The organism is Salinibacterium sp. SWN139 (genome assembly GCF_015864625.1).
Classification (GTDB): Bacteria; Actinomycetota; Actinomycetes; order Actinomycetales; family Microbacteriaceae; genus Rhodoglobus.
Genome location: NZ_JADYWV010000001.1, coordinates 284385 through 398736, shown reverse-complemented (window position 1 = coordinate 398736; position 114352 = coordinate 284385). Strand labels below are relative to the sequence as shown.

The 114352-nt window shown below is 62.4% G+C and carries 107 protein-coding genes (2 of these 107 only partly in view); 40 read left to right on the top strand and 67 right to left on the bottom strand.

The annotated features are described in order from the left end of the window. Both I6E74_RS01920 and I6E74_RS01915 read right to left on the bottom strand, forming a co-directional pair. On the bottom strand, window positions 1-1856 hold the 5' end (the start) of the coding sequence (locus I6E74_RS01920; protein WP_197122523.1) for an SdrD B-like domain-containing protein. 5422 nt of this gene lie to the left of the window's left edge; only the first 1856 of its 7278 coding nucleotides appear in the window; the start codon lies at window positions 1854-1856; the stop codon falls past the left edge of the window. A 328-nt stretch (window positions 1857-2184) separates the two neighbouring features. Further along, window positions 2185-9441 carry an SdrD B-like domain-containing protein gene (locus I6E74_RS01915; protein WP_197122521.1) on the bottom strand — a complete coding sequence of 2419 codons (7257 nt, stop codon included), beginning with the start codon at window positions 9439-9441 and terminating at the stop codon, window positions 2185-2187. Window positions 9442-9940: 499 nt separating this feature from the next. Here I6E74_RS01915 and I6E74_RS01910 point away from each other — a divergent pair, with 499 nt between their 5' ends. From I6E74_RS01910 to I6E74_RS01885, 6 genes are all read left to right on the top strand, one after another. Next, window positions 9941-11398, top strand: coding sequence for an MFS transporter (locus tag I6E74_RS01910; RefSeq protein ID WP_231601096.1), 1458 nt, complete (start codon window positions 9941-9943; stop codon window positions 11396-11398). Between the two features lie 76 nt (window positions 11399-11474). Then, window positions 11475-12278, top strand: a complete 804-nt coding sequence (locus I6E74_RS01905; protein WP_197122519.1) for an isocitrate lyase/phosphoenolpyruvate mutase family protein — start codon at window positions 11475-11477, stop codon at window positions 12276-12278. 28 nt (window positions 12279-12306) lie between these two features. Next, window positions 12307-12756, top strand: a complete 450-nt coding sequence (locus I6E74_RS01900; protein WP_197122517.1) for a hypothetical protein — start codon at window positions 12307-12309, stop codon at window positions 12754-12756. Between the two features lie 61 nt (window positions 12757-12817). Then, a complete protein-coding gene (rfbA, locus tag I6E74_RS01895) occupies window positions 12818-13687 on the top strand; it encodes a glucose-1-phosphate thymidylyltransferase RfbA (protein WP_197122515.1) in 870 nt (289 codons plus the stop codon). A gap of 5 nt (window positions 13688-13692) precedes the next feature. Further along, complete coding sequence (gene rfbB / locus I6E74_RS01890; RefSeq protein WP_197122513.1) at window positions 13693-14691, top strand: dTDP-glucose 4,6-dehydratase; 999 nt, start codon at window positions 13693-13695, stop codon at window positions 14689-14691. A gap of 2 nt (window positions 14692-14693) precedes the next feature. Then, complete coding sequence (locus I6E74_RS01885) at window positions 14694-16082, top strand: bifunctional dTDP-4-dehydrorhamnose 3,5-epimerase family protein/NAD(P)-dependent oxidoreductase (protein WP_197122511.1); 1389 nt, start codon at window positions 14694-14696, stop codon at window positions 16080-16082. Between the two features lie 26 nt (window positions 16083-16108). Here the strand turns inward: I6E74_RS01885 and I6E74_RS01880 are convergent, their stop codons facing one another. From I6E74_RS01880 to I6E74_RS01860, 5 genes are read right to left on the bottom strand one after another with little or no spacing between them, the layout of a single operon-like run. Beyond that, window positions 16109-16966 carry a prenyltransferase gene (locus tag I6E74_RS01880; RefSeq protein ID WP_197122509.1) on the bottom strand — a complete coding sequence of 286 codons (858 nt, stop codon included), beginning with the start codon at window positions 16964-16966 and terminating at the stop codon, window positions 16109-16111. Continuing rightward, window positions 16959-17270 carry a lycopene cyclase domain-containing protein gene (locus I6E74_RS01875; RefSeq protein WP_197122507.1) on the bottom strand — a complete coding sequence of 104 codons (312 nt, stop codon included), beginning with the start codon at window positions 17268-17270 and terminating at the stop codon, window positions 16959-16961. The genes I6E74_RS01880 and I6E74_RS01875 overlap by 8 nt, the downstream gene beginning before the upstream one ends. Next, on the bottom strand, window positions 17267-17635 hold the full coding sequence (locus I6E74_RS01870) for a lycopene cyclase domain-containing protein (RefSeq protein WP_197122506.1): 369 nt from the start codon (window positions 17633-17635) through the stop codon (window positions 17267-17269). Before I6E74_RS01870 ends, I6E74_RS01875 begins: the two co-directional genes overlap by 4 nt. Further along, window positions 17632-19221 (bottom strand): phytoene desaturase family protein, encoded by a 1590-nt coding sequence (crtI, locus tag I6E74_RS01865; protein WP_197122505.1) that lies wholly within the window; start codon window positions 19219-19221, stop codon window positions 17632-17634. Before crtI ends, I6E74_RS01870 begins: the two co-directional genes overlap by 4 nt. Next, a complete protein-coding gene (locus I6E74_RS01860; protein WP_197122504.1) occupies window positions 19218-20084 on the bottom strand; it encodes a squalene/phytoene synthase family protein in 867 nt (288 codons plus the stop codon). The genes crtI and I6E74_RS01860 overlap by 4 nt, the downstream gene beginning before the upstream one ends. 106 nt (window positions 20085-20190) lie before the next feature. Here I6E74_RS01860 and idi point away from each other — a divergent pair, with 106 nt between their 5' ends. Beyond that, the gene (idi, locus tag I6E74_RS01855; RefSeq protein ID WP_197122503.1) at window positions 20191-20739 is read left to right on the top strand and encodes an isopentenyl-diphosphate Delta-isomerase; all 549 of its coding nucleotides are present in this window, start codon (window positions 20191-20193) and stop codon (window positions 20737-20739) included. Here idi and I6E74_RS01850 read toward each other — a convergent pair. From I6E74_RS01850 to I6E74_RS01835, 4 genes are all read right to left on the bottom strand, one after another. Continuing rightward, window positions 20736-21401 carry a hypothetical protein gene (locus I6E74_RS01850; RefSeq protein WP_197122502.1) on the bottom strand — a complete coding sequence of 222 codons (666 nt, stop codon included), beginning with the start codon at window positions 21399-21401 and terminating at the stop codon, window positions 20736-20738. The two genes, idi and I6E74_RS01850, sit on opposite strands and share 4 nt — an antisense overlap. Window positions 21402-21489: 88 nt before the next feature. Beyond that, a complete protein-coding gene (dcd, locus tag I6E74_RS01845) occupies window positions 21490-22095 on the bottom strand; it encodes a dCTP deaminase (protein ID WP_197122501.1) in 606 nt (201 codons plus the stop codon). 66 nt (window positions 22096-22161) lie between these two features. Next, a complete protein-coding gene (locus I6E74_RS01840) occupies window positions 22162-22569 on the bottom strand; it encodes a riboflavin kinase (protein WP_197122500.1) in 408 nt (135 codons plus the stop codon). Window positions 22570-22611: 42 nt separating this feature from the next. Beyond that, a complete protein-coding gene (locus I6E74_RS01835; RefSeq protein WP_197122498.1) occupies window positions 22612-23106 on the bottom strand; it encodes a flavin reductase family protein in 495 nt (164 codons plus the stop codon). 141 nt (window positions 23107-23247) lie between these two features. On the opposite strand from I6E74_RS01835, the gene I6E74_RS01830 reads away from it, so the two are divergent. Next, window positions 23248-23847, top strand: a complete 600-nt coding sequence (locus I6E74_RS01830) for a PadR family transcriptional regulator (protein ID WP_197122497.1) — start codon at window positions 23248-23250, stop codon at window positions 23845-23847. Here the strand turns inward: I6E74_RS01830 and I6E74_RS01825 are convergent. The 8 genes from I6E74_RS01825 to I6E74_RS01790 all read right to left on the bottom strand — a co-directional run bounded on the left by I6E74_RS01825 (window position 23844) and on the right by I6E74_RS01790 (window position 31458). Continuing rightward, window positions 23844-25211, bottom strand: a complete 1368-nt coding sequence (locus I6E74_RS01825; RefSeq protein ID WP_197122496.1) for an NtaA/DmoA family FMN-dependent monooxygenase — start codon at window positions 25209-25211, stop codon at window positions 23844-23846. The genes I6E74_RS01830 and I6E74_RS01825 overlap by 4 nt on opposite strands. 106 nt (window positions 25212-25317) lie before the next feature. Next, window positions 25318-26175 carry an ABC transporter permease gene (locus I6E74_RS01820; RefSeq protein WP_197122495.1) on the bottom strand — a complete coding sequence of 286 codons (858 nt, stop codon included), beginning with the start codon at window positions 26173-26175 and terminating at the stop codon, window positions 25318-25320. Window positions 26176-26197: 22 nt separating this feature from the next. After that, window positions 26198-26998, bottom strand: a complete 801-nt coding sequence (locus I6E74_RS01815) for an ABC transporter ATP-binding protein (protein ID WP_197122494.1) — start codon at window positions 26996-26998, stop codon at window positions 26198-26200. Window positions 26999-27069: 71 nt separating this feature from the next. Next, on the bottom strand, window positions 27070-28173 hold the full coding sequence (locus tag I6E74_RS01810) for an ABC transporter substrate-binding protein (RefSeq protein ID WP_307784355.1): 1104 nt from the start codon (window positions 28171-28173) through the stop codon (window positions 27070-27072). Between the two features lie 214 nt (window positions 28174-28387). Then, entirely contained in the window at window positions 28388-29041 is a 654-nt protein-coding gene (locus I6E74_RS01805; RefSeq protein WP_197122493.1) for a hypothetical protein, read from the bottom strand. Between the two features lie 114 nt (window positions 29042-29155). Continuing rightward, entirely contained in the window at window positions 29156-29821 is a 666-nt protein-coding gene (locus I6E74_RS01800; protein WP_197122492.1) for a hypothetical protein, read from the bottom strand. A gap of 83 nt (window positions 29822-29904) precedes the next feature. Further along, window positions 29905-30666 (bottom strand): Crp/Fnr family transcriptional regulator, encoded by a 762-nt coding sequence (locus I6E74_RS01795; RefSeq protein WP_307784353.1) that lies wholly within the window; start codon window positions 30664-30666, stop codon window positions 29905-29907. 42 nt (window positions 30667-30708) lie between these two features. Further along, entirely contained in the window at window positions 30709-31458 is a 750-nt protein-coding gene (locus I6E74_RS01790) for a flavodoxin family protein (protein ID WP_197122491.1), read from the bottom strand. A 112-nt stretch (window positions 31459-31570) separates the two neighbouring features. Here I6E74_RS01790 and I6E74_RS01785 point away from each other — a divergent pair, with 112 nt between their 5' ends. Beyond that, window positions 31571-33010, top strand: coding sequence for an NAD(P)/FAD-dependent oxidoreductase (locus I6E74_RS01785; RefSeq protein ID WP_197122490.1), 1440 nt, complete (start codon window positions 31571-31573; stop codon window positions 33008-33010). On the opposite strand, the gene I6E74_RS01780 is transcribed toward I6E74_RS01785, so the two are convergent. Together I6E74_RS01780 and I6E74_RS01775 are read right to left on the bottom strand one after the other, a co-directional pair. Next, window positions 33007-33675 carry a CDP-alcohol phosphatidyltransferase family protein gene (locus I6E74_RS01780; RefSeq protein WP_197122488.1) on the bottom strand — a complete coding sequence of 223 codons (669 nt, stop codon included), beginning with the start codon at window positions 33673-33675 and terminating at the stop codon, window positions 33007-33009. The genes I6E74_RS01785 and I6E74_RS01780 overlap by 4 nt on opposite strands. 2 nt (window positions 33676-33677) lie before the next feature. After that, entirely contained in the window at window positions 33678-34385 is a 708-nt protein-coding gene (locus tag I6E74_RS01775; RefSeq protein ID WP_197122485.1) for a TVP38/TMEM64 family protein, read from the bottom strand. A gap of 144 nt (window positions 34386-34529) precedes the next feature. On the opposite strand from I6E74_RS01775, the gene I6E74_RS01770 reads away from it, so the two are divergent. The 4 genes from I6E74_RS01770 to I6E74_RS01755 are packed head-to-tail and all read left to right on the top strand — an operon-like array spanning window position 34530 to window position 38684. Next, window positions 34530-35810, top strand: coding sequence for an ABC transporter substrate-binding protein (locus tag I6E74_RS01770; RefSeq protein WP_197122483.1), 1281 nt, complete (start codon window positions 34530-34532; stop codon window positions 35808-35810). 35 nt (window positions 35811-35845) lie between these two features. Further along, window positions 35846-36670, top strand: a complete 825-nt coding sequence (locus I6E74_RS01765; protein WP_307784352.1) for an ABC transporter permease subunit — start codon at window positions 35846-35848, stop codon at window positions 36668-36670. Beyond that, window positions 36667-37551, top strand: coding sequence for an ABC transporter permease (locus I6E74_RS01760; protein ID WP_231604706.1), 885 nt, complete (start codon window positions 36667-36669; stop codon window positions 37549-37551). Before I6E74_RS01765 ends, I6E74_RS01760 begins: the two co-directional genes overlap by 4 nt. Continuing rightward, window positions 37548-38684, top strand: coding sequence for an ABC transporter ATP-binding protein (locus tag I6E74_RS01755; protein ID WP_197122480.1), 1137 nt, complete (start codon window positions 37548-37550; stop codon window positions 38682-38684). Before I6E74_RS01760 ends, I6E74_RS01755 begins: the two co-directional genes overlap by 4 nt. 44 nt (window positions 38685-38728) lie before the next feature. Here I6E74_RS01755 and I6E74_RS01750 read toward each other — a convergent pair whose 3' ends face one another. Continuing rightward, complete coding sequence (locus I6E74_RS01750; RefSeq protein ID WP_197122479.1) at window positions 38729-39436, bottom strand: TVP38/TMEM64 family protein; 708 nt, start codon at window positions 39434-39436, stop codon at window positions 38729-38731. Between the two features lie 124 nt (window positions 39437-39560). Here I6E74_RS01750 and mgrA point away from each other — a divergent pair, with 124 nt between their 5' ends. Further along, window positions 39561-40589: an L-glyceraldehyde 3-phosphate reductase gene (gene mgrA, locus I6E74_RS01745; protein ID WP_197122478.1), complete on the top strand. Its 1029-nt coding sequence runs from the start codon at window positions 39561-39563 to the stop codon at window positions 40587-40589. A 44-nt stretch (window positions 40590-40633) separates the two neighbouring features. After that, complete coding sequence (locus I6E74_RS01740; protein WP_197122477.1) at window positions 40634-41401, top strand: DNA alkylation repair protein; 768 nt, start codon at window positions 40634-40636, stop codon at window positions 41399-41401. A gap of 52 nt (window positions 41402-41453) precedes the next feature. Here the strand turns inward: I6E74_RS01740 and I6E74_RS01735 are convergent, their stop codons facing one another. The 3 genes from I6E74_RS01735 to I6E74_RS01725 are packed head-to-tail and all read right to left on the bottom strand — an operon-like array spanning window position 41454 to window position 43721. Then, window positions 41454-42740, bottom strand: coding sequence for an MFS transporter (locus I6E74_RS01735; protein WP_197122476.1), 1287 nt, complete (start codon window positions 42738-42740; stop codon window positions 41454-41456). Between the two features lie 8 nt (window positions 42741-42748). Then, window positions 42749-42940, bottom strand: coding sequence for a hypothetical protein (locus tag I6E74_RS01730; RefSeq protein ID WP_197122475.1), 192 nt, complete (start codon window positions 42938-42940; stop codon window positions 42749-42751). A 43-nt stretch (window positions 42941-42983) separates the two neighbouring features. Continuing rightward, a complete protein-coding gene (locus tag I6E74_RS01725) occupies window positions 42984-43721 on the bottom strand; it encodes an IclR family transcriptional regulator (protein ID WP_197122474.1) in 738 nt (245 codons plus the stop codon). 89 nt (window positions 43722-43810) lie between these two features. On the opposite strand from I6E74_RS01725, the gene I6E74_RS01720 reads away from it, so the two are divergent. Beyond that, the gene (locus I6E74_RS01720; protein ID WP_197122473.1) at window positions 43811-44731 is read left to right on the top strand and encodes a sugar kinase; all 921 of its coding nucleotides are present in this window, start codon (window positions 43811-43813) and stop codon (window positions 44729-44731) included. 42 nt (window positions 44732-44773) lie between these two features. Next, on the top strand, window positions 44774-45391 hold the full coding sequence (locus tag I6E74_RS01715) for a bifunctional 4-hydroxy-2-oxoglutarate aldolase/2-dehydro-3-deoxy-phosphogluconate aldolase (RefSeq protein ID WP_197122472.1): 618 nt from the start codon (window positions 44774-44776) through the stop codon (window positions 45389-45391). Window positions 45392-45405: 14 nt separating this feature from the next. Here the strand turns inward: I6E74_RS01715 and I6E74_RS01710 are convergent, their stop codons facing one another. From I6E74_RS01710 to I6E74_RS01680, 7 genes are all read right to left on the bottom strand, one after another. After that, complete coding sequence (locus I6E74_RS01710) at window positions 45406-45843, bottom strand: OsmC family protein (RefSeq protein WP_197122470.1); 438 nt, start codon at window positions 45841-45843, stop codon at window positions 45406-45408. 54 nt (window positions 45844-45897) lie between these two features. Further along, entirely contained in the window at window positions 45898-46662 is a 765-nt protein-coding gene (locus tag I6E74_RS01705; protein WP_197122468.1) for an SGNH/GDSL hydrolase family protein, read from the bottom strand. Window positions 46663-46668: 6 nt separating this feature from the next. Beyond that, on the bottom strand, window positions 46669-46857 hold the full coding sequence (locus I6E74_RS01700; RefSeq protein ID WP_197106795.1) for a hypothetical protein: 189 nt from the start codon (window positions 46855-46857) through the stop codon (window positions 46669-46671). 67 nt (window positions 46858-46924) lie between these two features. Further along, window positions 46925-47569, bottom strand: a complete 645-nt coding sequence (locus tag I6E74_RS01695) for a peroxiredoxin-like family protein (RefSeq protein WP_197122466.1) — start codon at window positions 47567-47569, stop codon at window positions 46925-46927. 110 nt (window positions 47570-47679) lie between these two features. Next, window positions 47680-48123 carry an adenylyltransferase/cytidyltransferase family protein gene (locus I6E74_RS01690; protein WP_197122464.1) on the bottom strand — a complete coding sequence of 148 codons (444 nt, stop codon included), beginning with the start codon at window positions 48121-48123 and terminating at the stop codon, window positions 47680-47682. A gap of 13 nt (window positions 48124-48136) precedes the next feature. Beyond that, a complete protein-coding gene (locus I6E74_RS01685) occupies window positions 48137-49399 on the bottom strand; it encodes an O-antigen ligase (protein ID WP_197122462.1) in 1263 nt (420 codons plus the stop codon). After that, a complete protein-coding gene (locus I6E74_RS01680; RefSeq protein ID WP_197122460.1) occupies window positions 49399-50994 on the bottom strand; it encodes a Wzz/FepE/Etk N-terminal domain-containing protein in 1596 nt (531 codons plus the stop codon). The genes I6E74_RS01685 and I6E74_RS01680 overlap by 1 nt, the downstream gene beginning before the upstream one ends. Before the next feature lie 171 nt (window positions 50995-51165). Between I6E74_RS01680 and I6E74_RS14675 the strand changes: the two genes are divergently transcribed. Continuing rightward, window positions 51166-52932 (top strand): right-handed parallel beta-helix repeat-containing protein, encoded by a 1767-nt coding sequence (locus tag I6E74_RS14675; protein WP_197122458.1) that lies wholly within the window; start codon window positions 51166-51168, stop codon window positions 52930-52932. Here I6E74_RS14675 and I6E74_RS01670 read toward each other — a convergent pair. The 3 genes from I6E74_RS01670 to I6E74_RS01660 all read right to left on the bottom strand — a co-directional run bounded on the left by I6E74_RS01670 (window position 52929) and on the right by I6E74_RS01660 (window position 60291). Beyond that, window positions 52929-54134: a hypothetical protein gene (locus I6E74_RS01670; protein WP_197122456.1), complete on the bottom strand. Its 1206-nt coding sequence runs from the start codon at window positions 54132-54134 to the stop codon at window positions 52929-52931. The two genes, I6E74_RS14675 and I6E74_RS01670, sit on opposite strands and share 4 nt — an antisense overlap. A gap of 11 nt (window positions 54135-54145) precedes the next feature. After that, a complete protein-coding gene (locus tag I6E74_RS01665; RefSeq protein WP_197122454.1) occupies window positions 54146-59476 on the bottom strand; it encodes a PKD domain-containing protein in 5331 nt (1776 codons plus the stop codon). A 137-nt stretch (window positions 59477-59613) separates the two neighbouring features. Further along, window positions 59614-60291, bottom strand: a complete 678-nt coding sequence (locus tag I6E74_RS01660) for a hypothetical protein (RefSeq protein WP_197122452.1) — start codon at window positions 60289-60291, stop codon at window positions 59614-59616. Between the two features lie 170 nt (window positions 60292-60461). Here I6E74_RS01660 and I6E74_RS01655 point away from each other — a divergent pair, with 170 nt between their 5' ends. The 3 genes from I6E74_RS01655 to I6E74_RS01645 are packed head-to-tail and all read left to right on the top strand — an operon-like array spanning window position 60462 to window position 63675. Then, on the top strand, window positions 60462-61652 hold the full coding sequence (locus I6E74_RS01655; protein ID WP_197122450.1) for a DUF1972 domain-containing protein: 1191 nt from the start codon (window positions 60462-60464) through the stop codon (window positions 61650-61652). After that, window positions 61649-62752, top strand: a complete 1104-nt coding sequence (locus tag I6E74_RS01650; protein WP_197122448.1) for a Gfo/Idh/MocA family protein — start codon at window positions 61649-61651, stop codon at window positions 62750-62752. Before I6E74_RS01655 ends, I6E74_RS01650 begins: the two co-directional genes overlap by 4 nt. Further along, the gene (locus tag I6E74_RS01645) at window positions 62749-63675 is read left to right on the top strand and encodes a hypothetical protein (RefSeq protein ID WP_231604448.1); all 927 of its coding nucleotides are present in this window, start codon (window positions 62749-62751) and stop codon (window positions 63673-63675) included. Before I6E74_RS01650 ends, I6E74_RS01645 begins: the two co-directional genes overlap by 4 nt. A gap of 51 nt (window positions 63676-63726) precedes the next feature. On the opposite strand, the gene I6E74_RS01640 is transcribed toward I6E74_RS01645, so the two are convergent. Continuing rightward, window positions 63727-64491, bottom strand: a complete 765-nt coding sequence (locus I6E74_RS01640) for a CDP-alcohol phosphatidyltransferase family protein (RefSeq protein ID WP_197122446.1) — start codon at window positions 64489-64491, stop codon at window positions 63727-63729. An 84-nt stretch (window positions 64492-64575) separates the two neighbouring features. Between I6E74_RS01640 and I6E74_RS01635 the strand changes: the two genes are divergently transcribed. Then, window positions 64576-65688 (top strand): glycosyltransferase family 1 protein, encoded by a 1113-nt coding sequence (locus I6E74_RS01635; RefSeq protein WP_197122444.1) that lies wholly within the window; start codon window positions 64576-64578, stop codon window positions 65686-65688. A gap of 425 nt (window positions 65689-66113) precedes the next feature. Here the strand turns inward: I6E74_RS01635 and I6E74_RS01630 are convergent, their stop codons facing one another. From I6E74_RS01630 to I6E74_RS01565, 14 genes are all read right to left on the bottom strand, one after another. Further along, entirely contained in the window at window positions 66114-67577 is a 1464-nt protein-coding gene (locus I6E74_RS01630; protein ID WP_307784351.1) for a sugar transferase, read from the bottom strand. Between the two features lie 536 nt (window positions 67578-68113). After that, window positions 68114-69430, bottom strand: coding sequence for an L-fuconate dehydratase (locus I6E74_RS01625; RefSeq protein ID WP_197122440.1), 1317 nt, complete (start codon window positions 69428-69430; stop codon window positions 68114-68116). 96 nt (window positions 69431-69526) lie between these two features. Beyond that, on the bottom strand, window positions 69527-69850 hold the full coding sequence (locus I6E74_RS01620) for an L-rhamnose mutarotase (protein WP_197122439.1): 324 nt from the start codon (window positions 69848-69850) through the stop codon (window positions 69527-69529). A 2-nt stretch (window positions 69851-69852) separates the two neighbouring features. Next, window positions 69853-70782, bottom strand: coding sequence for a carbohydrate ABC transporter permease (locus I6E74_RS01615; protein WP_197122437.1), 930 nt, complete (start codon window positions 70780-70782; stop codon window positions 69853-69855). Next, complete coding sequence (locus I6E74_RS01610; RefSeq protein ID WP_197122435.1) at window positions 70779-71759, bottom strand: carbohydrate ABC transporter permease; 981 nt, start codon at window positions 71757-71759, stop codon at window positions 70779-70781. Before I6E74_RS01610 ends, I6E74_RS01615 begins: the two co-directional genes overlap by 4 nt. A gap of 92 nt (window positions 71760-71851) precedes the next feature. Further along, entirely contained in the window at window positions 71852-73177 is a 1326-nt protein-coding gene (locus I6E74_RS01605; protein WP_197122433.1) for an ABC transporter substrate-binding protein, read from the bottom strand. A 165-nt stretch (window positions 73178-73342) separates the two neighbouring features. Further along, window positions 73343-74209 (bottom strand): amidohydrolase, encoded by an 867-nt coding sequence (locus I6E74_RS01600; RefSeq protein ID WP_197122431.1) that lies wholly within the window; start codon window positions 74207-74209, stop codon window positions 73343-73345. Between the two features lie 27 nt (window positions 74210-74236). Then, window positions 74237-74926, bottom strand: a complete 690-nt coding sequence (locus I6E74_RS01595) for an RraA family protein (RefSeq protein ID WP_197122429.1) — start codon at window positions 74924-74926, stop codon at window positions 74237-74239. Further along, a complete protein-coding gene (locus I6E74_RS01590; protein ID WP_197122427.1) occupies window positions 74913-76082 on the bottom strand; it encodes a mandelate racemase/muconate lactonizing enzyme family protein in 1170 nt (389 codons plus the stop codon). The genes I6E74_RS01595 and I6E74_RS01590 overlap by 14 nt, the downstream gene beginning before the upstream one ends. A 112-nt stretch (window positions 76083-76194) precedes the next feature. Continuing rightward, entirely contained in the window at window positions 76195-77166 is a 972-nt protein-coding gene (locus tag I6E74_RS01585; RefSeq protein WP_197122425.1) for an aldo/keto reductase, read from the bottom strand. A 21-nt stretch (window positions 77167-77187) separates the two neighbouring features. Continuing rightward, entirely contained in the window at window positions 77188-78201 is a 1014-nt protein-coding gene (locus tag I6E74_RS01580) for a LacI family DNA-binding transcriptional regulator (protein ID WP_197122423.1), read from the bottom strand. Between the two features lie 22 nt (window positions 78202-78223). Further along, window positions 78224-78694, bottom strand: coding sequence for a MaoC/PaaZ C-terminal domain-containing protein (locus I6E74_RS01575; RefSeq protein ID WP_197122421.1), 471 nt, complete (start codon window positions 78692-78694; stop codon window positions 78224-78226). Further along, complete coding sequence (locus I6E74_RS01570) at window positions 78679-79812, bottom strand: extracellular solute-binding protein (protein WP_197122419.1); 1134 nt, start codon at window positions 79810-79812, stop codon at window positions 78679-78681. The genes I6E74_RS01575 and I6E74_RS01570 overlap by 16 nt, the downstream gene beginning before the upstream one ends. Continuing rightward, window positions 79809-81053, bottom strand: coding sequence for a CaiB/BaiF CoA-transferase family protein (locus tag I6E74_RS01565; RefSeq protein ID WP_197122417.1), 1245 nt, complete (start codon window positions 81051-81053; stop codon window positions 79809-79811). The genes I6E74_RS01570 and I6E74_RS01565 overlap by 4 nt, the downstream gene beginning before the upstream one ends. Before the next feature lie 159 nt (window positions 81054-81212). Between I6E74_RS01565 and I6E74_RS01560 the strand changes: the two genes are divergently transcribed. From I6E74_RS01560 to I6E74_RS01550, 3 genes are all read left to right on the top strand, one after another. Then, a complete protein-coding gene (locus I6E74_RS01560) occupies window positions 81213-82235 on the top strand; it encodes a zinc-binding dehydrogenase (RefSeq protein WP_197122415.1) in 1023 nt (340 codons plus the stop codon). 32 nt (window positions 82236-82267) lie between these two features. After that, window positions 82268-83017, top strand: coding sequence for an SDR family oxidoreductase (locus I6E74_RS01555; protein ID WP_197123588.1), 750 nt, complete (start codon window positions 82268-82270; stop codon window positions 83015-83017). 132 nt (window positions 83018-83149) lie between these two features. Continuing rightward, window positions 83150-83785, top strand: coding sequence for a putative quinol monooxygenase (locus tag I6E74_RS01550; protein ID WP_197122413.1), 636 nt, complete (start codon window positions 83150-83152; stop codon window positions 83783-83785). Between the two features lie 69 nt (window positions 83786-83854). On the opposite strand, the gene I6E74_RS01545 is transcribed toward I6E74_RS01550, so the two are convergent. From I6E74_RS01545 to I6E74_RS01535, 3 genes are all read right to left on the bottom strand, one after another. After that, window positions 83855-86074 (bottom strand): LLM class flavin-dependent oxidoreductase, encoded by a 2220-nt coding sequence (locus I6E74_RS01545; RefSeq protein ID WP_307784350.1) that lies wholly within the window; start codon window positions 86072-86074, stop codon window positions 83855-83857. A gap of 136 nt (window positions 86075-86210) precedes the next feature. After that, window positions 86211-86639, bottom strand: coding sequence for a nuclear transport factor 2 family protein (locus I6E74_RS01540; protein WP_197122409.1), 429 nt, complete (start codon window positions 86637-86639; stop codon window positions 86211-86213). Between the two features lie 45 nt (window positions 86640-86684). Beyond that, window positions 86685-87518 carry an SDR family NAD(P)-dependent oxidoreductase gene (locus I6E74_RS01535; RefSeq protein WP_197122407.1) on the bottom strand — a complete coding sequence of 278 codons (834 nt, stop codon included), beginning with the start codon at window positions 87516-87518 and terminating at the stop codon, window positions 86685-86687. Window positions 87519-87615: 97 nt separating this feature from the next. On the opposite strand from I6E74_RS01535, the gene I6E74_RS01530 reads away from it, so the two are divergent. Then, on the top strand, window positions 87616-88104 hold the full coding sequence (locus I6E74_RS01530; protein WP_197122405.1) for a MarR family winged helix-turn-helix transcriptional regulator: 489 nt from the start codon (window positions 87616-87618) through the stop codon (window positions 88102-88104). A gap of 71 nt (window positions 88105-88175) precedes the next feature. Here the strand turns inward: I6E74_RS01530 and I6E74_RS01525 are convergent, their stop codons facing one another. Beyond that, complete coding sequence (locus I6E74_RS01525; protein ID WP_374221041.1) at window positions 88176-90203, bottom strand: heavy metal translocating P-type ATPase; 2028 nt, start codon at window positions 90201-90203, stop codon at window positions 88176-88178. Window positions 90204-90274: 71 nt separating this feature from the next. On the opposite strand from I6E74_RS01525, the gene I6E74_RS01520 reads away from it, so the two are divergent. The 4 genes from I6E74_RS01520 to I6E74_RS01505 all read left to right on the top strand — a co-directional run bounded on the left by I6E74_RS01520 (window position 90275) and on the right by I6E74_RS01505 (window position 92521). Next, complete coding sequence (locus I6E74_RS01520; protein ID WP_197122402.1) at window positions 90275-90577, top strand: DUF2470 domain-containing protein; 303 nt, start codon at window positions 90275-90277, stop codon at window positions 90575-90577. Between the two features lie 159 nt (window positions 90578-90736). After that, complete coding sequence (locus tag I6E74_RS01515) at window positions 90737-91144, top strand: DUF4383 domain-containing protein (protein ID WP_197122400.1); 408 nt, start codon at window positions 90737-90739, stop codon at window positions 91142-91144. A 52-nt stretch (window positions 91145-91196) separates the two neighbouring features. Further along, window positions 91197-91730: a hypothetical protein gene (locus tag I6E74_RS01510; RefSeq protein WP_197122398.1), complete on the top strand. Its 534-nt coding sequence runs from the start codon at window positions 91197-91199 to the stop codon at window positions 91728-91730. A 143-nt stretch (window positions 91731-91873) separates the two neighbouring features. Next, complete coding sequence (locus tag I6E74_RS01505) at window positions 91874-92521, top strand: heme oxygenase (biliverdin-producing) (protein WP_197122396.1); 648 nt, start codon at window positions 91874-91876, stop codon at window positions 92519-92521. 124 nt (window positions 92522-92645) lie between these two features. Here the strand turns inward: I6E74_RS01505 and I6E74_RS01500 are convergent, their stop codons facing one another. Both I6E74_RS01500 and I6E74_RS01495 read right to left on the bottom strand, forming a co-directional pair. Continuing rightward, entirely contained in the window at window positions 92646-93659 is a 1014-nt protein-coding gene (locus tag I6E74_RS01500; RefSeq protein ID WP_197122394.1) for a Gfo/Idh/MocA family protein, read from the bottom strand. Next, window positions 93656-94249, bottom strand: a complete 594-nt coding sequence (locus I6E74_RS01495) for a GNAT family N-acetyltransferase (RefSeq protein ID WP_197122392.1) — start codon at window positions 94247-94249, stop codon at window positions 93656-93658. Before I6E74_RS01495 ends, I6E74_RS01500 begins: the two co-directional genes overlap by 4 nt. 191 nt (window positions 94250-94440) lie before the next feature. Between I6E74_RS01495 and I6E74_RS01490 the strand changes: the two genes are divergently transcribed. The 7 genes from I6E74_RS01490 (at window position 94441) to I6E74_RS01460 (ending at window position 101416) form a co-directional block, all read left to right on the top strand. Beyond that, window positions 94441-95199, top strand: coding sequence for a GntR family transcriptional regulator (locus I6E74_RS01490; protein ID WP_231604447.1), 759 nt, complete (start codon window positions 94441-94443; stop codon window positions 95197-95199). Next, on the top strand, window positions 95199-96122 hold the full coding sequence (locus I6E74_RS01485; protein WP_197122390.1) for an N-acetylglucosamine kinase: 924 nt from the start codon (window positions 95199-95201) through the stop codon (window positions 96120-96122). The genes I6E74_RS01490 and I6E74_RS01485 overlap by 1 nt, the downstream gene beginning before the upstream one ends. Next, window positions 96119-96877 carry a sugar isomerase domain-containing protein gene (locus I6E74_RS01480; RefSeq protein WP_197122388.1) on the top strand — a complete coding sequence of 253 codons (759 nt, stop codon included), beginning with the start codon at window positions 96119-96121 and terminating at the stop codon, window positions 96875-96877. Before I6E74_RS01485 ends, I6E74_RS01480 begins: the two co-directional genes overlap by 4 nt. After that, entirely contained in the window at window positions 96874-98286 is a 1413-nt protein-coding gene (locus I6E74_RS01475) for a protein O-GlcNAcase (protein WP_197122386.1), read from the top strand. The genes I6E74_RS01480 and I6E74_RS01475 overlap by 4 nt, the downstream gene beginning before the upstream one ends. Window positions 98287-98288: 2 nt before the next feature. Beyond that, entirely contained in the window at window positions 98289-99557 is a 1269-nt protein-coding gene (locus I6E74_RS01470) for an ABC transporter substrate-binding protein (protein WP_197122384.1), read from the top strand. 84 nt (window positions 99558-99641) lie between these two features. After that, window positions 99642-100523: a carbohydrate ABC transporter permease gene (locus I6E74_RS01465; RefSeq protein ID WP_197122382.1), complete on the top strand. Its 882-nt coding sequence runs from the start codon at window positions 99642-99644 to the stop codon at window positions 100521-100523. Beyond that, window positions 100520-101416: a carbohydrate ABC transporter permease gene (locus tag I6E74_RS01460; RefSeq protein WP_231604446.1), complete on the top strand. Its 897-nt coding sequence runs from the start codon at window positions 100520-100522 to the stop codon at window positions 101414-101416. Before I6E74_RS01465 ends, I6E74_RS01460 begins: the two co-directional genes overlap by 4 nt. Window positions 101417-101445: 29 nt before the next feature. Here the strand turns inward: I6E74_RS01460 and I6E74_RS01455 are convergent, their stop codons facing one another. Beyond that, window positions 101446-102744 (bottom strand): ATP-dependent RecD-like DNA helicase, encoded by a 1299-nt coding sequence (locus I6E74_RS01455; protein WP_197122380.1) that lies wholly within the window; start codon window positions 102742-102744, stop codon window positions 101446-101448. Window positions 102745-102839: 95 nt separating this feature from the next. Between I6E74_RS01455 and I6E74_RS01450 the strand changes: the two genes are divergently transcribed. Then, window positions 102840-103886, top strand: coding sequence for a hypothetical protein (locus I6E74_RS01450; protein ID WP_197122378.1), 1047 nt, complete (start codon window positions 102840-102842; stop codon window positions 103884-103886). Here I6E74_RS01450 and I6E74_RS01445 read toward each other — a convergent pair. Genes I6E74_RS01445 through I6E74_RS01435 form a run of 3 tightly spaced genes read right to left on the bottom strand, consistent with a single transcriptional unit; the run spans window position 103864 to window position 106579 of the window. Continuing rightward, on the bottom strand, window positions 103864-105354 hold the full coding sequence (locus I6E74_RS01445; RefSeq protein WP_197122376.1) for a glycosyltransferase family 2 protein: 1491 nt from the start codon (window positions 105352-105354) through the stop codon (window positions 103864-103866). The genes I6E74_RS01450 and I6E74_RS01445 overlap by 23 nt on opposite strands. Then, entirely contained in the window at window positions 105354-106217 is an 864-nt protein-coding gene (locus tag I6E74_RS01440; RefSeq protein WP_197122374.1) for a HEAT repeat domain-containing protein, read from the bottom strand. The genes I6E74_RS01445 and I6E74_RS01440 overlap by 1 nt, the downstream gene beginning before the upstream one ends. Then, on the bottom strand, window positions 106214-106579 hold the full coding sequence (locus tag I6E74_RS01435; protein WP_197122372.1) for a response regulator transcription factor: 366 nt from the start codon (window positions 106577-106579) through the stop codon (window positions 106214-106216). The genes I6E74_RS01440 and I6E74_RS01435 overlap by 4 nt, the downstream gene beginning before the upstream one ends. Before the next feature lie 87 nt (window positions 106580-106666). On the opposite strand from I6E74_RS01435, the gene I6E74_RS01430 reads away from it, so the two are divergent. Both I6E74_RS01430 and thrC read left to right on the top strand, forming a co-directional pair. Continuing rightward, window positions 106667-108715: an ATP-binding protein gene (locus I6E74_RS01430; protein ID WP_197122371.1), complete on the top strand. Its 2049-nt coding sequence runs from the start codon at window positions 106667-106669 to the stop codon at window positions 108713-108715. A gap of 56 nt (window positions 108716-108771) precedes the next feature. After that, a complete protein-coding gene (gene thrC / locus I6E74_RS01425) occupies window positions 108772-110205 on the top strand; it encodes a threonine synthase (RefSeq protein ID WP_197122369.1) in 1434 nt (477 codons plus the stop codon). 78 nt (window positions 110206-110283) lie between these two features. Here thrC and I6E74_RS01420 read toward each other — a convergent pair whose 3' ends face one another. The 7 genes from I6E74_RS01420 to I6E74_RS01390 form a co-directional block, all read right to left on the bottom strand. Next, the gene (locus I6E74_RS01420; RefSeq protein ID WP_307784349.1) at window positions 110284-112245 is read right to left on the bottom strand and encodes a cytochrome c oxidase assembly protein; all 1962 of its coding nucleotides are present in this window, start codon (window positions 112243-112245) and stop codon (window positions 110284-110286) included. A 158-nt stretch (window positions 112246-112403) separates the two neighbouring features. Next, window positions 112404-112694: an HU family DNA-binding protein gene (locus I6E74_RS01415; RefSeq protein ID WP_100387826.1), complete on the bottom strand. Its 291-nt coding sequence runs from the start codon at window positions 112692-112694 to the stop codon at window positions 112404-112406. 72 nt (window positions 112695-112766) lie between these two features. Next, complete coding sequence (gene rpsN, locus I6E74_RS01410) at window positions 112767-113072, bottom strand: 30S ribosomal protein S14 (RefSeq protein WP_197106841.1); 306 nt, start codon at window positions 113070-113072, stop codon at window positions 112767-112769. A 2-nt stretch (window positions 113073-113074) separates the two neighbouring features. Beyond that, window positions 113075-113242 carry a 50S ribosomal protein L33 gene (gene rpmG / locus I6E74_RS01405; RefSeq protein WP_009773536.1) on the bottom strand — a complete coding sequence of 56 codons (168 nt, stop codon included), beginning with the start codon at window positions 113240-113242 and terminating at the stop codon, window positions 113075-113077. Next, window positions 113242-113478 carry a 50S ribosomal protein L28 gene (gene rpmB, locus I6E74_RS01400; protein ID WP_129072582.1) on the bottom strand — a complete coding sequence of 79 codons (237 nt, stop codon included), beginning with the start codon at window positions 113476-113478 and terminating at the stop codon, window positions 113242-113244. The genes rpmG and rpmB overlap by 1 nt, the downstream gene beginning before the upstream one ends. Window positions 113479-113639: 161 nt before the next feature. Further along, the gene (locus I6E74_RS01395; protein WP_197122367.1) at window positions 113640-114023 is read right to left on the bottom strand and encodes a Fur family transcriptional regulator; all 384 of its coding nucleotides are present in this window, start codon (window positions 114021-114023) and stop codon (window positions 113640-113642) included. 10 nt (window positions 114024-114033) lie between these two features. Continuing rightward, window positions 114034-114352, bottom strand: the final stretch of a protein-coding gene (locus I6E74_RS01390) for a metal ABC transporter permease (protein WP_197122365.1). It continues 593 nt past the right edge of the window; the window shows 319 of its 912 coding nt (coding positions 594-912); the start codon falls outside the window, past its right edge; its stop codon occupies window positions 114034-114036.

Below are 114352 nucleotides of genomic sequence, written 5' to 3'. Positions count from 1 at the left end.
GTCCACGTCAAGAGAGACGACGGAGTCGGGTCAGTGGCCGATACCGGCGGGTTCACGAACGTGATGTCCGCGGCATCGATGTCGTGGTGGTCGCTTCCATAAGCGAACGACTCAAAAGTGAATCCCGCGGGCAGAAAGTCATTGACGGTGTTATCCAGAGTGTCGAGGCTTCCGGGGAACGTGACGGTCAGTTCATAGCAAACCCTGTCGCCCGGGTGGAACGGGCCAGTGACGCCGTCGCTGAAGGTGAGTGCAGAGCTCGCGTCACACGGAGTCAACATCTCAGCGGGCTCAGCGACCTTCTTGTCGATCGTGATTCCCTGGGCCGTTTGCCCCGCACTTGACGCGTCAACAACAGCAAGAGTCGACGTTGTTCCGTCGTTGTCGGTGATGATCTCAGCGTCGGCGCCGAGCTCAACAGTGTTGGTCCAGGAGTCGTTCGAGCTCACGGGACCGGCGCCGTTACGCACGCGGTAGTTCGAACGCGTGAGCGTCTCTACGGTGATCTCCTCGAGCGAGGATGCCGCCACAAAAGCTGCGGCATCCCACGACACGGTGATGGTTCCGTCGGCGTTCGTCACTACCGACTCTGGAGTCAGCGAGCTGGTGACGTAATCGAGGCCGTCAGGAATGGTGTCGGTTACCGTGATGATGCTCGTCGCGAGGGCGTACTCAGAGGAGTCGAATGAGAGCGTCCAGATGCTCGTGGCACCTTGCGAAATGTCGGAATCGTCAACGGACTTGCGGATGGCGACATCTTCAGCAGAAATAGTGGCCGCGTCGGCATCCGTGTAGACGGTGCCCGCGTAGGTGCCGGCCGCAACCGCGTAGTTCGTGAGCTGCTGCTCGTCTTCAGTAAGGTCCCCCGTGTTGTTGTCGAGGTTCGCGGTGGCTTCACCCGTGAAGGCAACGTTCTCGCGCAGCGGGATAGCTGCCGCGTACACGATCGTCGCAGTCTCGCCCGCAGCGAGGGTTCCGAGGGAATTCCACTCCACCTTGGTGTAGACGTCGTTCAGCAACGGGCCGCTGCCATCCGGGTCAACCGTGACGGTCGACGTCGAGGGCACAAAACTATCGCAGTCAACGGCCGCGGGGAACGCAGTGTCATCGATGCGACCGGCACCGGGATACTCTTCGGTGCCGTCGGCACTATTATCTTGAGTCGAACAACCGAGGAATTCAAGACCGGCCGGCAGGTAGTCGATGATGGAGAAGTTGGTGGTGGGGTTAACGCCGTTGTTGGTGATCTCGAGGGTGTACACGGTCTTGTTGTCGTGCACACCGCGGTGAAGCTCAGACTCGGTGCTCGGCTCGATCTTGTCGAGAAGGAAGGGAACGAGAGTCGTCGTCGACTCATCAGTTGCCCACCCGGTTCGCGAGCTGGTGAGAACATCGCCCGTGAGTGCGTTGAACTTTACGAGCACACGAGGGTTCGAGTTAACGAAAGCCTCGGCGGTGCTCGTGAACGAGTCGTCCACATCGTAGGTGCTGGTGTTGTAGGAGAAGGAGTAGGTCAACGGCACGACGACTCCCGACGAGAGGTCTGCCACGTTGTTCCAGATGAGCTTCGTTGCGCCGCCCGCCAGCGCGATGGTTTCGCTCACCGGATAGGTGGAGTCCACGAGTGTCGCCCCCGCTGGCAGCACGTCAGTGAACGTCAGGTTGTAGGCGTTGCTACCCGAGGTTTGCTGCGCCGAGAGCGTGACCGAGACGTCGTCGCCGTACAGCGTTGACGCACTCACTGTGCGGTCAAGTTGAACGTCGGGGGTGCCCGCTGCCGTAGCGACGGCAGCCGGAACTGTTATTCCCGTCACAATCAGGGCAAGGACGAGCAATGGGCGCAGCAAAAACTTCACGGGTAAGGCCTTAAGGATTGACCTAGGGCCTACCTAATATCGGGAAGTAGGCCGTAGAGAACTCGGGTGGTGTCGGGTTGGTTCGTTCCAGACGAGCGAAATATCGGGTGCCCGTCAGGTAAACCGATCTCAAGCCTAAACGAGACCTAGTCCACCCAATAGCCCACAAAAAGGGGTACACAGAAGCGTCTACGTCCCCCTCTTTGTGGGCCCTATAGAGGACAAGGCCAAACTAACGCCCAGCTACCCCACCACAACGACAAACGCGGTGAGTGCGAACAGAACCATCCGGTCCCGCGCACTCACCGCGCCTATCGTGCAATCGCTACTACTTGCCTGTTGTCAACGCCCGCGTCTCTCTGCCGCCAGCACGAGCTCGCGTCACAACGAGCAGAAGCCCCGCAAGCAACAGAAGCACCGCAAGCCCACCGCCCCAAGCGATATTGGTGCCGGTGAACGCGAGCAACATCGTCGTGAGACCCTGAATGACGGAGCGCGAACCAAAGGCCGGCAACTCTACCGTCGACGATGTTCCCGTAGTCGGCCGGTAGTCAGGATCAACTGTGTCGAGGTCGACTGTTGCCGTGTAGGTTCCCGCCGGCAGGTTCGTGAGGATCCACTCGCCGTTTGCGTCGGTGATTACCGTAATCGTGACGGGACCGTTCGGCCCAGCCCAGACCACATCAACCGTGGCATCCGGAATGCCTGCTTCTCCGCTGTCACGGGTGCCGTCCCCATCAGGGTCATCGAACACGACTCCGGTGAGGGTGGCGCTTCCGATAACAATGAAGTCGACATCCAGCAGCGTCTCTCCGGAGACCAACGTTGCCGTCGTGTCGAAGAAGTCACCACCATCGAGATCAGCACTGGGCACGTATCCCTCGGGGAGTGTCGTGGGGTCATATGAGACCTGCACTTCTCCGGCAGGCAGCCCCTCTTCGAGGTAGTTGCCGTTCTCATCTGTCGTCGTCATAATGACGATGTCATCAGCCGTGCCGAACACTCCATCGGTGCCGGGGCTCGTGACAGTGATCACGATTCCGGGAAGGCCAGGCTCATTAGTGCCCTGCACCCCATCGTTGTCGACGTCGAGCCAGAGCAGATCGCCGACACCTGCGTCACCGCGGTAGCCGAAGTCCTGGTCGAGGTTCTCTTCGCTGGCGGAGAGGGTGACCTGCGCTGAGTCATCGAAACCACCGTCTGGGTCGGATGTCGCTACGACTCCTGCGGGCAGGTTCGACAACTCCACCGTGAACGTTCCGATCGGAAGGTCCTCGAAGAGGTAGTTTCCATTCTCATCCGTCGTCGTAGTCGAGACCACGTCGTCGGCGTTACCGAGGATGCCGTCGAGGCCAGCCCATGTGAGCGTTACGCCAACGTCGGGGATTCCGGCTTCGTCAGAATCAACAACGCCGTCGCCGTTCTGGTCCAGCCAGACCGTGTCACCGAGTGACCCTGTCGCGGCATAGCCGAAGTCGATGGTGTCGAGATCGGTGCCCGCCGGCAGCGCTACGGCTGTCGTTGAGTTCGCTGCAACGCCCGAAGCAGGCGTTCCCGGCGTCGGCTGGTTGGCGCCAGCGTCAGCGTCAAAGGTGGGGAGCAGCCCAGCCGGCAAAGTCGCGGTGTCTACCGTGACCGTGTAGTTGCCCTCGGGGAGCCCATCGAACAGGTACTCGCCGTTGGCATCGGTGGTTTCGACGAACGTGACGTCGTCGCCCCCGCCAGCCACTCCATCCGGACCAAACCAAACCAGAGTCACATCGACACCGGGGAGACCAGGCTCACCAGCATCCTTCACGCCGTCTTTGTCGAGGTCGAGCCAGACCGTGTCGGAAATGCTCGAGTCACCGGTGTAACCAAAGTCTTGGTTGAGGTCGGAGGCGTCAAGCGTGAGTGCTGACTGGTCGCCGAGACCAGCCGTTCCCTCGTCAGCATCGTAGGTCTGGGTGAATCCCGAGGGGATGCCGCCGGTGACCTCTACGAGGTACTCACCGTCAGGAATGTTGATGACGATCCAGTCTCCATCAGCGTCGGTCTGGGTGGTGTAGATGACGTCAGCATCCGCACCCGTTCCGCCCGCGACGCCGTCGGCACCGAAGTAGGTGACGCTGATGTCGACGTTGCCGAGGCCGGGTTCTCCGACATCCTGAACACCGTCAGCATCGCGGTCCCACCAGACACGGTCTCCGATAACGGAGTCGGCGAAGTAGCCGAAGTCAACATCCGTCACGGCGTCGCCAACGTCCAACGTCACCGAAGTCTGCGAGTCTTTGTTGCCATCACGGTCGAAGCTGTTGTCGACTCCGTCAGGCAATCCGCCGAGGACTTCTACCGAATACTCTCCCGGCAGCAGGTTCGGGAAGAGGTAGCCGCCCAGAGCGTCGGTGGTCGTCGTGAACACGCCATCGTCGCTGGTGCCTTCAATACCGTCTTCGCCGAACCACGTCAGCTGAACCTGAGCACCATTAATGCCGCGTTCAGTGGGATCTTGAACGCCATCGTTGTTGCGATCGAGCCACACAAAGTCACCGATGGATGCGGTGCCGTTGTACCCGAAGTCTTGATCGACTCGGTTCTGGCCGGCCGTCAATGTTGTGGTCGACGTCGAGCTCGTTCCCCCGTTGGGGTCGGAGACCACGACATAGCCCGAAGGAAGGTCGCTCACGGTGACGGTGTAGGGGCCAGCGGGCAAGTTGCCTACCGAGTACTTTCCGTCGCTATCCGTCGAGGTCGTGAAGGTCAGGTTGTCGGCGGTTGTCGCGAGGTCGCCGTCGAGTCCACCCGAAATGACCGTGACGGTCGCGCCGGGGAGCCCAGGCTCATTGGCATCTTGAACGCCATCCGAGTTCTGATCGAACCAGATGTAGTCGCCGATCGAGCCAGTACCGGTGTAACCGAAGTCCACGTCGCGCTTCGCAGCGTTCTGAGCGAGCGTTCCTTGCCACACGCCGTTCGGTGTAATCGTGGTGCCGTCGAGGTCATAGCTTGGAGTCATTCCAGCCGGAAGAGTCGCAGCATCGACCGTGACACGATAGGTGCCGCCTGGCAGGTTTTCGACGAGGTACTCGCCGGCGCTGTCAGTGGCCGTGGTGAAGGTTTCGTCGTCGGTGGTTCCGAAGACTCCGTCGGCACCGAGGTAGACGACGGTGACGCCGACACCTTCGAGCAGCGGCTCCGTGGCATCCTGCACACCGTCATTGTTGACGTCGTACCAGAGGTAGTCACCAATTGACGCGAGGTCGAGTTCAACGCTCACCACATCGGCGGTCACGTCGTCGTAGGTGTTGTAGTCGATCAGAGCGTCGCGGTCCGCTGCAGGAACACCGAAGTATTCCGGGATGTCCGCGGTGTTGACGATCTCTGCGCCACTCACCACTTCATCGGCCTCATCGATGAGAGGCATCGTCACCGTGTACGTGATGGTCACCGAAGCGCCAACGGCGATCGGGCCGGGGATGCTCCAGCTCAGGGTTCCGTCTGAGGGATCGGAATCAGTGTTCGTGACGCCGCTTGGATCGACCGAAGTGAAATCTGTCACGCGGTCATCCGGGGCATCCGTGACGATGACGTCATAGGCGGGCGAGGTGCCCGTGTTGGTGACGACGATCGTGTACTCGAGAGCGTCGCCAGGCTTGGCGCGGCGTGCGTCGGAGTCATCAACCTGCCCGGCGACAGCCTTGTCAATCGTGAGCGTCGGTTCGACAATCGCCGTGTTCGCGGTCGACGGCGATCCCACGTTGTCGAAGTCTGCGGGTACGGGCACCGTAGTCGGCGTGCCCGTGATGAGATCGGTGTCGTGCCAGTAAGGACGAACAGTGTTAACGAGCGTGCTTCCATCTGTCGCCGCCGTCGTCACGATGCCGGTGTAGCGGAACGTGATCACACGATCTTCAGCCACAGCAGGGTCGAAGTCACCCAGGAAGAAACCAATGGTGCGGTCAGTCGAACTAGGCGAACCAATGACCTCGGTGGTTGCCGCGCACGGCGTGCCCTCCTGGTCACACTCTGAATCGAGGAACGCGCCAAACCGCACATTGGCCGGCATCGTGTCGATGATGGTGGTGTCGTCGGCAACAACGCTCGCGGGGATGGTCACTTCGACGGTGTAGGTAACGACCTCGCCAATCGTCAGCGTGGCCGGAGTCGCAGTCTTACTGACCTCCACTCCCGGCGTCTGCAGCGTGACGCTGCTGGAATCTTGGTAGCCGCCCGCTTCCGTTCCGAGGGCGGAGTCGGAGGTGCGCTCGTCAGGATCCGTTCCGGCGATCGAGGTCGTGGTCGCAGCCACCGTGTTCACGATGGTCGCGCCGCCACGCAGTGGGTCATCAACCAGAACGCTATATGTGAGGTCGGGACCTGCGCCGGGCGCAATGCTCGCGACGGTAAACGTGATCGTGCGGGCGCTTTCGTCCCACACTCCACCACCGGGGAGCGTCGCGTCAGCAGTGACAGGGTCGCCGGCAGCGTCGACGGGCTGAACCTCATCGGGCAAGGTGTCAACGACGACAGTGTCGTGGGCGATGGAGACATCCGCCCCGCCGCTGTTGCGCAGTTCGAGGGTGTACTCGATGACCTGACCCGCGACAACCTCGCCACCGACAGCATTGCTGCGCTTCTGCAGCGAGATGTCAGGCTCAACGACGGTCGTCGTGACGCCGTCGCTCACCCCGGAATCGCTCGAGCCATCGACGTGGTCCCACGCGAAGGTGGCGTTATTGGAGACAACATCGCCACGGACGGGGCCGCTCGCATCGAGCACGCGCACGACAATCGTGAGCACGACAAGGTCGTCACCGCTGTTGGCCGCGTTTTGGTACGTCGCCCCCAACGGCGCCGTGACGAGTTGGCCGCTTACCGTCGCGTTCTGCGGGGCGCTGCCGCCCACCGTAAAGGTCGGGGTGCCCACGATCTCGAGGTCATCGCTGATCGTGTCGGTTACCGCAGGGTTTTCGTAAGCGCTTCCGCCCTCAGGAATTGTGGTGGTCACCGTGTAGGTGATGAGTTCGCCGATCGTCGCTTCGGAGGCAGCGTTGTTTCCCCCCTCGTCGATCGAGGTCGTCGCGGTCTTCACGACGGTGGGCCGGTCGACGTTAGCGGTCGCCGTGTCGGTCGCCTCGTCGCTGTTCGCGTCGTCTTCGAGAGTGGGATCGATATTGTTCTCGGGAACGTAGACCTGCGGGTCGCCGTTATTGGTGTCGCCTTCGTAGTTGCGAACACCGGTGGTGTTGAGGAACACATCGCCCAGCGACGAGTCTGCCGGGGTGATCACGTCGTAGGTCGCGGTGTAGCTGCCACCGGCAGCAACGGGGCCAGGGACGATCCACTCAATGGAGCGCACGGGTGCCGGAGAACCACACGCACCGGCGTCGCTGATGTTCTCAATGTCGGAGCATTCCAGAAGCGCGGGCAGGTTGTCTCGGATCGAGATGTTCTCGGCCGCTTGGCTTCCCTCGTTGGTCACGGTGATGGAGTAGGTCACCCGATCAGTCGCCTGCACCGTGAGGGTGTCAACGGGCGCGCCGCTGATGGGATTCGTGTTGAGTTCTGTGATGCCTTTGGCCACAGCGACGATCGGCTTCTCGACAAGTGTGTCCGCGTGATCGCGCAGCTGGAACACATCGCCGGCGGTGTTCTTGTAGGTCATCTTCATGATGTTCGCGGTGATCGAACCATCAGTGATCGCCGCCGGATCGGTGATTCTGGCAGAAACAAGAACCTGGAATTCGGCCGAGGCATCCACCTCGCCCACGTTCCAGTTGAGCAGAGGTGAGCCCGCGTCATTGGAGAAGACGATGCCATCGGCTGCCGTCAAGGTGCTGGCCGAGGTGTACTCGAAAGCTTCATAGGTGAAACCGGCGGGCAAGAAGTCGGCCACGCTAACTTCGAGGGAGTCGAGAATCCCGGGAAAGTCAACGGTCAATTCGTAACACACGAGGTCGCCGGGATGGAACGGACCAGTAACGGTCTCGCTGAAGGCCAGACCAGATTCAGCCCCACACGTAGTCGCAATGTCCGACGGCTGAGCGACGCGTTTGTTTATGCTGACACCCTGCGCGGTCTGGCCTGCACTCGACTCATCGATCACAGGAAGGGTCGAAGTGTTCGCTCCGCTGTCCGTGATGATTTCCGCGGTCCCCACGAGGGCGACCGAGTTCGTCCACGAGTCGTTGGAACTCACCGGGCCACCACCGTTGCGGTAGGCAGTGCGTGTTGTCGTCGTAATAGTGATCGTGCCGGATGCGGATGCCCCTGCGAACGCGGCCGCATCCCACGAGACGGTAATCGTTCCGTCGGCATTGGTCACTACCGATTCAGGAGTTAGCGAGCTCGCGACGTAGTCGAGGCCATCCGGAATCGTGTCGACCACCGAAAGGATGCTCGTGGATAGCGCGTATTCCGAGGACTGGAAGTCAAGCGACCAGATGCTCGTACCGCCCTGCGCGATGGCCGGCTGATCGACGGACTTCTGAATGGCGACGTCTTCGGCAGTCACTGTCGCCGTGTCGTCATCGGTGTATACCGACGCCCCGTAGGTTCCCGTGGCAACCGCGTAGTTCTTGAGTTGCTGCTCTTCTTCGGTGAGTGGACCCGTGTTGTTGTCGAGGTTCGCGGTGGCGTTGAGCGCGGATGCTTCGTTCTCCCGCAGCGGGATAGCGGCGGCGTACTTAATGGTCAGCGTCGCGCCGGCGGCGATAGTGCCTAGAGAGGACCACTCAACCCTCGTGTAAACAGCGTTAGGGAGCGGACCCGCTCCGTCGGGGTCAACGGTCACCGTCGAAGACGTGGGGACGAAACCGTTGCAATCAACAGCAGCCGGCAACGGGGTGTCGTCGATGCGACCGGAACCGGCGTACTCCTCGACGGTTGCGGTCGTGTTGTCCTGGTTGGAGCATCCGAGGAATTCGAGACCGGCCGGAAGGTAGTCAACGATCGAAAAATTGGTGCTGTCATTAACGCTGTTGTTGGTGATTTCGAGCGTGTAGACCGTTTTGTTGTCGTGAACGCCGCGCTGGAGTTCCCCCTCGGTACTCGGTTCGCGCTTCTTGAGCTCGAACGGCACCAACGTAGTGGTGGAGGTTGCCGTATCCCAGCCGGTGCGAGTGGCTTCGTCAACCTCGCCGGTGACGGGATCGAACTCATCGACGATGCGAGGGTTGGAGTTGACGAAGGCTTCAGCGGTGCTCGTGAAGGAGTCATCCACGTCATAGCTGACAAGGTCATACGCAAAGGAGTAGGTCAGCGGCACCACGATGCCCGCTGAAAGGTCAGCGACGTTGCTCCAAATGACCTTGGTCGTTCCATCCGACAACAGGATCTGTTCACTCACGGGGTAAGTCGAGTCGGTCAGCGTAGCGCCCACCGGCAGAATGTCAGTGAAAGTTAGGTTGTAGGCGTTGATCGCCGGGACCGATGACTGCTGCGCCGAGAGCGTGACCGAGACATCACTGCCGTACAGAGTGGAGGCGCTCACCTCACGATCAAGCTGCACGTCGGGGTTGCCTGCCGCACTTGCAGCAGTGACGGGAACGGTGACACTCGCTGCGATTAACGCGGCGACGAGCAGTGGGCGGAGAAAAAGCTTCACAGGTAATGGCCTTACATTGCGGGTGATTTGATCACAGAGATCAAACAGATCCACCGTCGTGAGAGGGCAGAAATGCACGGGCTGAAGTCGGGACGTCCCGACACGGCCAGATCTCCGCATCGAACACGACTAGACCATTCGACAAACCCGGGTGATGGGGTATACGAAGACGTCTACTTCGTTAAACGTACCCCGAATTGTCCTCATTGATACCGAAATCTTCACATTGATTCGAAATGTCTCTTGTGACAAAACCGCACAACTTCCCCTGAATCACGCGACTATCTCTCACAATCTGGCATCGGGCGGAGCCTAAGAGCGCCGGGACGACTGCCGACGAACAATGCCCATCGCCGAGGCTCCGCTCACCGCCGCGGGCACCCCAACGACCGGCAAGTGGTCTAGCTTGCGACGCTGATTTCGTGAAGAATTGGGCAGCCCAACACGCGCATCGCAACTTCAGCCCCCATTGTTTACCGCACACCACTAGCCTGTTCGCATGACGGACAAGACTCCCGACAACGACGTCCCTAGCGTGCCTGCTGTTCCGCGCGTCTCGAACACGCGAGCAATCGGCACTGTCGGGCAGGGACTCCTCGCTGATTCACCGATCCCCAAGAGCCGCGTGCGCGCGTGGGCGCTCTGGGATTGGGGCTCCGCAGCCTTCAACGCGGTCGTCACAACCTTCGTCTTCAGTACGTACCTGGCGAGTGGTCTATTCATTGACCCCGAGATCGTGGCCGCAGCGGCCGACGATGACAAGAACCCGGCGCTCGTTCTGGCCAAAGCCAACAACACCACCATCATCTCGGGCGCACTCACCATTGCGGGCATCCTCGTCGCCGTCCTCGCTCCCATTTTGGGTCAACGTTCGGATGGTTCCGGTCGCCGAAAATTGTGGCTTGCTATTAATACAGGCCTCGTTGTGGTCGCAATGGGTGCCATGTTCTTCGTGGTGCCCGTGCCGTCGTATATCTATCTGGGCGCCGCACTCCTCGCGGCTGGCAATATCTTCTTTGAGTTTGCGAGCGTCAACTACAACGCGATGCTCGTGCAGGTGTCCACCCCTAAGACAGTGGGCCGCGTCTCTGGGTTCGGTTGGGGGCTCGGCTACATCGGCGGAATCGTGCTGCTGATCGTCCTGCTCGTGCTGTTTATTCAGAACTTTGGAAGCGAAACCGGTAACGGTCTGCTCAATGTGCCCTTCGGCGCTGATGGCGGTGCGCTCGATGTGCGGTACGCCGTGCTTGCCTCCGCGGTGTGGTTCGCGATCTTCGCCATCCCCGTTCTGATTGCAGTGCCCGAGATTCCTGCTGGCGCCCGCGAGAACCGCGTGAGCTTCTTCGGCAGCTACGCCAAGCTCTTCGGCACTATCAAGACCCTCGCCAAGAAGAGCCCGCAGGTTCTCATGTTCTTGCTCGCGAGCGCGGTGTTCCGTGATGGCCTCGCCGCCGTCTTCACGTTCGGCGCGATCATTGCGGCGCAGGTGTTTGGCTTCAGCCCGAGCGAGGTCATCTACTTCGCCGTCGCCGCCAACCTCGTCGCTGGCATCGGAACCTTTGTAGGCGGATGGCTCGACGACAAGCTTGGGGCTAAGAATGTGATCATCGGCTCTCTCATCGGCCTCGTGCTCGCCGGCCTCGCGGTGCTTTTCGTCGGCGATGCCCAAACCGGGTTCTGGATCGCTGGCCTCTTCCTGACACTGTTCGTCGGACCGGTGCAGGCGGCAAGCCGTAGCTTCCTCGCTCGCGTTACTCCAGTCGGCCGCGAGGGCGAAATCTTCGGCCTCTACGCCACGACTGGCCGCGCCGTGAGCTTCCTCGCCCCTGGACTCTTCACGCTCTTCGTCGCCATGACCGGCGACACCCGCTACGGCATCATCGGAATCGTGATCGTGCTGCTCGCCGGCCTCGTGCTGATGCTGCCGGTGAAGGCGAAACAGTCAGTGATCGACTAGCTCGCGTTGCCGAGAGTTTGCTGGTCGCGTCTGAAATTCACTGGTGTCCAGCGCGCACGCGGAGCATGCTGGGAGCATGACTGAAATCGCCCCCAGCTCCCCCGCCGCCCGCGCCGAACTTCTCCGCTCACTCCACATCCCTGGCACGCCCCTGATTGTCTCCAACGTGTGGGATGCCATCACCGCCCGCGTGGTTGCCGAGGCTCCCGGCGTTCGCGCCCTTGCCACCGCAAGCCATGCCGTGAGTTTCGCCCGCGGAGTTTCCGACGGCGAAGGCCTCACCGTTGATCAGGCCATCGAGGCGGCATCCATTATCTGTACTGCCGTCGAAATCCCCGTCTCGGTGGACTTCGAAAAGGGCTACTCGCCGGATGCCGACGGCGTGCAAGTAAACGTCGAACGATTGATCGCGGCTGGCGCTGCTGGGCTGAACATCGAAGACAGCTCGGGCCCGGCCAAAGCTCCGCTGTTCGACCTCGACCACGCTGCTGCACGGGTCGCTGCGGCCCGCGCAGCTGGCGACGCTACCGGTGTGCCCATCGCGATCAACGCCCGCGTTGATGTGTTGGCCGGTGGCGGCGAATGGGATGACATGGTCGCCCGCGCAAACACCTACCTTGCCGCTGGCGCCGACTGCATTTTCGTTCTCGGCCTCACTAACGAGCAAATGGTCGCCCAAGCGATCGCTCAGATCGATGGGCCCATTTCGGTGATTGGCGGAACAGGATATGTGCCGCTAAAAACTCTCGCCGAGCTCGGCGTAGCTCGCGTGAGCTTTGGACCGCGCACGCTCGGTCTCACCCTGTCTCACCTGCAGCAGGCGGCTACCCAGCTCACTGCTCTGGGCGACTACCCCGAAGAACTCGGTTTCGTCTACTAATTCGCGGCACGAGGAGTACTGTCGGATTATGGACACGCAACAACCCATCAGTTACTGGGTGAAGCTCGTCGATCGCATCATTGATGAGCTCTTCGCCACCACCCTCGAAGAGCACGGAATTACTCGCCGCCAATGGCAACTGCTCACTGTGCTGTCGAAAGGCGCTGCCGGTGTCGAGCTTCTCGACATCGAAATCGCGCCGTTCTTAGACCGCGCAAACGGCGCTGTGCCCCCGACGCAGGGGTTGCACACCACGTCGCTCGAGTCGCTCAATGAACTTGTCGAGAGCGAGTGGCTCACAACCGACGGCGCACTGTTTGAACTCACCGATCGCGGCCGTGTTGTTGTCGACCGCCTCACCGTCGTGATCGCCGCGGGCCGCCAAAAGGCGACTGAAGGCGTCACCCCTGAGCAATACGAGACCACAGTCACAGTGCTCGAGACCATGGCCAAAAACCTCACCGTTCAGAACCAGTAGGACTGCGGACCAATCCTGTAAAGCGCTAGGCGATGTACAGCTGGCGCACAATACTGGGTTCATGAAGGGAATAATCCTTGCAGGCGGGTCTGGAACACGGCTCCACCCGATAACGCTGAGCATTTCCAAACAGCTCGTGCCCATCTATGACAAGCCGATGATTTATTACCCCCTGTCTACGCTGATGCTTGCCGGCATCAACGACATCCTGATCATCACCACCCCGCATGACGCGGAGCAGTTCGTGAAACTCCTCGGCGATGGCTCGCAGTTCGGTATTTCTCTGACTTTCGCCGTGCAGCCCGAACCGAACGGGCTCGCCCAAGCCTTCGTTATTGGTGCCGACTTTGTGGGCAATGATTCCGTGGCGCTGGTATTGGGCGACAACATCTTCTATGGACCGGGCCTCGGTTCTCAGCTCAGCCGCTTTGCCGACATCGACGGCGCTGCCATCTTCGCTTACTGGGTAGCGGAGCCCGAAGCCTATGGCGTTGTCGAATTCGATTCTCAATTTATCGCTGTCTCCCTCGATGAGAAGCCGGCCCATCCGAAAAGCAACTACGCCGTGCCCGGGCTCTACTTCTATGACAATGACGTGCTCGATATCGCCGCCGGGCTCACCCCTTCCGCCCGCGGCGAATATGAAATCACCGACGTGAACAGCGCCTACCTCAACGCCGGAAAACTCAAGGTCGAAGTTTTGCCGCGAGGAACGGCCTGGCTCGACACCGGAACCTTTGATTCGATGACGGATGCCAGTGACTATGTCCGCACGATCTCCCGACGTCAGGGGCTCAAAATTGGCTGCCCCGAAGAAGTCGCATGGCGCCGAGGATTGCTGACCGACGACGAACTTCGTGAGCGCGCCGAACGCCTCACTAAATCGGGATACGGCTCGTATTTGCTCGAAATGCTCGAACGCGGGAGGTAGACCAGATGAGCAGGATGCTTGTGACCGGCGGCGCTGGATTCATCGGTTCGAATTTCGTCCACTACATTCTCGAGAACACCGACCATCACGTCACCGTGCTCGACAAAATGACCTATGCCGGTAATCGTGCGTCGCTCGACGGGCTTGATGCGGCACGGTTCAGCTTTGTCCGGGGCGACATCACCGACGCCTCGGTGGTTGACGCGCTCGTCGCCGGAACCGACATCGTGGTGCACTACGCCGCCGAATCTCACAATGACAATTCGCTCGACGACCCACGGCCGTTTCTCGACACCAACATCGTGGGCACCTACATCCTGCTCGAAGCGGTGCGACGCCACCAGAAGCGTTTTCACCATGTCTCCACCGATGAGGTCTATGGCGATCTCGAGCTTGATGACCCGAGCCGCTTTACCGAGCAGACTCCCTACAACCCGTCGAGCCCGTACTCATCGACCAAAGCAGGATCAGACCTTCTCGTGCGCGCGTGGGTTCGGTCATTTGGTGTGCAGGCCACCATCAGCAACTGCTCCAACAACTACGGCCCACGCCAGCACGTTGAGAAGTTCATTCCTCGCCAGATTACCAATGTGCTCACCGGTGAGCGCCCCAAGCTTTATGGCGATGGCCTCAACGTGCGGGATTGGATTCACGCCGCCGACCACTCCGCTGCCGTGCTGACGATTCTCGAGCGAGGCCACATCGGCGAGACGTATCTCATCGGGGCTGACGGCGAGAAAAACAATCGAGAAGTCATGGAGCTGATCCTTACTGCCCTCGGCCAACCGACGGATGCCTACGATCACGTTGCGGAGCGCCCCGGGCACGATGTGCGCTACGCCATCGACTCCACGAAACTTCGCACTGAACTCGGATGGATGCCGCAGTTCTCCAATTTTGAGGTCGGTATCGAGGCAACCGTGCAGTGGTACCGCGACAACGAAGACTGGTGGCAGCCGCAGAAGGCCGCCACCGAGGCTCGCTATCTGTCGCAGGCTCGGTAGCGATGCCCCACGTTACAGAGACCCCTATCCCCGGACTGCTGCTGCTAGAGCTGCCGGTGCACGGCGACAATCGTGGCTGGTTCAAAGAGAACTGGCAGCGCGAAAAAATGATCGCTGCTGGGCTTCCTGACTTTGGCCCAGTGCAACACAACATCTCCTTCAACGGCGCCATCGGAACGACTCGTGGCATCCACGCTGAACCGTGGGACAAACTCGTGTCGGTTGCCACAGGACGCATTTTTGGAGCTTGGGTCGACCTCCGTGCTGGCGCCACGTTCGGCACAGTATTTACCGCGGAGCTCGACGCGGCACGCGCCATCTACATTCCCCGCGGCGTCGGCAATGCCTACCAAACACTTGAGCCTGACACCGCCTATAGCTATCTCGTCAACGAGCACTGGAGCTCCAGCGCCAGCTACACCTTCCTCAACCTTGCCGACGAGAGCATTGCCGTCGACTGGCCGATCCCCCTGCAGGATGCCGAACTCAGCGACAAGGACCGGTCGCATCCGCGGCTCACGGCGGTAGCCCCCCTCACTCCTCGCAGAACACTGGTGCTTGGAGCGGCAGGCCAGCTGGGCACGGCACTCCGCGAAACGATACCGACAGCCGAGTTTGCGACTCGTGACCACGTTGACCTCAGCGACAGCGGATGCTTCGACCACATCCATTGGCCCGACTACGACGTCGTGATCAACGCCGCCGCCTACACCGCAGTGGATGCCGCCGAAACGGCACAAGGTCGTGCCGCAGCATGGGCTATCAACGTGACCGCCACGGCAGCCCTTGCTCGCATTGCGACGGAGCATCGCCTGACCCTCATCCACATCTCCAGCGACTACGTCTTCGATGGCACAACCGCACCGCACCCGGAGACGGAGCCGGCGTCACCGCTTAACGTCTATGGGCAAACGAAGGCAGCGGCAGACGCCATCATCTCGACCGTACCGCGGCACTACATCGTGCGCACCAGTTGGATCATCGGCGAAGGAGCCAACTTCGTGCGCACCATGGCCTCCCTTGCCGAGCGCGGTAGCTCTCCGTCCGTGGTCAACGACCAGGTCGGGCGGCTCACTTTTGCGAGTGATCTCGCAGCGGGCATCCGCCATCTGATTTCAACTCGCGCAGCGTTTGGAACCTACAACGTGACCAATGCGGGCCAGCCACAATCGTGGGCCGCCATAGCCCAACGGATCTTTGAGCTGACCGGCCACGACGCAGCTCGCGTGACCGGCGTCGAATCGGCCGAGTATTTCGCCACAGCTCAGGGCGCTCCTCGACCACTCAATAGTGTGCTCGACCTCACCAAGATTGAGGCCACCGGCTTCAGGGCGCGGGATGCTGATGTTGCGCTCAGAGAATATCTGGGCCGTGGTGGCGTGCGGGATTAGAGCTTCAGCGCTGCGATAACCAGTAGCTAGCGGATGAACACCCACCAGATGAGCAGCATCGTCACGAAGAACCCGGTGATGAAGTTGAGGGCCAGAAAGTTCTTCCAGCCACGGTTTGCTGACTCGGCAGTGGCATCCGTGATGTTCCAGAATCGTGCGCACATGGCCGCATAGGGCAGTACGAGGAGCGCCGCGGGCGGGCCGGGCCAATCAGCAAACAGCAGCAGGATGCCGCCGGCCAAGTACGCGACAACGGCGAAGCGGGTGGTGGCTCGCGCCCCAATGACGGTCGCGATGGACGAGATGGCTGCCGCGCGGTCGGCAAGCACATCTTGCACCGCTCCGAAGGCGTGCGAGGCGATCCCCCAGAGGAAGAAAGCTCCCAGTACCGCCCAGAGCTGCGGCGTAAAAACGGCACCGGCGAGAACGAGCGCGTAAATCGCGGGCGAGACAAAGTGGGTGCTCGAGGTGAGCGAGTCGAGGAACGGGCGCTCCTTGAAGCGCAAACCCTTGGCCGAATAGGCGACGACCGCAAACATGCTGATCAGCAGCACGAGCCACGAGAGAGGGTTACCGACCACCACGAGATAGATCAGGAACGGGATGGTCGTGACGGCGGCGGCGATGAGCGTCGGCCGGTGCATCCGCGGGTCGAGAAGCGCACCCTCGACTCCTCCCTTGCGCGGGTTGCGCAGGTCGGACTCGTAGTCGAAAACGTCGTTGATGCCGTACATCGCCAAGTTGTAGGGCACGAGGAAGAAGATGGTGCCGAGTACGAACGTGAGGTCGATGGCGCCGGTGGTCAGGTAGTACGCGGCCGCAAAAGGGAAGGCCGTGTTGACCCAGCTGAGCGGTCGCGAGGAGAGGAACAGATCCTTAAGCATGGGAGTCCTTTCGGCGAGAACCCAGCAGCGTCCACAAGCACGGCAGCCCGACGACGGCGGCGAGTGTGTAGGCGAAATCTTCGAGCGGGGCGACACCGATGAAAGCACCGCTGATGGCATCCGCGCTGTACCCCACCAGGCCGACCGAGATCATCACGTTGTCGAAGACCGCGGTCATCACGAGCAGAATACCGGCGGTGAGCGCAATTGCACGCCACCGCGGGGCGCGTGAGGTGGCGATCGCGGCCACCGCGAGCGCCGCCACGATCACCAAAAAGACGGCATTCAGGAGCCAGTAGGTCATGACGCTCGCCCCTCGGTGGTGGCCGCCGAACCAGTGCCCGCGGGATGAACGGAGGGATGTGGGCGTTCCCCCGAGAGGGCGCCGTAGACGTTCATCGTGAGATAGCAGAGCAGCGTGAGGAAGAAGACTTCTTCGAGCGGAACCTCCGGTGCCACCAGCAGGCCGGTCATGAACTCGGTCTCGCCGCGGAAGAAGATGCCGAGGCCGACACCGAGAAGATCCCAGACAAGAAAGAAGAGCACGCCGACCGGCAGCACGATGCGGGCGCGCCGGGCATCCCGCCAGAAGAACAGCGAAAAGCGCCGATCGAGCACGACCATTCCCGTGAGGGAAATCAGCAGAGCAAGAAGGTAGAGAACAATCACGGCCAGGGCCTCGGTTGAGGTGCGACCACGGGCGTCAACGGCTCAGCGAGCGGGCCAGCAGAGGTGTCGCCGCGCAGGCGCTTCACGAGCACTTCGGCACTAATCAGACACATAGGAAGGCCGATGCCGGGGATGGTGGACCCACCCACATAGTAGAGACCCTTGACCTTCTTGCTCACATTGCCGGCGCGGAAGAACGCGCTCTGCTTGAGCGTGTGCGCCGGGCCGAGGGCGGTGCCGCGCCACGCGTTGAGGTCATCGGCGAAGTCGCCAGGGCCTACCGTGCGGCGCACCGTGATGCGGTCGGCGAGGTCGGGGATGCCGGTCCACTCACTGATCTGCGAGATCACCGAGTCGGCGAGCTTTTCGATGCGCGCATCGCCAGCTCCGGCGCCTGCGATTTGACCGTGGCCAATGGCGGGGTCGGCCGGAATCGGCACGAGCACAAACACATTCTCGTATCCCTCGGGTGCCACATGCGGGTCAACGCCACTGGGCTTGCAAATGTAGAGCGATGCCGGCTCGGGCACCTTGGGTTCGTCGCCAAAGATGGCCTCGAAGCCCTGTTGCCAGTCCTTCATGAACAGCAGCGTGTGGTGCTCGAGCTCGGGCAGTTCGCCCTTGACGCCCAAATACAACAGGAGCGCGCTCGGGCCGGGAACCTTCTTCTCCCAGTACTCAGCGGGATAGGTTTGCTCGCTTGACTCCAGCATGGTGGTCTCAGTGTGGTGGAGGTCGGCGGCCGAGACCACGGTCTCGGCGTTCAGGGTGTGACGCTTGCCCGCGGCATCCGTGTACTCAACACCTGTTGCAACGCCATCGACTGTCACGATGCGCGTGACCTTCGAACCGGTGCGGATGTCGACGCCAGCAGCCCGCGCGATGTCAGCGATGCTTTCGATCACCCGGGTGAAGCCGCCCATCGGGTAGAGCACACCATCTGACAGGTCGAGGTGGCTCATGAGGTGATACATGCTCGGCGTGAGGTACGGCGATGAACCGAGGAAGACAGCCGGGTAGCCGAGCACTTTGCGCAACCGGTCGTCTTTGACGGTGCGAGCAACCAGCTTCGACAGGGGTTCGATAAGCAAACGGATAAAGCGGGCCGCCTTGGCAAGCACCTCTTTCGTTGCGCTCGTGCGCAGGTCGGCGAAGCTCGTGTAGAGAAAGTACTTCTTAGCGAGCTCGTAGGTGTCTTCGGCCGAGGCCAAGTACTTGCGCATGCGGGCGCCCGAACCGCGCTCGATGCTCTCGAATAGCGCGAGGTTCTCTTCGAGATCAGTGGAGATGTCGAGGGCTTCTTTCTCTCCCTCAAAATAAACCCGGTAACCGGGGTCGAGGGTGACGAGCGAGAGTTGCTCGGCGGCAGTCGTGCCCATCAGCTTGTAGAAGTGGTCGAAGACCTCAGGCATCAGGTACCACGACGGGCCCGTGTCGAAACGGAAACCCTCGTGCTCCCACGAACCAGCGCGGCCGCCCACCTCCGGGCGCCCCTCGAGCAGCGTGACCGAATGGCCTTCTTTCGCGAGCAATGCCGCACTCGCTAACCCGGCAATACCGCCACCAATTACAACAACGTCACTCATGGTCGAGGGGTCACTCCCATCGCGGCGACCGCAGCCAACCGCAGCTTAACAACATTCGGAACGCGCACCCGCGTCTTCACCAGTTCGCTGGCCGGAGTAGCCCGGATGCGCGTGGAGAGTTGGGCAAAGAGAGAGTGGGCGAGCGCAACAGCCTTCTTGCTGCTCGCTGGCAGTTCTGAGCCGATCGCGGCATCCCGCAGATCGGCATCGAGGTCGTCGAGCAGCCGGATCTTCTCGGCTTCGGTGAACGTTGCAACGTCGACGCCCGGAAAGTAGCTGCGACCGAGAGTCTCAAAGTCGTCGGCCAAGTCACGCAAGAAATTGACCTTCTGAAAGGCTGCGCCCAGCGCTCGTGCGCCGTGCACAAACTTGGCGCGCTGCTCGTCGCTGACCTCGTGGCCGTGCAGGAAAGCGCACAGGCACATGAGCCCCACGACTTCTGCAGAGCCATACACGTAGCGGTCGAAGCTGGCCTGGTCGTGCTCTTTTTGGTTAAGATCCATGCGCATCGACTCGAAGAAGGGAGCCGTGAGTTCTGGGCCGAAGGCCACCTCGCGCGCGGTGAGGGCGAAGGCATGAACGATGAGGTTCGAGCTGAAACCGCTCGCGATCGCGTTTTCGGTTTCCTTCTCGAGTTCATTCAACTGGCGGCTCGTGGCAATCACGTCGAGGCCTGCTTCTTCGGCACCGCCGTCGACGATCTCATCGGCGACGCGAACCAGTGCGTAAATGTTCTCGACGTGCTGTCGGACCTCCACGCCCAGCAGGCGGGAGGCCGCAGAAAACGACGTGGAATAGCTGCGAATGACGATGCTCGCCGCGTCTTCAGCAACGCGGTCATACAGCTTGAGGCGCGAGCTCACGCGCACCCGCCGTCCGCACGCCCAAGCGCATTAGTTAGGCTGAGTGCAGGCCGACACATGAGGTGCGGCATTTCGATTCTTTCCACCTAGGCAGACTATCGCGATCATGAGTGAAATCCCTGAGCAGGTTGTACTTCTCTCCGAGTCCGGCGAACACATTGGTGTTGCCGACAAGGCCCTCGTTCACACGACCGACACTGCCCTGCACCTCGCGTTCTCGAGCCACGTCTACAACGCGGACGGCAGGGTGCTGGTCACCCGTCGCGCGCTCTCGAAACTCACCTGGCCCGGTGTCTGGACGAACTCGTTCTGCGGGCACCCGGCCCCCGGTGAAGATATGGCTGCGGCGATCATCCGCCGGGCCAAGTACGAGCTCGGCATCACCGTCAGTGACGTTCAACTTGTACTGCCCGACTTTCGCTACCGCGCCGTCGACTCCTCCGGCATCGTCGAGAACGAGATCTGCCCCGTCTACCGCGCCGTGACGGCGGATGCCGCAGCCCCGAACCCCAACGAAGTCGACGAATTCGAGTGGGTTGATCCGCAATCGCTGCACGCCGCCGTGGCCGGTACGCCGTTCGCCTTCAGCCCGTGGCTCGGCTGGCAGTTGGAGCAGTTGGAGCAGCTGGAGCAGCTGGAGCAGCTCGACGGTTAGTAGCCGCGAGTCGGGTTAGCTGCGGCAATCTGCTCGAGCGCACCGTTGCCGTAGCTGAGGGCCAGTTCCTGGCTATAGGGCGTGACGTAGATCCACAGGTCGTCGACGAGAAGATGGGTCGGGAATCGGTCGCGCGATGAGCCCTCGGCTTGCCCGGTGTATGTCTCAACCCCACCGTTCTCAGCCGCTACGTAGCCGGAATCCAGAATGTGAGCACGCAGCGCGTCGAGGTCAGTGTTCGAGGTATCGGCGACCATCAGCTCTACGAAGACTTCAAAACTCCCCGTGGGAGCCCAGGTGCACTGTTGGCTCAGCGGGACCTCCGCCAAGAAGTCCTCAAACCCTTCATAGCGACCAGGCCACGCGAGCTCGAACTCGCCGGTGTTCTCTACCCGCAAGAGTTCAGTGGTGTCGCCCATCTCTTGCGCCACCTGGCTCAAGGGGAGCAATTCCTCACAGGACGGGATCACGAGCGGCTCAGCGACAGGCGCTGAAGTGGATTCAACGGGAGTCGCTGTGGGCTCGAATGAGAGAGTACCTTCGCCCACAGGGTTCGTGCATCCAGCCAGCACGAGAGCGACCACAACCGCGGATGCTGTAGCGACAATCCTTCGCGTGGTCAGTCGTGCAGTGTGTGATCCCGAATCCCCGAATGTGTTCATAAGACGACATTAGGTGAGAGTGAGGATTAAACAAGTATGAGAATCCGAATCGTGATCTAAGGTTCACTCACGCGTCACTAGAACAGGTTTAGCCCCCTAGCGAACCCGCATCATTCGCCCGCACATCGGTGCGGTGAAAGTTCTGGAAGCTGCGGCTGGCCGTAGGACCACGCTGACCCTGGTAGCGCGAACCGTACTGGCCTGAGCCGTAGGGCGATTCCACCGGCGACGTGGTCTTGATGAAGCACAGTTGCCCGATTTTCATGCCGGGCCAGAGCTTGATCGGCAGCGTTGCAACATTGCTGAGCTCGAGGGTGACGTGACCCGAGAAGCCAGGGTCAACGAAGCCCGCAGTGGAGTGCGTGAGCAGCCCGAGGCGCCCCAGTGAGCTCTTGCCCTCGAGGCGAGCAGCAACATCATCGGGCAAAGTGACGAGTTCGAACGTGGAACCGAGCACAAACTCACCGGGGTGAAGGATGAACGGCTGGTCGGCATCCACCTCCATGAGGTGAGTGAGATCGGGCTGATCAACGGCCGGGTCAATGAACGGGTATTTGTGGTTATCGAAGAGGCGGAAGAAGCGGTCGAGCCGCACATCGACACTCGACGGTTGCACCATGTCGAGATCGAGAGGGTCTAGGCCGATGCGGCCAGAGGCGAGTTCGGCCCGGATGTCGCGATCACTGAGAAGCATGGCCTAAGACTAACGAAATCCCGGGGCAAAGATGCTCAGATGAGCAAATGTGGGGAGACGTGAAAGCTACGGGAGCTGAGACGGAAGAGCGAGAGCGATGCGGGAGGCCGCGACATCCGCCGCTGTCTTCTCGATCAGTTCGTCGAGGCTCTCGTAGCGGAACATTCCGCGCAGCCACGAGTGCACCGTGAACTCGACCTCGGCCCCATAGAGGTCGCCATCGAAATCGTGGATAAAGGCTTCGACCCGACGCTCGGTCACGTCGTCAAAAGTGGGGTTGTCACCGATGCTGATGGTCGCGCCATGAGCCTCGGTCGCCGGCGGAAAAGTGACCCAGCAGGCGTAAACGCCATCGACGGGAAGATCAGCGTGGTCGCCGATCGAAATGTTCGCCGTGGGAAACCCCAGCTCGCGCCCGCGCTTATCACCGTGCACGACGGTGCCGCGAAAACTCAGCGTCGGTGGATGCTCCATTAGCTCAACCCTAGCGGCGAGCACGTCGAGCACTTTCGCGACCTACAGCCCGCGAAACTGGCTGAGGTGAAAGACAAGAGGGGTAACTTCGGGAAAAGCCTCGGAGTGGATAACTTCGAGAGTCACAATCTCGTGGTCGCCCCCATCGAAGCTATGGCGAATCTCACACTCGAGCCACAGCGCCGCACCGTCCATGTGGATGGCCCCACCCTCGGTTGCACGCCAGTCAATGTTGGCGAAGCGATCGCCCGTGCGCGAGGCGAGGCTGCGCGCCGTCTGCTCTTGATCGGCGCCGAGAACGCTCAGCCCGATGCGCGTGGCACGAGCCAACACGGGCCAGGTAGTCGAGGTGCGCGCGGGGCAGACCGCGACTAGCGGCGGTTCGAGAGAAACGGAGATAAAGGAGTTCACCGCGATGCCGGTGGGCTGGCCGTCAACAACCGCGGCGAGGGCGACGACACCAGTCGGAAAGAGCGAGAGCGCTCGTCGAAGCGCGACTTGAGGGGATACTTCTTCCGCAGTGGTCTTGTGCGACATGGGCGGACTCCTTTGCTTGAAATGTTCAACCAGCGACCGCTAGTCAAGTTTGAACATATGACTACATGTTAGTCATTTTTGATCATGTAAACAACTGACTTTCTGCCCTGCGAGCGGACCCCTTGCCCTACCATTGGGGGCATGTCGACTACAACTCGCCTCGTCGTACTGGGAGCTGTGAACCAGTTCCAACCAGTTCACGGCTACTTTCTGCGCCGTGAACTGATGACCTGGCACATCGACGAATGGGCCAACATTCAGCCCGGCTCGATCTACAACGCCCTGCGGTCGCTCACGAACGATGGCTATCTCGCCGAGAACGGCACCGAGTCTGCCGGCAACCGCCCCGAGCGCACGACCTACCGCATGACCGAAGCTGGCGAAGTCGAATTGCTCCGGATGCTGCGCGACGCCCTGTGGACAGTCGAAGTCTTCGACACCAAGCCCGTCATGGTGCTCACCTCGTTCATGTACGCCCTGCAGCGCGAAGAAGTGCTCGCCGGCCTCGAACACCGCGTTACCGAAATCGACGCCCGCATTGCCAGCAACGCGTACCACATTGGTGATGTTGCAACCTCGACCTCGACTCCCGCCTACGTGCGCGAAATCTTCGAACTGGCGACCTCTCGCTTGCGCGGAGAACAGCAGTGGGCTCGAGACGTGATCGACCGCATCCGCTCTGGCGACTACGTCTTTGCCGGAGAAGATGGCGACCGTCCCGCTCGCCGCGCTACGAGCTAGTTCTTCGCTTCAACCGCGGCCGTTGCGCGGTACGCCGCTCCAGGGTGGTCATCGCGCAAGATCGAGTCGTCGGTGCCGAGCAGGCGCTCGCGCAGCGTCGGAGCGTCATAGCCTTCACCAGCAACCCCGCGCTCCCGCAAAATTGGCAGCACCTTCTCGATGAACTCGACGGTTGAGCTCGGCTGAATCATCGGCGTCAACAAGAAGCCATCGAGGTCGGCGCCCTCAGCGAGAGCGATCATCTCGTCAGCGATCTGCTCAGCCGTGCCCACGAAGGGCTTGCTGCGCACACCGTTGCCGTGCCACTGCGCCAGGACATCGCCAACCGTCTGGTCGCCGAAGCGGGTGATCTGGGTCTGCGAAAGCTCGGTGTGCAGCTCCTTCATCGGCGTCGCCGGGTCGAAGGAAGACAGATCGAGGCCCGTGAACCACGCGTAGGAGGCGACGGCCACGTCGGGGCTCTCCGCATCCAACACCTCTTGCAGCTTGGCCTTTGCTTCATCTTCGGTGTCGCCGATCACGCACGTGAAGGCGGACATGATCTTGACCGAGTCGGCAGCACGACCGTTCTTGACGGCTTCTTCACGAATGGATGCCACCTGCTCAGCGACCTTCTCCACAGCACCGCCCCCGAGGAAGACTGCCTCGCCATGCTTGCCACCGAACTCGCGGCCGCGCGGTGAGGTGCCGGCCTGGAAGAGCACCGGGGTGCCCTGCGGTGAGTACGAGGAGTTTCCGTAGCCGTGCGACTTAAAGTACGGGCCGTCGTGCTCAATGCGGTGAACCTTGGCGGGGTCGGCGAAGCGACCGTTCTTGTCGCGCTCAAGAGCGTCACGCTCCCACGCGCCCTCCCACAGTTTGTAGACGACCTCCATGAAGTCATCGGCCATGTCGTACCGCTCGTCGTGCGCGACCATCGGAACGCCAAAGGCCTGCGATGCCGTCTCAGCGGTTCCCGTCGTGACGACGTTCCAGCCGATGCGACCGCCCGAGAGGTGGTCGAGGCTCGCAATGCGACGAGCAAAGGCATAGGGCTGTTCAAGAAGAGTGGATCCCGTGAGCACGAGTCCGAGATTCGTGGTGGTCGAGATGAGGGCAGCAGCCAGAATCGCGGGGTCGAGACGCGGCAGGTCGAGGCCCTCGACCGAGCAGATCTCGGGACGCTCGCCGTTGACGTCGGCCCAGCCCCAGGCATCCGCCAAGAACATGAAGTCGAAGCCGGCCTCTTCGCAGATGGTCGTGATTTCACGCCAGTAGTCGAGGCGGTCGAACATGTCCCGCTTGTTGTCGGGATGACGCCAGGTCGACGTTCCCGAGTCGTTGGCCTGAGGGTTTTCGAATAGACCGAAGCGAAGCTTCTTCATGATGGAACCTTTCGTGGTGGGGAGAAATTCTGGGGGTGGGGGTGCGGAAAAGGGCAGAGTAGTGGCGGGCAGAGTGGTGGTGGGAAAAGCTGCCGCGCGTGGGGATTTAGCGACCCACAGCGGCTCCGTCGCTCCACCAGAGCACTCGCTTGCGAACGAGAGCGAGGAGAGAAATCAGGATGACGCCCATGAGGCAAAGCAGCGCGATGCTGGCCCAGGTAACAGGCAGATTTGCTTGCGCCGCAGCGATGGTCACGAGGGATCCGAGCCCGGCCTGCTGGCCAGCAGCGACGAACTCGGCAACGGCCGCACCGACGATTGCGAGCGGAAGCGCAATGCGCAGGCCAGCGAAGACGTAGGGCATTGAACCGGTGAAACGCAGGTCGCGGAAGATCTCCCAGCGGCTGGCATGCAGTGTCTTCATCACGTCGAGCGCGCGGTCATCCACATCCCGCAGCCCGGCAAGCGAGTTGACGAGCATGGGGAAGAACACGACCAGCGCGGTCACGATGAACTTCGGGGTCATGCCGAAGCCGAACGCGACGACCAGAGCCGGAGCGATAGCGACGATCGGCGTGACCATCACGACCACGACGAGCGGCATGACGGCGCGTTCCATGACCTGAAACTCGGCCATGATGATCGCCAGAATGAAGCCGGCGATGATGCCCGAGCTGGCACCCACGGCGACCTCAAGACTCGTCACGAGCATGTTGGCCCAGTACGTGTCGGCGTCCTTGATGAGGCTCATCCAGACCTGGTCGATCGTGGGGATCACATACGGATTTGCGATCGCCGTGATCTGCCAGAGCGCGGCCGCGATCACGAAGGTGATCACGGCGGGAGCCCAGTTGGTCCAGCGCAGGTTCTGCTTGAGCTTGGCGGACGCCAGCGGTGAGATGCGGCGGCCCGTTGCACTCGTCGCGGCCTGAACCGCGAGAGTCGTCGTATCGGTTGCTGACATGCTGTCCTCGTTCTTGCGTGACTTAGGCACTCTTTTGTCCCATCACTTCGCGCAGTGTTTCGCGCACGTGGCCTTCAAGGTCGCGGAACTCGTCGGTCGCGTACACGTCGATCGTGCGAGGGCGCGGCAGGGGAACGTCGATGATTTCGGCGATGTGACCCGGGTGCGCCCCCATCACGACGATGCGGTCGGAGAGCATGATCGCCTCGGGCACCGAGTGAGTCACGAACATGACGGCCTTGCGGTTGGACTGCCAGAAATCGAGGAGACCCAGCCGTTGAGCGTCACGGTTCATCTCATCGAGCGCGGAGAAGGGCTCATCCATGAGCAGCACGCTCGGGTCGAACACGAAAGCGCGGGCAATAGCGACGCGCTGCTGCATTCCGCCGGAGAGCTGGCCGGGATACTTGTCGAGCGCGGCCCCCAGACCGAAGGACTCCAGAATCTCGCGGGGGTCACGCAGATTGCGGTTCGCGTTCGCTTTCGGGTTCACCGTCATCGGCAGGCGCACATTGTCGAGCACGGTGCGCCACGGGAGCAGCGCCGGAGACTGCGGAACAAGACCGATCATCTTGTTCTTCGTCGCGGCTTTCACCGTCATCCCGTCGACCTTGACGACGCCGCTGTCGGCATCGATGAGGCCGGCCACAGTTTTGAGCAGTGTCGACTTTCCGCAGCCGCTCGGGCCAATTACCGAAACGAACTCGCCCATCTTGATCGAGAGGCTCACATGGTTGAGCACGAGCGTGCGTGCCCCCTCGGGGCCGAAGCTCTTAGAGACGTTCTCGATATGAACGCCGGCGTGTGGCTGTGCGGTTTCCACAGTTACTCCCTGGTTGTGATGCCGGATGCCGCACCGGGTGGGTGGTGCGGCATCCGAGTGGGGTGGTCGGGTTAGTTTCCCGGCCAGATCAGTTCGCCATCTGCATAGAGATCAGCGACGAGCGTTTCATCCATCATGTCGGTGATGGCGGGCAGGTTGTCGACGTTTCCAAACTTCTTGACGAGTTCGTATTCGGCAGCCCAGTCAGCGGCAGTTTGGGTTCCGGGGAGCCCACTGTTGCTGTCCTTGACCCACTGCGATTCCACATTCCAGGTGCGCTCGAGCTGATCACGCGGGAAGGCAGAACCTTGACCGTTGTCTTCGGCGAGCTGCGCGATCATGTCGATGCATTCGTCGGAGCTGTCGAGGCAGAACTGCAGGGCGTGGAGTGAGGCGCGCATAAAGTCAGCGGCGACTTCGCGGTTGTCGGCGAGAAACTCGGAGTTGACCTCCATGACGTTGTACGTGCCCTCAACACCCACGTCAGAGGGGAAGAACTCGCTGAACGGTAGACCCTGAGCGCGAAGGTTCTCGGGCTGGTTCGAGGCGTAGCCGACGATGGCGTCGACCTGGCCGCGAGTAACCACGGTGGGGTCGTAGTTGGTCATCTTGATCAGTTCGACCTTGCTGACATCGACGTCAGCGGCATCCAGCATGGCGGAAGCGATCGGAGTGAGGTTGATGAAGTAGCCGAGCGAACCACCTTCGAGGTCCTTGAGGCTCTTAATCTTCTCGTTGGCGAAGATCGAGAACGGCGGGGTGTTGCCGTAGGTCGCGACCGCGGTGAGGTTCTTGCTGTTCGCCGCAGCGAGCATGACATCGGATGCCGAACCAAGGGCCGTGAATTCTGCTTGCCCTGACGAGACGAGCTGCTGCCCGTTCGCGCCGGACGCGTTGATCTCTATGTCGAGGCACAGGTCCTTGAAGTAGCCGAGCTCGTCGGCCAAGAAGACGTCGAGTTGGCCGGCGCTGGCCGAGTAGCCGTAGCCGGAGATGTAGGTGATGGTGCCGACCGCGGCGTTGCGGTCGCAGGCTTCCTGAGAGATCAGGAGGTCACCGGCGTCGGGCGTGGATTCTTCTGCTGGTGCTGTGCAGGCGGAGAGCGTGAGTGCTGTTACCAAGAGCGATGCGATGCCGAGGCCTCGCAGTTTCTTGGAATCAAGAGTTGTGTTCACTTGGATCCAGGTTCCTTCCTAGGCCTTATCCGTCATTGGATGGCTAGACAAAACGTACATGATCAAGATTGACTGTGCAAACTTGATTTACGGTCGCTTTGGTTGCCATCCCCCATCGGCCATCCGCGGTGATTGCTGTGCTGCGGGTAGACAGATCGTGCGCCCCGGGAGCGCAGAAGTGGTTGCTACTGACGTTAGCGGAGGAAGGGTGGAGTCAGTAGGCGCGCGTGGGATTCGCTACGCGAATCTGCTCGAGGGCAGCATCCGCAAGTTTCGTAGAGAGCCGGTCACTATTGGCGGTGCCGTGAATCCACACGTCGTCGGCGAAATAGTGAGTGTCATAGATGTCGTTCAACCCACTCAAAGTCAACACGTTCAATACAGTCACGCTCCCTAACGCTGTCTCCACTGCCCCTTCGTCGAGCAGGGCGGAAGCTAGCGTCGCGCGGTGGGTGGAGTCAATATCGATGACCGCGAGCCCAAAGAACCCATCGCCGCGGGGCACTCCCCACCAGCAGTCCTTCGCGACCGATGCGTTCGAGATCGCAGCAGCCTCTTCGGGCATAGACCACTCGTTCACGTCCAGAAAATTCTCCTCCGCTAAAAGGACCGTGGATTCAGAGAAGGAGCTCTTGGCGACATCGAGGGGCACCATCGTCGAGCACTCGGGAATCACGAGCTGCTCCACAACGGGGGTTGGTTCAGCGGTCGGTTCGGTCGGTGCGCTTGACGGCGCCAGCGACGGTTCCGTCGCGCTGTCTACCGCGGCATCCGTCTCAGACTGCACGCAGCCGGTCAAGGCCAGCACGATCAGGGCAGCGGATGCCGCCGCGATCGAAACTTGGACAGGTCGTAGTTGCTCACTCATGGGGCTCTCCTCGCATCCGTCGTTATGCCAGAAGGGTAGACCCACCTGTCTGCCAGCTACAGAGTTGTGGCCAAAATGTGAGAATTGCTACGAAATGGTCTGCTTCAGTGTCACTCAGTACGTGCGGGTGGGGTTCGCGAGGCGCATTTGATCAAGAACAGCCGTCGCGGCAGCGTTCGTCAGGTCAACTGAGGTGCCTGTGGCGTGAATCCAGAGGTCGCCGGTAAACAGGTGAGTGGCCGCGGTCGTTCCAATTTCGTTCTCCGTCGTGAACTCCAGAGTGGCCACATTGTTGATTGTGGTGCCCTGATAGCCGCTGGCGGCCAGCGCGCCCTTGAGATCAGAGAGATCAGGCTCAGCGATATCACCGATAGCCACCGAGAAGTAGCCGTCGGAATTCGGCACGCCCCAAATGCAATTCTTTGCAATCGTGGCATCTGTCATCACGGCCGCGATCTCTGGCAACTCGCCGCCGTTCAGCGTGAAACTATCTTGCTCGTCAAGTTTTTGAGTGCTTGTAGAGAGCAGACCCTTGGCGGTGCTCAGCGGCAGCAACGTGTCGCAGCCGGGGATGATCAACGGCTCCGGCGTGGGTAGCGGCGTCGAGCTCGGCGTTGACGAGGCGGTGGGAACGCTCGAGGAACTTGTCGACGACGTTGATCCCGACGGCACACAGCCGGCAAGCGCCAACACTGCGATCAGTGCGGATGCTGCGGCAGCTGTCACCCGCCCGCCGTGACGTCGCCCGGTCACCGAGTTTTCATCGCATCCAGTGTTCATAGTTGAAGAGTAGCCCCGCGACCAGCTAGGCGGAAGAGAGTAATAGTTACTTCATTGAGGACGTGAAATACCCGCGAGTGCCACTAGCCTGACTGGCGAGCTAGCTGGCCCAGAGCATCCGCATCGAGAATGACGACGCGAGCCCGCCCCTGCCGGATGATGCCGCGGCTGGCCAGATCAGACATGGCCTTGCTCGTGGATTCGCGGGTCGCACCGAGAAGCCCGGCCAGCTGGTCGTGGCTCAGACGGATCGTGGGATGCGTGAAGCGCGAATTGGGGGCCGCCTCGGCGAGGCGCAACAGCGTGCTGCACACGCGCGACTGCAGCGGACGCAATGCAAGGTCAGTGAGGCGCTCCTCGAGCCGAACGACTTGCTCGCCCAGGTGGCGCGAGATGCGGATTGCGATGCGTGGGTCGGCGATGAGGTAGCGCTCAACATCCGCCGTGTTCATGAGACAGATCTCTACGTCGTCGATCGCTTCGGCGTAGTTGTCATACATGCGCTGGCCGACCATCATCATTTCGCCAAAGACTGCGCCCGGCTCAAGGATCGCCATCGTGAGTGCCTTACCGTCTTCGGTGACCCGGAAGATGCGGATGCGACCCTTTTTCAAAATGAAAAGAGCGGTGACGGGCTGGCTCTGACTGAAGACCATTTCGCCGAGCGAGTACGAGCGCGAGGGCGCCATGCGGTCCATCTGCTCGATCTCGGCAGGCGACAGGTCGGCGAACAGGTCGACTTCGCTGAGGCAGCTAAACGAACCGTTGTCGATCGGCATGAGTGGTTCAGGATCCCTTCGCTGCGGCGACCACGGGCGTTCGCCCGCCAGGGGGGCTGACGCCACTCTCTCACCGCACGGATCCATCATGACATGCTCACTTGAGGGTTACCGGTACTCGGGGTTAGCTTCGAAGCCGAAGTGCTCGCCGTCGTTCCACGCCTTGCGGGTGTTTCCATAAGCCGGGATACCGCCGGCGTTCTTGAGGATCGATGCCAGATGCATGAGGTTCCACGACATGAAGGTCGTGTTGCGGTTCGTGAAGTCGTTCTCGAGGCCCCCCGAGCCTTCGTCGAGGTAGCTGGGACCGGGGCCGATCTCGCCGAGCCAGCCAGCATCCGCTGCGGGAGGAATGACGTAGCCAATGTGCTGAAGGCTGTAGAGAACCGACATGGCGGAGTGCTTCACGCCATCCTCGTTGCCGGTGAAGAGTGCGCCGCCGACCTTGCCGTAGAAGACGTATTGGCCCTTGTCGTTGAACTCGCCACTCATCGCGTAGAGACGCTCGATGAGCATCCGGGTGACAGAGGAGTTGTCGCCCAGCCAGATCGGTCCACCGATGACGAGGATGTCGGCCGCTTCGATAAGAGGCCAGACTTCGTCCATCCAGGCATCCTTCTCCCAGCCGTGCTCGCGCATGTCGGGGTAGACACCGATGGCAATGTCGTGGTCGATGAAGCGCACGTTATCGACGTGCACTCCGGCACTGCGCATCAGCTGGATGCTTGAATCCATGAGGCCCTGGGTGTGGCTCATCTCGGGGCTCTTCTTGAGCGTGCAGTTGATGAAGACGGCCTTGAGCCCGTCGTAGCGGGGAGCGTCAGCAGGAACGGTGTTCACGTTAGTTTCGGTAGCCATGACCCGATGTTACGGGCGAGCCCTCCCTGCGAACTGTGATCTAGCGTACGGTTCGCTGAACAATGCGCTGCTAAACATGACTGGGGCAAACGCCCTCTCGAAAGGAACACGCATGCCCGCTCAGTGGGATCTCATCGTCATCGGCTCCGGCAGCGCCGGAATTGTCGCTAGCAAGACCGCCGCCCGATTCGGTGCACGGGTGTTGATGGTCGAACGCCACCGCCTCGGTGGGGACTGCCTCTGGACCGGCTGCGTTCCCTCGAAGTCACTGATCGCTACAGCGCATGCTGCTCACGTCATGCGGACTTCTGAACGCTTCGGCATCACCGCCGACAACGTAACAATCGACTTTGCGCGGGCGATGGGGCACGTCGAGGATGCGATTGCCACGATCGAGCCGCACGATTCCGCCGAGGCTTTTGCCGAGTTCGGCATCGAGGTCATCCACGGGGATGCTCACTTTACTGGCCGCCACTCCCTAGAAATCGATGGCACTCGCCACACGTTCGTGCAGGCCGTGATCGCGACGGGAACCGAACCGCGCCTCCCCAAGTTCGCCGGCACCGACAGCATCGAGATGCTCACGAGCGACAGCATTTGGGAACTCGACGAACTACCACCGCGACTCGTCGTGCTGGGTGGCGGTGCGATCGCAAGTGAACTCGGCCAAGCAATGGCCCGACTCGGTTCCGCCGTGACGATTGTGAACCGCCGCGACCGCATCCTTCCCACTGAGGATGAACGTTCCAGCAGCATCCTGCAGGCGACGTTCGACGGCGACGGCATCACCGTGCTCAACGGCCGCTCTGCCGCCGAGGTCATCTCGACCGACGGACTAGCCGGAGAGCTCGTGCTCGACGACGGCACCCGCGTGCCCTTCGACCGCCTGCTGGCCGCGATCGGACGCTCAACCCGGGTGGGGACTCTCGCCCCCGAGGCCGCTGGCGTAAACATCACGGCCGAGGGATTCATCGATGTCGATGCCTCGCTGCGCAGTTCCAACCCGCACATCTGGTCGGCCGGCGACGCCGCCGGGTTGCCAAAGTTTAGCCACATCGCCGGAGTAAGCGGCAGTATTGCAGGCACCAACGCGGCCCTGGGCCTACGCCGCAAGTTCAATGACCAGCTCGTGCCCCGCGTCACGTTCACCTCGCCCGAAATCGCAGCCGTCGGTATCACCGCGGCGGATGCCGTGCCCGGCAAGCACCGCGTTTACACCGGCGAACACCTCTCAACGGACCGCGCCATTGCCGAAGGTGAAGAAGAGGGTTTCGCGCAGATCGTCGTCGATACTCGCGGCCGGGTACTTGGCGGCACCATCGTCGGACCGCGCGCGGGCGAAAGCCTCGGAGAGCTCACACTCGCCGTCAGCGCGAAACTCTCCACGAGCGCGCTCGCCTCGGCGACCCACGCCTACCCGACCTTCAGCGATGCCCTCTGGAATGCGGCCATCGCTGACGTTCAATACCGTTTGAAGAGCGGCGTCGTGAAGTCAGCTATCCAACTGTTGGCTCGGGTTCGCCGGGCAACGTTGGGAAAGCCGAAAGACTAGCGCAGCAGGCGGTAGCCGACGATCATCCGCTGGGTGGCGCTGACGAACACGATGATGCTCCACACAATCGCGATCTGCCATGCAAAGAACGGCACGATCAGCCAGAGTGCGTGAGTAAATACCGTCTCGCCGCCTTCGGCAATACGACCGAGGAAGAAAAGCGAGCGGTTGTCTTCGTCTGAGACTGTTCGGCCGGTGCGTTCAGCTATCGAGGAGAACGCGAGAAACGCGGCCCCGTTGAGGTAGTAGCTGAACATGACGAGCAAGAACGGCCACCAGGGCGCCCCGAATGCGGTGGTCGCACCGATCGCAACGCCGAGAACCGTCGCGCCGTAGACCACGAAGTCGGCGACGATATCGAGAAAGCCGCCCGCTTGGCTCGCAGCAGCGGAGCTCGAGGCATCAACGCCATCCCGACCCGAAGCGGATGCCGCAGCGAGCCGCCGTCGAGCAAGAGTTCCGTCGAGCCCATCCAGCACTCGCGACAGCAGCCACGCGATGAGCGCGAGGCTCCACCATTGCGTTGCGGCGAGCGCAGCACTACTCAGGCCGACAACGAGCCCGGCGATCGTGATGCGGTCGGGCGTGATCCAAGGCACGTCGAGGGCGGATGCCATGCCGTTGAGCGGTCGACTGACCGCTCGGCGCAGTTGGGCATCCAGCACGGCTAGTTGTTCTCCGCGTTGAGCTCTTTGGCGGCATCCTCATCACCGGCGGCTGCGGCAGTCGCAGCATCTTTCTTGCGCAGTCGTGCGGCAACAATGCCGCCGCCGATCGTGAGCACGCCGAGCGCTCCGAGAGCGATGAAGAACCCGGTGTTGAGTTCAGCGCCATAGGCCCCGACCGCGACGAACGCCATGGTGCCGGGGATGATGCCGACGGCGGTGCCGATCATGTAGTCGCGCACTCGCACGGCGGTGAGGCCAGCGGCGTAGTTGATAACAGTGAAAGGAATGAGAGGGATGAGGCGCAGCGCAATCATGGAGAGCAAGCCGCGTTTCTGCAGCATCTCGTCAACGGCGCGAACCTTGCCGCCCGTGTACTGCTCAACAGCTTCGCGTCCGAGCAGGCGACCGATCCAGAAGGAGAGGGCTGCCCCAATAACGGCGCCCACGAGCACGAGTAGGGTGCCGATCCACAGACCCCACGCGAGCCCTGCGGCAATACTGATCACGGCTTTGGGCGCTGGAGTCAGGGTGAGGACCGCATAAATAAGGATGAAGATTACGGCGCCCAGCACGCCGGTGCCTTCTGCTGCCGCTTGAATCTCTTCAACGCTCGGAATCTCAACCGTGAACGCCACAATGACAATGGCCACGAGGAACACGACGAACGCGCCAGCTTTCCAGAGCGCTGAGGCGCGTTTGTTTTTCATTTCAGCAATGCTATGTCGGAGCTATGAAGTCCGTATGTGATGTGGCTTACTGAAGTAATAAGTTGTTCGCGCTTAATCTGGAGTGCGCTGTGCGGGGCATCTCGACAGTTTCCCGTGAGCCCTCAATTACTTAGGAGCACCTGCGTGCAGATCTGGCTACCGTTTCGTCGTGCGGCTTCCCCCACTACTGCACGCCGCCGCATCCTTCCCGCGCTTGCTACGGCAGCAGTGACCGCGTTGGCACTGAGCGCGTGCTCGGCACCAACGACCACTCCTCGCGGCCCTGAGTTCTTCGACTGGGCTGACGTGCAGATCGCTGCCGACGGCCAGACCGTGAAGTTGTGGATGTGGGGCGGTGACGATCAGGGCAACGCGTACGTTGATGACGTTCTTGCTCCAGCTGCGGCGGCGCAGGGCGTCACGCTCGAACGTGTTCCGATTGCCGACACCAAGGATGCGCTCAACCGCGTTTTTACTGAGCTGCAGGCTGGCCGTAATACGGATGGCGCTGTTGACCTCGTGTGGATCAACGGCGACAACTTCCGCACTGGCAAACAGGCTGATGCCTGGTTCTGCGAGTGGACAGATCTGCTGCCCAACATGACCTTGGTCTCCGACTCTGACCCACTGCTCACCGAAGACTTCGGCACTCCTGTGGATGGCTGCGAGGCTCCCTGGCACAAGGCGCAATTCTCCTTCGTCTACAACGAGGCCACGGTGCCGAACCCACCAACCACCATTGAGGGCATCCTCGACTGGGCCGAAGATAACCCCGGTCGCTTCACCTACCCGGCTGCTCCCGACTTCACGGGATCCGCTTTCTTACGCGAGGTGCTCTACAGTGTCTCGGGCGGTTATGAGAATGTTCCTTCGGTCTACAGCGATGACGCTTTCGCCGAACTTTCCCCTGCGCTCTATGAACGACTCGACCAGCTCGCGCCGTCACTCTGGCGTGAAGGCACCACCTATCCCGCAACCTCGGAGCAACTGACGAAGCTGTTTGCCGATGGCGAGATCGACATGATGATGACGTATGGTCCCGCCACGCTCACCGCACTCGTGGAGAACGGCACGCTCCCCGAGACCACACGAGTGCTCACGGTGGAGGACGGAACGCTGGGCAATGCCAGCTTCTTCGGCATCCCCAGTAACTCCGGCAACATCGCTGGCGCGATGGTCGTCGCCAACGAGGCTCTGTCGGTTGAGCAGCAGGTCGCGAAGGCTGACCCTGCCGTGTGGGGCCAGTTCACTGTGCTGGATCTGGATGCGCTTTCCGCCGATGATCGCGCCCTGTTCGATGCCCTGCCGCAGTCGCCTGTTGTGCCAACCTTCGACATCCTCTCGCAGAATGCCAACCCCGAACTCTCGGCCGAATGGGTTCCTGCACTCGATGACGGTTGGCGCACTACGATCGCTGCGCGTTGATGACGGGGGTGCAGAGTCGGCCGCGACGCCAGGGGGTGCGCGCCACGCTTCTCGTGCTCCCGGCGATCATTCCGGTCGCGATCGTAGTGATCGGAGGCATCGGCACCACTGTGGTGCAAAGTCTCGGTCTCATGCCACTCGTGGGCACGCCCGCGTTGAGCGTTGACGCCTTCGAAAGCACCGACAACCTGCTCGGCTCCGCGCTGCTTTCTCTTGGGATCGCCGTCGTGTCAACCACGATCGCTGCGGTCGTCGGGTTCTTCACCGCCGTGCTCATCATCTCGGGCAACTGGGGTGGCCGCATCGTGGGCACACTCAGCGCTGCGGCCGTCACCGTGCCTCACCTCGTCGGAGCTGCGAGCGTCGGCCTTCTGCTCTCCGACTCTGGCGTGCTCGCCCGTATTCTCGGCATCCCGCCAGAATCGTGGCCCGCGCTCGTCGCCGGCCCCACCTGGTTTGCCGTGATCGCGGAGTACGCGTGGAAAGAATCCGCCTTCGTCGCGCTCATCATTGTCGGCACCCTCGCCACCCGCATCACGTCCTACGATGAAACTGCCGCTGTGCTCGGTGCGAGCCGCGGGGCGAGACTACGACTCGTGCTGTTTCCGCTCGCCGCCCCGTCGCTGCTCGTGGCATCCGCTATCGCGTTTGCGTACACGCTGGGTTCCTATGAGGTCGCGTGGTTGCTCGGCAAGACCTACCCCGAGCCGCTCTCGGTCATGGCGCTGCGGCTATTCAACTCGGCAAGCCTCACCGCTCGGCCCGAGGCTGCCGCCGTTGCCGTGATTACTCTGCTTCTCACTGCGGCGATCGTGGGCGTCGCCATGCTCGGGCTTCGGCGAATGCGAGCGTGGCAATGAGCGCCGGCACCACGAGCGTCAGCCTCGACAAGCCGGTCGTGCACCCACCCCGGCGGATGCCCGGCGACCACGGCAGCCCGCTGACTCAGTCTCGCGGCGTTGCCCGTGTGCTGCGTATCGTCTCGACCGCGCTCATCGCGCTGTGGTTTGCGCTGCCGTTTTTACCCCTCGTGCTGTGGTCGTTCGCCAACCAATGGATGCACCCCGCCGCGTTTCCGATGGAAGCCGGCACCGACGGCCTCACCGCCGCAATCGCCAACGGCGGCGGCCTCGCCTTCCTCCACTCGCTGCTGTTGTCGCTCGTAGTGGCCGCGATCGCGACCCCGCTCGGAGCGATGGCCGCCCGCGCGCTCTCGCGCGGTCACGTTCGCTTCGGCAAGGCGATTACCGTTCTGCTCTTCTCTCCTGTGTTGCTGCCGCCGTTTGCCGCGGTGCTCGGCCTCAATGTGCTGCTGTTGCGCGCGTGGGTACCCCCGGCAGTCGGCGTCGTTCTCGTGCTCGTTGCGGTGGCGATTCCGTACACAACTTTCTCGATGCGCGCCGCCTACGCCGCTTATGACGACGGCTTCGATGACGCAGCCCGCACGCTCGGGGCGAGCTCACGGCTGACGCTGTGGCGCATCCACCTCCCCCTGATCGCTCCGGCGTTGGCACGCTCTGCATTCTTGGCGTTCTTGGTCGGCTGGAGCGATTACCTCATCACGCTCGTGGTGGGAGGCGGCCACATGATTACGCTGCCGCTGATCATTGCCTCAAGCGCATCCGGTGTCGGCAACGAATCAAGCGTGGCGGTGTTGTCGCTCTCCGCGGTCATTCCACCCCTCATTCTGTTGGGCTTCATTGCTCGCACCCGCAATCTCGACCCAGGGAAGCAACGATGACCACTCACGCCCAGACCACTGACGTGGAGACCTCTGCGATCACCCTCACGGGCATCACGAAGAGATACTCGGCCGCCTCCCCTGCCGCGCTGCGCGAGGTGAACCTCGATATTTTGCCAGGCACGAGCACCGCGATTGTGGGGCCGAGCGGTTCAGGCAAGAGCACGATCTTGCGCATCATCGCCGGCCTCGAGGATACTAACGGCGGCCAAGTGCGCCTCAGCGGTCGGGATGTCACCGCGCTTCTTCCGGAGCAGCGCGGTATCTCGATGGTGTTCCAGCGCCCGCTGCTGTTTCCGCATCTGACGGTTCTCGACAATGTCGCCTTCGCCGATCGCGCGGCAGGACTCAGCCGCGGGCAGGCTAGGGAGCGCGCCCGTGAGCACCTAGAGCTGGTGCAGATGGGGGCATTCGCATCCCGCTCGCCACACTCGCTTTCGGGCGGCCAGCAGCAGAGAATCGCTGTGGCACGGGCTCTCGCCGCACAGCCATCCGTGTTGCTGCTCGACGAACCGTTTAGCGCCCTCGACCCTGGACTCAAGGATGAGATGCACGCCATGATTGCGAGCATCCGGGAGGCCCTGAATCCGACCATTCTCTTCGTTACCCACGACCGCGATGAGGCGAGCGCGATGGCCGAACGGATCGTTGTCCTTGAGAACGGTCAGTTGCTGCAACACGACACCGTCGACAACGTTTTTCACCGGCCGGCATCGCTCGCGGTTGCTCGACTTCTTGGCGGCAAGAATGCGTTCGCCGGGGAGGTCAGGAACGGGGTGCATCATTCCGCGATCGGCGCCGTCGCCATCAGTTCCACGGTTGAATCGGGCCCCGCAACGCTCGTCTTCCGCCAGGAAGCGGTCTCTGCTTCAGCGCGCGTCCCCGATACCCGAACGGATGCTTCGCCACCTGTCACTCACGATTCTGATGCCACCGCGTGCCAGAGTCGGGGCCCGCGCGAGCTGCACGGCGTCGTCACCTCTGCCATTCAGCGCGGTCCGCGTCGTGAGCTTCTGGTTCGAGTCGGAGACGCCGAGATCCGCACCGAGGCCGCCCCCGGCAATCTTCTCGCAGCGGGCGATTCCGTCACGGTTTCTCTGCCGTGCGAAGCGCTCTGGACGGTTCCCTCTTAGCCGCGCAATTGCCGAAGCTGGCAGCACAGCTCACCCGCCGAGCGTTAGGCCTTATCGGGCACGATCTGCTCGTCGACTGCTGACGTGATGGGCTCGAGCTGCGACGTGGGATCGTCCTTGCGGAGGCGCTTGACCACAAGTACACCAGCGACCGCGAGGACCCCGATGGCTCCGAGCGCGAAGTAAAAACCGTCATTGAGCTCTGCACCGTAAGCGCCCACCGCGACATACGCGAGCGTGCCCGGGATGATGCCGATGACGGTACCGAGGGCGTAATCCCGCACGCGCACGGCGGTCAGCCCTGCGGCGTAGTTGATGAGGGTAAACGGGAGCACGGGGATGAGGCGTAGGGCAATCACCGACAGCAGGCCCCGGCGCTGAAACATGTCATCGACAACGCGCACTCGCCCACCGGTGAAGTGCTCGACGGCATCCCGCCCCAAGTATCGTCCGAGCCAGAACGAAAGCGCAGCGCCGATCAGGGCGCCGATCAGCACGATGAGACTGCCGATCCAGAGCCCCCAGGCAACCCCACCCGCGATACTGAGCACACTTTTCGGTATTGGAGTGAGCGTGAGAAGCGCGTACCCAGCCACAAAGATGGCGATCCCCGGGCTTCCTGCGCTCTTCGTCCATTCGTGAATCTCATCCGTAGAGGGGATCTGCACGGTCAACGCGACGATCACGATCGCCACGAGGATTGCGACAAGAACGCCAGCGCGCCACAGAGTTGAGGCGCGGGGCTTTGTCATGAGCCCAATGCTACGGCTCCCCTGGACCCGCGGTGTGTGATCGGGCTTACTCAGCAGCACACTGGTCCCGATGAGGAACTCCCGTTCCCTGCTTTCGTGAGGAAAGTTATGGCAGCATTAGCGAATGGTCTATGTCGCTGATGATGCCCGTTACGAACCGATGCCCTACCGCCGTGTGGGGCGTAGTGGCCTGAAACTGCCCGCCGTCTCGCTGGGACTCTGGCAAAACTTTGGGGATGACAAGCCTCTCGCCAACCAGCGCGCGATCCTGCGCCGCGCGTTCGATCTCGGTGTCACCCACTTCGACCTCGCCAACAACTACGGCCCTCCCGCCGGTTCTGCCGAATCGAACTTCGGCCAGATTCTGCGCGAAGATTTCCGCCCCTACCGCGACGAGATGATCATCTCGAGCAAGGCCGGCTACGACATGTGGCCGGGGCCGTATGGCGTGATGGGATCGCGCAAGTACTTGCTCGCGAGCCTCGACCAGTCCCTGAACCGACTCGGTCTCGACTACGTCGACATCTTCTACTCGCACCGCGCCGACCCCGACACTCCCCTTGAGGAGACGATGGGCGCGCTTCACACCGCCGTCACTTCGGGCCGTGCGCTCTACGCTGGCATCTCGAGCTACTCCCCCGAACTCACGCGGGAAGCCGTGCGCATCATGAACGACCTCGGAACGCCCCTGGTCATCCACCAGCCCTCCTATTCGATGTTCAACCGCTGGGTTGAAGACGGCCTGCTCGACACGGTTGAGGAACTCGGCCTCGGTGTTATTGCCTTCTCGCCGCTCGCTCAGGGACTGCTCACCGACCGCTATCTCGGCGAGGTTCCCGCCGACTCGCGGGCAGCCAAGGGTGGCTCGCTCAAGTCGGGAATGCTCAACGACGAAACGCTCGGTCGCGTGAAGGCACTCAACGACATCGCATCCGGGCGAGGCCAGTCGCTCGCGCAGCTCGCCATCTCGTGGGCGCTCCGCAACGACCGCGTCACCTCCGCCCTCATCGGCGCCTCGAGCGTCGCGCAGCTCGAACAGAATCTTGCCGCAGTACAGAACCTCTCGTTCGAGCCAGCCGAACTGGCAGCGATCGACGAGCACGCCAAGGATGCCGGCATCAACCTGTGGGCGGCGTCGAGCGCGGTTTCCTAACCCGCCATCGCCCGCCAGCTGCAGTCGCTGTGGGAGGGTAGAGCGTGAGCTCTCCCCCAGCGCAGCAGCACTACGACGAGGTTTTCGACGCGCTGGCCTCACTCACCCTCGAGACGGGGATTTCGCCCGACCGCGGTGAACTCGTGCGGGCCGATCGTCGCTCCGAGTTCGAGTACTTCGGTCTGCGCACGACCGACCGGCGCCGCCGAGGCGCGGCTGGCTTCTCATTCACCGACCAGGATGCGGCATCCGTTCTCGTGGCCTGGGATGAGATCTGGAATCTTGCCGCCAACGGCGATGTGATGTTTGCGGCGCTCGATTTCTATCGCCGGCGCATGGGCGCGCGTTCGTGGACTACGACTGACAGCGCCGCGTTCTGGGGCACCGCCGTCGGCTGGATCGATCGCATCGACAACTGGGCTCACGCCGACGATCTCGCCCGGCTGTACTCGTTCGCGCTCGCTGACCAGCCGGAGCGTGTGTATCCGACGCTCGAGGAGTGGAGCCGCTCCGACAGTGAGTGGCAGCGGCGCATCGCAATGGTGAGCCTCATCCACTACAGCGGCAAGAACGCCGTCTTCCTGCCGATTGAGCCCAGCCTGCGGCTGCTCGCCCACTGCACGGGCGACCGGCGCGAGAGCGTCTCGAACGCGCTCGGGTGGGTGCTGCGCGAACTGCTGGCCGTGCATCCGGATGCCGTACTCGCGTTTCTGAAGACGCACGCGTCGAGCATGCCGCGGCCCGCAATTCGCCGCGCCACGGAACGCCTGCCTCAGCCAGAGCGCGACCGCGTGCGCGCCTCGCTCGCTTAGTTCGGGCTTGCCTCGGGGCTTGCACCGGTCCTGTTGCGCTCAAACGGGGAGCCTACGGCCTCGATTCACGCAATCTTCGCCGCGAACCGACCGCCATCGCCGCGCCACCGACGCACAGCACCGCCGCACCTACGGCGATAGCCACGGCGTACGCCTGTGGGTCCAAGGTCACTCCCGCTGCGGAAGCGCGCAGCGAAGCCCACGCGAGAAGCTGCGAGGTGATGACCGTCGCTAGCGTTGAGGAGAGGCCAAGAATGGGCACGCTCACTGCCGTGATGCGCCCCATGAATCCTGGCGGGGTGGCTGCCTGCAGAATCGGCCCCTGGGCCACCACGTAGATCGCAAATATGACTCCCGAAAGCAGCATCAGCGCCGACGCCGGCCAGAAGTCACGGGTCAGGGCGTAACCGAAATAGGACAGCCCGAGCAAGACGATCGCGGCAGGAAAGAGCCGCTCACTTCCAACCTTATTCAGGAGCGGCGTGGCGAGAACGGCGCCAATAAGACCGCCGACCGAGAAGGCCGCAGCAACGATTCCATACTGCGCGGCGCTGAGGTGAAGCGTTTCGAGGGCGAAGAGAGCCAACACGGCGTTGTTGATTCCCAACGAGACGCCGTAGAGGCCAACACCGATGAGCACCAGCCGCACCGAATGCACTCGCCATGCTGTGGCAAGGCCACGTCGAAAGCGAGACCAGAACGACGTGATTTCGGGATCTGAGATCGGTATTGCCGCGAGCTTTCTCGTTTGGGTAATGACTACCGCCGACACCAGAAAGGTCAGCATGGTCATCGCGAGCGCAGGGATAGCGCCATACAGCGCGAACAGTGTGGGGCCGAGCGCAGCCGCGATTGCCGCAACGCCCAAGCCCGCGAACATGCTCTTGCTCGACGCATCCACGCGCCGCGAAGCGGGGATGACCACCTGCATGAGGGCAGCGCGTGCGGGATTGAAAAACTGCGAGAGCACCGATATGCCCACAAGTAGTCCGAGCAGTGAACCGATCATCAGTTCTTTGCCCGGCGTGATCGCTGCGACCACAATGACCGGAGCGACGAGGGCGGCACGTATTACGTCAGCCCCGATCATGGTGCGCTTGGCCTGCCACCGGTCTACCCACACCCCCGCGAATGGCGCCACCAGCAAACGCGGTGCGGATGCCGCAATCACCACAGCTGCGATGTAAGTCGGGAGTAGCGGGTCACCATTCGCGAGGTCAAGCACAAGCCACACCGTGACGGTGGTACCGAGGACAAACTCGCCAAACGATGAAGTGGCTTGAGCTACCCACAGCAGCGCGAAGTTTCTACTGACGAGAAACCTCGGTGTGCCTGTCATCGATCGAACTAACTGTCGTGGCGCTTCTCGGCGCTCTCGGGCTGCTCTGCTGCAGGCGCGACCGGCTTCGCTGCGCGCTTCGATGTTTCGTCGAAGACCTGAGGGTCGCCATTGCCGCCACCGTTTGCTTGCACAATGCTCTGCGCGATATTCGCTGCCGACGCACCGAGGCGATAGAGGAGGACGGTGATCTTGGCCATGCTGCAACCCTAAGCGAATATGCGAGGAAAATTCCGGTCGCACTCAGGCGCCACCGAGCTCCGCCGAGATCTCACGCGCGACGCTCTGCAGCAGCGGCAAGTGCGCCTTGAGCGCATTCAGGTCGGCCGCCATCCGAATTGCGGTGTTCGAGAGTGCACCGACGACGCCGGCTGGCCCATAGATGGGTACGGCGACGCAGTTCACGAAGTCTTCGAACTCGCCGTCGTCTACTGCCCAGCCGCGGGCGGCGACGCGCTCGAGTTCGGCGTCGAGCTCGGGGCGCGTCGTGAGGGTCTTGGCGGTGAACGGTTCCCAGACCGCATCCCGCAGCACCGCATCCCGATCGCTCGCCGACAGCTCAGCGAGGATCGCCTTGCCGACGCCACTGCAGTACGGCCGTGCCGGGCTGCCGATGCGCGAATACATGCGCACGCCGCTGGTGTCTTCGACCTTGTCGACGTAGACAATGCTGTGGTCAACGAGCGCAGCGAGGTGGAGGGTGTTGCCGACCGTGCGATGCAGTTTCACAAGGCGATCGTGGGCGATCTCGCGCAGGTCGAGACCGTCGGATGCCTGGTGGGCGAGCGCGATGAGGTGCAGGCCGAGCACGTACTCGCCATTCTTTCGCTTGCGCAGATAGCCGACCTCTTCGAGCGACTGCACCTCGCGGAACATCGTGGAGCGGTGCACTCCGAACTCCTCGGCGAGCTCACTAACGCTGGCCGGGCGAAGGGCTATTGAATCGACAATGCGTGCTGCACGACGAACGCTCTGCGACATCCGGGCTCCCTCTCCTTGCTGCGCAAACGAAATCCTGACCCGCTCGCGTATGTTGCACTATATGCAACAGTGTTGCACAGACTGCGCACATGGTCGATAGTGGAGCTGTGGAACACACCATGCAGACGACGACGCAACCAGAGATCATCTCCATCGGCGAGACGATGGTGCTCATCACGCCCACCGTTGCCGAGCCTCTCGAAACAGCCGAGCTGTTCCGCCTCGAGACCGGTGGCGCCGAATCCAACTTGGCCGTGCACCTCTCCGCTCTCGGTCACCATGCGGCGTGGGTAAGCCACCTGGGAGCGGATGCTTTCGGTCGTCGCGTCGAACGCCAACTCCGCGAGCGCGGAGTCGACACCAGCCTCGTGAAGTTCAGCGACGACGCCCCCACGGGTTTCTACTTCAAAGATCCCGGCAATGGCGTGATCTACTACCGCGCGGGTTCTGCCGCGTCGGCGATGACACCCAATGACCTCACTGATGTCCCCTTCGAGCAGGCAGCCCTCACCCACATCTCGGGTATCACCCCGTCGTTGTCGCCGACCTGTAATGCCCTCATCGAGTCGGTAATCGACCGCGCGAAGCATAGCGCCACGACCCTCAGCTTCGACGTGAACTACCGCGCCGCGCTCTGGCCAGTCTCCGAAGCCGGCCCCACCCTTCTTGCTCTCGCCCAGCAGTGCGACATCGTGCTCGTCGGCCTCGATGAAGCCGAAGTGCTGTGGGGAACCACGACGCCGGATGCCGTGCGGGCCCTGCTGCCCGACCCCCGCATCCTCGTCATCAAAGACGGCGATGTCGGCGCCACTGAATTCAGCGGCGACGACCGCGTCTTCGTTCCCGCCCACAAGGTCGACGTCGTTGAAGCTGTCGGCGCCGGCGACGCTTTCGCGGCCGGCTACCTTTCCGGTTACCTTGCCGGCACTACCGCCGAACAGCGCCTCAGCCTCGGCCACGATCGCGCAGCCCTCGTACTGCAATCCACAACCGACCTCCCCACGCTCTAGTTACTCACCGCAACTCTCGATCGCTCCTGAAAGGCACTTCCCATGACTCAGATCTCTAACGCCTCGCTCGACCAGCTCTTCGACGGTCAGCCCCTCATGGCGATCCTGCGCGGCTTCGGCGTCGAGCGCAGTGTTGCTCTGGCACGCACCGCGTGGGAGCTTGGCATCGACTCCGTAGAGGTGCCCATCCAGAGCGATGAAGACGTTGAAGCGTTGCGCGCCGTCGTCGCCGCGGGCAAGGAACTCGGCAAGGCCGTTGGCGCCGGAACCGTCGTCACCCTCGAACACGTTCGCCAAGCCGCGGATGCCGGAGCGGCGTTCACCGTCAGCCCCGGCTTCGACCTTGAGATCGTTCGCGCCTCGTTCGAAGCGGGCATGCCGCCGCTGCCGGGCGTCGCCTCCGCCACCGAGGTTCAGACCGCACAAGCCGCTGGCCTCACCTGGGTGAAGGCTTTTCCGGCGTCCCTCTTGGGCACGAACTGGTTCGGTGTCATGCGCGGCCCGTTCCCCAGAATGAACTTCGTCGCGACCGGCGGAATGGATGCCAGTAACGCCGGCGATTACCTCGCAGCGGGCGCGAAGGTCGTTGCGGTCGGTTCGGCACTCGCCGACGAAACCCAGTTGCCCCGCCTGGCGAAACTGCTGGCCGCGCGCAACTAGCTCGCCGCGCGCGCCTAGCTCTCGGCGGAGGGCTTGACCACAACGATGGTGCCGTGCACGTCGGCAACTGCCGCGAGCGTGTTGTACACGGTGCCGTAGTGGCTGAGGTTGCGGTGCAACATTTCGACCCGTCGTTCGTCTTCGTTCGTGACAAGGCGGATTTCGTATTCGAACTCGACGAATTTCGGCGGCGCATCTTGGCGTCGAGCGCGAACATCAATTTCAGCGCTCTCGTAGCTGAACGGGATGAGCGCACCGGATCGCTCGAGGTTCTTGAGCATGCATGCGGCCAACGCTGACGCGAGTAGATCTGCTGGCCCCGGCAGCGCAGAAGACTCTGCGGAACCCCACAGCGCATCGATCGGAATCGTCTGATTCCCGGCCTGAATCGACGCCTCCTGCCCGGCGACACTTCGCCCGTGTACTTCGTACGTCGTCGGTGCCGTTGTCATGAGAGCTCCTTCATCGTTGTGCGGCGCCAGCCTCGCCAACGCCGCCGGAAAAACCTAGCGCCCCTCGACTTCCACCGGCTGCAGGGTTGCACTCTTCGGTTCACGGTTGTCGCCCGAGGAACGCCCCGTGAGACGGCGGCCGATCCACGGGAGCACGTATTCACGCCAGTAGGCTGCGGTGCGGGGGCGGGCATCATCCGCTGGCCCCTCATCGGCGGCGAAGTCGGGCACCGGAATCTCGAGTGCCGACAACACGTTGCTCGCCACCCGCGCATGCCCGCGCGCGTTGAGGTGCAGCTTGTCAACGGACCAGTACTGCAGTTTCGTAAGCTCCTGGTCGGCCCAGTTGTTGACGAACGTCACGTTGTCCTTCGACGCCCGCGCCATCACTTCTCGCGCAAGGTTGTCGCCGCGCGTGGCCATTACCGAACCAAACGGCAAGTGCTTGCTCGGGTTGCCGCCGCTGAGCAGGAGAACGTGGATGCCGCTGGCGGTCGCCGTGTCGACGGCGGCCAGCAGCTGGTCGGTGATCGACTCCAGCGAAACTTTGGGGCGCATGATGTCGTTTCCGCCGCCGTTGAGGCTCATCAGCTGAGGCCGGAGGGCAACCGCTGCCTGCAGCTGCTCCCCCGCGATGGGCGCCAGAAGGCGGCCTCGAATCGCGAGGTTGGCGTAGGTGACCGGCTCGGGCGAGGCGAGCGCGAGCCCGAGAGCAACCTGATCTGCCCAACCGCGCACCCGACCATCCGGCAGTTCATCTCCGACGCCCTCGGTGAAACTGTCACCAATGGCGACGTAGCTAGCGAACTGGTGAGACATACTGCGTTACCTTCCGAAGGGGGAATCGGGGCGGCGCCAGATCACGACGAGCGCAGTGGCGATCGGCCCGAAAATAAGGGCGAGAAGAAACCACACCCAGCGCCGACGATGCTTCATTTCCGCAAGGCCGGCGGTGACAATAGCGAGGGCAATCCACGCCCAACTGCCATCGAGAAGTGTCTGAGTTTCAATCATCCCGCCAGCCTACGCCTGAGCCGGAGGGCGGCGGCCGCGCGCCAGAGGTCGGCGCGTGGCCAACGACCTAAAGGGACTTGATGGCCGCAACCACATCGGAGGGCTCGGCACGCAACTTGTAGTCGGCCTGCACGAACGCGAACGTGATGGTGCCGTCCTGCTTGATCACGTAGGTGGCGGGGAGCGGCAGCTGCCACCCGGTCGCACCGTTGGACTTCACGAGGTCGTAGCCGGACTTCTCGTAGAAGGCCTTGGTGCGGTCATCCACGGGGTGAAGGAGTCCGAAGCCGTTGATCGCTTCAAGCTCGCCGTCGGAGAGCACCGGAAACTCGAGGTTGTGCTTCTCTTCGAGAGAGAGGGATTCGTCGGGAGTTTGGGGCGAGATAGCTACCAGGGTTGCTCCGGCGGCACGGAACTCGGGCAGAGTCTCCTGCAGCGCCTTGAGCTCGAGGTTGCAGTAGGGGCACCAGGAGCCGCGGTAGAACGCGATTGCGACCGGGCCCTTTTCGAGCAGTTCGCTCAGGCGTACCGTGTTGCCTTCGGCATCCGGCAGCGCAAAGTCGGGAGCGGTATCGCCGACCTTGAGCGCGTTGTTGACGATGCCAGCCTTTTCGACTTCGGTCACCGAGTTCGTGAGAGTCGCGCTGTCTTCGGCAGATTTTGTTGCCGCACTGTTGTCGGCACGTTCTTTAAGCTGCTGGGTGAGATTCATGGCGCTCCAAAAAATTGGGGAAAATGTCGTCGCAGGAGTGAACCGCCCGCAACGCCACGCTATTCCGGGTGTCTGAATAGTTGCCGCGTGAATCGGGGGCGCTTGCTCCACTACGCCCGAGCGCGAGCCGACATCTCTTCAATCAACTCCAGCGCCCGCCGCAGGCCGGTGCTCGACGTATTGGCGGTGTACGGGAAGTACACAACCTCTACCCCGACGGCAGCGAACTCTCGCTCCAACTTCAGCCCCTTTTCGGTGCCGCGCCAGTCGTCGCCCTTGAAGAACAGAGTGAACTGCAAACGACGCCACATCTCCAACTTGTCTGGCACCGTTTCGGCGACCGCCTCATCCACATAACAGATGCTGCGCACGATTTCTAAGCGCTCCTCAAGGGGAACTGTGGGGCGCATTTTCTTGGTCTGCTCCAGCATTTCGTCGGAGACAACACCGGCGATCAGGTAGTCGCACTGTTCTTTTGCGCGTTTGAGAATGTTGAGGTGGCCAACGTGAAAGAGATCGTAGGCTCCTGCGGCGTATCCAATTCTTTGAGACATATGCTCACCGGGTTCAGGTCGGGGAAGGCGTGAGTTCTGTGGTGGGGGTAGGCAGCGGTGCCACGGCGAGCGCGAACCGCACGGAGCGGTCGTGTTCGAAGGGGTAGCGGTGCCCTCGCTCGAGGAGGAGCGACGTGAGGAAGAAGAGTGTGAAGATCACACTCGACTCGATGAGGCCGTTCTCGAGCGCACTGCGCACGAGAAGCAGAACGAGCAGGGGAAGCGTGAGGGTGCGAAGTTCGCGATTCTTGAGACTGTCCCTCAGCGTGAATAGCACCCAGATGCCGACTGCGATCAGGCCGAGGATGCCAGCCTGCGACAGGATGGAGATCCAACTGCTGTCGAGCACTTGAACATCCCACCAGCGCTGATCGACCTCAATGGTCTTAGCGGCGAGGCCGACGCCGATCCACTTGTGCCAGGTGTCCATCGGGATGCTGAAGACGGCTTGCCACGCAATCGTGCGGGAACTGAGAGTGGCGAGTTCACTGACATCCTGCCCGCGAATAGCGACCTCAGACACCACATTCGTGAACGCCACCATCGCATAGGAGACAGGCACGAGCAGAATGAGCGCGATGCCCGTGGAGTGCGGAACCGGCCACGCCAGCACGACGGCCAGCACCATCGCGATGACGACGACGATCAGGGTGGTGCGAGATCCGGTGGCCAGCAGAATCGCTGCGAATGTCACGAGCAGCACCGACTTGCGCGGCGTGAGACCGCGCCGCGCGATATCGATCGCAATCGCAAGCAGAGGCGGCGCGGCAAGCCCGGCGAGCTCGTTGGGCTTCATGGCGGGGATGCCACTCGGCAGTCGGCCGTCGCTCAGAAACTCGGGTAGCCCGCTCGCCGCACCGATAAGAGTCAGGATGCCCATCGCAATGAACAGGGACGTCAACACCTCAAGCGGCGCAGCACTGCTCGCCAGCACGTACACGGTTGCGGCGAGCAGCACGATGCGCACCGCGAGCACGAGCGACGGCATCGCGCTATCTGTTGCCAGTGCGCCAACGCACGAGAGCCCCACAACGATGAAGAGCAGGATGACCGATCGCACGCCGACTCGCGCGTGCACACGAGCACGCGAATGAATCGCTACTGCGCACAGAAAAGCTGTAAAGGCGACAAGGGCCTTTGCGATGACCACGACGTCAAAGCCGCCATCAAAAAGGGCATCGGGTCGCCACGAGACGACACTCAGAACAACGAGGAGCCACGTTCCGATCAAGGAACGTGAGACGGTACTGCGCTCCCGCTGTTCTGTCGCGATCATTAGTCCACGACCACGCGTTCATTCTCGCTTGAGCGCTCGGCGGCAGCGGCAGTTTCTGTGCGTCCTGAGGGCGGGGCAGGCTTAGGCGGCGACGGCTTCGGTACGGGCGTCGGCGAAGGTGAGGATTCGGATGCCATGTTCTTCTTCCTGTCGGGGCCAGCCTTGGTGTCCGTTGAAGCGTCTGCGGTGGCAGTCGCGGTCGGGGTCGCGGCGGGTTCCTGGGGCTTGCTGGCTTTGCGCCGCAAGTGCACGCGCGCTTTCGCCGGATCGCTCGCGAAGTCATCCGGGGTCCAGGTCGCCATTAGCTCGAAGTGGCGAGCATTAGGCACATCAGTCAGCACAACGCCGAGGGGGCGAATTCCCGCAATCCGGAGTTGGCTAACAGTCTGCGCAAGTTCAGCCTCAGAGCTGTGGTTATAGCGAACAACGACGATGGCGACCTCGACGAAGGGCGCGATGAGCGGAATGCTCAGCGGACGAGTCTCGGATGTTGCTTGCGTGAGCACAACATCCGCTCGCGAGATAAGCCGCGTGAGCACCGATCGCAGGGTCTTGTCTGCGGCAACTTCGGTCGTTTCAGCTACCCCGGCGGAGACGAAGAGTGCTTCTGAACCGTCGAGAGGTCGGGTGACCTCCGGCAGGGTGGTGGATTCGTTGAGGAGTTCGGCAAGTCCCGTAGTGCCGGCGAAGGAGGCAAGGGCGTTGTCGTCGCCGGAGGAGGGGTGCGCCTCAACGAAGAGGGCTTGCCTTCCGGTGGCGGCAACCGCGGCCACGACACCGAGCGAAATGGATGCGTGGTTGGCGGCGTCACCGGCCGGGGCCAGCAGCAGGATGCGCGGCACTGCGCCTCCGTTGGCTTGCGTGATGCGGGCGAACGCTTCCGCGTACGCGGCATCCACTGTCGATTCAGCGTCGGCACTGTTGCCACGAGCGCGGCGATGACCGCGCGGAACGGCCGCGAGCACGGGCAATCCGGTGACCCTTCGCACATCGCTCGGCTGACGCATCCGGTGATCGAAACGAGCTAAGATCAACGCCAGCACAGCGCCGGCGGCTAGCCCAGAGATGAGTCCGAGCCCGAGAATGACCGTCTTCTGCGGGGCGCTCGGTGCCGAGGGCGGCAGTGCAGGGATGAGGCGCTCAAGCGAGACCGAGAACGTGCCAAAGTCTTCGACCCGGGAGACGAGGCGCGACAGGCTGTCGGCGACAGCATTGGCGATGCGGGCGGCATCCGCAGCAGTGCTTGCTTGGGCTGCGATGTTGATGTTGACGGTGCTGTTGGGGTTGGTCGCCGAAACTTGGCTGCGCAACTCTTGCACCGTGAGGTCGAGGTCGAGGTCGGAAATAACCGGCTCGAGAACCTCAGAACTGCGCACCAAATCGGTGTACGAATTCACCCGGGCCAGCGAGAATTGCGAGCGTTCGGCGAGAGTCGCATTGACGTCTTTGACCGTCAAAAAGAGGGTGGCCGTTGACGTGTAGGTTGGCGGAATGCTGAACGCAATGAGCGCAGCGGAAGCTACTCCGACCACGACAGCAACTAGGATTGCACGCCATCGCTGCCGGAAAATCTCGAGATAACTCAAACTTTCCACGCGTTGAACCCCAATCGGGATGGGTAACAATCAGCACAGCATTGTGCCAAACAAGCGTTTGCAGGTTTCCTTACCCTAGTAGCATTCGCGCGATTCTGGGAGAATAGATACCGGATCGATTCCACGGAGCACCACCCGATACCGCGGGGTTTCGAACCGTGAGGAGCGCTAGTGAGCGTTGCGACGGGCACGACAAGTCGGCGTTTTCGACGTCGACAGGTCTTCGGTGCGGTCGCAATCCTTCTTGCTCTCACCATCGCCGCCAGCGCCCTCGTGGTCTCCTCGCTCGGCGGGAGCGCCAGCACAACGGTGCGTCCCGATGTGCCGTTCTTCGCTGGCGTTGGTGCCCCCGAGAACGTTGCGACAGAGGCTGCGGATGCCGGGGCGGCCGAGCTCGGCACCACCGATTATGAGATCCAGACCGGCGCTCTCTTCGTCTCGCCCTCGGGCGACAACGACGCGGACGGCAGCCTCGAGTCACCGCTCCGCACCATCAAGGCGGCGCTGGCGCGGGTTACCGCGGGCGGCATGATCGTGTTGCGCGCCGGCGAGTACCACGAGGCGTTCACGATTGCCGAGGGCACCCCGGTGACGGTGCAGTCGTATCCGGGTGAGGTCGTCTGGCTCGACGGCAGCGAAGTCATCGATGACTGGCAGGCCGACGTGGAGCAGTCTGGCGGGGAACAGCCCGATGGCGAGCTCTGGTCGGTGGCGTGGGGCACCGTCTTCGACTCGAGCCCCACCTACGAACGGGGCGCCCCCGACAACACCGAGCAGTACTGGAACTTCGTGACCGCCAGGCATCCGCTGGCCGCGCATCCGGACCAACTGTGGATGGATGACGCCCCGCTCACGCAGGTCGGCTCGCGAGACGAGGTGACGGCGTCGAGCTTCTTCCACGACGAGAGCACGGGCGTGCTGTACATCGGCGAGAACCCCAGCGGCCACACCGTGAGGGCGAGCACGCTGCAGCGGGCCCTGAGCATCCGAGCAGAAGGGTCAACGATTCGCGGGATTGGCGTGCGTCGCTTTGCACCGTCGGTGCCCGATTTTGGCGCGGTCACGGTTGAGCGCCCCGACGTGACAATCGAGAACGTGGTGATCACCGAGTCGGCCACGACGGGGCTGTTCATCACGGCGGCCAACACGACGATCCGCCAGGTGACGGTTACCGAGAGCGGGATGATCGGGGTGGCAGCCAACTACGCCGACAATCTGCTGGTCGATGGGTTGAAGGCATCCGGCAACAACACCGAGTGGTTCAACCGCGCCCCCGTCGCTGGCGGGTTCAAACTCACGCGCTCGCGCACGGTTGAGATTCGCAACTCCGACTTCTCCGACAACAACGCGACGGCGCTCTGGTTCGATCAGTCCTGCCGCGACCTGACCATCACGGGCAACACCTTCGTGGGCAATGCCGGGCATGGTCTCTTTCTCGAGATCTCGGCCCGCGCACTGGTGGCCGACAATTACCTCGCCGACAACCGCATCTTTGGCATGAAGATCAACGACACGAGCAGCGTCGAGATTCGCGACAACATCGTGGTGGGCAGCCGCAACGCCATCGCCGTGCTGCAAGACGAACGGCTCAAGAGCGACGACAACGAGGCCGGCCACGACGAGCGGTATCGGGATGACCCCGAGATGACGTGGGTCGGCACCGACGTGAGCATCGTCGGCAACACACTCGTCGGCAGCAGTGAAGCTCTCATCTGGATCGAGGACTACTCCCGCACCCGCAGCGCCCGCGACTTCGGCATCACCGTCGACAACAACCTCTACGTGCGCGCGACTGAACTCGAACCGCGCACGCTCATCGCGTGGCCGACCAACGCGATCGGAGTCACGCCGTTCAGCTCGCTCGCTGACTTCGCGCGCGGCACCGGGCAAGAGCAGACCGGGCTCGAGCACCTCGACGGCAGCGTCGTCGAGCGCTAGCCCGCCCGCACGAGCGGCACCAGGATCAGCCACCGAATACCGAGCCCGCCCAGAATGGATGCCGCGGCCAGCGCCGCCGGAACCCACTGCACGTCTCCCCCGGCCAGCAATACCGCGCTCACGAATCCGATGGCGAGAACGGTATCGGCCGCCCGAATTCCAAACACGGCCGCCTGCTTTCCGCCGACCGCCGCGAGCGCACCATACGGAGTCACGGCGGCAATAGACGCGGTGTAGGCGATCCACCCGATCACGGCGAGCAGATCGGGCGCGGTGCCAAAGAGCAGTGCGCCTCCCCACGGCAGCAGCGCGACGAGTAGCGCGCCGACGACCACGGTGAGGCTGACCAGAGTACTGACGGCACGATCCGCTCGCCGTAGTTTCTCGGCCAGTGGCTTGCTGTTGTCACGCGCGAAGGAGACAAAGAGATACGAGCTGAGGCCGCTGACCGCGAGGGTGGCCGGGGCGACGAACACGCGGCCCGCCTCGAGCAGTCCGGTCGCGGCGAGGCTGGCGAGCACGGTGACGAGGGTGCGCACGACGGTGAGCAGGGCGGGGCGGAGGAACTGTTGGCCCGCCCGCCAGCTGCCGTAGCGAAAGACGGTGCCAACGCCCCCACGCACGAAGCCCACGACGAAGCGTTCTTCCCGCGGCAGCAGCACTGCGCCGAGCCCGAGAGCGGCGAGCTGGCCTGCCGCAACCGCGCCGAGAAAGACGAAGAGGCTGAGGGCTCCGGCGAGCGCACTCAACCCGATCACGGCGAGCGCGACCGCGAACGACGCGAAGTCGATCATCATGACGCGCCAGAACCCGAAGCCGGCCATGAGTAGTCGACGCATGAGTTCTTCGAGCGCGAAGAGGGCGACGCCGGCTCCGAACATGACGGCGGTGGCGACATCCATGAGACCGGATGCTCCCGCGATCGCTGCGGAAAGAACCGCGGTCACCGCAGCAATTCCGAGAGCGAATTGCTGCAGCGCCGAGCGCACGGCCGGAGCACGCCGTTCCAGTACGACGAGCGAGTCGCCGACCATCCCACTCGCAAGCCCGGCGACGAGCACCATCACGCCGTACGCGATGGCGAAGGCGCCCAGCCCGTCGAAGCCGAGAGTGCGCGCGACAAGCACCTGAATCGTGAAGCTCGAGAGAGCCTGCATTCCCTGAGAGCCGATTGCTCCCAGGGCCGACCGTCTGCCTGCCACGCTCAGGCTGCCTACTGCACGGGCCGCGCGCTGAAGTTATCGAACCTCACGGTCACGGGGGCGTTGGGTGCCGAACCCGAGAGGTAACTCTCAAATCCGACCGAACCTGCCGCCTGCAGCGCTGCCGTGGAATCGGTAGTCACGAGCTGCCAGGCGGCCGGCTCGGTGTCTCCCTCCTTCCACAACTTGGCCGAAATCGTGGTCGGGCTCGTGCCCTCCACACTGGTCTTCAGGATGAAGGTGTCCCCGGCCGCGTAGGTCATGCCCGGCACGTTCATATTGGCTAGCACCACCGTGGAGCCCGACATGATTTGCAGCCCGACGACGCCGCCGGTTTGTAGACGCACGCGCGCCTGGTAGAACGCCGACCCGACCTGACGACCGATCACGCCGACGACAATGTGCCCAGACTCGGCGACCTTGTCGACCGTGATCTCCACCTGCGCTTCGACCGAGGTTTCGCTCACGCCCTCAAGCAAGGCGCGGCGAGTGGTGCCGGTGCTCGTGTGCACGAAGGCGCCAGCACCGTTACCTACGGTGTAGGTCGAGTTCGTGCTCGACGACCACGCACCTCCCGTATCCGCGCTGCCCCAACCGGCGGCAACCGTGCGCTCGAAGGTGTCCTCCGCGAACGCGGCACCGGGCGGTGCCGTCACGACCACATCGTGACTGACCGTGCCCGTCGCGGCCTCGTCATCCGTCACCGTGAGCACCACGGTGTAGGTGCCCGAGCTCGCGTAGGTGTGCGAAGGCGTGGCGCCGGTGTCGCTCACACCATCTCCGAAGTCCCAGGCGTAGCTGGCGACACTGCCATCGGCATCCGTCGATCCGGTCGCGTCGAACGCCACGGCGAGCTCGGTCGCCGACGAGGTGAACGCGGCGGTGGGAGCCTGATTCGCCGGAGTGGAGCTCACCGTTATCGGGTGAGTTACCGCATCTGTTGCACCCTGGTTGTCCGTCACTGTCACCGTGACTTGATAGGTGCCCGCCGCCGCGTACGTGTGATCGGGGCTCGTTGCCGTGCTCGACTGACCATCTCCGAAGTCCCAGGATCGAGAGGCGATGCTGCCATCGGGGTCGCTAGATGCACTCGAGTCGAAGCTCGCCGTCAATAGGTTCACCGAGCTAGTGAAGGATGCCGTGGGCAACAAGTTCGCGGGAGTCACGGGCTCGTCGGCATGGCCTGCAATCGCCAGGAACGAGTCGTAGCTCACATGCACGGGAGCATTCGTGGCGGATCCAGACAGGTAGCTGTACTGACCGACCGCACCCGCGGTCTGCAGGTTCGCTACCGACGACGTTGCCGTGAGGGTCCAGTCGCTGGGCTCAGGAGTTCCCTGCTTCCAGACCTTGCCGCGAATTGTCGTGGGCGAGGTTCCGAAGGTTTGCGCTTTCACGAGCAGCACGTCGCCGGGGCTGAAAGTGAGGCCCGCAACATCCGTGTACGCAATGTTGGTCGAACTGCCACTCAGCAGCTGGAAGGCGAGGGTGCCGTTGGAGAAGTAGCGCACGCGGGCTTGGTAGAAGCCGTTGCCCACTTCACGCATCGTGATGCCCGTGTAGGCGCCGCCGCCCGTGATCGCCTTGTCGACGGAGATGCTGGCGCTCACCGTCACGTCGTCCGTGGAGACGCTCGGCAACCACGCGTGCCGGGTAGTGCCCGACGAGCTGTGGTTCACGATGCCCGCATCGGTTTCGACCGAGAAGTTGCTGTCGGTGTTTGTTGACCAGTTGCCGCCGACGAGCGCGGTGCCCCAACCAGAGGTCTCCGCGCGAGCGAACTCGTCGCGGGCCAGCACGGTGACGACGGGCGGATCGAGGGCCGTCACGACGTGGCTGATCGTTCCCGTCGCACCCTGGTTATCGGTCACCGTGAGAGTCACGGTGTAGTCGCCGGCGGCAGCGTAGAGATGCGAGGTACTCTCTCCGCTGTCGGATGCTCCATCACCAAAGTCCCACGCAAACGAGCCAATCGTGCCGTCGCTATCGGCCGAACCGCTCGCGTCAAAGCTCACCACGTTGTCGGTGGTTTCGCTCGTGAAGGCGGCAGTCGGCGCCACATTCGGAGCCAACACCGTCACTGTGGCGGAGGCGGTTGCCGAGGCTCCCTTGTTGTCGGTCACCGTGAGGGTGACGTCGTAGGTTCCCGCGGCGGCATAGGTGTGGTCGACCACGGCATCCGTGCTCGATTCACTGTCGCCGAAATCCCATTCGTAGGCGTCGATCGTGCCGTCGGGGTCGCTCGATCCGGTCGCGTCGAAGCTCGCGACAAGGTCGCTCTCCGCGTGCGTGAACTCCGCAAGCGGTGCTTCGTTCGCTGTTCCGATCAAGAAGTGTGAGCTGACTTCGCTCGGGGTCAACACCGTCTGGTACACCGCGAACTCATCGAGATCCCCGTTGAAGTAGTTCGACGATGCCACTCCGACCGTGTTACCGCGGCCCAGGCGCCAGTAGCCCGAGAACGTTTGGGTCGGTGTTGCCGCACTGGATGCCACGACCGCGCCATCCACGAACAGTTGCAGCCCTGCTGATCCCTGGGTCGCTACCGCCTGATGCCACTGGCCGTCGTTGTACGAGGCGGTGCTCGAAACGGTGCTGTTGCCCGTGCCGAACACGAGCGTTCCGTCGTTGCGCATCATCACGTGGTCGCCATAGTTGCTGGCGGTGCCGGTGGCGGAGGATCCGAACTCCACGAGTTTTCCGCCCGTAGCGCTCGTAGTTCTGAACCACACTTCGCTCGAATACGTCGAGGGGTTGGGCAGCGAGGTCGTCGTTGCCGCGAGCGCCTGTGTGAACTGGGTTGCCGAGTCACTCGTGCCCCCAAGAGCACCGGGCACGTTGCGGGTGTAGGTTCCGCTGAGGGCTCCATCGATCCCCTGCAGTCCTGCATCATTCACGACGGCACCGGAGGCTTCACCGAGTCGCCAATACAGCTGCGGGCTCGCGTTGTAGACCGCAGCACCGTAGGCGTCGGTCGGTGCGGGCGGTCCGGAGAGCGACCGGCCCGAGAGCTCGAAGTGGTTCTGAATTTGGGCCGCGGTGAGGGGGTTCGGGTACACGGCCACTTCATCGATGGCACCGTTGAAGTAGTCAGAGCCACTCCAACTGCGGTCTCCACCGATGCGCCAGTAGCCCCAGTAGTTCTGGCCCCACACCACGTCGGGATCTACACCAACACGCACTCCGTCGACGAACATTTCCATTCCATCGGCGCCCATACTGGCGACGACCTGATGCCACTCGTTGTCGTTGTACGACTTCGCACTTTGCACGACGCGAGTGCTGCCGGTGTAGACACCGAAGTTCAGGCGGCCCGAACTGTCCATGTACACATGGCGGTCGTAGTTGCTCGAGTTGCCGGTTTGGCGGTTACCGAAGCCGACGATCTTGCCGCCGGAGTTGGTGCCGGTCTTGAACCAGGCTTCGACTGAGAAGGTGTTGTCGCGCCACACTTGAGTGTTCGATCCGGCGTAGCTGTTCGAGCTTCCCGTGAAGGTTGCAGCAGTGTTGCTGTCGCCGATGATTGCTCCGGATGTTCCGAAGCCCACGTTGTTGGTCGCGGTCGCGTTGTCGCGAGCCACGCTATCCACCACGGTGTTTCCACTCTCGCCGAGGCGCCAGTAGTGGGAGGGTTGGTCCTCCATCACAGCCGTCGCGTAATCGCTCAACTGCCCGGTAGCTCCGGCGGTGAACGACACGGTCGAACCCCAGCCGCTGTTGCCATAGGGGTCGATCGCGCGCAGTCGATAGGTGTAGGTCTGCCCCGGCGTGAGGCCGGTATCCACGTACGTCATGGTCGGCCGGTCGTAGAATCGCGACGCCTGCTCGGTCACGTAAATCGGCGAACCACTCTTGCCATCGCGGATGAGGTGGTACGTCAGGTTTTCGTTGTCACGATCCCAGTCGGCGGTCCAGCTCAGCGCGATTGTGCCGGGCGCGGGAGAGCTCATCGTCGGGGTCAAGTCGGCACCGGTCAGTCGTGGTCCGTCGAGGTTGGGCGCGATCTCGGGCACGGCGAACCGCAGAAGCCCCTGCTGGTTTTGGCCGTTGACGCGAGTGAACTCTCCGCCGAAGACGGTGTACTCACCGTTCGTCGCGACATCCCACGGTCCCTGGTATTGGCCGGTGAAGGTTCCGAGGTTGATCTCGGGGAAGAAGTTCAGGAGCGAGGGGCTCGAGTTGCCCGACCAGTCGTGGTAGCCGTACGGGTCGCGCGAGATGCTGCCCGTGGCGTCTTTCGAGAACGCGATTCCGCGGTTGAACGACCAGGGGTTTGTCTGTGGGAAGGCATCGATATTGCCGCAGTAATGCGAGTGGCCAGCGGCATAGATGGCTCCGTTGGGCGCGGGTGCAACCGAGTAGGTATCCCCGTGGCAATCGTTGACCCAGACGAGTTCGCCATCCGACCAGTTCGACCGGAAGACACCCTCGAGGTTGCCGCCGGAGCCATAGACGTAACCGGAGCCGTAGAAGCTGTCGCCGTCAGACGCGAGCGAGAAAATAGCGGCGTTGAGGCCAGCGTTACGCACCTGGTTGTTGGTGGCGAACGGGGTGATGAGAGCGCCGACGGTCGCGTCGACCATGGCGAGGCCGTAGCCGGGATCGCTCGATCCGTTCACGGTCGTGAAGTCTCCGCCGATCACTACTTTGGACTCATCCGGAGACACAACGATGCCGAAGGCGCGCCCGCCCGCGAGCTCGGGAGCCCACGAGGTGACACTGCCATTCGTCGCGAGAGCTGCCGCGCCGCCGAGGCGAGTGTTGCCACTGACCGAGGTGAACGGTCCCGAGAAGAAGACCTGAGTGTTCGTGGCTACGACCGCATAAACGCGATAGTTCGCGCCAGCATCGAAGCCGCCGTAGATTTCCCCCGTGGCGGTATTGAACGCAACGATGCGACTTTTCGAGACGCCGTTCACCGATGTGAAGTCGCCGACCGCATAGAGCCGGCTTCCGTCGGGAGATGCGGCCAGTGCACGAACTTGCCCGTTAAACGTCGGAGCCCACGGCAGCAGGGCACCAGTCGTGAGATTGTACGCGAGCACGTACGAGCGACTCTGCTCGTTGGTGCCCGCGGGCGAACCATAGGGGCGGGCTGAACTGAAATCGCCAGACGCGTAGACGGTGTTGCCCACGATGACCTGGTCCCAGACCACACCATTGATCTGGGGCGTGGGTAAGGGATCAGTAGACACAGTGGTAGGCACAGGCGGGGCAGCCGCAGTGTCGGCAACAGCTGCGGTGGGCAGCGTTACGGTGAGCAAAGTCGCAATTAATGTCATCGCCGCTGCGGCGGAAACAAGTCTCAGCGGGTTCGGTGGCATCCGGCGGGTTAAGCGCATGATGTGCCTTCTCGGGGGTTTGTGGCTATTCAGGTTCCACTTGGTGGGTCACCATACTCCCCCTCCGCCCCCTTTGGGTGCCCCCCAAAAGGGGGTCACGTTTCGGGGGTCGCCCGCCGAGGTGGGTAGACCGATCGTTACAGCAGGTCCGCAATATCCCCTTGGAAAACAACCGGTTGCACGTCGACGGAGTAGTCAACCAGAAGCGTGACATTGCCGCGCTGATCAGCAGGAACAGTGAAAATATACACACCGTCAATCGCCGAATTCGCCGCGAGGGATGCCGGCAGCGGTGCCCCGCCGGGCTCGCGAAGTTCGGGCGCCGGCGTGCGATCGGCGCCAAAGTAACAACTGATGACCGTGGTGCGCAACGAGACCACTGACGCGGTCGAGTTCGTCATCGTGACCGTGACGCGCAACGACGGACCGGCGACTTCACCGGGGCCGCGAGCGGTGCCATCGACCTCCTCAACCTTCGTGACTTTTGCCACGAGGCCGGCGGTGACATCCGCAGGCTCCTCGATCGGAACGGGTGTGACATCGGGCACGGCTGGCCCGTCGACCGGTGCCGCTGTCGCTGTCGCCGTCGCTGCTGGCGACTCGGTTGACGCCCCAGCGCTCGGCGTCGCCGCGGGCGCAGCGCCGGGAGTCGCGGTCGGCGCAAACTGCCCAAACAGCACCACCCCGAGCACGACAAGGAGCGCAATCACGATGCCGGCCGCAATCACGCGACGGGGGCGAGTGCCTAGCCACGACGGCGTGGCCGCCACAGCTTCAGGCTCTAACTCGGTTCCTGGGTGCTTCGACATAGTCATGGCAGCTCCGTGCCTCGGGAGTGGTCGGTACTGGACGGTACACCCGCGCCTTTCAACACCGTACCCCCCGTTCTGGGGCCACAGAGAGAAACGTGAGCGGCGTACACTTCCAAGCCAGACAGTGGGGAGTCTGGTCGAAGTTCTTGAGTCCGTCAACGGAGGAGGGAAAGTTGAACGGCCCACGCCCCCCTGCCGAGCGCGAACCGATCGTTCGCCTCCTCGGAACTCACGGCATTCCTGCCGCCTACGGTGGCTTTGAAACTGCCGCCGAGAACGTCGCCATTTTTCTGCGTGACCACGGCTGGCGCCCCGTGGTTTACTGCCAAGTTCCGGGTACCGGAGCCATCACTACCGACCTGTGGCATGGCATCGAACGCGTGCTCATTCCTGAGCAACGCGAAGGATGGTTGGGCACCGCACGCTTCGACCTCACCTCAATCCGGCATGCGATTCGACACCGGGATATCTGCCTCACGTTTGGGTACAACACGGCCGTGTTCAACATCCTGCAGCGTCTCAAGCGCATCCCGAATGTCATCAACATGGATGGCATCGAGTGGTCTCGTTCGCGCTGGGGCAAAGGTCGGCAGGCAATTCTGTGGATAAACGAACGGATCGCCTGTTGGGTGGGCAATCGACTCATTGCCGATCATCCGGTCATCGAAACCTATTTGGCCACGCGCGCTCGACGCTCGAAACTCGTCACGATCACGTACGGCGCCCACGCTGTCGAAGCCGCTGACACTCTGCCGGTAACCAGTCGCGGCCTCACGCCCGGGCGCTATCTCACGCTCATCTGTCGGCCCATCCCCGAGAACACGATTCTCGAACTTGTCACCGCATTTTCCCGAGAACGCCGCGATCACCAGTTGGCGATCTTCGGCACCTACGACGACAGCGATCCCTATGCGCGGGCGGTGCGCGAAGCCGCCAGCGACGAGGTGCTGTTCGTCGGCCCGATTTACGAACCCGATGAGGTGTCGTCTTTGAGATTCCATTCCCTTGGCTACCTGCACGGCCATACCGTTGGCGGCACGAACCCCTCGCTCGTCGAGGCAATGGCCGCCGGCAATGCGGTGATCGCTCACGACAATCCCTACAACCGTTGGGTTGCCGGTGACGGTGCACTCTATTTTTCGGGCGTGGATGACGCAGCCGCCCACATCACGACACTGCTCTCGGCGCCCGATCGCCGGGCTTCGCTCGCGGCCGCCAGCCGCGCCAGGCACGCCACCGAATTCACGTGGGAACGCGTCGCGGGGCAGTACGCGGAGCTCCTCGCCGAGCAGCTTCCCGCTGGAACGGCTCCCGTCTCGGCTCCGCGCTCGACCCCGTCGCCGCGACCCGGAGCGAACGCATGATCCGCGTGGGCGTGGTCGGGCTCGGCAAAATGGGGCTCTCACACTTGTCGATGATTCGGGCGCATCCGGACGTCTCGGTGGAGGCGGTTGTCGATTCGGCTGGCTACATCTTGGGGGTGCTGTCGAAGTACACGGGCCTGAAGACCTTCACCGATTTCGAGAAGATGCTCGACAGCGTTGAACTCGATGCGGTGCTCATCGCGACCCCGACCCGGTTTCATGCGGCGATGGTGCGCACGGCTCTCGACCGCGGGCTTCACGTGTTTTGCGAGAAGCCCCTCACGCTCACCGCCGCGGAGTCCGCCGAGCTTGCAGGAGTGGCAGCCGTCCGTGGCCTCGTCACGCAGGTCGGCTATCACAACCGCTTCGTCGGTACCTTCCGTGAGGCGAAGCGACTGTTAAAGGCGGGCGCGATCGGCCGGGTCACTCACCTGCAGGCCGAATCGTATGGCCCGGTCGTGCTCAAGGCGAAAGGAACGACGTGGCGCAGCAAGCGCACCGAGGGCGGCGGTTGTCTCTATGACTATGCCGCGCATCCGCTCGACCTCGCGACGTGGTTTGTCGGCAATGCGACCGGCGTCGGCGGCACGATTCTGGGCAGCGTCTTTTCGGAGAATACCGAAGACGAGGTCTACAGCACGATCTACTTCGCCGACGGTGTGAGCGGGCAGCTCTCGGTGAACTGGTCGGATGAGTCGTACCGCAAGATGACCACCCGGGTGAGCATCTTCGGCACGCAGGGCAAGATCATTGCCGACCGCCAAGAGATTCAGGTCTACCTGCGCAGCACCGCCCCCGAACTCGAGGGCTACGAACCCGGCTGGACGATCAAGTCGACCACCGAGCTCACCGATGAGGTGTGGTTCTACCTCCGCGGAGAGGAGTACAGCGCCCAACTCGATCACTTCGTGCAGCGCATCGGTGACCCCTCGCTGCCCGCCACCAACGACTTCGCGAGTGCTGCCATCACCGACCGCATCATCGAACTGCTGACAGCGGATGCCGCTGCCGGGCCCGCCACGACCACCCTCGTCGGCGAGACCACGGCTTCGACCTCACCCAAAGCCCGCCGCGGAAGCCTTCTAGGGAGACGCTCATGAGCACCACCGCACCGCGCACCGCCGACTCGGGCGGCCCGCTCACCACTCCCGGTTCGTCAAAACTCGACCCGGTGCTGTTTGGCGATAACCAGTTCTTTGGCATCAACCACCGCTCCGAGGAGAAAGCGCGCGAGCAGGCCATGCGCTTTCAGGATCTGGATGCGATCATGGCGGTCATCGACGATGCCTACGCCAGCGGCATCCGCACTCTCATGTGCACCACGCACGACCGCATTGCCGATGTGGTGGAGCGGGTGCGCGCTGACCCCGAGCGCTACGACGGGTTCTCGTTTTTCCCCTGCATGCCCTACGCGCACAAGTACGCCGACGCGGTCACCGAGAACGGAATCTTGGGGGCCCTCAATCGCTTCATGCCCGATGAAGGCATGCTCAACGCAATGATGCGCGGCGGCCGTTCGCTGGCCAAGAAAGACATCGAGGGCATCATCACCCTGCTGGTGGATGCCGAGATGGCTGGCTTCGCTGGCGTGCGCACCCCGGTGGTCTGGTTGCAGAACGTCGTCGTCGATCTGCTGCTGGGGCTCGGCTTTACCGACGCCTTTGCGATCTTCGCGAACCACGTGCGCACGCGCTACGGCGCCGAGCCCGGCTTCATCACGATGAACCTGCCGATGCTGCTCGATCACCTCGATCAGGCCGGCATCGAGAATCCTCTCGTGTGTTCCAACATCAACAAGATCGGCTTCCGGATGTCGGGCGGCGTTGAGGCTTATCAGGATGCGTTGGCCAAGCGGCCGTTCCGTGCTGTCGCGATGTCGGTGTTTGCGTCGGGAGCGATCCCGCCGCGAGAGGCACTGGAGTGGATCTCAGCGCAGCCCGGAATCGAGTCAATCGTGTTTGGGGCATCCAGTCGTTCTCACATCGAGAGCACCGTTGCGCTCGTGCGCGAGTTCGAAAACTAGCTCGCGTCGGCAACGATTCGTGCGGCGAGCGTGGGAGCCTAACCGGCTGTACTAACTCGCGTCGATCGCGCGCAACTGCCGGAACCAGCGCCCAAGCACAGCGAGGAGAATGAGCGCGTTGGCGAGAAACAGCAGGCCATAGAACACCACGAAGGCGTCCATCCAGCCAAAGAGAACAAAGCTGAGGCACAGCACGGCGTAGTCGGTGGGAATCGCGACAATCGTCTGCAGCCAGCCGCCACCACCACTGGGCTTGGCGTAGGCGCGCCCGCGCTCGGCGGAGGCAATGCGGCGCAACTGATCGGTGAGAATCATCGCGAAGAAGAACACCGACGACACCACGATGAAGCCGAGCGGAATCAGCAGGATGGTGTCGGGCCATCCAGTGTCGAAACGGTACAGCGAGATCAGGATGACGCCGTGAAAAATCACGATCTTGAACGCGTCGACCACGTGGTCGAGCCACTCTCCCGCTTTCGTACCGCCGCCGCGCAACCGCGCCAGTTGGCCGTCAGCAGAGTCGAGGGCGTACCCGAGCAATAGCAGGAAGGCCACGAGGATGCCAAGCCACCAGCTCGGCTGCACGGTGGCCACGAGCACAAGCGCGATCGCCGTCATGAGGGCGCTGAGACCCGTGACCTGGTTGGGCGTGCGGCCAGCGAGATAGGCCGCGGCGGCGAGGAGGCGTCCAAGGCGGCGGTTGATCCACCGAGAATACGGCGGAGCACCCCGCCCAGGCTTCTGAGCAGACGCGAGCGAGCGGACAATCGCGCCGAATGTTTCCGGCACTTCTGGGCGTTCCCCTGTGGCGGTCATGTTTCACCATAGCCCTAGGCTCGGGGCTGGGTCGAGAGCTGTCCCCCGGCGGGCAGCGAAACCGCCGGGGCTAGCATGGGGGTCATGCGCGTTCTCTTTGACGGGTTCTGGTGGGTTCGAGGTCCGGCCTCGAACCGCCAAGTGCTGCGCGAGTTCGTGTGCGCCTGGCTGCGCGAATTCCCCGATGACGAAGTCACGGTGGCGGTGCCCCGAGCATCCATCGATACTGCGCGTTCAGAGCTGCCCGCGAGCGCGGACTTGGTCGGCACCCGCCTCCGACCTCAAGGCGTCAGTGCGATCGCCGAACTGCCCTTCATCGCGAAACGGCTGCACGCGGATGTCACCATCACCCACAATTTCACACCAGCGTTCGGGCGCTCAGCAGTCTTCATCCACGACTACATGTTTCTCACGTCGCCCGAGTGGTTCACGCTCAAGGAACGTGCGTACTTTGCGTTAATGCCCTTGAGTTCTCGGCGGGCGACGTGGCTCTTCACATCGTCGGCAACGGAGGCCGCGCGCATCAGCCGGCTGAGCCAGGGTCGCGCCGTCACGCCGATTGGGCTGGCCGTGGGGCGCGGGCTCACGGAGTCCGCTCCACGAAAGCCGCCGGGGCTCGACGATCGAGCAGGCGATTTTCTGCTCTGCGTTGGCCGGCTCAATGCCCGCAAGAATTTGGCGAACACCATCGAGGCAGCCCTCGCGTCGGGCCGCGCCACCGAGCGCACGCCGCTCGTGATCGTTGGCGAGCCACAAGGGCGCAGTGCTGAGCTGCCGGCTGCGGTAAACGCTGCCGTGGAGAGTGGCGTCATCCGATTTCTCGGCTTCATCGACGACGACGAATTGGCATGGCTCTACGCCCACACGGCACTACTGCTCTTTCTCACTCGTGACGAAGGCTTCGGGCTTCCCGTCATCGAGGCACTCTCGTTCGGCGCACCGGTTGTCGTAAGCGACATCGTTGTCTTTCACGAGCTAGCCGGGGCGCAGGCGACCTTCGCCGACCCTGATGATGTGGCGGCTATCGCTGCGGCAATCCGTTCGGCGCCCGCGCGCGAGCATCCGTCCACGAACGGCGTGACGCTAGCTTCGGATGCCCCTCTGCAGTCAGCAGAAAGCACGCGTTATTCTTGGGCTGCCAGCGTTCGCGCCCTCCGCGCGCGCATTGTCGACGACCCACATCGTGCCTCACGCTAATCGCTCCATTTCGAACGGAGCTACTCCTCTTAACAGGGGCACCAGCCCACGGCCTTCCCGACGAGGTTCCATTCCTCTTAATAGGGCAGCCTTTCTGAGTCATGATCGGGCGCCCGCCGCTGACTGCGCAGTCCGCTTCGCGTGAGCTGGTGGACTTGCCGTGTGGTGGTAATGAGTGAGTGTCGGAGGGCGCCGAGGCCTCCCGAGCGTGCCATCGGTTCCGTACACGACAGCTCCTCTCATGTCGGCCTGCACGGGTACACGAAAATCCCACTTCTCGTGGCGCATATCAGCGACGGGTTTTGCCCTCACCGATCTCCCGATGACAGCAGTGAGGGCGTCTGGGGAGAGACATGCTGGTTGGGGCGAATGGTGGTGCGCGCCACAGCGTTCAGCGGCTCTGACTTCAGTGAGCGCGCACACGATTAGTAGGCTCCGACCGGGTTGACGAGCACTTTGAAGGTTCGCCACATGATGACAAGGTCACCGACGACCGACCAGTTTTCGACGTAGTAAAGGTCGAGGCGCATGCTGTCTTCCCAGTTCAGGTCGGAGCGGCCGTTGATCTGCCACATGCCGGTCAGCCCTGGCTTGATGTAGAGGCGACGATTGACCTTCCCTTTGTAAGCGCGCACTTCGCTAGGCAGGGGCGGTCGGGGACCTACGAGGCTCATGTCGCCCTTGAGGACGTTCCAGATCTGAGGCAGTTCGTCGAGAGAGTATTTGCGGATGAAGCGTCCGACTCTGGTCACTCGGGGGTCGTTCTTCAGCTTAAAGAGCACACCGGAGCCTTCGTTTTCCGTTTGCAGTTCAGCCAACTTGTCGTCGGCATCCGAGACCATAGAACGGAACTTGAACATGCGGAACGTTTCGAGGTCTCGGCCCACGCGCACTTGGCTGTAGAACGCACCACCGGGGCTTTCAGCACGGATGATGAGCGCCAGGAGCAAGAACAGCGGCGCCAGCACCAGAAGGGCAATGCTGGAGACCACAATGTCGAGCCCCCGCTTCACGACATGCTTGCCGCCCTCGAACTGCGGAATCTCAACGTGAATGAGCGGCAGCCCCTCCACTGGCCGAAAGTGGATGCGGGGTCCAGCCACATTGGCAAGGCATGACGCCAAAATCAGCTCAGCAGCGGTGCCCTCTAGCCTCCAGGCGAGGTTGCGGATGAAGTCATTGCCAAAGCCGTGATCGCCAGCGACGATGACCGCATCAGCCCCGAGATCCGCTGCGGCCTCCACCACCTCTTCGGGCGTAAAGCTATAGGGGTGCGGAGTACCTGCGGTTGTGGGGGCGTTGACTTCGGGGTCGGTGAGCACGCCGACGAGCTTAAAGGCGGTGCTTAGGTTTCCCTTGATCCGGGACACCACGTAGTCGATCTCCGAACGAGTGCCGACAACGACAACGCGGGAGAGCGCATGCCCGTAACGGCGTTGCGTCGTAAGCCACCGACGCCACGACCACCTACTGACGAGAAGGCCAACGACGCCCAACGCCATCGTGACCACAGTTGCTTTTCCGGGAAAGCCAACCTCGACGATGAGCACTGTGACAGAGAGCAACCCAAAGGCAGTCATGCACGCGGTGATGACACGCTTGTATTCGTTGGGCCCGGAACCAATGATGCGCCAGTCCCGGGTATGGAAGGCTTCGAGCACCAGAATCCACACGAGCGCGATAGCGCCCAAACCCAGCCACACAATTAGCGGCAACTCTGACATGACGCCGGGGGTGCTATCGACGGCCGCCCGCATGAAGACCGCTGCGACCATCGTGACGACGATAATGGCGGCATCCGAAATGAGCAGTCGTGTTTGGTAGGCACGGGCCCAGACCACCCCGGAGTCGGGGTGGGGAGTGCTGGGAGCGTGGGGCTCAAATTCCACACCATCGACTAATCGAAGGTGTGCTCGTTCTCTATCGTTGGGCTCTGATCCAGGAAGTTTTCGGAGCTGACTCATCGGTCAACTTCCGCACTGGCACGACTGAACATGCGGGCGTTGCACAGGCGTGTGGTGCAGCTGCTGGGCGGAGTACAGGGGAGATTTGGTTATGGCTTGCATCGGGATCACGACATTTCGGGTGTCGACATTGGGGACGCTAATAGGAGCGCTGCGGGGGCGCGCTCGGAGGTGGCGCACTGATCGGCACGCACTGCGGGGCGGGTTGGTTAAACTGCTCTGGTACCACTGACCCCCTAAAGGGGGTAGTGGAGAACATACTCCCCTCACACTGTGAACCGTACCCCCATTTTGGGGGTCACGCGGCGTGGCGGGTTGACGAAAGCCCGGGTTGATTGCCCCTAAACCCCACGGTATTACTGGGATGCGAGGCTCAATAAGCGAGCATTAATCGCCATGATGCGGCGAGTGCAACTCACCCAACTGGTCTACCGCGAAGCGCCCCAAAGACTCCGAGAACCCTACGACACGACAGACGCAGCGACACCCGCCCAGTAGCTGCCGCCGGGGAACGAGAACTCGGCGACCGACGACTCGTGCATCTGCGCCGAGTAGCCCGGTGCCATCGGCACCCGGTAGGCGCCGTTTTCGACGATGCAGGGGTCAACGAAGTGCTCGTGCAGGTGGTCGACGAACTCGGTCACCCGGTTCTCGAGCGTGCCCGACACAGCAACATAGTCAAAGATCGAGAGGTGCTGCACGAGCTCGCAGAGGCCAACGCCACCCGCGTGCGGGCAGACCGGAACACCAAACTTCTTGGCCATCAAGTACACGGCAATGATCTCGTTCGGGCCGGCGAGACGGGCCGAGTCCAGCTGGCAGAAGTCGATCGCTTCGGCCTGGAACATCTGCTTGAAGAGCACACGGTTCATGCCGTGCTCGCCGGTGGCGACACCGATCGGGGCAACAGCTTTACGGATCGCAGCGTGGCCGAGCACGTCATCCGGGCTTGTCGGCTCTTCGATCCAGAGCGGATTGAACTCGGCGAGCGCCTTCACCCAGTCGATGGCCTCGTCGACATCCCACACCTGGTTGGCATCGATCATGAGCTTGGCGTCGTCACCGATCACTTCGCGAGCGATGCGGCAGCGGCGGATGTCCTCGTCGAGGTTCGCTCCGACCTTCAGTTTGATGTGGCGGTAGCCAGCATCCACAGCCTCCTGGCAGAGACGACGAAGCTTCTCGTCGGAGTAACCCAACCAACCGGCACTCGTCGTGTAGCAGGGGTAGCCCGACTCGGTGAGCTCGACGATTCGCTGTTCCTTGGTGGGAGCAAGCTCGCGCAGCATCGTGACGGCTTCCTCCTTGGTGAGCGCATCGGTGAGGTACTGAAAGTCGGCAGTGTCAACGAGTTGCTCGGGAGTCATGTCCGCGAGCAAACGCCAGAGCGGCTTGTTCGCCCGACGAGCAGCGAGATCCCAGACGGCATTCATCACGGCGGCCATCGCCAAGTGCTCGACACCCTTTTCTGGCCCGAGCCAGCGCAGTTGCGAGTCGGACTTCAGCTCACGGTAGATGCCGCCAAGGTCGCCGACGATCTCGTCAACATCCCGGCCCACGAGCGGTGCAGCGCGCTGCTCGGCAGCGAGCGCACAGATGTCGTTTCCGCGACCAATGGTGAAGGTGAAGCCGTAGCCCGCGACGCCCTTTTCGTCAGTGCGGAGTACAACATAGGCGGCCGAGTAGTCGCCATCCTTGTTCATGGCGTCTGAGCCGTCGGCGGTGAGCGATGTCGGAAAACGCACGTCGTAGACGTCAACGCTGGTGATAGTAGTCATGCTGAAGAGTTCTCCTTGCTCAGAACCGATAAAGGTGTTGTGCGCTGGTGAGGCGCGTCTGGTGCGCTGCGATGCGCGGGCGGGGTAGTTGGCTAGCTAATCGAGGTGGAAGACCTCAGGCAGCTCTTTCCACCACTCGCCCTCGGCACGGTCATCCAGCGGCCGCTGCAATGGTTCTTGCAATGCCCACCAGCGCTGCGTCTCAGGGTCGGCCGCGATGGCCGCCTGATCGGCTTCGTAGTCGTCCCCCGTGTACTCGAAGTACGAGAACAGCAGGTCGCCGTGACGATAGATCGAATAGTTGTGGATGTTGCTGGCCGACAGCCGCTCGAGAATCGTTGGCCACACCGCGGCGTGGTATCGCTCGTACTCTTCGCGGTTCTCGGGTGGGAGGCCGATGACCTGGGCTACTCGTTTCATTGTTATCCCTTCACCGCACCAACAGTTTGTCCACGAATAAGGAAGCGCTGCGCTGTCAGGAACACGATCAGCAGCGGGATCATCGAGAGGAATGTCGCGAGCGCGAGCTGCGGCATGTAGAGCTTCACATCGAGGCCGGCTGCCACTGTGGCGTTGAACAGCGGGCTGGCCCCGATGAGCTCCTGGATGCCGATCGAGATCGTCTTGTTCTCCTGGCTCGAGGTGAGCAGGGCGAGCGGAAGGAAGAAGTTCGTCCAGTTGGCCACGAAGGAGAAGAAGGCAGCGAGCGCGATGACCTGCTTGGAGATGGGCAACGCCACGTAGAAGAAGGTGGCGATCTCGCTGAGACCGTCAATGCGGGCTGCTTCGACCAGCTCTTGCGGCATGGTCGTCATGAAGTGGATATAGACGAGGTAGGTGCCGAAGGGGAAGAAGCCCATGATGACGGCGACGGGCCACAGCTGACCCACAGCACCGATCGCGTTCACTTCGAGGAACAGCGGGATGACGAGAACGGTATTGGGCATCACCATCGCGAGCAGTGTTGCGAAGAGCATGACCTTGCGGCCGCGGAATCGCAACCGCGCTAGCGCGTAGCCGGCCGGAAGGGCCGCGACGAGGGCGAGCACTCCACCGATGACGGCGACGACGAGCGAGTTGCCGACCCAGCGAGTGAAGAGACCTCCGCCACCAGGACCGAAGCCATTGATCTGGCTCCAGCTGAAGACGACGTTGTCCCAGGACATTCCGCCGAGACCGAGGAAGCCGTCGGTGCCGGCCAGCACGCCTTCTTGGCTGCGGAAGGCCATCGCGATGAAGCCGATGATGGGCAGGATGAACGCGGCGGCGATGACCACCATGACGGTGATGCGGGCAATTCGTCCGATGGTCCAGTGTTTGGAACCTACGACGTTGGGAGCGCTGTTGCTCATCGCTTCTTCTCCTTCTCGTCGCCGAAGAGTCCGCTCTTCATCACGATGACGACTCCAATGCTCAAGGTAATGACAAGCAGGATGATGGACAGTGCGGCCGCGGCCGGAAAGTTTCGGTTAGTGAACGCGAAGGCGTAGCCCAACTGGGTTGGCGCCCATTCACCGGCTATCGCTCCCGACGAGATTTGCCGAAGCAAGTAGGGCTCAAGGAAGAGCTGGAAACCGTAGGCCAAGTTCATGAGGGCCGCGTAGCCGATCCACGGGCGGATGAGCGGCAGCTTGATGTGCCACGCGAGGTCCCAGGCGTTGGCGCCGTCGATCTTGGCGGCTTCGAAGATCTCGTCGGGGATGCCGTTGAGGCCACCGTTGACGACGATGATCCACGTTCCGACGCCCTGGAAGAAGAGCATGCCGGTGAGGATCATCGGCATATTGCTATCGGTGACGATCTCCTTGAGCGAGCCGAATCCGACCTCTTGCCACAGTGGGGCGAGGGGCGACTGCGTGGGGTGGAGCAGGTAAACCCAGAGAACGAAGTTGGCGATTCCGCTCAACGCACCAGGGATGAAGTAGAAGAAACGCATCGTGGAGCCGAAGCGACCGGGGCTGGCGTGAACCAGCAGGGCCAAACCGACGATGCCGATCATCATGAGCGGCAACCACACGATCATGACGGAGAAGATGTTGATGAACGTTCCGGAGAACCGATAGTCGGTGATTACCGTAATGAACGAGTCAATACCGCCGAACCCGCTGGCCGGGTTGACGAGAGTTGGTGCTTTTTGCAGGGCAATCCAGAAGGCGTAGCCGATGGGGATTGCAGCAGCAACGAGGAACAGTGCAAGGTACGGAGCGAGCAAGATCCACGCGCCGCGTGACTCTGCATGACGGGTGCGGTGATGCCGGGGTGTGGTCGATACACGGGGCCCGGTAGCCGGTGGCTCCGTGCCTTTCGTGGTTAGCGTTGAGCTGCTCATGTAGTCCTCGCCTATGAGTTGTGAGTGGGAACAGAGTGTGGGGGCTTCAAGGATCTGAAACCCCCACACCTGCTGTGCCTAGCTGGGTACTTCTATTCGGCTGTGACCGTGTAGCCGACCGAGTCAGCGCGGTTCACGAGTTCTGTACCGAAGGTGCTGAGTGCGTCGCTGATGGATCCGTCAGCAATCAGCGTGGGGCTGACCGTCTCGGTCCAGGCTGCACCGGTGTCGTAGAGCATGTACGAGTACGGTGCTACGGCGCCAGCGGCATCCTTGAACGCCTGCTGAACAGAGGCGACATCGGCGAAGTAGCCGTCAGCTTCGAGCTTCTCGAGCCAGGCATCCTGGATCGGGCCATAACCGGGAAGACCGGTCGAAAGCTCAACCTGCCAAGCCGGGTCAGTCGCAACGAACGTCGCGAAGGTCAGCGTGTTTTCAAGCTGCTTTCCGGTGATGTGCGAGGAGACGCCCCAGAGGCCGCCACCTTCGTTACCGGCGGTCGGGCTTGATTCGCCTTCCCAGGTCAACGGTGCGCTTGCACTCATCTCGCCGGCAGGAATCTTCCACGTGTCGCGGAAGAGGTAGTTACCCCACCAGACAGCACCAGGGCTCATAACCATGTTGACACCAGCTGCTGCGGCGTCACCATCGAAGATTCCCTGAGTGGTGAGTGCGCCACCGTCGTACATCTGCGTGAGCAGTTCGTTAGCACGAACACAGTTCGGGTCATCGAGGTTGATGTGAACTTCCGACTCAGAGAGGCGGTCGTTCGTGGGGCAATCTGCAGCCTGCAGGTAGCGGTTCACAGCGTAGGCGTCGCCGAGGAATCCGCTGATCTTGTCAGGGTGCTCTGCAGCGATCTGTACTGCGAGGTCGCCGTAGCCTTCCCACGTGGTGGGCAGCGTGTAGCCGTTCTCGTCGAAGAAGGCCTTGTTGTACCAGAACACGTCGGGGGCAGCGTCGTTACGCAAGCAACGGATCTGACCATCGATGTCGCAGAACGAGAGCACTGCGGGGTCGTAACCATCGATGACATCGGGAAGCAGATCGGTGAGGTCGGCTGCGTAGTTGCTGGCTGCACCAGTTGCCCACGCGATGTCGTCGTTGGAGGGGAAGAAGATGGCGTCAGGCCATCCTGAGCCAGCGGAGTCGAAGTTGGCGAAAGCCTGCTTCACCGTCTGTCCACCGACGGTTCCGTCAATCTGAACAACGTCGATTTCGATCTCCGGGTGAGCTTCCTGGAAAGCTTCTGCGGCGGGAACACGGGGCGGGTCAACCCATACCGTGATTTTTCCACCCGAGTCAGTCTGCTCGGGGGCGGTGGCGCCTCCATCAGCTGAACAGCCGGATAGAACGAGTGCAGCGGCGGAAATAATGGCCACTCCTGCACTGGCGGAAAGGAACCTCTTCGTCTTCATTGACACTCCTTGGTGAGGGTTACTACTGCTTCGTAGTGGAGAGCTGCGGGCCGCTGGAACGGCTCAGTTTCTCCGGTGCTCAAACGTTATACCAACCTTGGAAGTTGTGCAAACGTTTGATCAAAGGTTTTTCAACTGTTATCTGTTGCTGCCCGCTTCGACGCGCTAGCGGCCGAGACGAGCGGGATCGATGCGATAGAACTCCGCAGCGGTACGGCCAAGCAACTGCTCGCGGTCAGCGGCATCCACGCTGCCAAAGAGGGGCTGGAGCCCCTGCCAGACGCGGGTATAGCCGCCGGCGAGCACCGAAATAGGCCAGTCTCCGCCATACATGAGCCGCGCTGGGCCAAATACTTCGAGAGCGCGATCGAAGAACGGCCGCACATATTCGGTCGTCCACTGCTGCGGATCTCCCGCTGCCGAATAGAGGCCGCTGACCTTCGCGTACACATTCGGGTTCTGGGCGGCCTCAGCAATTGCTGACCACCAGGGCTCACGATCGGCAAGCCCGATCGGCGGCTTGGCCAAATGGTCAATGACCATACGCAGTTCCGGATGCCGCCGCGACAGCTCCGGGATGATCGCCAAGTGCTCGGGGAGCACCGCGACCACGTCGAAGGTGAGCCCGGCGCGTTCCAGCACCGTGAGCCCCTCTTCGACGTTGGGTCGCAGCAGCCACTCCGGATCTTCCTGATTGTGGATGAGAGTGCGCACCCCGACCATGCGGGTGTCGCCCTCCCACGACTCCACCGTGCGGGCCGCCTGCTCGGGCCGATCGATGGGCGCGTAGCCCACGATCGCCGCGACTTCATGGTTGGCGGCCGCGCACTCCGTCATCAAGCGCGTGTCATCGAAGTTGTCGGCCGATTGCACCTGAACGGTGTAATCGACGCCGGCAGCCCGCAACTCGGGCAGGAGCTGATCGAGCGTCATCACCTGATTGATGGGGGCGAGGGATTCATCGAGCCAGTCATAGTGAGCCCGATGGGGGTTCCAAATGTGCTGATGGGCGTCGATTACTGGAAAAGTCACGATAACTACCTCTCACTCGTGGCTAGTTTAGAGAATCCCGTGCCGTTCCCATACGGTGCGCAACGAATCTCCGGCGAGCAGTTCAGCCAGAACCGTCGATTCGTTGGCCGCCCGCGTACGAGCGCGGGTGAGAACTTCCTCTTCGTGCGCCCGCGGAATCACCACAGCACCGTCGTCATCCGCCATCACGAGGTCGCCGGGAGCAATGAGTACCCCCGCCAACTCGACAACAACATCCGAGGCGATCACGCGCATGCGAGCGCGGAAGTCGATCGGGCGACGCGAGCGCGAGAACGACGGAAAGCCGAGTTCGGCAATCTTGTCGGTGTCGCGCAGGTTGCCGTCGGTGATGACTCCGGAGGCTTTCGCACCCAGGGCCGCCGCGCTAAACAGTTCGCCCCAGAAGCCCGAGTCGTTGCTGTTGTCGGTGGCGATCACGATCATCTGACCAGCACCGATGCCGTCGATGAAGTCGATCGATTCCTTGTACGGATCGTCGAGATCTGACTCAAGTGCCGGAGCGAACCGCACGGTGCGGGCACGCCCGAAGGCACGCGAACCGGGCGTGATCGGAGCGAAACGCTGGTTGAGAACCTGGTTGCGCAGCCCGGATTCATCACACGAGTCACTGAGAATCGCGGTCGTCAGGCGTTCGTCACCGGGCAGCGGCGTGAAGCCTGAATCGTTGGCAGCGGCGGCGGCGTTAGCGGATGACATGTCCACCTCCGGGGCTGAAGGGGAACTGCGCTTCGATTTCGGGAGTCAGCTGGATGCCGAGGCCGGGAGCCTTCGGAGCCACAATTCCGCCATCCTTGAAGTCGACCTCCTCCACCCGCATTGCTTCGCGCAACGGGTTGGGCAGGGTGCAGTACTCGAAGAGCTCCACGTAGGGGTTCGCAAGCACGGTGTGCAGGTTGGCGGCGAACGTAACGCCGCTGCCCCACACGTGAGGCACGGTCTTCACGCCGGTGGCGTGAGCGAGCTCGGCAACCTGCGCGAAGGCCTTGGGCCCACCCACGAAAGTGACGTCGGGCTGAGCAACATCGAGCGCGTTAGCGTCGAGCAGTTGCGCGAAGTCCCGCACGGTTCCGTTGGATTCGACACCGGAGATCGGCACGTCCACGGCGGCACGCACGGCGGCGTAGCCAGCCACGTCATCCGCCTGGCAGGGCTCTTCGTACCAGCGGGCTCCGAGTTCGGCAGCCTTCTTGCCGACGCGAATCGCTTCGTCGACGGGCCACGGGTCAGAGGCGCAGGCCTGCACGGCGTCGATGACGAACTGCACGCCCTCGGGCAGCAGCGCGGTCACGTGGTCGAGCAGCTTGATGGTGGTGTCTGGATCGGTCATGGCGCGGAACTTCACGGTGCCAAAGCCGGCTTCGATCTGAGCCGCGGCCCAGTCAGAAACCTCGCCAAACGTGGTGCCGAGGCCGCCACTGGCGTACGACTCGATCCAGTCGCGCTTGAGGCCACCGAGCACCTCATAGGCGGGAACGCCGAGGCGCTTGCCGACGGCATCCACGGCCGCGGTTTCGATTGCTCCAGCAACACCGTTGAGCATTCCGCCGCGCGCCCAGAAGGCGGTGTATGCGCGGAGGTGGTCAGCGACGTCGAGGGGGTGAGCGAACTCGTGGTCGAGAACGTAGGGGCGGAACGCATCCACGATTCCAGGCACGGCGGCGGCGGCCATGATGCCCGCTCCCGCTTCCCCGATTCCGGTGGTTCCATCAGAGAGGGTTACTTCGACGAGGGCGGCATCCCACGACCAAATGGTTCCTCCGACCCACGTCAGTTCTTCTCCGGGCTGGTACCGGTGCGAAAGCAACACTGCGCGCACGGCGGTAATGGTTAGGGCTGTGTCAGTGAGTCCCATGGAAAGGGCTCCTCATTTCTAATAGCGAGCGATAGTGGTTACGGTATCTGATCAATCGTTTGATCACAAGCACGTGAGACCGCATCCGCGAAGGAGCGGTCGTCACGCGAAGTTAGAGCGCTGCGACCAACCCGGCAGCTTCGAGGTCAGCCCAGAGTCCCTCAGGCATCGCCGTTTCGTAACGCTCGATGTTTGAACGCACCTGGTCGCCACCGCGAGCGCCGACCACCACCGAGACGACCGCCGGATGCCGCAGCACGTAAGCGATGGCCGCTTCCGGCAGCGTAACGCCGTGGGCTTCACACGCGTCAGCTACACGGTTGGCCCGCTCAAGAATGGCGGGCGGAACAGGCCCGTAGTCGAAAGTCGCGTCGGGGCTTGGACGATTGCGACCGAGCAATCCGGAGTTGTAGACGCCGGCAACCACGATGCCGACGTTGCGTTCGAGAGCGAGCGGCATCAGGTCGGCAAGTGCGTCGTCGTCGATGAGAGTGAAGCGGCCAGCGCACATCACGAGGTCGACGTCCGCACGGCGAATTAGCTCAGCTAACGGCGCCGCCGCGTTCATGCCCGCACCGACGGCTTTCACCACGCCCTGTTCGCGAAGCTCAATGAGCGCGGCGATGCCCTCGGTGGAGGCCTGCTCAAAGTGGTCGTCGGGGTCGTGCATGTAGAGCACATCGAAGTGGTCGAGTCCGGTGCGGGCGAGAGATTCTTCGACTGAGCGGAGGATGCCGTCGCGACTGAAATCCCACTGTCGTTTGGTGACGGCGGGCACGGCGAAGCCCTGGTCATCCATCCGGTCTCCCCCACCGGGGTTGGGCACGAGAAGCTTGCCGACCTTGCTGGAGATGACGTATTCGTCGCGCGGATGAGTGCGCAGTTGTTCGCCCAGACGACGCTCGGAAAGTCCCAGCCCATAGTGCGGAGCGGTGTCAAAGTAGCGAACGCCAGCATCCCAGGCCGCCGCCACGCCCTCTTCGACTTCGGCGTCGGTGGTTTCGCGATAGAGGTTGCCGAGTTGGGCGGCACCGAGGCCGATCTCGGTCAGTTCAAGTCCACGCTGAGTTGATCTGGTCTTCACAGTTGGTTTCTCCAGGGAGTGTTAGCGCGCGGGAGGCGCAGTCGATTCGCGCACGATCAGCTCCGGTGCTGGATCGGCGATAACGCGGTCTTCGGCGGTGCCGGAGTTGATGTTGTCCCACAGGCTCGCCATCGCGGCGCGGCCCAGTTCATAGAGCGGCAATCGAACGCAGGTGAGGGGCGGCCACGCAATTTCGGCCGTCCAGGTGTCGTGCATCGCGACGATCGACATGTCTTCAGGAACGCGGATGCCCAACCGTCGTGCCTCGGAAAGCACACCGTGCGCGGCGTTGATGTTCGCCACCACCACCGCGGTGGGAGGCGTCGAGAGCTCGGCCATGGCATCCAGAGCTTGAGCGCCCTGCTTGGGGTAGTAGCCAAAGTCGGTGACGAGCTCGGGCTCCACGGTGAGATTGGCGGTCGCCATCGCTTCCATGAACCCGGCGAGACGACGCTGGCCCGACTCTGATGTCGGCACACCGCCGGCGTACCCGATGCGGGTGTGACCGAGTTCAATGAGGTGCTCGGTCGCCAGGCGCATCCCGGCCTCATCTTCAACGCGAACGGAACCACCCTTGCCGGGGTTGATCGTGTTGATGGAGATCACGGGCAAGCCACTGTCGGTCACGGTGCGCAGATCGTCACCACTCAAGTGGTCGCCGAACTGCACGAGAACACCATCGACTCGGCCCTCGCCCATGAGGCGCGGGATGGACTCTTCGCCCTCGGGCAACCGTTCGGTGCTCGCGATCAGCACCATGTAATCCTTGGACTTCGCCTCTTCTTCGACGCCGCGCATGAGCTCGGCGAAGATGGCGTTCGTGACGCCGGGCACGACAAGGCCAACGGCATGAGTGCGCGATGACTTGAGCGCCCGCGCCGTGAAGTTGGGCCGGTAGTTGAGCTCTTTCGCGGCGTCGTGAATGCGCTGCCGGGTTGCCACGCTCACCCGCACGCCCGGCTTTTCGCTCAGCACTCGCGAGACCGCCGACACCGAAACTCCGGCGCGGGTTGCAACATCACTCAAGGTAGCCATGGTTGCCAGTGTATTCGGGCAACTACTCGCTGGTACCTCGATTGACCAGATAAAGATGAGTCAGCACCATCACGGTGTCACCATGTTGGTTGGTTACCGTCACCAGTTCGTGCAGGTAGCCCGCCTGCTCCGGTCGCTTCGCGTGCAACGACATCTCGTTGATCTCCGCCGTCACTCGAATGGTGTCGCCGATGAAGACGGGGCGGATGAAGCGGATGCGGTCGTAGCCATAACTCATCGCCTGCGGGTTGATGTCGCCGGCCGTCATTCCCACCGCGACGGAGAGGATGAGGGTGCCGTGGGCGATGCGCTGACCGGCGGGCTGGGTCGCCATCCATTCGGCATCCATGTGGTGCGGAAAGAAGTCGCCGGTCTGGCCAGCGTGCAGCACGATGTCGGCTTCGGTGATGGTGCGGCCGACGGTCTCGCGACGCTCGCCTACCTCGTGGTCGTCATACCAGCGGTCTTTCGTGAGCATCAGCGCACCAGCCATTCTGCGACGCCCGCGTCGAGGCGTTCGCGTAGTTCAGCGATTGTGATTTCGCCCAGAAGGGCTGAGGTCACGAGCGGGGAGACCGCATTCTGCAGTTCGATGTAGGTCGCGAAGCGGGGGCGCATGTAGGCGCCTTCGAGCGTTGCGCGCGTGCCGGTGAAGAAGTCGAGGCTGTCGGCGTTGGTGCGCGCGCTTTCCCACGCGACCGCATTGCCGGGCTGGCCGCCACCGTCGTAGTACGAGCTCTCTTGCACGTCGCCCGAGGCGAGCCAGAAGGCGTGCGCGATCGCGGCATCCATGACCTTGCTTCGTGAAGAGACCGCGATTCCGGCCCCACCGAGCAGCGAACCGGCAAGGCCGCGCGTCGAGCTCGGGATGTCGATGTACTGAACGCGATTCGACCGGTAGCCGGCACGCGAATAGTTTGTGTAGCCAAAGAGCAATGGAGAGTACGCGAAGGTGTCGCTCTCGGCGAGCACATCCGCGACCTGAATCGGGTTGAAGCCGGCGTTGTCGGCGGGCACCAAACGGGCCAGGCGGGTGAGCAGTTCCATCGAGCGGGTCAGCCCGTCTTCAGAGAGGAAGACGCCGGGCGTCGCCATCGGGTCTTCGCCGAGCCCCGCGGCGATCGTGATGAGGCTCGAGTAGGAGTCGACCGGCTTGAACGGCCACAGCACCCGGCCTTCTTCGGCGAGCGCGATCACCTCGGGCCAGGTGCGGGGCGGTGCCTCGAGAAGATCGGGGCGGTACGCAGCAACCTGCGCGGCAGCATCGAGCGCGAGGCCCCACTGCTGGCCGAGGTGTTGGTACGACTCGTGCGAACGGCCGACCGACTGCGTTGCTAGCGTGGCCAACTCGGTGTCAAAGCCGCGCCCGTTCAGCGGCGTGAAGAGCTTGTCTTCTGCCGCGACCGGAATGTGTGGATGATCGATCACGAGCAGGTCGTACTGCTCAACCAGACTCTCCAGATCTTGGTCGGCAAAAGCCTGCAGTGAGCGGTACTCCCACTGCACCTCAACATCGGGAGCAACCGAGCGATACGCTTCGGCCGCCTTCACGACGCTGCCGTAGCCGCGCTCGTGTTCCCACGTCATTCCGCGAACGATGGTCGGGCTCATGCTGAGGCCTCCTGGGTTGCGGTTGCGGCGGGAGCGGCACCGGCACCGGCGGCAGCAGCGCGCGACGGGAACTCGGCCCGCACGCTGTCGTTGTCTTCTCCGAGAGTCGGGGCCGCTTTAGTGCTCGTGAGAATCTGGCCGTCAACGCGGATGGGGCTGCGGGTCGTCAGCAGGTCGTTGCCTCCACGGCTGACGGGCTGCGTCATCCGAATCGCTTCGAACCCACCCGAGGCCAGCAGTTCGTCGAGCGTGAGCACGGGAGCGCACCACACGTCGCCGGCATCGAGAATGTCGAGCCACTGCTGGGTGGTGCCGGTCGCGAAGTGCGCGGCGAGAACCTCTTCGACATACTCTTGGCGATCCCAGGCGAGCTGCGGGTCGAGCATCGCGCTGAGTTCTGCAATGCCGAGCAGGTCGCCCAGTTTCGGCAGCGGATTCATGGCCATCGCGATGTAACCGTCAGTGGTGGGATAGGTGCCGTACGGCGCTGCCAAGAAAGCATGGGCCGAGTGTTCGCCGTGGCGCTGCACCGTGATGCTGTCGTCGTTGAGCTTGGTGCTGAGCAGTTCGAACTGCAGGTCGAGCATCGCTTCGAGCAGACTCGTCTGCACGAGGCCGCCCTTGCCGGTGCGGAACTTGCGCACGAGAAGCGCGGTGACTCCCTGGGCGATGTGGCAGCTCATCAGGTGGTCGGCGATCGAGAGCCCGACCGGCACGGGGCCGTCGGTCTTCGAGCCGTTGAGCCACGGGATGCCCGACATCGACTGAGCGAGCAGGTCTTGCCCCGGGCGATCCTTCCACGGGCCCTCTTCACCGTAGCCGGTCGCGCTGGCGTAGACGATACCGGGGTTGATGGCGCGCACGGATTCAAAGTCGAGCCCGATGCGCTCCATTACGCCGGGGCGGAAATTCTGGATGATCACGTCGGCACGTTCGACGAGCTCTTTCACGTAGGCGAGGTCGTCGGCGACCTTGAGGTCAGCGGTGATCGACTCCTTGTTGCGGTTCATCGCGTGGAACGAAACAGTGTCGCCGTCGAACTCGCGACCGGCGAAAGCGAGGGTGCGACCGATGTCTCCCGTGCCGGGGCGTTCGATCTTGATGACGCGGGCACCGAGGTCGGCGAGACGCATCGCTGCGACTGGTCCGGCCAAGAATTGGCTGAAGTCCAGAACAAGGATTCCCTCGAGGGGGCGGTCCAGTGGCGCAGACTCCGTTGGTGCGCCGTGGTGGTCAGTCATTGCTGTTCAGCCTTCTGTAGATACTCGTGAACAATCGTTTGATCATGCTAGTATGACGCAGAAATAGGCGCAAGGGAAACAGTGCTTCAGACGGGCCGCATTCCGGCATCCGGCTTCCACTCGACCCGCGCGCACCACTAATCGCAAAGGAGCGCACCAGTGCTGAGCGTGAGTTATGTAGGCGAGCAACGCCTTGAGGTCAAAGAGTACGAACCGAAGCCTCCGGCCGCCGGCGAAGTTCAAATTGCGGTCGCCTACAACGGGCTGTGCGGCACCGATATGCACATCCTGCACGGCAATATGGATGCCCGCGTGCAGTTGCCCTTGACCTTTGGTCACGAGATGAGCGGCACCATTTCCGCTCTCGGTAACGGCGTTGACGGCTGGAACGTCGGCGACCACGTCACGGTCATGCCGCTCTGGTGGGACAACACCTGCCCCGCCTGCCTCGCCGGCAACCAGCACATCTGCCAGAACCTCGACTTCATCGGCATCGACTCCCCCGGCGCCCTGCAGGGCAAGTGGAACGTTCCCGCCGAAACGCTGGTTGCGTTGCCGCCCGAGCTGCGCCTCGATCACGCCGCACTCGTCGAACCCACCGCTGTTGCCGTGCACGATGTTCGCCGTTCGGGCCTCAAGCCCGGCGACAAGGCCGTGATTATCGGCGGCGGCCCCATCGGTGTTCTCATCGCTTCGGTCGCGCGCGAGTTTGGCGCTGAGGTTGCCGTCATCGAAATCGATGCTGCCCGCCGTGCTCAGATCGACGCCCTCGGCTTCACAACCCTCAGCCCCCTCGAAGTTGATCAGGTCGCCTGGGTCAACGAGTGGACCGGGGATGCCGGTGCCGACGTGGTCTTCGAAGTTTCGGGTGCTGCGGCAGCCGTGCTCGGCGCCACCGACCTCGCGAAAGTGCGCGGAACTCTCGTGGTTGTCGCCATCCACCCCACGCCCCGCGAGATCAACCTGCAGCGCGTCTTCTGGCGCGAACTCACGATTATGGGAGCGCGCGTCTACCAGCGCACCGACTTCGAAAAGGCCATCGAGCTGCTTGATGGCGGCGTCATCCCGGCCGATCTGTTGATCACGCGCATTGTGCCGCTGTCGCAGACGAGCGAAGCTTTCGCTGACCTTGCCGCCGGCAAAGCGATGAAGATTCTCGTGGATGTCGCGGGCCAAAAGTGAGCACGACAGAGAAAGGTAACCCCTTGAACGGCATGTTTGACCTCACCGGAACCACCGCGGTCGTCACCGGCGCCCGTCGCGGAATCGGCTTCGCCATGGCCGAGGCACTCGCCGCCGCCGGCGCGAACATCATCGGCGTCAGCGCCACGATCGAAGCTTCGGGTAGCGACATCGAAAAGGCAGTCACCTCGTACGGCCGCACTTTCGAGGGCATCGCCTGCGACTTCGCCGACCCGGATGCCGTAGCGGCGCTGGGCGAGACGCTCTCGACCCGCAATATGGACATCCTCGTCAACAATGCCGGAACCATCGAGCGCGCCCCCGCCGTTGACCACCCCACCGAGCTGTGGGATCGGGTCATTCAGGTGAATCTGTCGAGCCAGTTCACCCTCACGCAGGCCATCGCTCGCTCGATGATTGAGCGCGGCCGCGGCAAGATCATCTTCACGGCATCGCTGCTTAGCTTCCAGGGCGGCATCAACGTGCCCGGCTACACGGCCGCAAAGTCGGGCATCGCCGGCCTCACCAAGGCGCTCTCGAACGAGTGGGCGGGCAAGGGCATCACCGTGAACGCGATCGCCCCCGGCTACATCGCGACCGACAACACCCAGGCGCTGCAAGACGACCCCGACCGCTCAAAGGCGATCCTCGACCGCATTCCCGCCGGCCGTTGGGGCGTCGGTAGCGACCTCGCGGGCGCCACCGTGTTCCTCGCCTCGCGCTCCTCCGACTACGTCTCGGGCGCCATCCTCAACGTGGATGGCGGCTGGCTCGGTCGCTAGTTCTCCCCCAGCAGACTGAGTGTGTTGACGTCGCGTCGCGACGCGACCCAACCCACATCAGTTTTTCGATGTGCTTGATACGCTGGCCCCACTGCTCCAGCAGGGGGCTGTCTGGACCCAAAGAGGAGAATCATGGTTCACGTTCTTGGTTGTTTCCGAGCTAAGCCTGAGTTTCGCGCTGAGGTGAAGGCCGCGCTGCTAGGGGTCCGCACCGGCTCTGTTGAGGAAGAAGGGTGTCTTGGGGTCCGCCTGTACGAGGATCGCCACGATCCCGACTTGTTTTACGGGGATGAGCGGTTCGTAGACGCCGACGCGGTGGAGTTCCACCGCGCGCAGTCCTACGAGGTCGCTCTGATGCAAGTCGCCGAAAAGGGTCTCGTCGAACCTCCGGTCGCGTTCCTTTTAGAGGACGCGATTGTCAGTGAGGACGATGAAGTTTCTCGCTCCGCTGAACCAGGCGAACTCGTGGCGATTGCGGTGTTCGACTTCAAGCCGGGCCTGCGAGACGCGGTCATCGCTGCGTACGAACGGCAGATACCGAACGTTCGGGGCCAAGAAAGTTGCATCTCTTTCAACGTTTACCCCGTGATCGGCCAGCCATCACAACTCGTTGTGATCGAGTGGTGGACATCGCCTTCAGCGGCCCGTCAGTTCGCCACCACAGATGGGTTGTCCATCGAAACAGGGCAGCTCTTAGCGTCCTCGCTCATTGGACCAGTGCCCGAGTACCTTCACGAGCTCACGGAGATGTTCCCAAAGAATCCGTGACGCACGTTCCGTTGAGCGTGTGTTGAGGTCGATGGGGAGAGCGAACGTTCCGAGCGTTGACCCGTTCGGCTAGTTACGCCACTCGCCGGGTGCGCCCGCCGCCGGAATCACCGAGAAGTTGTCGCGGAACAGCCCCTGCGGGTCAACGCGCGCCTTGATGTCGCGAAGACGTGAGAGTGTCGGCGGCGGGAAGGCATCGTGGATTCGCTCGGGGTCGAGCGATGTTTCGAAGCTCAGGTAGGTTCCGCTGAGGAAGGGCTTCACCTTGGCCCACTCTTTGGCGAGGCGTTGGGCGTTGGAGCTGCCCGCACTGATCGCAAAGTTTGCTGACCGATGGGCGTAGGCCGTGGCATCCGCCGCAACATCAGAGACGGCACCGCCGACGCAGCGAATCTGAATGAACGTGCTGGCCCCGCTTTCGACGAAGCGAGCCAACGCCTCGGCAACGTCTGGAGTGAGGTGCTCGATCAGGCCGGATGCAGAAACGGGTTCGCCCCGCCCGGAATGTGGTGCCGGGCTGGTATTGCCCATCAGCGCGCTGTACGGCAGCAGTTGAACGGATTGACTGGTGAGGGGTGCAATTTCGGCGAGCGGCTGCAGGCGGTTCAGGATGGTGTCCGGTTCGTCTGACGCCACAGCGCCCAAGACGTTGACGCCAACGTACGGCGCCGAGTTTTGGCGAACGATCGCGAGTTCGGTCGTGAGGTCGCGGGGAGCTTCTTCCATCGCAGCACCCCACCGCTCGAGCAGCTCCGGCATGTTTCCGGGATCGAAACCCAGCTGGGCGAATCCGATGTCGGCGACTTCTTCCACCACAAAGTCGAAGCTGACGACGATTCCCATGTTGGCGCCGGCACCGCGGATGGCCCAGAACAGATCCGGGTTCTCTTCAGCACTGGTGTGCACGAGCGAGCCATCGGCCAACACGATGTCGGCGGCGATGAGGTGGTCGATCGTGAGCCCCTGTTGACGTGCGAGCCAGCCGACGCCGCCCGCCGTCGCGAGCCCACCCACTCCTACTCCGCCGTAGTCGCCGGAACTCAACGCCCAGCCTTCGTCGCCCAAGACGGTCGCGACGTCAGACCACCGGGCACCCGGCCCGATGCGTACGGTCTTCGCTTCGCGGTCGAGAATCTCGATCGAATTCAGTTCTTTGAGATCGATGACCAGGCCACCATCGTTGGTGCTTCGGCCGCTGATACCGTGGCCTCCGCTGCGCACAGCAAGCTCAAGATGGCGATGAGTGCGAGCGAACTCGACGCTCTCGACAACCTCCTCCACAGTGCTGGGCTGCAACACCAGCCCCGGTGAACCGCCGCGCATGTAGGTAGATTTCACACTGGAAAAGTTGTAGTCACCGGGCTCGATAACGCGCACACCCTCGGGCGCAGCGTCATAGTCAATCCCACTTCGCCGCGCGGCGACCGCTGCGGTGCTCTTCACTTCGGCCGGCTCAAGGCCCGTGCGGGCTCGCTCCGTCGCGACCAATTCGCGTACCGCAGGCATCACTTCTTCGGCGAAGAGCTGCAAGACCATCGCGCTGTCGTTGGCCAGGATGAACGTACTCGCACCGTCTTCTAACGCCAGCGTTGCAAGCTGCTCAGCCCAGCCATCCAGACCAGTCTGAGGAACGGTGATGTTGGCGAGCCGGCGAATTTCGCGAGGATCGCGGCCGGCCGACACTGCTGCCTTGTCGATGGTGGCGTTGCCACGCGCGAAATCTCCGGGCTGGAGATACCCCAGCGACGGCAACCAGCCATTGGCTTTACGGCCGATCAGGCGCAGGCCGCGCGGTTTAAGGGCGCCAATCCAAATCGGAATATCGTGAGCTGCGAGCGGCCCGCGTTGAGCACCGCGAACGCTGTGCACGGTGCCATCCAAGCGCAAAAGTTGCCGATTTCCGGCATCCCAGATTCCCCGCATGATGTCGATCGCCTCTTCGAGTGCGGTGATCGATTCTCCGGGAGTCAGCCGCGGAACGCCCATGGCGACCACAGCATCCCAGAACGCTCCCGCCCCCAACGCCATGTCGATGCGCCCGCCCGACAGAAGGTCGAGGCTGCTCGCCGCTCGGGCCGCAACAGCGGGATTACGCAACGGAACATTCATGACGTTCGGCGCGATGTGAATGCGGTCAGTTCTCGCCGCAACGTACGAGATCAACGTCCAGGTGTCGAGGAACGAGGGTTGGTAAGGGTGGTCCTGAAAGGTAACGAGATCGAAGCCCAAAGACTCCACGAGCTGCGCCGATTCGACGGGTGCTTGCGGCGATGCATTCGCGGGTGTCACAAATGCGCCGAATTTCAACGGATGACCGTAGTCCATGAGGCTCCAATTCTGAGGTAAAGATTTTAGGCAGAGAGGCAGTACGCCGGGTGTTCGACCGGGGCCAACATCCGCGGCGCACTGCCGCAACAGGGTTCGGTTAGAACATTCCGTGACCGTTGACGGGGCTGACCGCGTCGGTGATGGGCTGGAGAACGTCCCAGTGCTCGAGCGCAATGCCGTCGGCGTCCATCTTCCAAATGTCGACACCGGCGACGCCCAGGTCGTCAGCGTCATCGTTGTACAGGTTGAGGAAGTTGACGTGCGCCCACACCCAGTCACCAGAAGCGATGATGCGGTGGATGACGACGCGCGCGTTCTGGCGCTCAGCCGTGAGAGCAGCGAAGGTGGCACCGAGTCCGGCAGCGCCATCCGGCAGCAGCGGGTTGTGCTGAATGTATTCGTCGGCGACGAGCTTGTTTGCCGCTTCAACCGAGTTCTTCTGGTTGATGGCTTGCTCATAGAAGTCGATGAGGTTGTTCTTGTTACGAACGGCACGCTCGTCGGTGGGGTCTACTGCTTCAATCATGATCTGTTTCCTTTTCTAGGGGTGGGATGGGTTAGGCGGTGTTGGTTAGGCGAGAGTGAGACGCAGGGCGTCTTGCTCTTCGGCCGTAGAGGTTCGAAGAAACTGCACGAGCTGCGCAGCGTCGTCACCGATCGTGGCGGTGCTGGGGGCAGGGATGCGTTCGGCGATGTCAATGACTTCGGCTGCCGCGGCCGCCGAAGTGAGGCCCTTCGCTTGGCCGTCGTTGAACCCAGCCGCAAAACGGGCAAGAGCTTCGCCGTAGAGTTCGCGCTGGTCATCGGTGAGAGTGTTCGTGAGTTGGCCGAGGAGAGCGGCCGACTTGGCGGGGCCTCCCGTGAGCATGCTGCCGGGCTGGATGATCGTTACCTCAACACCGAAGCGGTGAAGTTCGGTGCGGTACGCCTTCATCAGCGCTTCAACGGCGATCTTGGAGGCAGCGGATGGTGCGTTGAACGCCATCGGGAACGCCGCCGAAATGGTGCTGATCTGAACGATTCGCCCCTGAGCTGCACGCAGCTGCGGCAGGAACGCGTTGACAACGGTGAGCGGCGCGAAGGTGTTGACTTCGAATTCTTGGCGAATCGCGTCAAGAGGCACAAGCTCAAGCGGGCCTGGGGTCAGGATGCCCGCGTTGTTGATAAGCAGGTTGACCTTTCCCCCGGACTTGGCCGCGACGTTCTCGGCCCAGGTACGCACGGCATCAGGGTTCGTGATGTCAACGCGGGAGAGAACAATGCGCGGGTTACCGCTTGCCGGCTCACTGCTCAGCGTCGTTCCGTACACGGTGTAGCCCTTCGCTGCGAGCTCCTCGGCAATGTCTTTGCCGAGCCCGCTCGCCGCGCCTGTTACTACCGCGGTCGAGCTTTCGTGTTCGTTCATGGTCTCGCCTTTACCGATCTCGAGCCTGTCGCTCGGTGAGAATTTACTTGACTGGGCAACTATAACACTTACTTGCTTGATCAAGTACAATTGCGTTATGGCTCACCACAACAACGGCATGACGCGCGACGAAAAGGCTCTGATGCAGGCACTCTCGCGGGCGATTAGCGTCGTACCGCGCGTGCTCGATGCCGACCTTCAGCGCGACCAGCAGTTGCCTCTCACCGACTACTTCGCCCTCACCTACCTCTCTGAGGCAGAAGGCCAGCGCCTGCGCATCAACGAAGTCGCCACCCGACTATCGATGACCATCAGCGGTGCGACTCGCACCGTGAACCGCCTCGAAGCCCTCGAGCTTGTCGCCCGCGAGCGCTCCGCTAGCGACGGTCGGGGCGCGGATGTCGTACTCACCGAAGTTGGCTTAAAGCGCCTCAAAGAGGCCTGGCCCAGCCACCGCGACAGCGCCCGTCGGCGCGTGCTCGACCGTCTCGACGCGAACGAACTCGCGGTCCTCACTAAGGCGCTGAACAGCATCGGCGCCGAACCCGACGACTTCGATTCCGCCGACTGCCCCTCTCAAGCCTGAAACTATGCTGACGACGAAATCACAGCGCCACCGACGCCGAAGCGCGCACACGGTGAGAGCTCGGCCGCTGGTTAGTCCTTGGCGATAACCGCCTCGGGCCGCAGGTCGAGGCGGCGCAGCAGCTGCGCGTTCGCCGCGACAACAACGGTCGAGGCTGACATGAGTAGCGCGCCCACCGAGATGGGCAGCACGAAGCCGATAGGCGCAAGCACGCCAGCAGCGAGGGGCACTGCGAGGAGGTTGTAGCCGGCAGCCCACCATAGGTTTTGGCGCATCTTGCCGTAGCTGCGGCGCGAGAGTTCGATCACGGCAAGCACTGAGCGCGGGTCGTCACTGGCGAGCACGACGCCGGCGGAAGCGATCGCTACGTCAGTTCCGGCGCCGATCGCGATTCCGACATCCGCCTGCGCAAGGGCCGGCGCATCGTTCACGCCGTCACCGACCATGGCAACAGTGGCGCCTGCCTTCTGCAGTTCGGCGACTTTGCTTGCTTTGTCTTCGGGATGCACGCCCGAGAACACCCGGTCGATGCCGAGTTCGGCGGCTACTGACTGAGCAACGGCATCCGCGTCGCCCGTGATCATGACCACGGTGATGCCACGATCGTGGAGTGCATCGACAGCCTGGCGGGAGTCTTCGCGCACTTCATCCGCGAGACCGATCGCACCAATCACGTGCCCGTCCGAGAGCACGTGCAGAATGATTGCGCCCTCAGCCGCCCACGTCGCGGTCACCTCGACCGCGGTTTGGTCGTGCTGGCGGAGCATGCTCGGTCCACCAACGCTGATGGTGGCTCCGTCGACGGTGGCTTCGACACCTACGCCGCTCGACGAGCTGAATTGTGAGGCTGTCGCCCGGTCGAGGTCACGATCTTTCGCTGCCGTCACAATGGCCTTGGCCAGCGGATGCTCGCTGTCGAACTCTGCGGCGGCAGCGAGCCGAATCACCTCATCGTCACTCGACTCCCCGACAGCGACCACGTGCGTGACAGCGGGCTCGCCCTTGGTGAGGGTGCCAGTCTTGTCGAACAACACAGTGTCAACCTTGCGCATGGTTTCAAGAGCGAGACGATCCTTGATGAGCACCCCGGCGCGAGCCGCGCGCTCAGTAGAGATCGAGACAACGAGCGGGATGGCAAGGCCAAGAGCGTGCGGGCACGCAATGACGAGCACCGTGATGGTGCGCACGATCGCGTCATCCGGGCTGCCCGCGAGGGTCCACACGGTGGCAGTGATCGCTGCGGCACCGAGCGCGAACCAGAACAACCAGCCAGCGGCGGTGTCGGCAATGCGCTGGGCCGGCGACGAGGAGTTTTGCGCCGTTTCGACGAGCTTGGTGATGCCCGCGAGCGCCGTATCATCGCCAATCGCGGTGACCTTCACTCGGATCGAGTTATCGGTGGCCACGGTTCCCGCCACAACGCGGTCGCCCTCGCCGCGCGAAACCGGCTGCGACTCTCCCGTGATCATCGACTCATCAACCTCGGCTGAACCGTCAATCACTTCGCCGTCGGCGGGTACTCGTCCGCCGGGACGCACGATGACGACATCGCCCACAACGAGGTCAGACGGCGGCACGGTGACGAAATCATCCCCCTCAACTTTCTCCGCTTCATCCGGAAGCAACGCGGCAAGAGAGTCGAGCGCGCTGGAGGTCTGAGCCAGTGACCGCATTTCGACCCAGTGGCCGAGCAACATCACGACGATGAGCAGCGCGAGCTCCCACCAAAAGTCGAGCTCGTTCGCAATGAGGCCGAGAGTGGATGCCCACGATGCGACGAAGGCGACCGTGATCGCCATCGAGATCAGCAACATCATTCCCGGTTTGCGGGCTTTCAGCTCGGAGAAGCCGCCCGTGAGGAATGGCTTGCCGCCCCAGACGAACATGACGGTGCCGAGCACGGGGGAGATCCACTGCACGACCATGTTCTCGGGCAGCGTGTAGCCGAGAATCTGGGCGAACATCATGCTGAACCCGGCAACTGGGATTGCCATGACCAGCATGATCCAGAACAGGCGGCGGAACTGCGCGACATGATCGCTATGGCCAGAGTGCTGCTTGTGGGAGGTCTGCGTGTCGTGCTCGGTCATTCCATCCATGGGCGCCACGCTATACCCCTCTAGGGTATGGAACAACCCCAAACCCAACGACTCCCCGCTACCGTAGAGCCGTGACTACTTTCAGTGAAGAAATTGTGTCCGCAGTACTCGCCCATATGAACAGCGACCACAACGATGACAATCTGCTCATTGTGCGTGCCTTCGCAGAATCCTCCGCCATTTCTGCGGCCATGGTGTCGCTCGACGGCACCGAGGGCACGTGGCAGTATTCGGATGTCGACGGCATCGAACACCACGTAACCGTGCCGTGGAGCACGGAGATTACCGAGCGCGCCGAGATCCGCCATGAGATCGTGAAACTGTACGACGCTGCGTGTGAAAAGTTGGGTGTTGAGGCTCGACCTCACAGCTAGCGTTGCTGCGGCATCCGGCAATCGTGCTACGGCTCTGCAGCACTGCGGCTCATGGGGAAAATTCACCTACGCCTGCCCTAGCCAAACCCCCTCTAGTGCGAGTACGAATAGAGAGCACACGATGCGCACTCACCTAGTGTGCGCACAAGGGGGCACCACATGACTCGATCACCCAACCGCATTTTCGGAGCTATCGTCGGAGCGTTCTTCGTTCTCCTCGGCCTGCTCGGATTCTTGGTCACCACCGGAGTCGAGTTCTTTGCAACCGAAGGCGCGCTGTTGGCCGACGTCTTCAGCGTGAACGGTTTCCACAACGTGGTGCACATCATTGTTGGTGCTGCCCTGCTTCTTGCGGCTCTTTCTAACCGTGCGGCCGCCCGCGCCCTCAACTCGGCCCTCGGCTTCGCCCTTCTTGTTCTCGGGTTTGCGGGCCTGATGCTCGTCGGTTCCGCCTACAACGTGCTCGCGCTCAACGCAGCAGACAATGCCCTGCACTTTGGTGCGGCCGTCATTCTGCTCCTCGTCGGCATCGGCGCCGACAAGCGCGCCACCGGCGTCAGCGCTTAAACTGCTGGCGACAGCGTGATCGGGTGAAGCTCGAGCGCCAGAGAGGTATCGAGTGTCCGCCATCAGTCGCAGTTGGCTCGCCTTCGCCGCGGCGGGCGTCGGCATTATTCACTGTGCGCTCATCATTGGCGCGCCCGTCGGGCTTGCGCTTCCCCTCGGCATCCTGGGCATTCTCGAACTCGGATGGGGCTTGCTCGCCTTCACTCGTGACCAGTTGCCGGCACCTCGCGCCGCGATCGTCGTTGCGCTGGCACCGCTCGTCGCGTGGGGAGCACTGGTGGCAGCAGCATCCACTTTTCACATCGGTGCGCTCGGATCGGTGTTGGATGTCGCCCCCTGGGGCATCGCCGCAGTGCTCCAGCTGTTCGTAGCGGGGTCGCTTGCGCGGCACTTCCGTCGCGTCAGTGACGGCACCGACGCCACTGCCTCCGCCCCGAGCGTTGCGCGGTACATCACCGCCCTCGTGGTGGGCGCACTCGTGGTTTTCGTTCTCACCCTCACTGCCCTCGCCACCATCAATGGGCCGGCGACGGAGGGCAATGACGTGGATGACCTGTTCGACATCCCCAGCCACGTCGGCCACTAGCCACTCCGCGGTGCACTCTTCCGCTGTGGATTCTCCCCCGGTGCATTCTGCTTTCCGGAGCGATTAACCAACTTTTGGATGATGCCGGGCAATAAACCGCCGCACTAGAGTGAGGGTCACCTAACCCCCTTCTAGGAGACTCCGTGGCTGTAATTCCTTTCTCGCAAGCACTCCGTGAGCGCACCTGGTCAAGCCACGGCGACAGCGAAGGTGCCGACTTCATGAAAGATCTCATGACGGGCAAGGGAACCCGCGAGGATTACATCGCGCTAGTCGCTCAGCACTACTTCATCTATGAAGCGATCGAAGCCGCCGCCGATCACTTCGCCAGCAACCCGGTTGCTGCCCCGTTCATCACCTCGCAGCTCACCCGCTTGCCCGCGATCGAAGCGGATCTCGAATTTCTGATCGGTGCCGACTGGCGCGACCAGATCGCCCCTCTTCCCACGGCTGCCGCCTACGCCGCCCGCGTGCGCGAGGTTGCCGCCGAAGACTGGGCTGGCGGCTTTATCGCGCACCACTACACCCGTTACCTCGGCGACCTTTCGGGCGGCCAGGTTATCCGCACCCTCATGCAGCGCCAGTTCGGATTCGACACCAACGGTGTCGGCTTCTACCTCTTCGACCAGATCGCCAAGCCTAAAGAGTTCAAAATCACGTACCGCGACCAGCTCGATGCTGTCGAGTGGGATGACGCCGAGCGTGACCGCGTCATCGACGAAGTACTCGCCGCCTACAAGTTCAACACGGACCTGTTCGTCGACCTGTCGCGCGCCAAAGCGGCCGCCTAGCCCCGCCGCGCGGGCCGTGTCGCCGAACCGGCATGGCCCGCTTGGGGATTCGCTTGGCCCCGCCAGTTTTCGCTGAACCTGCTAGCCCTACTGAGCCCGCTAGCCCCATAGCCCCGCTAAGCCACTAACCGGCCTCAATCTGGGCCCGCATCGTGTCGAGCGTCTCCAGAATTGCAACGGAGACATCCAGCGGATGCTCGGGCGCTTCCGTGCGCCCCTCCGCAATGTGCTGAGCAATCGCCGTGGTCTGAAACGACAGCCCCTCGCGGCCACGGAGTCCCGTGCCATCCGTGAACTCGGTGCGCTCGTCGTCGCGCACGACGGCAAAACCGTGCGGCGCGTAAAACGGGGTGAGCACTTCAACACGAGCACGGGAGCCGTTGATGCGGGCCTCCGTGGGAGTGTCGGCCTCCATCGTCGTGTGCAACACGGCTTGGGCACCGGTGGCGTGGTCGAGAATCATCGCCGCCTGCGCGTCGACGCCGGTGTCGAGCATCCGCCCCCGAGCGAACGCTGCAGTGGGAGCGCCGAGCGCGAACCGGGAAAACCAGACAGCATAGATGCCGATGTCGCGCAGCGAACCGCCGCCCATGGTCGGATCGAACACTGGTTGCCCGGCGGGGGTTCCGAAGTTGGCGCCGAAGTCGGCGGTGACAACTTTAAGGTCACCGAGTTCGCCCGCCTCCAGTAGCTGCGAGATGATCGTCGTCTGCGGCAAGAAGCGGGTCCACATCGCTTCCATGGCGAAGACGCCGGCAGCACGGGCCGCATCCACAATCACGTGGGCGTCAGCGGCGTCAACGCCGAGCGGCTTCTCAATGAGAACGTGTTTGCCCGCCGAAATCGCCAGCAACGCCAGCGGCCGGTGGAACACATTCGGAGCGGCCACATAAATGATGTCGACATCGGGGTCGGCCACCAACTGCTCGTAGCTGCCGTAGCTGCGCTCGATGCCGTGCTTCTGGGCAAACTCTGCGGCACGGTCGGCGGAGCGCGAGGCAACAGCAACAACGCGTTGATCGGTGTTGGCGTGCATCGCCGCGACCCAATCCGTGGCGATCCCACCCGGCGCGAGGACGCCCCACCGTAACGTCGGTCCGCCTCGAAGCGGGGTAGCAGTTGAGTCCGGCAGAATCACGACAGTTCCATTCCCAGATAAATCGAGTCAGCGCCTCGAGCCAGCTCCACAAAACCCAGGTGGCGGTAAAAGGCGATCGCATTGTGGTTGTCTTCGCCCACATCCAGGTGGATGCCAGTCACACCGCGAGCGCGCAGCGCCGCAAAGAGCGTCTCCAGCATCGATCGCCCGAAACCTCGCCCTTGCGCACGCGGGAGGAGGTCGATGTGGAGGTGTGCCGGATAGTTCGCGACCACCGAGTCGGGGGCGAGAACCGGGGTGTGCAGGTGAGAGATGAGTTCGTCGTCGAGAGAAGCCCCGGCCGTCGGCGCGTATTGGGAGCGCAACACGGGCCACCATTCGCGCTCCTGCCACGCTTCGAACTGGCGAGTGTCTGCGGCGCCAAGCACGTAGCCGGCGACTCCGAGTTCATCCGCAATCACCCAGGCGAAATCGGGGGCTCCGACGAGGTACGGGCCGACGTAGATGTGACCGAGCAGATCGGGGTTCGCGAAGAGAGCGCTCCCATCGCCCCCGGCATCCGCCGTCTGGAGACAGACACGATAGGTTCCGGGGAGGTCGTAGAGGCCCGCAGGCCGAATATGACTCATGGATTCACCATATCCCCCACGTCAACTGGTCTAGTTTGGAGGTCTCGCGTCGGCCACGGAGTGGTCTACGACACTCCCCCTGAGCCCAGAAGTTATGCGCTTCATTCCCCGATTTACGGGTATGTTTCGGGCATATTTCGCCCAAATGTACCCCGAAGTGGTCTAATCAACTCTTTACCAGGGGCGCAGAAATGGGCTCTAATGAGAGTGTGACCGTTGTCGAGGAATCCACCAGACACACCCTGAGAGCACGCTTGCGAGAACTCGTAGCGTCGACAGAGGTGGGCAAGAGCCTGCCGAGCGAGCGCGATCTCAGCGCCCGCTGGGGCGTTGCCCGCATGACCATCCGACGTGCCGTCGATGCGCTCGTTGCCGAAGGCCTCGTCGAACGACGCCACGGTTCAGGCACCTACGTGACCCCGCAGCCGTTCGTGCGCCTGCTCGGCCTCACCTCGTTCTCACAAGACATGCGCGACCGCGGCTTAGAACCAGGGGCTCGCCTTCTGGCCTACCGGGTCTCCCCTGCCGACGCCGCTATCTCCACCCAACTCCAGATCTCCCCCGGTGACCCCGTTGTCAGCTTCACCCGCCTGCGCTTAGGCAGCGGTGAAGCGATGGCCGTAGAAACTGTCTGGATTCCGCAGGCGCTCGTGCCGGGAATCAACGGCAGTGACCTCGGCGGTTCCCTCTATGAACTACTCAGCAGCCGCTACCGCATCTCCCCCGGCGCCGCCAATGTCTCGATCGAGCCCGTGTTGCCCGACGAGCGCGTGCGCGAGTTGCTCACGATCTCCGAAAACCAAGCCTGCCTCCGCATCCGGATGGTGGATTCCGATGCGCGCGGAAACATCATCATGATCGCCAATTGTTTCTACCGCGGCGACAAGTACCAGCTCACTGCTCAGGTTTCGGGTGGTGCTTTCTCGGCCGAACAACCCCGGAACAGCTAATGCTTCGGGTTCTCGCTGTCGATGGCGGACAGTCCGGAATTCGCCTCAAAAGCAGCGCACAGCCTGGCACTGTTGAAGTCGATGGGGTGAGCCGCCTCGAAGGCGACACCATGCGCACGGTTGCGGCCGCAGTCGCGAGCGCCTGGGCGCACGGCAAATTCGAGCCCGTTGATCGTGTCGTGATGGGTCTCACTACGTCCCCCGCGGATGCTGCATCTTCCACCCGTCTCGCTGAACTTGTCGCGGCAACGACCGGGGCCAACGAGGTCTGGATCGCAGATGACACCGTCACCTCCCACGCCGGAGCACTCTCCATCGAATCCGGCGTCTCGCTCATCACCGGCACCGGCGTTGCCTGTCTCGCTGTGCGCCCCACAGGAGAATCCCATGCGGTCGACGGCGATGGCTATCTCTTGGGGGATGCCGGCGGCGGGTTTTGGATCGGCAGTCGCGGCATCTCTGCTGTGCTCAAAGAACGTGACGGGCGCGGACCAAGCACCGCCCTGACGGCGCGAGCGGCAGAACACTTCGATGGCCTCACTAATCTTGCCGCACGCCTCCATAGTGCCCACCGCCCGGTCAACCGCATTGCCCAGTTCGCTCGTGCCGTGCTCGCTTCGGCCGCTGAGGGGGATGCCGCCGCCGACGCCATCGTGATCGAAGCGGCCTACGAACTCTTCCTCACCGCTCGTGTCGGAGTTCGGTGGGTGGGCGATGATGCCCCGTTGGCTCTTGGCGGCAAACTGCTGGGACCGAACACTCTCCTCTTCGCCCGCCTCGTTGAACATCTCGCCAGTGAAGGCATGTCGTTCCGCCCCGCGGATGCGTCAGCTCTCGAAGGTTCGCTCCTGCTCGGCGCTGGCGACACCGACAATCTCTATCGCGATCTCATCCACGTGTGGAAAAAAGGAACACCCGCATGACACTCACGAGCCCCCCGATTCTCGATGTGCAGTCACCCGCTGCGCGCTACTTGGCGCGCGCGACGCAGCTTATCGAGCGCCTGACCACCGATGAAGGTCCAAACATTGTGGCGGCATCCCGCCTCGTTGCTGACGTGCTCATCAATGGCCGCACGGTTCACATTTTTGGCACCGGCCACTCCCACATGCTCGCCGAAGAGCTCTACTACCGAGCCGGCGGCCTCGTCAACGTTCAGCCGCTGCTCTTTGAGGGCCTCATGTTGCACACGAGTGCCCCGCTCAGCACCTCCCTCGAACGACTGCCCGGTCTGGCCGCGGCGCTGCTGCGCGACCACCCGATCGCCGCGAATGACGTGCTGATCGTGGCATCCAACTCCGGCAGCAACGCCGTCACGTCTGAACTCGTGCAGCAAGTGATGGCCAATGGCACCCCCGTCATTGCCCTCACGAGCCTGACGCACGCCACCTCCCCCGAAGCCCGAGCGACAACGCTGCCGCGACTGCACGAACTCGCCACCGTTGTGATCGATAACGGTGGCGCGGTCGGCGACGCGGCCGTTGACATCACCGGGCTGAGCAGCCGGGTGTCCGCCACCTCTACTGTGGTGGGAGCGGCCATTCTCAATGCCGTCATGGCTGAAGCTATCCAGCTCTCTGTTAGTGCCGGAGTCACTCCCGACATTTACGAGAGCAGCAACACCACCAGCGGCGATGCCAGCAACCTCAAATTCACCACCCCGATAACCACACCATGACTGCACGCTCCCGAGCCATCTCCGACTCCTCAGCTTTCGCCATTCGCGGCGTCATCGAGGGGTTCTACGGCGCGCCCTGGAGCCACGAACAACGCCTCGACCTCATCAGCTTCCTCGGCAACCGTGGCATGAACACCTTTGTGTACTCGCCCAAAGATGACCCGCTCGTTCGTCACGAATGGCGCACCCCCTACGCTGGCACCGAGCTCGCCCGCATGGCCGAACTCATCACACGCTGTGACGACAACGACATGACTTTTATGTACTGCCTCTCCCCCGGGCTCACCATGAAGTATTCGAGCAGCGACGACATCGAGATGCTGCTCGCTAAGTTCAGCGCCGTGCGCGAATTGGGCGTCACCAGCTTTGGACTGCTTCTGGATGACATCCCGGCCCGGCTGCAGCATCCGGCCGACGTGGCAGCATTCCCCGATCTCGTGACCGCCCACCAATCGCTCATCGGGAATGTCTTTTCGCAGTTCGATGCCGACACCCACCTCACGGTGTGTCCCACGCAGTATTGGGGCTACGGCGACGAGGACTACATCACTCGCCTTGGGCGCGGCATTGATCCGCGCATCGACCTCTTCTGGACTGGCCGCGTCATTTGCTCCGCCACCCTCGACCTCGCTGACGCTGCCGTCTTCGCCCGCGCAACCGGCCGCCCCGCGACCTACTGGGATAACTATCCGGTGAATGATGTCGCGATGGGCCACGAGCTCCACATCGGCCCCTACCAAGGTCGCGATCCGCAATTGCACCGCTTTTCGACGGGCATCATCGCTAATGGCATGGAGCTCTTTGAGTCATCCAAGATTCCCTTCGCCACGATCGCCGACTATCTGCACGACCCCGAGAACTACGACCCAGAGGCCAGCTGGAAGCAAGCGCTACTGGATGTCGTCGGCCAAGACAACGTCGACGACTTCAGTCTGTTTGCTGACACGGTTCGGTCCTCGTGCCTCTCTGCTGACGATGCGCCGGTACTGGGCGAGGCCCTCGAGCGCTTCACTTTTGAGTCGGAATACGGTGATGCCGCCACCGCGGCTGCCGACCTGCTCGCGGTTGCCCACACCATGCTCGGTGCCGCAGACCGGTTGCTCGACGGCCCCGTGGCAAACCCGCAACTCATTACCGAAGTGCGGCCGTGGCTTGAATCGTTCCGCGTGGGCGCGCGCGCACTCGTGGAGGTCGCAGAGCTCGCCGCCGCCGGTCGCCTCGCCACCGCTGGCCCCAGCCGGCTTCTCCCCTATCTCGACACCCTTCGCGCAGCCCACCGTCGCGTCTTCGGCGACCTGCTCGATATGACTTTGGCAGAGCTCGTTTCTGCCGGGGGCTCACCACCCGCAACACCTGCATCACCCCGCACTGCATCACCCCGCACTGCATCACCTACAGCAAAGGAATGATCATGCCCGTCACGCGAAAGAAGACTCTCGCTGCTGTCGCTGCCCTCAGCGCCACAGCACTGATCCTTACCGGTTGTTCAGCCGACGGCGGAAGCTCCGACGACAACGTGCTCCGCATCGCCATGGGTTCCCCTGGCGAAGCTCAGATCCGCGTCTGGGACGACGTAGCGGCACAGTACGAAGCCGCCAACCCCGACGTCACGGTCGAAATGAACTACCAAGACGACGATCTGTACCAAACCATCGGTCTTCCCAACCTGCTCAACGGCCGCAACGCTCCAGACATCTACTTTGAATGGGCGGGAGCGCGACTCGAACAGCGTGCCGCTGACGGATTCGCTGCCGATCTCACGGAAGCCGTGACATCCGGTCCCATCGCTGGTCTCTTCGACGACGAAGTCTTCACCTCGCTCACCGTCGATGGCGCCGTCGTGATGGTGCCTCACTCCGCCGATGTCACCAACGTGCTCTGGTACAACGAAGACATCTTTGCGGATGCCGGACTCACGCCTCCCACCACCTGGGCAGAACTGCTCGACACCTGTGACGCGCTCAACGCCGAGGGAATCATCCCGATCTCCTCGGGCAACAAGGACCTGTGGGCTGCTGGTAACTGGCTCGCCCACCTGACCTCGCGCGTGGTGGGGGAAGACGTTTACAGCTCAGCCCTCGCCGGTGAGACTGACTTCAACACCCCCGAGTGGATCGAAGCCTTCGGGTACGTCGAAGAACTCGCCGACCACAACTGCGTCAACGAAAGCGTGAACGCTGTCGACGACAACGAGGGTGCTCAGCTCTTCTTCCAAGGCAAAGCAGCAATGCACGCGATCGGTTCGTGGCTCGTGAGCTGGGCGATCGATGAGGCGCCTGACCTTAACTTCGACTACGTGAACCTCCCAGCTATGCCCGGCGAAGGCAACCAAGAGAGCGTCATCGGTGTTGTCACCGGGTACGTCGTCAACGCCAAGAGCACCAAGCAGGATGAGGCCGCCGAGTTCTTGGCCCTGCTCAACAGCGACGAGAACGTTCAGCAGTTCATCGGTGCGGAGCTCACTCCGATGACCCTGTCCGCCGCGTCGGGTGAAGACATCGATTCGCGCACCGCATCACTCACGTCTCTGCTTGAGACCGCTCCCGCGATCGTGCTGCCGCCCGACAATGGCTACGACCTCGAGACCGCCAATGCGCTCTACGCGGCTCTCGCTGAGGTTTTGGGTGGTCAGAGTTCGCCCGCTGATGCCGTTGCCGGCATAGATCAAAAGCTTGGCTAACACCCTCCCCGTTAGCTAGCCGACCGCGCTGGTCGTCCACCACCCGAAGGCGGACGACCAGCGCTCCTTTCGAAGGATCGCTCCATGAAGCCGAACCGTACGGTCACCCCGTATCTGTTCTTGGTGCCTGCCATGGCGGTTTTCGGCTTCGCCGTGCTGTTCCCGGTCATCATGACCTTTGCCTACAGTTTCACGGAGTGGAACGGTTATGGCGCCATGGTTTTTGTCGGCATCGACAATTACGTCAAGGCCGCCCAAGACGTTCTGTTCCGCGATTCTTTCGTGCACGTTCTCATTTACATCGTCATCACCATCGTGCTCGAGGTTATTGTCGGCCTGGTGCTCGCGGGCCTCGTGAGCGTTCGTCGCCGCGGTTCTCTCTGGTTCCGCGTCGCTATCTTCACCCCGGTAATGCTGCCGATGGTTGTCGTGGCTGTGCTGTGGGCCTTCGTCTATAACAACGACTTCGGTCTCCTCAATGCCGCCCTGCAGACCTTAGGCCTAGAAGACCTCCAACGGGTGTGGCTCGGCGACACCTCCACCGCGCTGATCGCGGTAAGCGTCGTCTCCGGCTGGGTATATGCCGGTTTCTACATGACCATCTTCTATGCCGCGTTCAACCAAGTTCCGACCGAAGTCATTGAGGCGGCCCGCCTCGATGGTGCTGGCGAATGGCAGCTGTTTCGCCGCATCAAGGTTCCGATGATCCGCAACGCGATCACAGTCGCACTCTTGCTCTGTATCACCGGTGGCTTCCAAGGCTTCGACCTCTTTTATGTCATGACCAATGGTGGGCCCTACGGTGCCACCGAGATCCCGACCACCTATCTCGTGAAGTCTGTATTCACTTTCCAGAATGTCGGCTACGGCTCGGCTATGGCTGTTGTCCTGACCGTCGTCGTGGTCGGGCTGGGGCTGATCTTCACGAGAGTAAATCGCGAGAAGCCTGAGGAGGTTCGCTCATGAGTATCGACGCCAGCAACAAGCAATCCGATTCAGCTCGCACGCACACCGCGAAGCATCACGCCGGCCGGCGCACTCCCCTGCGGATTCCCGATGTGCTCTTCACCGCGGCGCTCATCGTCATCGCCGTCGTGTTCTTCTTTCCGATGCTCTGGATGGTGTTCTCGAGCTTCAAGACCAACTCGGCGATCTTTGCAACGCCCTTCGCCCTCCCCACCGAGATCGACTTCGGCCGCTGGGTTGAAGCGTTCGAAGTAGGCCACATCGGCCAGTACGCGCTGAACAGCGTGATCGTCACCGGAGCGTCGGTGCTCGCCATCCTGCTGCTCGGCGCTGCCGCGGCTTTTTCGTTCAGCCGCTACCGTTTTCGCGGTCGTAACCTGTTTATGGGGTTACTGGCTTTGGGCCTGCTTCTTCCGCTGCAGTCCTACTTCATCGCGCAGTCCACGATGTTCACCCAGCTGGCCATCACCGACACCCGCTGGGCCTTGATCATTCCGTATACCGCGATGGGTTTACCGCTCGCGGTCTACCTGCTCAAGGTCTATTTGGATGCCGTGCCCGACGAACTCTTCGAGGCCGCCCGCATCGATGGCGCAAGCGACCTGCGCATCTTCGGCTCGATCGCGCTGCCGCTGCTGCGGCCCGGACTCGCTACCGTCGCAATCTTCTCCGCGCTCTCGAGCTGGAACGAGTTCTTGCTCGCCCTGCTCTACATTCAGGATGATGCGCTCAAGACAATCCCCACCGGACTGCTGGCATTCTCCAGCCGGTATGTAACCGACTACGGCCTGCTGTTTTCAGCGCTCTCGATCGTGACGCTGCCGATGATCGTGATCTACATCGTCTTCAACAAGCAGATCGTGGAAGGCATCACGGCTGGCAGCGTGAAGTAGCTTCAGTACCTCACGCAAGCCCGGGGGAGTCAGGCCTGAATAGCCGGGATGGGCTGGGCCCGCGACATGAACCGCACGACGTTTTCATCAACGATGATGTCGCTCGGGCGCAGAGGCCTAGTCAGGTAGAGCCCTTCAAGCCTGCTGATGCGGCTGAGGGCAACATAGGTCTGGCCGGGAGCGAAAGAGCGTGGCCCGAGATCCACTATCGCGCTGTCGTAGGTCTTGCCCTGTGATTTGTGAATCGTGACCGCCCAGGCAAGCCGCAGCGGAAACTGCGTGAATTCGGCAACGACATCTTTGCGAAGCGCTTTCGTGCGCGCCGAGTACGAGTACTTGAACTTCTCCCACGCGACGGGCTTCACTTCGTAGTCGCGCCCGTCCACTTCGACCCAAACGGTGTCAGCGATCTTAACGACAGTGCCGACGCTGCCATTGACCCAGCGCTGAGTGCCGCCCTCTTGAGTGTCGTTGCGCAAAAACATCACTTGCGCGCCCACCTTGAGCTCAAGGGATTCATCGGCGGGGTAGGCGCGACCGCCGAACTCTCCCGAAATCTCGGCCTTCGCCGTGAGCACGCGACCGGGGAGTCGCGCGAGCGCTGTCGCGTTGATGCGCGTGACGGTGCTGTTCGTGGTGGCGAGCGTAATCGTGCCGTCGTTCGGCGCTGGCCGCGCTCCGACTGCGTTCAACCGCCCAGCGATTTCAGCAGTGACTCCGTTGTGACGGACGGCATTGAGCATGTATTTGAACTCATCCTCATGCTGGCGATGGATGCTCGTGAGTTCGTAAATCGTGAGGTCAGTCTGTTGCCACACGAGAGCGTCAAAGAACCAGATCGACTCATAACGGTCTTCGAAGTAGGCCCGCTCATCCGGGTCGCCCGGAACCGGCGCCAGTTGATACGGATCACCGAACAAGACGACCTGCACCCCACCAAAGGGCTCTTTCTTGCGCTGACGAGCCTGCCGCAGACTGCGATCGATCGCGTCGAGAAGGTCGGCATTGACCATCGATACTTCATCGATCACCAGCGTCTCGATGGTGTTGAGCAGCTTGCGCAGCTGATCGGTCTGTTCGAGCTCGTGGTCGGCGATCACACCGATCGGCAACCGAAACAGCGAATGGATGGTCTGCCCACCCACATTGAGCGCCGCGACTCCGGTCGGCGCACAGATCACAATCTGCTTCGATGTGTTGTGCGCAAGGTGATTGAGCAGCGTCGACTTACCCGTGCCGGCCCGCCCCGTAACGAAGAGGTTCTCCCGCGTCGTCTCGATGGCAGCAAAGACCGCTGCTTGCTCGGGCGACAGGGTAATTTCGGACACCCAATCACCCTAATGCCGCACCTTGCTGGTCTCGTGCCCGCGCGCCACAATCTGTGGTTCATCTCCGGCGCACCTCAGCGGTTTAGGATGTGTGAATGCGTCGCGAGCTTGTTATCTGGTCAATCGTGTTTGGGCTGATTGTTGTCGCCTTCGTCACGACTGTCCTGATTGTGAACGCGACACTCTTCAGCGCAAGCGGTTTCGTTCGCAGTTATCTCGGCGCTCTCGCCCGTCATGACATGGCATCCGCTCTGCAGATTGCCGACATCACGCTTCCTGAGGAACACGGCGCAGCATCAGATGATGGTTCTGGCGCGACACCGATCGACACCACCGGTGCTGGTTCCATGCTTCTCGCTGGCGCTCATGACCTCCTGCGACCGTCGGCACTCAGCACGATCGAAGAGATCGCCGTGGTCTCCCAGGAGAAGAACGCTGATGGGTCCGAGACCGTCACGTTCGTGTTCGAGCTCGATGGCCAAACCTCGCACTCGACGTTCACGGTGGAGCGAGATGGTTCACGTTTCGGCGTCTTTGCCGACTGGAAGTTCGTCACGGCCCCCCTCACGATCGTGCGCCTCACCGTTACGAACGCCCAAGAGTTCACCGCGAACGGCTCCGAGTTTGTCACTCCTGCCCAAGACACTCCCGCGCCCTTCGTAGTGCTGACCCCCAGCAGCTTCGAGATCAGCCACGATTCCACCTACCTCACGGCTTCCCCCATCACGGTGTCGGCCACGGAACCGGGCGATACCGTTCGCGCTAGCCTCGACGTCGTCGCCAACCAGACGATGATCGCGCAAGTGCAGCGTGAAGTGAACGACTATCTCGATGAGTGCGCCACCCAGGTAGTGCTGCTGCCGACCGGATGCCCCTTCGGGCAGCCCATGGCCAACCGCATCGTCACCACCCCCGAGTGGAGCATTGCGAGCTATCCCGAGGTCTCGCTCGTGCCCGGTTCTGAGACGGGAACTTGGCTCATGCCCGAAACGGATGCCGCAGCCCACCTCAACGTCGACGTCCGTTCGATCTTCGATGGCTCAGTATCCACTTTCGATAAAGACGTTGACTTCACCGCGAGCTATCTCGTCACGTTTATGCCGGAGGATGAGTTGCTCATCACGGCGCAATATCCGCAGTAGTTTCCCGCTGCAGCTGCGGTTGATCTGGGGAGTCGTCGGGGGCGTGCCCGGGACCTTCCTGCTCAAATCCGGCCCGCTCGATCGTGCCCCATTCACTTGGCCGCTTAAAGAGTGCTCGATACACCCCCTGCAACCGCCACCAGGTGTGCACGAGGTGAAAGCCCATTAGCTCGACGATGGTGGTCATCAGCAGAACGACGACATCCCGTAGACGCGAATACCGGTGGTAGGCGCTCTCTTCGATGAGCACGGAGGCGAGTGACGAGACCAGAGACAGCCCGACGGAGACGAAGAATGCGAGCGCGAAAAGCTGCCACGTGATGAGCCCGGTGATCGCTCCGGCGAGCGCAATGAACGCCCCAAGAACTCCGAAGATGGGGCCGTAGAACTCAAACAGCACGAAGTAGGGGAGCGTCAGCATCCCGAGCACGCCGTAGCGCGGATTCAGGATCATTTTTCGTTGCTTGGCAATGAGTTCGCCCAAGCCTTGTGACCACCGTCGACGCTGCGTGCTGAGTGCACTGAACGTGTTCGGCACTTCGGTCCAGCACACGGGCTCCGCCACGAACGCGATGCGATAGGGCCGTTTCTCGTCTCGAGCTTTCTTAGTGATCGCGACCACGAGATCGGCATCTTCGGCGAGGGATGTGCTGTCGAGGCCACCCACTTCAAGCACGGCGTCACGCCGGAAAGCCCCGAAGGCGCCGGAGATAATCATGAGGCCTTTGATCGATGCCCACCCGGTGCGACCCACGAGGAACGCCCGCAGGTATTCGACAACCTGAATTCGTTCGACCCATTTCTTGGGCATTTGCACCTTGGTCACGGCGCCCCGTGACACCGTGACACCGTTGGCGGGACGGATAACACCCCCGACCCCGAGAACCGTAGGGTCGGCGACGAACGGGGCCACGATATGCAGCAGGGCATCGCGTTCGAGCAGCGAGTCCGCGTCGATCATGCAGACGATTTCTTGGTCAGCGGCGCGCAGTCCCGCATTGACGGCATCCGAGCGCAGCCGCACGCTCTCTTTGCGAACAACCGTGAGATCACCACTGCGGGTCGCCCACAACTCGGTGATTTTGCCCTCGTGCTGCGGTGCCGCAGCGAGCACCTTCGACGTCGGTCGCAGGTCGAAGTTGTCCTTGAGGCGTTGGAAGGTCTCATCGGTCGACCCGTCGTCGACGACCACGATGCGAGTCAGGGGATAGCGGAGGTTACGCAGGGCGAGCACGGCATCCACAATCCCTGATTCTTCGTTGTGAGCGGGCACGATTATCGAAATGCCTGGCGTCAACGGGTTGGCGAAGATCTCCGACAACGTCATCGACGATGGCCAGTTAACTTCTCGCGAGACTTCGAGCGCTCCCTTGAGGAGCACCACCAGAAACACTCCGTTGTAGATCGCGTAGTAGACGATGAGCACCCAGGTGGCCCAGAAGGTGAACTGCATGAGGAAGTCGATCATCAGCCCACCGTCAATTCGTGGATAACAACTTCGGTGTGAAACAGCTCCTCAGGGCTCTGGGTTTCCATTCGTTCAAGCGCTGCGAGCGAGAGAGGCGAACCGAGACGTTGGATGGATCGCACGCTCGCCATCCGCACGTCGGCGCTGGGGGAGTCCAGCCCTGCTTCAATCGCACGACGGGCGTCGACGAGGTTGAGTTGCCCCGCGAGATCCAGCGCCAGCGCCCGCACTCGATGATTACTGTCCGTGACGGTGTCCCCGAACTCCGCAATGGAGGAAGGTGCCGCGCGCAGAACCGCCATGGAAATGATGCGGGCCGGGATGACTCTGGTTCCCTCCGTGCGGCGCAACAGCTCCGGCACGAGAGCGGCCATTCCCGAGCGGCCGGCGACCTGCGCGGCGAGGCTACGCACGCGCAGATCTCTGTCACCGAGCATCCGCTCAATTGATCGAGGCGCGTGCTCGGCCATGGGCGCAAACCGGTCAAGGGCACGCGCCCGGGTCAGGGCAAATGGTGACTTCATGCGACGCAGGTGAGCGCGATGAAATTGTTGGCCGATCAGCCACTGGGTGAGCGCCTCGCGGTCCTCGCCTCGCACCTGACTGGCTGTATCGGCCACCAATCGAGACAGGGCTGCACGGTCGCGGCGGGGGAGCGTCGCTGGGGTGTCACCGTCGACGATGGTCAGGATGTGGGGGCGTACTCGATCGCGACGTTTCTCTTCGCGGTGAGCCAGAGCAGTGCGAATGATGCGCTCTGCAACCACAATCAACGCCAGCAAGCCACACACCGTCGCGGTGGTGAGCAGCAATGCCATGGCCAGCCCGGGAATCGTCGGGATGGCGGGAATCGACGGAATCATCGCGATAACAGGGCGTTTGCGCGGGCCAACAACTCGCGGGAGGAGAATGGTTTGACGACATAGTCGTCGGCGCCCGCAGCCAAAGCGCGCTCAATGTCTTGCTCTTGCGCTTTCGCAGTGAGCATCAAAATGCGGGTAGCAGCGAAGAGTGGATCAGCGCGGAGTTCGAAGCAGACTTCGAGTCCGTTGCGCCGTGGCATCATCCAGTCCAAGATCACCAGGTCAGGAATGGATGCTCGCGCCGCGCCCAAACCGGCCTCGCCGTCGTGCTCGGTGTGAACCTCGTGGCCCGCCTGCTTCATGCGGTGAACCACCAGCGCACGCACGTCTTCATCGTCTTCAACGATCAATACAACGGCCATATTTGCGCCTCCCGAAAGGCTAAATCTCTGAGCATCGATGCTCAGGCTCCCGACTAGTCTGTCATTAGTCAGAGACTGGGGGTCGAAATGGCAAGGTCACAATTGGGCACTCCCGGTGACGCTCGCCGGGTCACAGTGGCTTCCCCTTCCACGCTGCTTTTGCTGGTTGTGGTGTTTTTGCTCGGGTGGGGCTTCGTCGCTTTCTCGCCCCCGGGCTCCCATGTTGCCGCCTGGTGGCCCGCCGCCGGAGTCAGTGTTTTGCTGGTGCTGCGCCTGCACCGCTCCCAGCGCGTCTGGGGAGCGGTCGCGGTCGTTGTCGTCACCACTTTGTCGAATATGGTCGGCGGCCGCGAGTTCGTTGTAGCGATCTCTTTCGGCATCGCCAATAGCGCGGAAGCGTGGCTGGTCGCCGTCATCGTGACTCGAAGCGCCCGGGTGCGTCCCGTTCTCGATAGCCTCGCGATGGCGTATCGACTGTGCGTCGCCGTCGCGGCGGGCGCGCTGCTCATCGGAATCCTCGCCGGTCTCACCGTCGCCGTCTTCGATGGGGGATCATTCGTCGACACTCTCATCGGTGTCAGTGCGGCTCACGCCACTGCGGTGTTGATTATTCTGCCGTTCGCCCTGCTTCCGCACGCGAGCCTGGCCCGTGTGCACCCTGCCGAAATTCTGGCGCAGCTGGTGATTATGAGCGCAGTGCTTCTCTATGTCTTTGGCCCGGACAGCACCCTTCCGCTGTCGTTTCTGCCCCTGCCGATTATCGCGTGGGCTGCGTTCAGGTTTCCCACTCGTATTGTGTTGTTCGAGATCGTCGGAATCGCCATTGCCGTCACCCTGCTCACGACCGCGGGCGGCGGGCCGTTCGACCAGGCCGTTGCGCTGGGCGGCAATCCCTCTACCCTCATCCAAGTCTTCCTCCTCTCCGTTGCGTCATTCGTACTCCTTGCGACGTCGTCCCAGAATGAGAGTCGGCTCGTCACCGCCCGTCTCCGCGACCGCGAAGGAGTGCTGCGCGGAGGATTCGTAGGATCCCGCGTGGGGCTGCTGATCGTCGAGCCATACCCCCACGGCTTCGTCGTTCTGGAATCGAATGAGATCGCCTCTTCAGTGATTGCCCCCGAGCAAGAACTCCGCACGGACTCTGACGGGAATTCGGTGGCGCTCTGGCACGGACCACTCGCCGCCAAGGTGGCGGCCGCGGTTGAACACCACGAGGAACGCGTCAGTTGGCAGGCCGACGTCGACGGCGTGCGCTCGGACATCGACGTGCTCATCGTCTCTCAGCCTTCGTCATCAGGGGTGCGCTACAGCATCCAACTCGTGGATGTCTCTGCCGCTCGACGCGTCGCCGAGGCTCACGAGCTTGCTCTCGAGAAAGAGCAGATGGCGACCGCGCGGGTGACCGAGCTGAACAGGCAAAAAGAAGAGTTCGTGGCGTCGGCAAGTCACGAACTACGCACGCCCATCACGAGCATCATCGGCTATGTCGAGCTGCTCGAAGAGGAAGAACTTGATGACTTTCAACGTGCCTCTGTCGAAACGATCGCCCGCAACGCCCGTCGCCTCGCTGACCTCGTAGAGAGCCTGCTGGAGTTAGGGCGCCCCCGCGACCCTTCGACCGCTGTCGCGTCAAGCGACTTCACAGTCACGGCCCACGAGGTCATCGGTAGCCTGCGCCCGCTTGCCGAGCGCAGTGGGATCGTACTCACGGTCGAATCAGGCCCTCCGGTCTGTGCCGCGCTTCCACCAATCGAACTGGATCGCATCCTGACCAATGTGGTCAACAACGCAATCAAATTCACCCCGGGCGGGGGCGCCGTCACTATCAGCGCCACCCCCACGGCGACAGAAGCAGTGATCACGATTACGGATACGGGGATCGGGATGGATGCCAGCGTCATTGAGCACATTTTCGAACGCTTTTACCGAGCACCGGATGCGGAAGAGCGCGGTATCACTGGCACCGGACTCGGGCTGCCGCTGGTGCGGGGACTCGTGCAGAAGCACTTAGGCTCTGTGGCCGTCACTTCGGTGCCGGGCGAAGGAAGCACGTTCACCGTGACGTTGCCATTGGCGGTGCCATCGCCGCTGGCGCCAGAAGTTGACGCTGGCCCCCAGAGCACCTCCCCCGCGTAACACCCCACTAGCCTGCCGATAAGCTGGTGCCTTAGTTCGACGAAAGGCAGGACCGGTTGCAGTACACCTCCACACGGGGCCACACCCTCGGCTCGTACACCGATGTCATCCTCGAAGGATTGGCAAGCGACGGTGGATTAGCGATCCCGAACGAGCTGCCCCACGTCGATGCCGCCCTGCTTGAGTCATGGCGCGGCCTGAGCTTTGCTGAGCTGGCGACCGCAGTCATCGGCCTGTTCGCTAATGACATCTCCGAAGATGATCTCTCGCGCCTCTGCCACGCTGCGTACGACCCCGCGAAGTTCTCTACCCCCGAGATCATTCCTGTCACCAAGCTCGGCGACAACCTCACCCTTGTCGGTTTGTCCGAAGGCCCCACGCTTGCCTTCAAAGACATCGCCATGCAGTTTCTCGGGGAGGCACTCGACTTCGCTCTCGAAAAATCCGGCGGGGTCCTCAACATTCTCGGCGCGACCTCTGGTGACACCGGTTCAGCCGCCGAATACGCCATCCGGGGGAGAAAGCGTCTCAGCGCCTTCATGTTGTCGCCGCTGGGCCGGATGAGCGAGTTCCAGCGTGCGCAGATGTATTCGCTGCAGGAACCGAACATCCACAACCTCGTCGTTGACGGCGTCTTTGATGATTGCCAAGAGCTCGTCAAGGAGCTTTCCAGCGATGCCGCCTTCAAGCAGGCCCACAATTTGGGCGCGATGAACTCCATCAACTTTGGGCGAATCTCCGCGCAGATCGTCTACTACTTCTGGTCATGGCTGCGGGTTACCGATGCGGTAGCCACGCAGGAGCGAGCAGGCTTTGAGATCTCTTTTTCGGTGCCGTCGGGCAACTTCGGCAACGTGCTCTCGGGTCACTACGCGCGAATGATGGGTCTGCCCATTCGAAAGCTCGTCGTAGCGACAAACGAAAACAACGTTCTCGACGAGTTCTTCCGGACCGGCATCTACCGCCCTCGTAACGCAGCAAATACGCTCGCCACCTCCAGCCCGTCTATGGACGTTTCTAAGGCATCCAACCTCGAGCGTTTTCTCTTCGACCTGCTTGGCAGCGATGCGGACCGCCTTCGTGGCCTCTGGCAGCAACTCGGCGCCGACGGTTTCGTCGATCTCGCCTCGCAGCAGTCGCGCTTTCTGGAAGAGTTCGGAATCGTCAGCGGCACGAGCACGCACCAGGACCGTGTCAACACGATCCGGTCAGTCTTCGAGAGCACGCAGGTGTTACTGGATCCGCACACCGCCGACGGTGTCACTGTGGCCCAGGCCCACATTGAGCCCGGTATTCCCATGCTGGTCTTGGAGACAGCAAAGCCGGCAAAGTTCCCCGACGTTATCGCTGAGGCGCTCGGCCGCATTCCCGCCACCGACGAGGCCTACCGCGAGATGCTCGAACTCCCGCAGCACCAGATTGATATGCCCGCGGATGCCGCTGCCCTGCGCGCGTACATCTCGGAGCATGCACTCCACGCCCACTCCTAGTCGGTGGCCCTTCACCCGGAGGGCTACCAAGGGTGCCTGCCGCCGCGCTACCCGTGCGGCGTGCTTAGCGCTTAGCGCTTAGCGCTTAGCGAGCATCTCGTTGTAGGCGTCGAGCTCTGCATCGCCATCGCGGTCGGCCTTGCGGTCGTAGCGCACGGACGCTCGGCGGTCGCTGCGCGACCACATGATTGCCACCGCGATGGCGAGCGCGATCGTGGGGATCTCGCCAACACTCCAAGCGATGCCGCCACCGATGCGCTGATCTTCGAGGGCTGTCACACCGTTGTCCCAGCCCATCGCGCCGTACCAGTCGGCCAGCAGCAGCCCCGTGCCGGTCATGAGGCCGAGGCCAAAGAAGGCGTGGAAAGCCATGGTGGCAAGCAAAATGAGCAGGCGAATGGGAAAAGAGGTGCGGTGCGGCGACGGGTCGATTCCGATGAGCGACTGCACGAACAGGTAGCCGGAGGCCAAGAAGTGGATGATCATCCATTCGTGCCCGACGTGGTCAGTGGAAGCCCACCGGAACAGCGGCGTGTAGTAGAAGACCCACAGCGAAACAACGAAGATGATCGCCGCAACAACCGGATGCCCGATCACGGCCAGATACCGTGAGTGCACGATCCGCAGAATCCACTCACGGGCTCCGCGGCTGCCGTCAGTGCGTTTGGCGATTGCGCGCATCGCGAGCGTCACGGGCGCACCGGGCACGAGCAGCACCGGAATCATCATGCCGAGGGTCATGTGCCCGAGCATGTGCATCGAGAACAGGTAGCCCTCGTACACGTTCACGCCACCGTTGGTGATGTAGAACAGCAGCAGCATCCCGAGCACCCAGAACACGGTGCGGTAGATCGGCCAAGAATCGCCGCGCTTGTGAAGGCGCCAGACGCCGGCGAGGTAGAAGAAGATCGCGAACGCGCAGATCAGCACCCAGATGAGGTCGAAGCTCCACAGGGTGAACAGGTTGCTTGCGGTCACGGTGGGGGGCAGCGGTGAACCGGTGAGGTAGGCAGCGGGGGAGGAGTCGGGCAAATCAGCGGCCACGATCTCGGGAACGGGCGTGGGCGTCGTCGCCAGGGCGGCAGCTGCGCCCGATGCGAGACCCATGAAAGCCAACTCGGCGCTGACAATCCACCAGAACCATCCGCGCTGCTTGCGGGGGCTGGATTCGAGGCGGCCGATTGCGTAGTTGCGGTACACAGCGCCGAAGAGACCCAAGACGATGAGGGCAAAAACTTTGACGAGCACGAGGATGCCGTAGGGCGAGAGCAGGTTCGCCAGGTTCTCGACGCGAATTTCTGCGCTCACATAGCCGGAGGCGGCCACCACGATGAAGCTCACGAGCGCGATGGTCGAGTAGCGGCGCAGCACGATACTCAGCCGGTCTTTGGTGAGGGCGGGGCGGGCGATGGCGATCGCGAGCAACCCGCCGAGCCAGAGGGCGGCAAAGACGAGGTGGAGAAATATGGCGCTGGTGGCGGCATCGTGATCGGCGGTTCCGCCGCTGTGGCCTTGAAGCGCCATCGGGATGAGCCCTGCAACGGAGAGCACCAGCACAAAGACGAGGGCGGTCATATTGCGCACGGCGAAGCAGAGAACGGTCACAACGGCCGCTATAAGCACTGTGGCAAGCCAGGCTTGACCTAGTTCGGTCGAGGTCAGAAAGCTTGCGAGAACGTCACCAAAGGCGCTGGAGAGGTCGATGGGCTGGTTGCGCACCGCCAGAAAGGTGAAAAACCCAGTAATGGCGGATGCCACAGCCCACACTGCGGCGCCGGCGGCCGCAAAGTCGAGAGTGATGTTGAATTCATCGCGCTTCGGACTCATCGCGAAGACAGCGATCATGAGCCCGCCGATGGTCGCCGCAAGCCCGAGGTTCACGAAGAGCTTCGCGATGGGCAGTCCCCAGCGCACGACAGCGCCCGGGTCAAGAAGAATCGGAACCGCAGCACCGCCACCGAACTGGAGTCCAGCAACAACCGCGATGGCTGCAACAAGGATCAGCAGGGCGGGTCCGGCGATCCGGCTGATTCTTAGCACCCCTCAAGAGTACTCGCGCTTATACGGGAGTTCGCCCGGTCCAGCGTCCCGCCCCAGCGTCCCGCCCCAGCATCCGCAGCCCCAGCAGCGACGGGAATCGCACCCAGAAAACAAAAAGGGCGACATCCCGGAGGATGTCGCCCTTTTAAAGTTGCTACTTAGCCCTTGGCTGCTGCCTTGAGCTTGCTGCCTGCGCTGAGCTTGACGCCGTGGCTGGCCTTGATCTCGATAGCTTCACCCGTCTGCGGGTTACGGCCGGTGCGAGCCTCGCGGAAGGTACGCTCTGCAGCCATCCATCCGGGGATCGAAACCTTGGTTCCTTCGCCGACCGACTTCGAGAGTACGGAGAAGAATGCGTCAACGACGCCGGAAACGGCAGCCTGGCTCTGGCCAGACTCTGCGGCAACCGCCGCTACGAATTCAGTACGGTTTAGCGACTTGTCAGCCATAAGGTGGTCCTCCTCGGACGTAGTGCAGTTAGTTGTTCCGAAACGTTAGAAAACGTCGGAACCGCTTGGAATCTACCAGCTTGACTTGGTAATTCCGGGCAACTCGCCCCGGTGAGCCATTTCACGGAAGCGAACACGGGAAACACCGAACTGCTTGAGGTATCCACGGGGACGTCCGTCAATGGCGTCGCGACCGCGTACGCGGATCGGCGAAGCATCGCGGGGGAGCTTCTGAAGTCCGAGGCGTGCAGCCTCGCGTGACTCGTCAGTTCCGGCGGGGTCGACGAGAGCCTTCTTCAGCTCGAGACGACGCTCGGCGTAACGCGCAACGATAACTTTGCGCTGTTCGTTCTTTGCAATCTTGCTCTTCTTAGCCATGTTTAGCGCTCCTCGCGGAATTCAACGTGCTTGCGAACCACCGGGTCGTACTTCTTGAGTACGAGGCGGTCGGGGTTGTTGCGACGGTTCTTGCGCGTCACATAGGTGTAGCCCGTTCCAGCAGTTGAACGGAGCTTGATGATCGGACGTACGTCCTGTGCCTTTGCCATTAGATTTTCTCCCCACGTGCAAGGAGGTCCTTGACAACGGATTCGATGCCACGAGCGTCAATTACCTTGATGCCCTTTGCGGACAGCTGAAGAGTTACGTTGCGGCGAAGCGACGGTACGTAGTACGTCTTCTTCTGGATGTTCGGGTCGAAACGACGCTTGGTGCGACGGTGCGAGTGCGAGATTGCGTGTCCGAAGCCGGGAATGGCGCCGGTCACTTGGCAGGTTGCTGCCATGGTGATACTCCTGTTCTAGTTACCGTAAGGACAAAGCCTTACCCAAGATCACTTGTCGGCACACACACTGCATTCTTCTCAAACCCGTGTTTTGGCACGAATTCAATCAGGGTGGGATGTGTCTGCGAGAGCGGAAGATACCGCTCGATCAACGGTATATGTTACGTGCTAGAGCAGGCCGGGCACAAGCCGAAAACGTCAACAATGTGATGCGGCTGGGTAAAACCGTGTTCGGCGGCGACGTTTTTGGCCCACTCTTCTACGGCATCCGCCTTGATTTCGACGGTTGTTCCGCAGTTGCGGCAGATCAAATGGTGGTGATGCGAGTCGGGCGTGCAGGCGCGAAACAGGCTTTCGCCATCTTGCTGCAGAGAGTCAGCGTCGCCCGTTCCGGCCAAGTCAGCCAGGGCGCGATACACCGTGGCCAGACCGATCGCGCTCCCGGCGTCGCGCAGCGCGGTGTGCAGCGCCTGAGCGCTCACGAAACCCTCTGACTCAGTCAGAGCATCCCGCACCGCTTCTCGCTGCCACGTATTGCGCTTCATAGTCACCACTCTAGCTTTCACCTGCTGGGGTAGCGCTGATCAATTCAGCTCCGGATGCGCGGCTCGAGACACGACGACCGCCCCGATTGCGCCGCACCGCGATGATGCGACACACGATGTAGATCAGGAACGAAATAGTCGTGATGTAGGGGCTGATCGGCAAGGATCCGCCGATCGCGAGCAAAACGCCACCGGTCGCCGACACGAAACCAAAGATCATGCTGAGCACGGGCACGAGGCGCGGCGATGACGATACCTGCATCGCTGCCGCGGCTGGCGTCACGAGCAGTGCCATCACCAACAACGCGCCAATAATCTGCACCGCCACC

Excerpts from the sequence above, each read along its gene's own strand:
- I6E74_RS01910 (WP_231601096.1), top strand. The coding sequence starts at position 9,941 with ATGACGGACAAGACTCCCGACAACGACGTCCCTAGCGTGCCTGCTGTT.
- I6E74_RS01905 (WP_197122519.1), top strand. The coding sequence starts at position 11,475 with ATGACTGAAATCGCCCCCAGCTCCCCCGCCGCCCGCGCCGAACTTCTC.
- I6E74_RS01900 (WP_197122517.1), top strand. The coding sequence starts at position 12,307 with ATGGACACGCAACAACCCATCAGTTACTGGGTGAAGCTCGTCGATCGC.
- rfbA (WP_197122515.1), top strand. The coding sequence starts at position 12,818 with ATGAAGGGAATAATCCTTGCAGGCGGGTCTGGAACACGGCTCCACCCG.
- rfbB (WP_197122513.1), top strand. The coding sequence starts at position 13,693 with ATGAGCAGGATGCTTGTGACCGGCGGCGCTGGATTCATCGGTTCGAAT.
- I6E74_RS01885 (WP_197122511.1), top strand. The coding sequence starts at position 14,694 with ATGCCCCACGTTACAGAGACCCCTATCCCCGGACTGCTGCTGCTAGAG.
- I6E74_RS01880 (WP_197122509.1), bottom strand. The coding sequence starts at position 16,966 with ATGCTTAAGGATCTGTTCCTCTCCTCGCGACCGCTCAGCTGGGTCAAC.
- I6E74_RS01875 (WP_197122507.1), bottom strand. The coding sequence starts at position 17,270 with ATGACCTACTGGCTCCTGAATGCCGTCTTTTTGGTGATCGTGGCGGCG.
- crtI (WP_197122505.1), bottom strand. The coding sequence starts at position 19,221 with ATGAGTGACGTTGTTGTAATTGGTGGCGGTATTGCCGGGTTAGCGAGT.
- idi (WP_197122503.1), top strand. The coding sequence starts at position 20,191 with ATGAGTGAAATCCCTGAGCAGGTTGTACTTCTCTCCGAGTCCGGCGAA.
- I6E74_RS01850 (WP_197122502.1), bottom strand. The coding sequence starts at position 21,401 with ATGAACACATTCGGGGATTCGGGATCACACACTGCACGACTGACCACG.
- dcd (WP_197122501.1), bottom strand. The coding sequence starts at position 22,095 with ATGCTTCTCAGTGATCGCGACATCCGGGCCGAACTCGCCTCTGGCCGC.
- I6E74_RS01840 (WP_197122500.1), bottom strand. The coding sequence starts at position 22,569 with ATGGAGCATCCACCGACGCTGAGTTTTCGCGGCACCGTCGTGCACGGT.
- I6E74_RS01835 (WP_197122498.1), bottom strand. The coding sequence starts at position 23,106 with ATGTCGCACAAGACCACTGCGGAAGAAGTATCCCCTCAAGTCGCGCTT.
- I6E74_RS01830 (WP_197122497.1), top strand. The coding sequence starts at position 23,248 with ATGTCGACTACAACTCGCCTCGTCGTACTGGGAGCTGTGAACCAGTTC.
- I6E74_RS01825 (WP_197122496.1), bottom strand. The coding sequence starts at position 25,211 with ATGAAGAAGCTTCGCTTCGGTCTATTCGAAAACCCTCAGGCCAACGAC.
- I6E74_RS01820 (WP_197122495.1), bottom strand. The coding sequence starts at position 26,175 with ATGTCAGCAACCGATACGACGACTCTCGCGGTTCAGGCCGCGACGAGT.
- I6E74_RS01805 (WP_197122493.1), bottom strand. The coding sequence starts at position 29,041 with ATGAGTGAGCAACTACGACCTGTCCAAGTTTCGATCGCGGCGGCATCC.
- I6E74_RS01800 (WP_197122492.1), bottom strand. The coding sequence starts at position 29,821 with ATGAACACTGGATGCGATGAAAACTCGGTGACCGGGCGACGTCACGGC.
- I6E74_RS01790 (WP_197122491.1), bottom strand. The coding sequence starts at position 31,458 with ATGGCTACCGAAACTAACGTGAACACCGTTCCTGCTGACGCTCCCCGC.
- I6E74_RS01785 (WP_197122490.1), top strand. The coding sequence starts at position 31,571 with ATGCCCGCTCAGTGGGATCTCATCGTCATCGGCTCCGGCAGCGCCGGA.
- I6E74_RS01775 (WP_197122485.1), bottom strand. The coding sequence starts at position 34,385 with ATGAAAAACAAACGCGCCTCAGCGCTCTGGAAAGCTGGCGCGTTCGTC.
- I6E74_RS01760 (WP_231604706.1), top strand. The coding sequence starts at position 36,667 with ATGAGCGCCGGCACCACGAGCGTCAGCCTCGACAAGCCGGTCGTGCAC.
- I6E74_RS01755 (WP_197122480.1), top strand. The coding sequence starts at position 37,548 with ATGACCACTCACGCCCAGACCACTGACGTGGAGACCTCTGCGATCACC.
- I6E74_RS01750 (WP_197122479.1), bottom strand. The coding sequence starts at position 39,436 with ATGACAAAGCCCCGCGCCTCAACTCTGTGGCGCGCTGGCGTTCTTGTC.
- mgrA (WP_197122478.1), top strand. The coding sequence starts at position 39,561 with ATGGTCTATGTCGCTGATGATGCCCGTTACGAACCGATGCCCTACCGC.
- I6E74_RS01735 (WP_197122476.1), bottom strand. The coding sequence starts at position 42,740 with ATGACAGGCACACCGAGGTTTCTCGTCAGTAGAAACTTCGCGCTGCTG.
- I6E74_RS01730 (WP_197122475.1), bottom strand. The coding sequence starts at position 42,940 with ATGGCCAAGATCACCGTCCTCCTCTATCGCCTCGGTGCGTCGGCAGCG.
- I6E74_RS01725 (WP_197122474.1), bottom strand. The coding sequence starts at position 43,721 with ATGTCGCAGAGCGTTCGTCGTGCAGCACGCATTGTCGATTCAATAGCC.
- I6E74_RS01720 (WP_197122473.1), top strand. The coding sequence starts at position 43,811 with ATGGTCGATAGTGGAGCTGTGGAACACACCATGCAGACGACGACGCAA.
- I6E74_RS01715 (WP_197122472.1), top strand. The coding sequence starts at position 44,774 with ATGACTCAGATCTCTAACGCCTCGCTCGACCAGCTCTTCGACGGTCAG.
- I6E74_RS01710 (WP_197122470.1), bottom strand. The coding sequence starts at position 45,843 with ATGACAACGGCACCGACGACGTACGAAGTACACGGGCGAAGTGTCGCC.
- I6E74_RS01705 (WP_197122468.1), bottom strand. The coding sequence starts at position 46,662 with ATGTCTCACCAGTTCGCTAGCTACGTCGCCATTGGTGACAGTTTCACC.
- I6E74_RS01700 (WP_197106795.1), bottom strand. The coding sequence starts at position 46,857 with ATGATTGAAACTCAGACACTTCTCGATGGCAGTTGGGCGTGGATTGCC.
- I6E74_RS01695 (WP_197122466.1), bottom strand. The coding sequence starts at position 47,569 with ATGAATCTCACCCAGCAGCTTAAAGAACGTGCCGACAACAGTGCGGCA.
- I6E74_RS01690 (WP_197122464.1), bottom strand. The coding sequence starts at position 48,123 with ATGTCTCAAAGAATTGGATACGCCGCAGGAGCCTACGATCTCTTTCAC.
- I6E74_RS01685 (WP_197122462.1), bottom strand. The coding sequence starts at position 49,399 with ATGATCGCGACAGAACAGCGGGAGCGCAGTACCGTCTCACGTTCCTTG.
- I6E74_RS01665 (WP_197122454.1), bottom strand. The coding sequence starts at position 59,476 with ATGCGCTTAACCCGCCGGATGCCACCGAACCCGCTGAGACTTGTTTCC.
- I6E74_RS01660 (WP_197122452.1), bottom strand. The coding sequence starts at position 60,291 with ATGACTATGTCGAAGCACCCAGGAACCGAGTTAGAGCCTGAAGCTGTG.
- I6E74_RS01650 (WP_197122448.1), top strand. The coding sequence starts at position 61,649 with ATGATCCGCGTGGGCGTGGTCGGGCTCGGCAAAATGGGGCTCTCACAC.
- I6E74_RS01645 (WP_231604448.1), top strand. The coding sequence starts at position 62,749 with ATGAGCACCACCGCACCGCGCACCGCCGACTCGGGCGGCCCGCTCACC.
- I6E74_RS01640 (WP_197122446.1), bottom strand. The coding sequence starts at position 64,491 with ATGACCGCCACAGGGGAACGCCCAGAAGTGCCGGAAACATTCGGCGCG.
- I6E74_RS01635 (WP_197122444.1), top strand. The coding sequence starts at position 64,576 with ATGCGCGTTCTCTTTGACGGGTTCTGGTGGGTTCGAGGTCCGGCCTCG.
- I6E74_RS01625 (WP_197122440.1), bottom strand. The coding sequence starts at position 69,430 with ATGACTACTATCACCAGCGTTGACGTCTACGACGTGCGTTTTCCGACA.
- I6E74_RS01620 (WP_197122439.1), bottom strand. The coding sequence starts at position 69,850 with ATGAAACGAGTAGCCCAGGTCATCGGCCTCCCACCCGAGAACCGCGAA.
- I6E74_RS01615 (WP_197122437.1), bottom strand. The coding sequence starts at position 70,782 with ATGAGCAACAGCGCTCCCAACGTCGTAGGTTCCAAACACTGGACCATC.
- I6E74_RS01610 (WP_197122435.1), bottom strand. The coding sequence starts at position 71,759 with ATGAGCAGCTCAACGCTAACCACGAAAGGCACGGAGCCACCGGCTACC.
- I6E74_RS01605 (WP_197122433.1), bottom strand. The coding sequence starts at position 73,177 with ATGAAGACGAAGAGGTTCCTTTCCGCCAGTGCAGGAGTGGCCATTATT.
- I6E74_RS01595 (WP_197122429.1), bottom strand. The coding sequence starts at position 74,926 with ATGTCATCCGCTAACGCCGCCGCCGCTGCCAACGATTCAGGCTTCACG.
- I6E74_RS01590 (WP_197122427.1), bottom strand. The coding sequence starts at position 76,082 with ATGGGACTCACTGACACAGCCCTAACCATTACCGCCGTGCGCGCAGTG.
- I6E74_RS01580 (WP_197122423.1), bottom strand. The coding sequence starts at position 78,201 with ATGGCTACCTTGAGTGATGTTGCAACCCGCGCCGGAGTTTCGGTGTCG.
- I6E74_RS01575 (WP_197122421.1), bottom strand. The coding sequence starts at position 78,694 with ATGGCTGGTGCGCTGATGCTCACGAAAGACCGCTGGTATGACGACCAC.
- I6E74_RS01570 (WP_197122419.1), bottom strand. The coding sequence starts at position 79,812 with ATGAGCCCGACCATCGTTCGCGGAATGACGTGGGAACACGAGCGCGGC.
- I6E74_RS01565 (WP_197122417.1), bottom strand. The coding sequence starts at position 81,053 with ATGACTGACCACCACGGCGCACCAACGGAGTCTGCGCCACTGGACCGC.
- I6E74_RS01555 (WP_197123588.1), top strand. The coding sequence starts at position 82,268 with ATGTTTGACCTCACCGGAACCACCGCGGTCGTCACCGGCGCCCGTCGC.
- I6E74_RS01550 (WP_197122413.1), top strand. The coding sequence starts at position 83,150 with ATGGTTCACGTTCTTGGTTGTTTCCGAGCTAAGCCTGAGTTTCGCGCT.
- I6E74_RS01540 (WP_197122409.1), bottom strand. The coding sequence starts at position 86,639 with ATGATTGAAGCAGTAGACCCCACCGACGAGCGTGCCGTTCGTAACAAG.
- I6E74_RS01535 (WP_197122407.1), bottom strand. The coding sequence starts at position 87,518 with ATGAACGAACACGAAAGCTCGACCGCGGTAGTAACAGGCGCGGCGAGC.
- I6E74_RS01530 (WP_197122405.1), top strand. The coding sequence starts at position 87,616 with ATGGCTCACCACAACAACGGCATGACGCGCGACGAAAAGGCTCTGATG.
- I6E74_RS01525 (WP_374221041.1), bottom strand. The coding sequence starts at position 90,203 with ATGGATGGAATGACCGAGCACGACACGCAGACCTCCCACAAGCAGCAC.
- I6E74_RS01515 (WP_197122400.1), top strand. The coding sequence starts at position 90,737 with ATGACTCGATCACCCAACCGCATTTTCGGAGCTATCGTCGGAGCGTTC.
- I6E74_RS01495 (WP_197122392.1), bottom strand. The coding sequence starts at position 94,249 with ATGAGTCATATTCGGCCTGCGGGCCTCTACGACCTCCCCGGAACCTAT.
- I6E74_RS01490 (WP_231604447.1), top strand. The coding sequence starts at position 94,441 with ATGGGCTCTAATGAGAGTGTGACCGTTGTCGAGGAATCCACCAGACAC.
- I6E74_RS01485 (WP_197122390.1), top strand. The coding sequence starts at position 95,199 with ATGCTTCGGGTTCTCGCTGTCGATGGCGGACAGTCCGGAATTCGCCTC.
- I6E74_RS01480 (WP_197122388.1), top strand. The coding sequence starts at position 96,119 with ATGACACTCACGAGCCCCCCGATTCTCGATGTGCAGTCACCCGCTGCG.
- I6E74_RS01475 (WP_197122386.1), top strand. The coding sequence starts at position 96,874 with ATGACTGCACGCTCCCGAGCCATCTCCGACTCCTCAGCTTTCGCCATT.
- I6E74_RS01470 (WP_197122384.1), top strand. The coding sequence starts at position 98,289 with ATGCCCGTCACGCGAAAGAAGACTCTCGCTGCTGTCGCTGCCCTCAGC.
- I6E74_RS01465 (WP_197122382.1), top strand. The coding sequence starts at position 99,642 with ATGAAGCCGAACCGTACGGTCACCCCGTATCTGTTCTTGGTGCCTGCC.
- I6E74_RS01460 (WP_231604446.1), top strand. The coding sequence starts at position 100,520 with ATGAGTATCGACGCCAGCAACAAGCAATCCGATTCAGCTCGCACGCAC.
- I6E74_RS01450 (WP_197122378.1), top strand. The coding sequence starts at position 102,840 with ATGCGTCGCGAGCTTGTTATCTGGTCAATCGTGTTTGGGCTGATTGTT.
- I6E74_RS01445 (WP_197122376.1), bottom strand. The coding sequence starts at position 105,354 with ATGATCGACTTCCTCATGCAGTTCACCTTCTGGGCCACCTGGGTGCTC.
- I6E74_RS01440 (WP_197122374.1), bottom strand. The coding sequence starts at position 106,217 with ATGATTCCGTCGATTCCCGCCATCCCGACGATTCCCGGGCTGGCCATG.
- I6E74_RS01435 (WP_197122372.1), bottom strand. The coding sequence starts at position 106,579 with ATGGCCGTTGTATTGATCGTTGAAGACGATGAAGACGTGCGTGCGCTG.
- I6E74_RS01430 (WP_197122371.1), top strand. The coding sequence starts at position 106,667 with ATGGCAAGGTCACAATTGGGCACTCCCGGTGACGCTCGCCGGGTCACA.
- I6E74_RS01415 (WP_100387826.1), bottom strand. The coding sequence starts at position 112,694 with ATGGCTGACAAGTCGCTAAACCGTACTGAATTCGTAGCGGCGGTTGCC.
- rpsN (WP_197106841.1), bottom strand. The coding sequence starts at position 113,072 with ATGGCTAAGAAGAGCAAGATTGCAAAGAACGAACAGCGCAAAGTTATC.
- rpmG (WP_009773536.1), bottom strand. The coding sequence starts at position 113,242 with ATGGCAAAGGCACAGGACGTACGTCCGATCATCAAGCTCCGTTCAACT.
- rpmB (WP_129072582.1), bottom strand. The coding sequence starts at position 113,478 with ATGGCAGCAACCTGCCAAGTGACCGGCGCCATTCCCGGCTTCGGACAC.
- I6E74_RS01395 (WP_197122367.1), bottom strand. The coding sequence starts at position 114,023 with ATGAAGCGCAATACGTGGCAGCGAGAAGCGGTGCGGGATGCTCTGACT.